This window comes from Pedobacter sp. HDW13, from assembly GCF_011303555.1.
Lineage (GTDB): Bacteria > Bacteroidota > Bacteroidia > Sphingobacteriales > Sphingobacteriaceae > Pedobacter.
Map to the genome: position 1 here is coordinate 3,517,961 of NZ_CP049868.1, position 115,343 is coordinate 3,633,303.

Annotated in this window: 90 protein-coding genes and 2 pseudogenes (2 of these 92 running past the window's edge); 52 read left to right on the forward strand and 40 right to left on the reverse strand. The window is 40.0% G+C overall.

All coding sequences use genetic code 11. The annotated features are described in order from the left end of the window. The 3 genes from G7074_RS14855 to G7074_RS14865 all read right to left on the reverse strand — a co-directional run. Positions 1 to 317, reverse strand: partial view of a DoxX family protein gene (locus G7074_RS14855; RefSeq protein WP_233603958.1) — the 5' portion only. 124 nt of this gene lie to the left of the window's left edge; the window shows 317 of its 441 coding nt (coding positions 1–317); it begins with the start codon at positions 315 to 317; the stop codon falls past the left edge of the window. Between the two features lie 73 nt (positions 318 to 390). Beyond that, the gene (locus G7074_RS14860; protein WP_166209241.1) at positions 391 to 1,206 is read right to left on the reverse strand and encodes a response regulator; all 816 of its coding nucleotides are present in this window, start codon (positions 1,204 to 1,206) and stop codon (positions 391 to 393) included. Continuing rightward, entirely contained in the window at positions 1,191 to 4,361 is a 3,171-nt protein-coding gene (locus G7074_RS14865; protein ID WP_166209244.1) for a two-component regulator propeller domain-containing protein, read from the reverse strand. The genes G7074_RS14860 and G7074_RS14865 overlap by 16 nt, the downstream gene beginning before the upstream one ends. Positions 4,362 to 4,544: 183 nt before the next feature. Here G7074_RS14865 and G7074_RS26630 point away from each other — a divergent pair, with 183 nt between their 5' ends. The 11 genes and pseudogenes from G7074_RS26630 to G7074_RS14910 all read left to right on the forward strand — a co-directional run bounded on the left by G7074_RS26630 (position 4,545) and on the right by G7074_RS14910 (position 18,606). Further along, positions 4,545 to 5,057, forward strand: a complete 513-nt coding sequence (locus G7074_RS26630; protein WP_205944056.1) for a hypothetical protein — start codon at positions 4,545 to 4,547, stop codon at positions 5,055 to 5,057. After that, a complete protein-coding gene (locus tag G7074_RS26635; protein WP_205944057.1) occupies positions 5,036 to 5,656 on the forward strand; it encodes a hypothetical protein in 621 nt (206 codons plus the stop codon). Before G7074_RS26630 ends, G7074_RS26635 begins: the two co-directional genes overlap by 22 nt. A gap of 133 nt (positions 5,657 to 5,789) precedes the next feature. Further along, on the forward strand, positions 5,790 to 6,398 hold the full coding sequence (locus G7074_RS26640; protein ID WP_205944058.1) for a carboxypeptidase-like regulatory domain-containing protein: 609 nt from the start codon (positions 5,790 to 5,792) through the stop codon (positions 6,396 to 6,398). Beyond that, positions 6,377 to 8,992 (forward strand): SusC/RagA family TonB-linked outer membrane protein, encoded by a 2,616-nt coding sequence (locus tag G7074_RS14875; protein WP_205944059.1) that lies wholly within the window; start codon positions 6,377 to 6,379, stop codon positions 8,990 to 8,992. The genes G7074_RS26640 and G7074_RS14875 overlap by 22 nt, the downstream gene beginning before the upstream one ends. 1 nt (position 8,993) lies before the next feature. Beyond that, complete coding sequence (locus tag G7074_RS14880) at positions 8,994 to 10,916, forward strand: RagB/SusD family nutrient uptake outer membrane protein (RefSeq protein ID WP_240916312.1); 1,923 nt, start codon at positions 8,994 to 8,996, stop codon at positions 10,914 to 10,916. A gap of 12 nt (positions 10,917 to 10,928) precedes the next feature. Beyond that, on the forward strand, positions 10,929 to 11,630 hold the full coding sequence (locus G7074_RS14885) for a DUF3823 domain-containing protein (RefSeq protein WP_166209246.1): 702 nt from the start codon (positions 10,929 to 10,931) through the stop codon (positions 11,628 to 11,630). 78 nt (positions 11,631 to 11,708) lie between these two features. Next, entirely contained in the window at positions 11,709 to 12,686 is a 978-nt protein-coding gene (locus G7074_RS14890) for a glycoside hydrolase family 43 protein (protein ID WP_233603955.1), read from the forward strand. Positions 12,687 to 12,796: 110 nt separating this feature from the next. After that, a pseudogene (locus G7074_RS14895) lies at positions 12,797 to 13,821 on the forward strand (family 43 glycosylhydrolase). Between the two features lie 20 nt (positions 13,822 to 13,841). Next, entirely contained in the window at positions 13,842 to 14,921 is a 1,080-nt protein-coding gene (locus G7074_RS14900; RefSeq protein ID WP_166209249.1) for a cellulase family glycosylhydrolase, read from the forward strand. Positions 14,922 to 14,984: 63 nt separating this feature from the next. Next, positions 14,985 to 16,832: a glycoside hydrolase family 2 protein gene (locus G7074_RS14905; protein ID WP_166209252.1), complete on the forward strand. Its 1,848-nt coding sequence runs from the start codon at positions 14,985 to 14,987 to the stop codon at positions 16,830 to 16,832. A gap of 307 nt (positions 16,833 to 17,139) precedes the next feature. Continuing rightward, positions 17,140 to 18,606 carry a WG repeat-containing protein gene (locus G7074_RS14910; RefSeq protein ID WP_166209255.1) on the forward strand — a complete coding sequence of 489 codons (1,467 nt, stop codon included), beginning with the start codon at positions 17,140 to 17,142 and terminating at the stop codon, positions 18,604 to 18,606. Positions 18,607 to 18,749: 143 nt separating this feature from the next. Here G7074_RS14910 and G7074_RS14915 read toward each other — a convergent pair whose 3' ends face one another. Beyond that, a complete protein-coding gene (locus G7074_RS14915; protein ID WP_166209258.1) occupies positions 18,750 to 18,998 on the reverse strand; it encodes a hypothetical protein in 249 nt (82 codons plus the stop codon). A 165-nt stretch (positions 18,999 to 19,163) separates the two neighbouring features. After that, positions 19,164 to 19,508 carry a helix-turn-helix domain-containing protein gene (locus tag G7074_RS26645; protein ID WP_205944060.1) on the reverse strand — a complete coding sequence of 115 codons (345 nt, stop codon included), beginning with the start codon at positions 19,506 to 19,508 and terminating at the stop codon, positions 19,164 to 19,166. On the opposite strand from G7074_RS26645, the gene G7074_RS14925 reads away from it, so the two are divergent. Then, positions 19,477 to 19,911 (forward strand): hypothetical protein, encoded by a 435-nt coding sequence (locus G7074_RS14925; protein ID WP_166209261.1) that lies wholly within the window; start codon positions 19,477 to 19,479, stop codon positions 19,909 to 19,911. The genes G7074_RS26645 and G7074_RS14925 overlap by 32 nt on opposite strands. A 107-nt stretch (positions 19,912 to 20,018) precedes the next feature. Here the strand turns inward: G7074_RS14925 and G7074_RS14930 are convergent, their stop codons facing one another. The 3 genes from G7074_RS14930 to G7074_RS14940 all read right to left on the reverse strand — a co-directional run bounded on the left by G7074_RS14930 (position 20,019) and on the right by G7074_RS14940 (position 21,719). Further along, a complete protein-coding gene (locus G7074_RS14930) occupies positions 20,019 to 20,156 on the reverse strand; it encodes a hypothetical protein (protein WP_166209264.1) in 138 nt (45 codons plus the stop codon). After that, the gene (locus tag G7074_RS14935) at positions 20,156 to 21,085 is read right to left on the reverse strand and encodes an IS1595 family transposase (RefSeq protein ID WP_166209266.1); all 930 of its coding nucleotides are present in this window, start codon (positions 21,083 to 21,085) and stop codon (positions 20,156 to 20,158) included. The genes G7074_RS14930 and G7074_RS14935 overlap by 1 nt, the downstream gene beginning before the upstream one ends. Before the next feature lie 439 nt (positions 21,086 to 21,524). Then, positions 21,525 to 21,719: a hypothetical protein gene (locus tag G7074_RS14940; protein WP_166209267.1), complete on the reverse strand. Its 195-nt coding sequence runs from the start codon at positions 21,717 to 21,719 to the stop codon at positions 21,525 to 21,527. Positions 21,720 to 22,058: 339 nt separating this feature from the next. Between G7074_RS14940 and G7074_RS14945 the strand changes: the two genes are divergently transcribed. Both G7074_RS14945 and G7074_RS14950 read left to right on the forward strand, forming a co-directional pair. After that, positions 22,059 to 23,330 carry a hypothetical protein gene (locus G7074_RS14945; protein ID WP_166209269.1) on the forward strand — a complete coding sequence of 424 codons (1,272 nt, stop codon included), beginning with the start codon at positions 22,059 to 22,061 and terminating at the stop codon, positions 23,328 to 23,330. Positions 23,331 to 23,474: 144 nt separating this feature from the next. Beyond that, positions 23,475 to 24,023 (forward strand): GNAT family N-acetyltransferase, encoded by a 549-nt coding sequence (locus G7074_RS14950; RefSeq protein WP_166209271.1) that lies wholly within the window; start codon positions 23,475 to 23,477, stop codon positions 24,021 to 24,023. Between the two features lie 354 nt (positions 24,024 to 24,377). Here the strand turns inward: G7074_RS14950 and pepE are convergent, their stop codons facing one another. Next, a complete protein-coding gene (gene pepE / locus G7074_RS14955) occupies positions 24,378 to 25,073 on the reverse strand; it encodes a dipeptidase PepE (RefSeq protein ID WP_240916313.1) in 696 nt (231 codons plus the stop codon). Positions 25,074 to 25,374: 301 nt separating this feature from the next. On the opposite strand from pepE, the gene G7074_RS14960 reads away from it, so the two are divergent. The 11 genes and pseudogenes from G7074_RS14960 to G7074_RS15010 all read left to right on the forward strand — a co-directional run bounded on the left by G7074_RS14960 (position 25,375) and on the right by G7074_RS15010 (position 38,469). Next, positions 25,375 to 25,953 carry an RNA polymerase sigma-70 factor gene (locus G7074_RS14960; RefSeq protein ID WP_124561902.1) on the forward strand — a complete coding sequence of 193 codons (579 nt, stop codon included), beginning with the start codon at positions 25,375 to 25,377 and terminating at the stop codon, positions 25,951 to 25,953. Positions 25,954 to 26,054: 101 nt separating this feature from the next. Further along, on the forward strand, positions 26,055 to 26,636 hold the full coding sequence (locus tag G7074_RS14965) for a hypothetical protein (RefSeq protein WP_166209273.1): 582 nt from the start codon (positions 26,055 to 26,057) through the stop codon (positions 26,634 to 26,636). Continuing rightward, entirely contained in the window at positions 26,630 to 27,223 is a 594-nt protein-coding gene (locus G7074_RS14970) for a FecR family protein (RefSeq protein ID WP_240916558.1), read from the forward strand. The genes G7074_RS14965 and G7074_RS14970 overlap by 7 nt, the downstream gene beginning before the upstream one ends. A gap of 154 nt (positions 27,224 to 27,377) precedes the next feature. Continuing rightward, positions 27,378 to 29,702 (forward strand): SusC/RagA family TonB-linked outer membrane protein, encoded by a 2,325-nt coding sequence (locus tag G7074_RS14975; RefSeq protein ID WP_166209277.1) that lies wholly within the window; start codon positions 27,378 to 27,380, stop codon positions 29,700 to 29,702. Continuing rightward, the gene (locus G7074_RS14980) at positions 29,591 to 30,694 is read left to right on the forward strand and encodes a TonB-dependent receptor (RefSeq protein ID WP_166209279.1); all 1,104 of its coding nucleotides are present in this window, start codon (positions 29,591 to 29,593) and stop codon (positions 30,692 to 30,694) included. The genes G7074_RS14975 and G7074_RS14980 overlap by 112 nt, the downstream gene beginning before the upstream one ends. 23 nt (positions 30,695 to 30,717) lie before the next feature. Next, a pseudogene (locus G7074_RS14985) lies at positions 30,718 to 32,360 on the forward strand (RagB/SusD family nutrient uptake outer membrane protein). Between the two features lie 172 nt (positions 32,361 to 32,532). Then, positions 32,533 to 34,689, forward strand: a complete 2,157-nt coding sequence (locus tag G7074_RS14995) for an alpha-N-acetylglucosaminidase (protein WP_166209285.1) — start codon at positions 32,533 to 32,535, stop codon at positions 34,687 to 34,689. A 288-nt stretch (positions 34,690 to 34,977) separates the two neighbouring features. Beyond that, entirely contained in the window at positions 34,978 to 36,156 is a 1,179-nt protein-coding gene (locus G7074_RS15000) for a TlpA disulfide reductase family protein (RefSeq protein WP_166209287.1), read from the forward strand. A 129-nt stretch (positions 36,157 to 36,285) separates the two neighbouring features. Next, positions 36,286 to 36,543: a hypothetical protein gene (locus G7074_RS27235; RefSeq protein WP_240916314.1), complete on the forward strand. Its 258-nt coding sequence runs from the start codon at positions 36,286 to 36,288 to the stop codon at positions 36,541 to 36,543. Between the two features lie 8 nt (positions 36,544 to 36,551). Further along, the gene (locus tag G7074_RS15005) at positions 36,552 to 37,703 is read left to right on the forward strand and encodes a glycoside hydrolase family 28 protein (RefSeq protein ID WP_240916315.1); all 1,152 of its coding nucleotides are present in this window, start codon (positions 36,552 to 36,554) and stop codon (positions 37,701 to 37,703) included. Positions 37,704 to 38,058: 355 nt separating this feature from the next. Further along, positions 38,059 to 38,469, forward strand: a complete 411-nt coding sequence (locus G7074_RS15010; protein ID WP_166209290.1) for a cupin domain-containing protein — start codon at positions 38,059 to 38,061, stop codon at positions 38,467 to 38,469. Between the two features lie 59 nt (positions 38,470 to 38,528). Here the strand turns inward: G7074_RS15010 and G7074_RS15015 are convergent, their stop codons facing one another. The 4 genes from G7074_RS15015 to G7074_RS15030 form a co-directional block, all read right to left on the reverse strand. Continuing rightward, positions 38,529 to 39,734, reverse strand: coding sequence for a mechanosensitive ion channel family protein (locus G7074_RS15015; RefSeq protein WP_166209292.1), 1,206 nt, complete (start codon positions 39,732 to 39,734; stop codon positions 38,529 to 38,531). Next, entirely contained in the window at positions 39,641 to 40,891 is a 1,251-nt protein-coding gene (locus G7074_RS15020; protein ID WP_166209295.1) for a hypothetical protein, read from the reverse strand. The genes G7074_RS15015 and G7074_RS15020 overlap by 94 nt, the downstream gene beginning before the upstream one ends. Before the next feature lie 100 nt (positions 40,892 to 40,991). Next, positions 40,992 to 43,811: a carboxypeptidase regulatory-like domain-containing protein gene (locus G7074_RS15025; RefSeq protein ID WP_166209298.1), complete on the reverse strand. Its 2,820-nt coding sequence runs from the start codon at positions 43,809 to 43,811 to the stop codon at positions 40,992 to 40,994. A gap of 4 nt (positions 43,812 to 43,815) precedes the next feature. After that, complete coding sequence (locus tag G7074_RS15030) at positions 43,816 to 45,069, reverse strand: 6-bladed beta-propeller (RefSeq protein WP_124561893.1); 1,254 nt, start codon at positions 45,067 to 45,069, stop codon at positions 43,816 to 43,818. A 523-nt stretch (positions 45,070 to 45,592) separates the two neighbouring features. On the opposite strand from G7074_RS15030, the gene G7074_RS15035 reads away from it, so the two are divergent. Beyond that, complete coding sequence (locus G7074_RS15035) at positions 45,593 to 47,908, forward strand: carboxypeptidase-like regulatory domain-containing protein (protein ID WP_166209301.1); 2,316 nt, start codon at positions 45,593 to 45,595, stop codon at positions 47,906 to 47,908. Positions 47,909 to 47,992: 84 nt separating this feature from the next. Here the strand turns inward: G7074_RS15035 and G7074_RS15040 are convergent, their stop codons facing one another. The 4 genes from G7074_RS15040 to G7074_RS15055 form a co-directional block, all read right to left on the reverse strand. After that, positions 47,993 to 49,075, reverse strand: a complete 1,083-nt coding sequence (locus tag G7074_RS15040; RefSeq protein ID WP_166209304.1) for a PepSY domain-containing protein — start codon at positions 49,073 to 49,075, stop codon at positions 47,993 to 47,995. Continuing rightward, a complete protein-coding gene (locus G7074_RS15045) occupies positions 49,056 to 51,719 on the reverse strand; it encodes a TonB-dependent receptor (RefSeq protein ID WP_205944061.1) in 2,664 nt (887 codons plus the stop codon). The genes G7074_RS15040 and G7074_RS15045 overlap by 20 nt, the downstream gene beginning before the upstream one ends. A 90-nt stretch (positions 51,720 to 51,809) precedes the next feature. Beyond that, positions 51,810 to 52,730, reverse strand: coding sequence for a FecR family protein (locus G7074_RS15050; RefSeq protein ID WP_166209307.1), 921 nt, complete (start codon positions 52,728 to 52,730; stop codon positions 51,810 to 51,812). 67 nt (positions 52,731 to 52,797) lie between these two features. After that, positions 52,798 to 53,298: a sigma-70 family RNA polymerase sigma factor gene (locus G7074_RS15055; protein ID WP_158674109.1), complete on the reverse strand. Its 501-nt coding sequence runs from the start codon at positions 53,296 to 53,298 to the stop codon at positions 52,798 to 52,800. Between the two features lie 174 nt (positions 53,299 to 53,472). On the opposite strand from G7074_RS15055, the gene G7074_RS15060 reads away from it, so the two are divergent. The 8 genes from G7074_RS15060 to G7074_RS15090 all read left to right on the forward strand — a co-directional run bounded on the left by G7074_RS15060 (position 53,473) and on the right by G7074_RS15090 (position 63,247). After that, on the forward strand, positions 53,473 to 54,846 hold the full coding sequence (locus tag G7074_RS15060; protein ID WP_166209310.1) for a YeiH family protein: 1,374 nt from the start codon (positions 53,473 to 53,475) through the stop codon (positions 54,844 to 54,846). Between the two features lie 671 nt (positions 54,847 to 55,517). Then, positions 55,518 to 57,122 (forward strand): tetratricopeptide repeat protein, encoded by a 1,605-nt coding sequence (locus G7074_RS15065; RefSeq protein ID WP_166209313.1) that lies wholly within the window; start codon positions 55,518 to 55,520, stop codon positions 57,120 to 57,122. A gap of 261 nt (positions 57,123 to 57,383) precedes the next feature. Continuing rightward, the gene (locus G7074_RS15070; protein WP_166209317.1) at positions 57,384 to 60,158 is read left to right on the forward strand and encodes a TonB-dependent receptor; all 2,775 of its coding nucleotides are present in this window, start codon (positions 57,384 to 57,386) and stop codon (positions 60,156 to 60,158) included. 23 nt (positions 60,159 to 60,181) lie between these two features. Next, positions 60,182 to 60,631 carry a hypothetical protein gene (locus tag G7074_RS27240; RefSeq protein ID WP_240916316.1) on the forward strand — a complete coding sequence of 150 codons (450 nt, stop codon included), beginning with the start codon at positions 60,182 to 60,184 and terminating at the stop codon, positions 60,629 to 60,631. After that, complete coding sequence (locus G7074_RS15075) at positions 60,541 to 61,440, forward strand: right-handed parallel beta-helix repeat-containing protein (RefSeq protein WP_240916317.1); 900 nt, start codon at positions 60,541 to 60,543, stop codon at positions 61,438 to 61,440. Before G7074_RS27240 ends, G7074_RS15075 begins: the two co-directional genes overlap by 91 nt. Position 61,441: 1 nt before the next feature. Next, positions 61,442 to 62,518: a phytase gene (locus tag G7074_RS15080; RefSeq protein WP_166209320.1), complete on the forward strand. Its 1,077-nt coding sequence runs from the start codon at positions 61,442 to 61,444 to the stop codon at positions 62,516 to 62,518. 24 nt (positions 62,519 to 62,542) lie between these two features. Further along, entirely contained in the window at positions 62,543 to 62,863 is a 321-nt protein-coding gene (locus G7074_RS15085; RefSeq protein WP_166209323.1) for a helix-turn-helix domain-containing protein, read from the forward strand. Positions 62,864 to 62,890: 27 nt separating this feature from the next. Continuing rightward, on the forward strand, positions 62,891 to 63,247 hold the full coding sequence (locus tag G7074_RS15090; protein WP_166209326.1) for a HipA domain-containing protein: 357 nt from the start codon (positions 62,891 to 62,893) through the stop codon (positions 63,245 to 63,247). Between the two features lie 233 nt (positions 63,248 to 63,480). Here the strand turns inward: G7074_RS15090 and G7074_RS15095 are convergent, their stop codons facing one another. Further along, complete coding sequence (locus G7074_RS15095; RefSeq protein ID WP_166209329.1) at positions 63,481 to 64,077, reverse strand: GIN domain-containing protein; 597 nt, start codon at positions 64,075 to 64,077, stop codon at positions 63,481 to 63,483. A 303-nt stretch (positions 64,078 to 64,380) separates the two neighbouring features. On the opposite strand from G7074_RS15095, the gene G7074_RS15100 reads away from it, so the two are divergent. Then, positions 64,381 to 65,046 carry an FAD-binding oxidoreductase gene (locus G7074_RS15100; RefSeq protein WP_166209332.1) on the forward strand — a complete coding sequence of 222 codons (666 nt, stop codon included), beginning with the start codon at positions 64,381 to 64,383 and terminating at the stop codon, positions 65,044 to 65,046. 41 nt (positions 65,047 to 65,087) lie between these two features. On the opposite strand, the gene G7074_RS15105 is transcribed toward G7074_RS15100, so the two are convergent. Then, positions 65,088 to 65,456, reverse strand: a complete 369-nt coding sequence (locus G7074_RS15105) for a helix-turn-helix domain-containing protein (RefSeq protein ID WP_166209335.1) — start codon at positions 65,454 to 65,456, stop codon at positions 65,088 to 65,090. A 127-nt stretch (positions 65,457 to 65,583) separates the two neighbouring features. Here G7074_RS15105 and G7074_RS27620 point away from each other — a divergent pair, with 127 nt between their 5' ends. From G7074_RS27620 to G7074_RS15115, 3 genes are all read left to right on the forward strand, one after another. After that, entirely contained in the window at positions 65,584 to 65,898 is a 315-nt protein-coding gene (locus G7074_RS27620) for a DsbA family protein (protein ID WP_205944062.1), read from the forward strand. Between the two features lie 35 nt (positions 65,899 to 65,933). Continuing rightward, the gene (locus G7074_RS26655; RefSeq protein ID WP_205944063.1) at positions 65,934 to 66,527 is read left to right on the forward strand and encodes a DsbA family protein; all 594 of its coding nucleotides are present in this window, start codon (positions 65,934 to 65,936) and stop codon (positions 66,525 to 66,527) included. A gap of 354 nt (positions 66,528 to 66,881) precedes the next feature. Beyond that, positions 66,882 to 67,106 carry a hypothetical protein gene (locus tag G7074_RS15115; RefSeq protein WP_166209338.1) on the forward strand — a complete coding sequence of 75 codons (225 nt, stop codon included), beginning with the start codon at positions 66,882 to 66,884 and terminating at the stop codon, positions 67,104 to 67,106. A gap of 62 nt (positions 67,107 to 67,168) precedes the next feature. Here the strand turns inward: G7074_RS15115 and G7074_RS15120 are convergent, their stop codons facing one another. The 5 genes from G7074_RS15120 to G7074_RS15140 all read right to left on the reverse strand — a co-directional run bounded on the left by G7074_RS15120 (position 67,169) and on the right by G7074_RS15140 (position 71,371). Then, positions 67,169 to 67,765 carry a GIN domain-containing protein gene (locus tag G7074_RS15120; protein WP_166209341.1) on the reverse strand — a complete coding sequence of 199 codons (597 nt, stop codon included), beginning with the start codon at positions 67,763 to 67,765 and terminating at the stop codon, positions 67,169 to 67,171. Positions 67,766 to 68,283: 518 nt separating this feature from the next. Next, positions 68,284 to 68,727: a hypothetical protein gene (locus G7074_RS15125; RefSeq protein WP_166209344.1), complete on the reverse strand. Its 444-nt coding sequence runs from the start codon at positions 68,725 to 68,727 to the stop codon at positions 68,284 to 68,286. A gap of 202 nt (positions 68,728 to 68,929) precedes the next feature. Next, the gene (locus G7074_RS15130) at positions 68,930 to 70,057 is read right to left on the reverse strand and encodes a sensor histidine kinase (protein ID WP_166209347.1); all 1,128 of its coding nucleotides are present in this window, start codon (positions 70,055 to 70,057) and stop codon (positions 68,930 to 68,932) included. Between the two features lie 214 nt (positions 70,058 to 70,271). Then, positions 70,272 to 71,003: a LytTR family DNA-binding domain-containing protein gene (locus G7074_RS15135; protein ID WP_166209350.1), complete on the reverse strand. Its 732-nt coding sequence runs from the start codon at positions 71,001 to 71,003 to the stop codon at positions 70,272 to 70,274. A 215-nt stretch (positions 71,004 to 71,218) separates the two neighbouring features. Then, positions 71,219 to 71,371 carry a hypothetical protein gene (locus G7074_RS15140; protein ID WP_166209353.1) on the reverse strand — a complete coding sequence of 51 codons (153 nt, stop codon included), beginning with the start codon at positions 71,369 to 71,371 and terminating at the stop codon, positions 71,219 to 71,221. A 158-nt stretch (positions 71,372 to 71,529) separates the two neighbouring features. On the opposite strand from G7074_RS15140, the gene G7074_RS15145 reads away from it, so the two are divergent. The 8 genes from G7074_RS15145 to G7074_RS15180 all read left to right on the forward strand — a co-directional run bounded on the left by G7074_RS15145 (position 71,530) and on the right by G7074_RS15180 (position 82,266). Further along, on the forward strand, positions 71,530 to 72,117 hold the full coding sequence (locus tag G7074_RS15145; protein WP_124561871.1) for an RNA polymerase sigma factor: 588 nt from the start codon (positions 71,530 to 71,532) through the stop codon (positions 72,115 to 72,117). 68 nt (positions 72,118 to 72,185) lie between these two features. After that, positions 72,186 to 72,800, forward strand: coding sequence for a hypothetical protein (locus tag G7074_RS15150; RefSeq protein WP_166209356.1), 615 nt, complete (start codon positions 72,186 to 72,188; stop codon positions 72,798 to 72,800). A 100-nt stretch (positions 72,801 to 72,900) separates the two neighbouring features. Beyond that, positions 72,901 to 73,380: a FecR family protein gene (locus G7074_RS15155; RefSeq protein ID WP_240916318.1), complete on the forward strand. Its 480-nt coding sequence runs from the start codon at positions 72,901 to 72,903 to the stop codon at positions 73,378 to 73,380. A gap of 171 nt (positions 73,381 to 73,551) precedes the next feature. Continuing rightward, the gene (locus G7074_RS15160) at positions 73,552 to 76,974 is read left to right on the forward strand and encodes a TonB-dependent receptor (RefSeq protein ID WP_166209359.1); all 3,423 of its coding nucleotides are present in this window, start codon (positions 73,552 to 73,554) and stop codon (positions 76,972 to 76,974) included. A gap of 22 nt (positions 76,975 to 76,996) precedes the next feature. Beyond that, positions 76,997 to 78,865, forward strand: a complete 1,869-nt coding sequence (locus G7074_RS15165) for a RagB/SusD family nutrient uptake outer membrane protein (RefSeq protein WP_124561869.1) — start codon at positions 76,997 to 76,999, stop codon at positions 78,863 to 78,865. Positions 78,866 to 78,898: 33 nt separating this feature from the next. Further along, on the forward strand, positions 78,899 to 80,206 hold the full coding sequence (locus G7074_RS15170; protein ID WP_124561868.1) for an IPT/TIG domain-containing protein: 1,308 nt from the start codon (positions 78,899 to 78,901) through the stop codon (positions 80,204 to 80,206). Positions 80,207 to 80,281: 75 nt separating this feature from the next. Continuing rightward, complete coding sequence (locus G7074_RS15175; protein ID WP_166209362.1) at positions 80,282 to 81,754, forward strand: right-handed parallel beta-helix repeat-containing protein; 1,473 nt, start codon at positions 80,282 to 80,284, stop codon at positions 81,752 to 81,754. After that, positions 81,724 to 82,266, forward strand: a complete 543-nt coding sequence (locus G7074_RS15180; protein ID WP_166209364.1) for a LacI family DNA-binding transcriptional regulator — start codon at positions 81,724 to 81,726, stop codon at positions 82,264 to 82,266. Before G7074_RS15175 ends, G7074_RS15180 begins: the two co-directional genes overlap by 31 nt. Here G7074_RS15180 and G7074_RS15185 read toward each other — a convergent pair. The 11 genes from G7074_RS15185 to G7074_RS15235 all read right to left on the reverse strand — a co-directional run bounded on the left by G7074_RS15185 (position 82,208) and on the right by G7074_RS15235 (position 98,597). Further along, positions 82,208 to 84,355, reverse strand: coding sequence for an alpha-N-acetylglucosaminidase (locus tag G7074_RS15185; protein ID WP_166209366.1), 2,148 nt, complete (start codon positions 84,353 to 84,355; stop codon positions 82,208 to 82,210). The genes G7074_RS15180 and G7074_RS15185 overlap by 59 nt on opposite strands. A gap of 445 nt (positions 84,356 to 84,800) precedes the next feature. After that, complete coding sequence (locus G7074_RS15190; protein ID WP_166209369.1) at positions 84,801 to 85,397, reverse strand: GIN domain-containing protein; 597 nt, start codon at positions 85,395 to 85,397, stop codon at positions 84,801 to 84,803. Between the two features lie 333 nt (positions 85,398 to 85,730). Beyond that, complete coding sequence (locus G7074_RS15195; protein WP_124561863.1) at positions 85,731 to 86,300, reverse strand: dihydrofolate reductase family protein; 570 nt, start codon at positions 86,298 to 86,300, stop codon at positions 85,731 to 85,733. Positions 86,301 to 86,563: 263 nt separating this feature from the next. Continuing rightward, complete coding sequence (locus G7074_RS15200; RefSeq protein ID WP_124561862.1) at positions 86,564 to 87,022, reverse strand: MaoC family dehydratase; 459 nt, start codon at positions 87,020 to 87,022, stop codon at positions 86,564 to 86,566. A 157-nt stretch (positions 87,023 to 87,179) separates the two neighbouring features. After that, complete coding sequence (locus G7074_RS15205; protein ID WP_166209372.1) at positions 87,180 to 88,781, reverse strand: solute:sodium symporter family transporter; 1,602 nt, start codon at positions 88,779 to 88,781, stop codon at positions 87,180 to 87,182. A gap of 9 nt (positions 88,782 to 88,790) precedes the next feature. Next, a complete protein-coding gene (locus tag G7074_RS15210) occupies positions 88,791 to 89,807 on the reverse strand; it encodes a winged helix-turn-helix domain-containing protein (RefSeq protein WP_166209375.1) in 1,017 nt (338 codons plus the stop codon). A 243-nt stretch (positions 89,808 to 90,050) separates the two neighbouring features. After that, positions 90,051 to 91,712, reverse strand: a complete 1,662-nt coding sequence (locus G7074_RS15215) for a RagB/SusD family nutrient uptake outer membrane protein (RefSeq protein WP_166209378.1) — start codon at positions 91,710 to 91,712, stop codon at positions 90,051 to 90,053. An 11-nt stretch (positions 91,713 to 91,723) separates the two neighbouring features. Continuing rightward, positions 91,724 to 94,648: a TonB-dependent receptor gene (locus G7074_RS15220; RefSeq protein WP_166209381.1), complete on the reverse strand. Its 2,925-nt coding sequence runs from the start codon at positions 94,646 to 94,648 to the stop codon at positions 91,724 to 91,726. Then, entirely contained in the window at positions 94,645 to 94,887 is a 243-nt protein-coding gene (locus tag G7074_RS15225) for a hypothetical protein (RefSeq protein WP_166209384.1), read from the reverse strand. The genes G7074_RS15220 and G7074_RS15225 overlap by 4 nt, the downstream gene beginning before the upstream one ends. A 219-nt stretch (positions 94,888 to 95,106) precedes the next feature. After that, positions 95,107 to 97,167: a hypothetical protein gene (locus G7074_RS15230; protein ID WP_166209387.1), complete on the reverse strand. Its 2,061-nt coding sequence runs from the start codon at positions 97,165 to 97,167 to the stop codon at positions 95,107 to 95,109. Between the two features lie 368 nt (positions 97,168 to 97,535). Next, positions 97,536 to 98,597, reverse strand: coding sequence for a hypothetical protein (locus G7074_RS15235; protein WP_166209390.1), 1,062 nt, complete (start codon positions 98,595 to 98,597; stop codon positions 97,536 to 97,538). Positions 98,598 to 99,036: 439 nt separating this feature from the next. Here G7074_RS15235 and G7074_RS15240 point away from each other — a divergent pair, with 439 nt between their 5' ends. After that, positions 99,037 to 100,386: an ATP-binding protein gene (locus tag G7074_RS15240; protein WP_124561855.1), complete on the forward strand. Its 1,350-nt coding sequence runs from the start codon at positions 99,037 to 99,039 to the stop codon at positions 100,384 to 100,386. Positions 100,387 to 100,536: 150 nt separating this feature from the next. Here the strand turns inward: G7074_RS15240 and G7074_RS15245 are convergent, their stop codons facing one another. The 5 genes from G7074_RS15245 to G7074_RS15265 are packed head-to-tail and all read right to left on the reverse strand — an operon-like array spanning position 100,537 to position 108,348. Next, positions 100,537 to 102,690: a chitobiase/beta-hexosaminidase C-terminal domain-containing protein gene (locus G7074_RS15245; RefSeq protein WP_166209393.1), complete on the reverse strand. Its 2,154-nt coding sequence runs from the start codon at positions 102,688 to 102,690 to the stop codon at positions 100,537 to 100,539. Beyond that, positions 102,691 to 103,464, reverse strand: a complete 774-nt coding sequence (locus G7074_RS15250) for an FN3 associated domain-containing protein (RefSeq protein ID WP_166209396.1) — start codon at positions 103,462 to 103,464, stop codon at positions 102,691 to 102,693. Between the two features lie 14 nt (positions 103,465 to 103,478). Next, the gene (locus G7074_RS15255) at positions 103,479 to 104,504 is read right to left on the reverse strand and encodes a 6-bladed beta-propeller (protein ID WP_166209399.1); all 1,026 of its coding nucleotides are present in this window, start codon (positions 104,502 to 104,504) and stop codon (positions 103,479 to 103,481) included. A gap of 50 nt (positions 104,505 to 104,554) precedes the next feature. Continuing rightward, the gene (locus tag G7074_RS15260; RefSeq protein WP_166209402.1) at positions 104,555 to 106,003 is read right to left on the reverse strand and encodes a DUF1501 domain-containing protein; all 1,449 of its coding nucleotides are present in this window, start codon (positions 106,001 to 106,003) and stop codon (positions 104,555 to 104,557) included. Positions 106,004 to 106,038: 35 nt separating this feature from the next. Beyond that, positions 106,039 to 108,348 carry a PSD1 and planctomycete cytochrome C domain-containing protein gene (locus G7074_RS15265; RefSeq protein WP_166209405.1) on the reverse strand — a complete coding sequence of 770 codons (2,310 nt, stop codon included), beginning with the start codon at positions 108,346 to 108,348 and terminating at the stop codon, positions 106,039 to 106,041. A 608-nt stretch (positions 108,349 to 108,956) separates the two neighbouring features. On the opposite strand from G7074_RS15265, the gene G7074_RS27945 reads away from it, so the two are divergent. From G7074_RS27945 to G7074_RS15285, 5 genes are all read left to right on the forward strand, one after another. Next, positions 108,957 to 109,418 (forward strand): bestrophin family ion channel, encoded by a 462-nt coding sequence (locus tag G7074_RS27945; RefSeq protein WP_370526649.1) that lies wholly within the window; start codon positions 108,957 to 108,959, stop codon positions 109,416 to 109,418. 55 nt (positions 109,419 to 109,473) lie between these two features. Next, positions 109,474 to 109,839 carry a bestrophin family ion channel gene (locus tag G7074_RS27625; protein ID WP_255456737.1) on the forward strand — a complete coding sequence of 122 codons (366 nt, stop codon included), beginning with the start codon at positions 109,474 to 109,476 and terminating at the stop codon, positions 109,837 to 109,839. Between the two features lie 475 nt (positions 109,840 to 110,314). Beyond that, the gene (locus G7074_RS15275; protein WP_166209408.1) at positions 110,315 to 113,461 is read left to right on the forward strand and encodes a hypothetical protein; all 3,147 of its coding nucleotides are present in this window, start codon (positions 110,315 to 110,317) and stop codon (positions 113,459 to 113,461) included. After that, positions 113,448 to 114,836, forward strand: coding sequence for a RagB/SusD family nutrient uptake outer membrane protein (locus G7074_RS15280; RefSeq protein ID WP_166209412.1), 1,389 nt, complete (start codon positions 113,448 to 113,450; stop codon positions 114,834 to 114,836). The genes G7074_RS15275 and G7074_RS15280 overlap by 14 nt, the downstream gene beginning before the upstream one ends. Positions 114,837 to 114,880: 44 nt before the next feature. Beyond that, a protein-coding gene (locus tag G7074_RS15285; protein WP_166209415.1) for a SusC/RagA family TonB-linked outer membrane protein crosses the window boundary here: on the forward strand, positions 114,881 to 115,343 show its 5' portion. 2,726 nt of this gene lie beyond the right edge of the window; only the first 463 of its 3,189 coding nucleotides appear in the window; its start codon is at positions 114,881 to 114,883; its stop codon lies off the right edge, out of view.

Sequence of the window (115,343 nt, forward strand, 5' to 3'; positions counted from 1 at the left end):
AAAATACCTGCCGAAATGTTGATGAAGAATACCGCGCCGATAAGGATGGGTAAATTTAAGAGACAGAACAAGCGGGTGTAGGTACCTAAAGCAATGGCCATACCGCCGATGATGTGCATGAGAATAATTAAGTGCGCCAGTAAGCTGATGCTGATGGCTGTACCTAAAAAGGCACCGCGCATGAGGTTGCTAAAGGCCTGCATGTTGATGTAAAAATCAACACCTTTCCAAATTAAAACCAATCCGAGTAAAATTCTAAAGTAGTCTAACCATTTTGGGTGGTGGTGGTCACCCCAGTTTTGGATTTTCTTAAGCATGTTCATAACTTCTATATTTTGGTTAGAACAATTTACGTAAAAACTACCACAAAACAAATTGATAATGACTGGATTAAGATTTCTTTTTCTCGGCCAGTTTACTGTTCAGATAGTCGGTTGGCGACATGCCAAACTGTTTAGAAAAATTACGTCCAAAGTGCGATTGTGAACTGTAGCCCACCATTTCCGAAATCTCGTATATTTTTAAATTTCCTTCATTTAAAAACTCTGCTGCCCTTTTTAAACGTGCCAGGTTAATCAGTTCGTTGGGGCTCAGGTTCGAAATCGATTTAATTTTACGGTATAAGGTTGGCCGGCTCATGTTCATTTTCTCGGCCAGGTGCTCTACATCCAAATCCTGGTTGTGGATGTTTTTATTGATAGTATCCTGTAGCTTCTCTAAAAACAGTTCATCGGCTTTCGAATAGGCAATGCTTTTAATGTGCAATAAGGGTGAGCTCGAGAAATATTCTTTGATTTTGTTCCTGTTTTTAATCAGGCTCGAAATCTGTACCTGTAAAAATTCGGGCGAGAACGGTTTTTCTACATAAGCATCGGCCCCAAGTTCTAAACCTTCAATTTTAGATTGCAGCGTGTTTTTGGCGGTAAGCAAAATCACGGGGATATGGCTAAACTCGAGGGTAGATTTAATTTTGGCGCAAAGTTCGAAACCATCCATTTCGGGCATCATTACATCGCTGATAATGAGCTGCACAATTTCGTTTTGTAAAATTGCTAAAGCTTCAACACCGTTGCGGGCCTGTAGTACCTGATATTTTTCTTCCAGGTCATCAGAAATGAAATCGAGGATATCTTCATTGTCATCGACCAGCAAAACCACCGATTTTTCTATTTCCTTTATAGCTGGCGCCGTTACAGTTTCTTCCATTTTCCGTTCAGGTTAAATTCAATGAGTTGATGGATGGGGAGCGCCAATACAAATATATTAAATTCGTTATGATTAAAATCAAAATACAGTTCGCCACTATGCAGCTGGGCCAGCGATTTGGAGATTGAAAGCCCGATACCTGTACCCGCTTTTATTTCGGTTTCTTTGGCCCTGAAAAATGGCTCAAATATTTTATCCTTAAGCTCTACCGGAACACGATTGCCATCGTTTTTTACCAGCATCCTAAACTTATCTTCGCCATCTGGCTGTTCTAAAACCAGTTCTACAGTAGTTTTTCCATATTTAATGGCATTATCGAGCAGGTTGCTGATGATTTTATAAAAAGCCTCTACATCGATATAGGCATGAAGCGGCCTATCGGGCAGGTTGATGCTGTAGTTGATATTTTCTTGTTCTGCTGCGTGCTGAAATTGCAGGAACACATCTTTCAAAATCTCCTGGATATCGGCCTTTACAAAGTTGAGCGAGAAATCGCTGGTTTCGGTTTTTCTGAAATCGAGCAGCTGGTTGGTTAATTTAAGCAGCCTGTCGGTATTCCGCCCCATTATTTTAAGGTTCTTTTCGATTGTGGGCACCACATGCGCCTGTTTAATCAGTTTCTCCATCGGGCCAATAATCAGCGTAAGTGGCGTACGGATTTCGTGGGCTACATTAGTGAAAAATTCGATCTTGGCCTGGTACACTTCCTTTTGTTTTTCGTGTTCAAAAACTTCCATGCGGCGGCTGTTTTTGAGTGCAATTTTAAGGTGGTAACGGCGAACCAGATAAAAAATAATGGCCGCTGTACTAATCAGGTAAATAAAGTAAGCCAGCGGGCTCAGGTAAAAAGGTGGTTTTATCCTGATCAACAACTTGACATTTTTGTTGCTCCATTTGTTGCTACCCTCTACCATGGCTTTTACCTCGAAAGTATATTTGCCTGGGGCCAGTTTGGTAAAGTAAACCTTCCTGTTTGTTTTTAAATATTCCCAGTCTTTATAAAGCCCCGTCATTTTATAGGCATACTCGGTCATGGCTGGCGAGAGGTAGCTTAAAGCAGCAAAATCGATACTGAAAGATGACTGATCATAATTTAAATCGATGGTATCGGTATACACAATTGATTTGTTTAATACCGAATCGGCACCTTTTACGCCAATTTCGGTGCTGTTTACCTGAAAGCCTGTTAAAAAAACAGGCGTTTCGTAAGAATTAGGTTTAAAATTGGTTGGATTGAAGCTAACCAGTCCTTTTACGCTTCCAAAGTAAAGCCGGCCATCGGTATCCTGATAGGCCGAATTATAGTTAAACTGATCGGTAAGCAATCCGTTCGCCTTGGTATAGGTTTTACTCAAGCCTGTAGCCGGATCGAAGTGGATAAGCCCCCGTGTACTGCTGATCCAGAATTGATGGCTCGTATCTTCAGCAATGCGGAAAAGGTAATTACTCGGGAAACCGTTTTTGCTGCCATATCGTTTAAACAGTTGCGTTTTGGCATCAAACTTACAAACCCCTCCACCATCGGTAGTTATCCAGATGTTTTTATGGCTATCTTCGAAAACACTGTTTACGGTATTGTGGCTTAAACTGCCTGGATCGGTTGGTTTGTTGCGGTAATTTTTAAAACCCGGTTTTGATAAATTAAAGCAATATACGCCATCATTAAAACTGCCAGCCCAGATATTGCCTGCATAATCTTCGATAACCGAATCATAAAAAATAAAAGGTAAATCGGGTATGGGCTCAAAATCGTCTTTTTTGCGGTTGTAACGGTAAATGCCATTAATGGTGGCAACAATAATTTCGCCGGCACGGGTTCTGCAAAAAGTAACAATAAAATTGGTACGCAGCGCATTACCTACACCGGCCTGGTAATGTTTAATTACCTTTTCGCTTTTCAGGTCAAAGAGGTCCAGCCCATGCTCAAAAGTGCCAACCCAAAGTTTATCGCCATCTACCAGCAAGCCGTGGATATTGGAATAAGCAATGCTGCCTTTTTTTCCATCGGGAAGAAAATGCTTAAAGGTACCGGTTTGACTATCTAGTTTGTTTAAACCTGCATCTTCTGTTCCGATCCAGAAATTGCTTGCCCTATCTTTTGTAATTTCCCTTACATCACTTCCGCTGATAGCATTGCGGCCTTCCTGTGGAAAATACTTGGTAAAGAATGAGGTATGGCTCGAATAATAGTTGAGTCCACCAAAATAAGAGCCTGTCCATACGCCGCCCTCTCGATCGGCACAAATGGTGTAAATGGCATTATCACTTAGCGAATAATCATTGTTATACTGCTTGGTAATATGGGTAATCAGGCCGGTTTCATCGTTGTACACATAAATGCCCGATTCGGTACCGATCCAGAATTCGTGGCCGGCCACCTGCTTAATGTCGCGAACAAATATGGGCGTTTTATCGCTGTTCAATCTCAGCAGATCTTTAGATTGCAGCGTAACCGGGTTAAACAGTTTGATACCCTGGTTGGTGGTGCCGATCAACAGCTCGCCTTTGGTGGTTTCGGCAATTTTGGCCACCCAGCCATATTCGGGCTTTTTATCTTTACCGTTAATGTTAAAACTTTGAAAATTGTTGAGTTGCGGGTTGTACTTTTCAACCGTACCACGACCGGTGCTGATCCAAATGCTGCCGTTTTTAAGTACAGCTACAGATGAGGCATCGAAAGGGGCATTGGTGGTAAAAGCGGTGGTGGTTTTATTTTTTTTGTTGTAAAGATAGATTTTGAAGGATGAGAGCACCCATAAATTTCCTTTGTTATCGCTGCCAAGGTCGATAATACGCATGCCTTTAGTAGCCTTAATGGAGCTAAAACTTTCTTTTAACGGATTGTATTGATAAACGCCATCGTTTGTCCCTACCCACAGGGTTTTATCGTCATGGTGCAATGCATAAATGAGATCGTTACCCAAACTGCCGGGCTGGTCGGCATCGTGCCGGTAGGTTTTAAAGCTATAGCCATCAAAACGGTTGAGGCCATCTTTTGTGCCAAACCACATAAATCCGTTTGCATCCTGTACGCTGCAAAATGCCGTGTTATTCGATAATCCGTTTTCTACCTGGTACCGCCTGAAATAGTAGGGCTGGGCCAGCAGTATATTGGCTGTAAACAGAAACAGAAAAAGGATGAAAAGTTTTTTCAAGTGAATTTTGGTCAGCAAGATCAAATATATTAAAGATATGCCTTGGTTTTTCAATTTGAGCAGATAAGTAGAAAGATTGAGACATATCTGTTTTGTGCAGTGGGGCAAATGCTATTATTTGCAGTCTGCTAACCAAATCATTCCAGATTGAAAAATATTAAAGCTTTAAGCAGCTGGTTAAAAATGAATAAAAAATTCACAGGTCTATCAGGTGGCTGGGGACACCCACCTCTAGCGAGTGCTAATGGACGGTGTCTCCACCGCCTATTTGATATTTCGCAGAAATTTAAACAGTTTCTAAGTTTAGCTATCCTGCTCATTTTATCGCTTTCAGCCGCCGCACAACAGCTGCGCATTGCACCATCACCGCTATACCGCGATCCGGTTTATGATGGTGCTGCCGATCCGGTTATGGTGTATAACCACGCCGAAAAAAGTTGGTGGATGCTTTATACCCAGCGCAGGGCCAATGCCCAAACCAGCGATGTGGCCTATTGTTACGGCACGAATATCGGCGTAGCCACAAGTATCGATAACGGGAAAACCTTTGTATATAAAGGTGCACTCGACCTGGATTTCGAACCGGGCGTAAATACCTTTTGGGCACCAGATGTAATTTATGAAAAAGGTGTGTACCACATGTACCTGGCTTATATTGAGGGGGTACGTAACCATTGGGCGGTACCGCAAAAATAGCGCACTACACCAGTAAAAATCTGTGGAAATGGAAATACAAAGGCTTTATCTCCCTTAATTCTGACCATGTTATCGACCCTACTTTGTTAAAGATGCCTGATGGTAAGTGGCACATGTGGTATAAAGATAGTTCGAAAGGCAGCATTACCATGACTGCCGAAAGCAATGATTTACAACACTGGACTGCACAAACCGAGCCCGCTATTGGCGGGGCACCACACGAAGGCGCCAAAGCTTTCTTTTTTAAAAACTGGTACTGGATGATTACCGACGAGTGGCATGGACAGCGCGTTTACCGCTCAAAAGATGGCAAAAGCTGGGAAAAACAAGGATTGGTGCTTGATGTGCCTGGCCACAGGCTGGAGGATACCCCCACAGGTGCGCATGCCGATGTACAGGTAATCGGTAATAAGGCTTATATCTTTTATTTTACCCACCCCGGAAGAAAAGTACATTTCGAGGGCACGCTTGATGCTGATGGCGCATTTTCTTACTCGAACAAGCGTACATCGATACATGTAGCCGAACTCGAATTTAAAGATGGTACACTGGTTTGCGACCGCGATAAACCATTTGATTTCTATTTACCAGCTTACTAAATCGATAAAACGAGACAAATTGCAGAAAGATTGATACAAAGTGCTAGCCCACCCCGTGCATAAAAAGCCAACCTTTGAATAGGTAAACGGCGTACACGCCTTTATCACAAACTAACCAAATTACTAAACCTTTATGAAAAGAAGTCTACTCTCTTCTGGCAGCATAGTCTGCCGCGATTGGTACCTGCTTCAAAAGTTGTTTTTGAAACGCAAAGTCCATGCAGTTATTTTCGCCTCATTTGCCCTGATTTTACTTTCATTGCAGCTCCGGGCACAGGAGACAGCTACCGTTACCGGTACCGTGACCGACGAAAAGGGCGAAACCGTTGTTGGCGCAAGTATAAAAATTAAGGGTACCAATACAGGCGCTACTACCGATGGCGATGGTAAGTATAAAATTCAGGTGGCGGATAAAAATGCAACACTGATTTTTATTTATGTGGGCTATGTTAACCAGGAAGTTGCCCTTGCTGGACGTTCGCAGGTTAACGTTAAACTGAAGCCTTCCAACAACGATCTTTCGGAAGTGATTGTGGTAGGTTACAACACGCAGAAGAAAGAAGCCATTACCGGTGCCATTTCCTCCATCAGCAGTAAAGATTTGGAAAAAGTACATGGCGGTTCTACCGTAAGCACAGGGCTTGCAGGTAAATTACCAGGAGTATCGTTCCGTATGCCGGATGGAAGACCGGGGCATCGGCCAATATTCAGATCCGTAATATGGGTAACCCTTTGTATGTAATTGACGGGATTCAGCAGGATGCGGGCCAGTTCAATAACATTTCGCCAAACGATATCGAATCGATCAGTGTATTAAAAGATGCATCGGCCGCTATTTATGGTAGCCGCGCGGCTAACGGGGTAATTTTAGTAACCACCAAAAGAGGTAAAAACGATACCCGCAATACTTTTAGTGTTGATGCCTACACCGGCTGGCAAAACTGGGTACGCTTTCCTGAAACCACAGATGCTTACCAGTGGATGCTGGGTAAAGCAACTGCCGAAATGAACCAAAACGGTTCAACTACAATTACCCAGGCCGAGCTCGATAAATGGAAAGCAGGTACTGAATATGGTTACCAAAGCCAGAATTGGAAAGATATTATTATTGCACCCAATGCACCACAAACTTCGGTTAATTTAAGTGCATCGGGTGGTACCGATAGGGTAAATTATTATTTCTCGGCTACCCGCTTAGATCAGAAAGGGGTGTACGGAACTGCGCGTGAATTCGAATTTAACCGTACCAATATCCAAAGTAATATTGAAGCTAAAATTACCAACCGCTTTAAAGTAGGGATGTTAATTAATGGTCGTATCGAAAGCCGCGATCAGCCTGGTGTACCCGGTGGCGATGATTACTGGGCAGCACGTTTTGCCCTATTGCGTAACCGCCCAACCGAGCAGGCTTATGCCAATGGTAACCCGAATTATCCGAATGATATTGGCCACAACACGGAGCAGTTTGCTGTACAAAGTAAAGCTTTAACCGGCTACTGGAAATCAGACTGGCGCGTATTGCAAACCAATTTATCGGCCACCTATGATACCCCTATAAAAGGACTGGAAATAAAAGGTTTATATTCTTACTACATTGCCGATAATATCATCAACGGACATGAGTACACCTATAATGTGTACACTTACCACCCTGAAAGTGGTGTTTACGAAGAAAAAGTAGGTAGTTCGAATCCTTACCGCGAGCGTAGGAATGAAAAAGTTTATACCAATACCTACCAGATTCAGGCCAATTATAACCGCACTTTTGGCAAGCATACCGTAGGAGGCGTGTTGGTAGCTGAGCGTTTAGATCGTTTCAGAACCTACACCTTCCAGCATGCGGTACCACAAACTAATGTTTTACCGGTATTGCAGTTTGCCGATATGGACGGACAGGATTTTGTAGACCTACAGGAAGAGCAGGCCCGGGTTGGTTACGTAGCCAGATTAAACTACAATTACGATAATAAATATTACCTGGAGCTATCTGGACGTAGAGATGCTTCCTGGAGGTTTGCACCAGACAGGCGCGTGGGGTATTTCCCTTCTGCATCAATCGGATGGAGAATTACGCAGGAAAAATTTATTAAATCCTTTTTGGGCGAAAGCAAGATCCTGAACGATTTGAAACTACGCGCTTCTTATGGTCAGCTTGGGGATGATGATACAGGTATTGATCCTTTTGCCTGGATTCCTGGTTATAGATATAATCAGGGTACTGTTATCCTCGATGGTAAAAACATCACTACCTCAAGATATAAGGGGCCTGTAATTAATAACATTAGCTGGTTTAAAAGCAAAATCACTGATATTGGGATAGATTTTCTGATGTTTAACAGCAAGCTATCCGGAACTGCAGATTATTTCTACAGAAAACGTACTGGTTTGCCAGATATAAAAAATGACGTTATAGTTCCTATCGAACTGGGTTATCCTCAAAATGCAGAAAATCTGAACAGTGATGCACAGTTTGGAGGTGAGTTCTCTCTAAATTACAGAGATAAAATCGGTGAATTTAATTATAATGTTGGCGGAAATTTTTCTATCAGCAGAAAAAAAATGGTGGATATATATAAGCCACGTTTTGGTAATTCATGGGAAAATTACAGAAGTAACAATACCAACAGATATACTGATATATTTTGGGGCTACGAAGTAACAGGGCAATTCCAAAGTATTGATGAGATCAATAACTATAAAGTGAATATTGACGGAAAAGGAAACCGTTCTTTATTGCCGGGCGATTTAATTTACAAAGATCAGAATGGTGATGGCATTATCGATGGACTTGATGAAAGGCCAATCGGTTATACTACTGCCGGCCAACCCAATATTGGTTTTGGTTTCACCCTGGGTGGTTCTTACAAAAACTTCGATTTTACAGCAGATTTCTCGGGTGGCGCCATGTACTCTTGGAACCAGAACTGGGAGCAGCGCTGGGCTTTCCAGAACGGAGGAGCATTATTGCAGAACTTTGCTGATGACAGCTGGCACCGTACTGATCCTTTTAACCTGAACAGCCCTTGGGTAGCAGGTAAATATCCGGCACTTCGCTTCAACGATCGCGACCACAGCAACAATAACCGTAACTCAACTTTCTGGCTGCACAATGTACGCTACTTAAGGGCGCGTACACTGGAGCTGGGTTATACGCTTCCAAAAAGATGGGCCGAAAAAATCAAGATCCAGAATGCTCGGGTATATGTAAACGGATATAACCTTTTCTCTATCGATAACCTAAAAGATTATGGTGTAGACCCTGAAATTGCTGATGATAATGGATTGCAATACCCACAAAACAAGTTTTTTAACATCGGTATTAAATTAACGTTGTAACATGAAAAAGACCAGTCAGATGAAAAAATATATATACGCATTTGTGGCCATAGCCTGTTTAAGCTTTGGGCAGTCATGCAAAAAAGATTCAGAATTTTTAGATAAACAACCTACCAGTACCTTGTCGGTTGAAGCGATATGGAAAGACCCTAATCTGGTGCTTACAGTACTTGGCGATTTGTACGATCGTTATCCGGATTTTCAACGCATCGAATCGTGGTGGCTCTTTGCCGATTTCGACGAAGGCTTTGCCTCGGCTGGTGGCGATTATTTCCGTCACCAGAATTTAGAATATGGCTACGATGCCTGGAGATATTGGGATATAGAGGTTTATAAACTGATTAATAATCTGAACTTATTTATTAAGAGTGGTCAGGAAGCGGCAGCTTTGAAACCAGCAGACCGCGACCGTTTCCTTGCCGAAGCACGATTTATCAGGGCAGGGGTATACTTCGAAATGGTGAAACGTATGGGCGGGGTACCACTGATTACTGTTCCCCTGGAATACGATTATAGCGGCAACCCCGGCTATCTGCAATATCCAAGGGCAAAAGAAGCCGAAATTTATGATTTCGTAATTGCCGAACTGGAAGCCGTTAAAACGATACTACCTGATGATGCGACCGAAAAAAGCAGAGCTACCAAAGCTGCCGCCCTGGCTATGGAAACCAGAGCAGCACTTTATGCTGGCTCTATAGCCAAATACAGCAATTCGCAGTTAAGCTTGCCAGGTGGCGAAGTGGGTATTTCTTCAACCTTAGCCAATGGTTATTTTACCAAAGCATTAAATGCAGCCAAGCAAATTATCGATGGCGGTAAGTATTCGCTTTACCAAAAGAACCCGAACCTGTCTGATAATTTCGCGGCACTGTTTACCGATAAAGGCAGCAATCCTGAGGTAATATTTGCAAAAGATTTTAAATTGAAAACCAACAAAGTACACGGTTTTACGATCGATAACCAACCCCGCTCTTCAGCAGAAGAAGCTCAGGGCGGCAGATTAAATCCATCATTAAACCTGGTTCAGTCTTTCGAAAAGCTGGATAACAGCTATGCTTCACTGGCTTCGGTTGATGCAGGCGGAAATCCGGTTTACTATACCAATATCACCGATATTTTTGCAGGTCGCGATGCGCGTTTGGCAGGTACGGTAATCCTTCCCGGAACGCAGTTTAAAGGTAAAACAGTTGATATCTGGGCAGGTTACCAGTTAGCCAACGGAACCATCATTACCGGCGATAATTTCGGACAGATGAAGGATAAAGTTTTGCCTGATAACCCGGCATCGGTGCAGGTAGTGGGAAAAGACGGGCCTGTAGATGGTTTGGAATTCAGTGCACAATCAGGCTTTTATGTGCGTAAATATTTAGATCCGGCAACAGGTTCAGGGCAGATTGGTACCCGTAGCGATGTATGGTGGATCCGTTACCGTTATGCCGAAGTATTGTTAAATGCAGCAGAAGCCGCTTTTGAATTGGGGGATTTAGGTGCAGCAGCGGACTATATTAAACCAGTAAGAGACCGTGCCGGATTAACCACCGCTTTAACCCCGGCGCAGATTACTTTTGATAGAATTGTGCACGAGCGTAAAGTAGAATTTGCTTTTGAAGGACAACAGCTTTGGGATATGAAACGCTGGAGACTGGCCGATAAAGTGTGGAACGGCAATAACATGTCGGCCGCCGATTTTACCAACGCCACCAATATTGGTAGTGCAACGCGTACCAGCACCCAGGTTTTTGGTTTATGGCCTTATAAATATTACAACCCGGGCAATGCCAACCACTTAAAGTATGTTTTTAAAGTAATTAAACCCAGCCGCGTTACAGCAGCACATCGTTTCCGCATTGGTAACTATTATTCTTCAATAGCGCAGGATGTATTAAACGGTAATCCAAAAATTATCAGAAACCCTAATCAATAATCAGATACAGATATGAAAAATAGATTTTATTTCATAGCAGGGGCAATTATAGCCGTATTATTCTCCGCTTGTAAAAAAGATAATTACGATGTACCTCAGGCCGATTTTACAGGCAGGATTGTGTACAAAGGAGAGCCCATTAATGTACAATATGGTCAGGTAAATTTCGAACTCTGGCAGTCGGGCTTTGGTAACTATTCAGCACTTAATGTAAATGTAAACCAGGAGGGAGGCTATTCGGCCAAACTATTTGATGGTAATTATAAACTTGTTTTTTCGGCAAACCAGGGACCTTTTTTATGGAAAAAGAATACTGCGGGCAAGCAAGATACCATTGCGGTGAACATTAGTGGCAGCAAAACCATGGATATTGAAGTAACGCCTTATTACATGATCCGTGGCGCAACCTTAACCGCTGCTTCAGGCAAGGTAAATGGTTTCTGCAAGCTCGAAAAAATTATTACCGATGCCAATGCAAAAGATGTAGAAAGCGTATCGCTTTACATCAATAAAACACAGTTTGTAGATGGTGGTAATAATATTGCCGTGCAGGAGCTTAGAGGTGCAGCCATTGCTGATTTGAATAACCTGAATACAAGTGTAACCATACCTGCAATTGTACCTGCACAAAACTATGTTTTTGCAAGAATTGGGGTAAAAATTGCAGGGGTAGACGATTTGATTTTCACACCGGTAGCTAAAATTACCTATTAATAACCATCAGCAGGCATATGGAACTAAAACCCTATGCCTGCCTTTATTCATTATCTTAGTTAAACTAATTTAACCATTTTGAAATACCGCTCCATACTTTTTATGTTGTGCCTGTTTGTATGGGCTCAGCTGGCCCATGCCCAGCAAAAGCCGCTGGACGGGAAGCATATTTACCTGGCCGATCCCACTATCTTTTTCGATAATGGCACTTATTACCTGTACGGTACCAGTGGCGAAGAAGGTTTTTTGGTATACCAGTCAACCGATCTTAAAAACTGGACAGGCCCTGCGGGGAACAAAAATGGCTATGCCCTGAAAAAAGGCGATGCCTTTGGCACTAAAGGTTTTTGGGCGCCACAGGTTTTTAAGCGGAGCAATACCTATTACATGGCTTATACTGCCGATGAGCAGATCGCCATCGCACAAAGCAACAGCCCTCTGGGGCCTTTTAAGCAAGCAATGTTAAAGGAAATTTCGGGTAACGGAAAACAGATCGATCCATTTTTGTTTACCGATAGTGATGGCAAAAATTATCTCTATCATGTTCGGTTAGACCGGGGTAACCGCATCTTTGTAGCTGAAATGAAAGCCGATTTTTCGGATATTATTCCAGGTACACTTAAAGCATGTATATCGGGAACTGAAAACTGGGAGAATACCGCTAAAACAGACTGGCCGGTTACCGAAGGACCAACCGTGCTGAAAAAGAACAATCTCTATTACCTGTTTTACTCGGCAAATGATTTTAGGAATCCTGATTATGCAGTTGGTTATGCCACTTCAAAATCGCCGTTTGGTCCATGGACCAAATACAATGGAAACCCCATCATCAGCAAAGCGAATATTAAACAAAATGGTACCGGACATGGCGATTTTCTGGTCGATGCCAAAGGTAATTTACAGTATGTATTCCACATTCATTATGCTGATCAAAAAGTATCGCCACGGGCAACAGTTATTGTAGCCGCAAAATTTGTGAAAGGGAAAGATGGAAATGCGGCAATGCAGATCGATCCGAAAACTTTCAGGTGGTTAACGCTACAAGCCGGGCAGTAAAATGATCGGTTTTGTAGAAAAATTGAAACAATAAGGGCATCCGGAAAAAAGAAAATCGCTTTTTTAGCGTCTGGGAATTTAACCGGAAAATGCCTAACCAAATATAGGGTATGATTAAAAAATATTACTTAGTTTTTGCAGGTCTGTTACTGGCATCAGCCACTCAGGCACAAAATTTTTCCAATCCATTATTGCCTTCCGGGGCCGACCCATATAATTTTTATAAGGACGGCTATTATTACTATACCCATACCTCGGGCAACCGTATCGATTTATGGAAAAGCAAAAGCATTGAAGGTTTAAAAGATGCTGAACGGAAAAACATTTGGAAAGCACCTGCCGGAACCCCGTACAGCAAAGAAATATGGGCACCCGAAGTGATGTTTTTAAGAGGGAAATGGTACGCCTATTTTGCTGCCGATGATGGCAAAAACGATAATCACCGCATGTACGTGCTCGAAAATGCTTCGGCCGATCCCATGCAGGGCGAATGGGTTTTTAAAGGGAAAATAGCCGATGCTACTGATAAATGGGCAATAGATGGCGATGTAATCGACTTTAAGGGCCAGCTGTATATGATTTGGTCGGGTTGGGAAGGCGATACCAACGGCAAACAGGAAATCTTTATTGCCAAACTAAAAAATCCCTGGACAGTAGATGGACCAAGGGTTAAAATATCGTCACCAAAATTTAGCTGGGAAAAAAATGGTGATTTAGGCGGAGGCGAACATGTAGATGTGAACGAGGGACCACAATTTTTGCCACACGGCGATAAACTATTTATCATTTACTCGGCCAGTGGCTGCTGGACGGATTTTTACGCCTTAGGCATGCTTACCGCATCGGCCAAAAGCAATTTGCTCGATCCGGCTTCCTGGAAAAAAACAGAAAAGGCAGTATTTGAGCGATCGGTAGAAAATGGTGTATATGCCCCGGGCACAACTCTTTTTTCAAATCGCCCGATGGTAAACAAGATTGGATCCTGTACCATGCTAATGATAAACCGGGGCAAGGCTGTGGAGGTTTCCGTTCGCCAAGGGCACAACAGTTTAGCTGGAATGCAGATGGTACACCGAATTTCGGCACACCTTTAAAAACAGGTGTGCAGCTGGCGGCACCCTCAGTTAAAAAGTAAAATAATCAGATATAATACCAATGAACTTAAAAAACTATCTTCTTCCTTTTGCCTTTGCGCTTTGTTTAAGCACAGGCTATGCGCAGAAAAACAAAAAAGCGGCCGAACCCGCAAAAGTGTGGTCGGTTGAGAAAGCCAATGCCTGGTACAAAGAGCACAAATGGCTTACCGGCGCAAATTATATACCGGCCAATGCCATTAACCAGCTCGAAATGTGGCAGGCCGATACCTTTTCGCCAGCGGTAATTGATAAAGAGCTGGGCTGGGCCGAAAGCATAGGCTTTAACACCCTGCGCGTATTTTTATACAGCAAGGCCTGGAGCCAGGATTCTGAGGGTTTTAAAAAGCGGATGGATCAGTTTTTAACCATTACGCAAAAGCATGGCATTCAACCTATGTTTGTGTTTTTCGACGATTGCTGGAACAAAACTTCCGCTATTGGTAAACAACCCGAGCCAAAAACAGGTATTCACAATTCAGGCTGGCTGCAAGATCCAGGAGATCCGGCTTTTAAAGAAGAAGCCAATTTTCCTCTGCTCGAAAAGTATGTGAAAGATGTACTAACGCATTTCGCTCACGACAAACGCATTTTGCTATGGGATTTGTATAACGAACCCGGAAATAGTGGTAAACTCGAAGCAACCATTCCGTTGTTAACCAAAACGATTGGCTGGGCGCGCGAGGTAAATCCCGATCAGCCGATCAGCATCGGGCTATGGAGCTGGGGTTTCGAAAAACTAAACGAAATACAGCTGGCCAATTCAGATATCGTTACTTACCATAACTACGAAGCACCAGACTGGCACCAGAGAACCATCGATTTGTTAAAAGCAAGCGGCAGGCCCTTAATCTGTACCGAATACATGGCTCGCCCGCGTAACAGCCGTTTTTCGAACATTCTGCCTATGCTTAAAGCAGAAAACGTTGGCGCTATTAACTGGGGTTTTGCGGCCGGTAAAACCAATACCAAATATGCCTGGGATACCCCACTGGCCGATGGTTCAGATCCGGTTGAGTGGTTTCACGAAATTTTTCAGCCAGATGGCACACCTTACCGCCTGGATGAAGTAAACCTGATTAAAAAATTAAACAACAAATAAACAGATCATACAGGGCTGAGAATCCAAATTGTTATCTGTAATAAACACCAATTGAAACCAAAAATGAAAAAAACGTCTATTTTATTTACACTGTTGGGGCTTTCGCTCTCACTTTCTGCGCAGCAGGCCAGTAAACCATGGTCTGCTGTTAAGGGAAAAATATCGTCGCCCTGGGCCGATGAGGTTAATCCTGCTGCCGTGCTTCCGGAGTATCCGCGTCCGCAGTTTGAGCGTAGCGGAAACTGGAAAAACCTAAACGGCTTATGGGATTATGCCATTGCCGAAAAATCGCAACGCCCTGCCATTAACCAGGGTAAAATTCTGGTTCCCTTTGCTGTAGAAGCTTCGCTTTCGGGCGTTGGTAAAACTGTTGGTAAAGATAGCTTGCTTTGGTATAAAACTTCTTTTACCATTCCATCGAAGATGAAAGGGAAAGATATTTTACTGCATTTCGGTGCGGTAGACTGGCGCGCAACTGTAAGTGTTAATGGTAAAGAAGTAGGTAAACACGAAGGTGGTTTTGATCCTTTTAGCTTTAATATTACCCCTTTCTTAAATAAAAGTGGCAACCAAACGCTAACTGTTGAGGTATGGGACCCCACTGACGAAGGCCCACAGCCAAGAGGTAAACAGGTTAAACGGCCAGAAGGTATCTGGTACACCCCGGTTACCGGAATCTGGCAAACGGTATGGGTAGAGGCGGTAAACAAGGCGCATATCGATCACATTAAAATTACACCTAATATCGATCAAAAGGCTGTTGAAGTAAGTTTATTTGTAGAAAATGCAAATGCCGGCGATCAGGTTAAAATTTCGGCCTGGGATGGCAACAATAAAGTAGCCGAACAAATTACCGATGCCAAAGGAACAGTAAGCTTAAAGATCGAAAACCCCAAATTATGGAGCCCCGATAGTCCGTTTTTATATGATTTGAAAATCGAACTGCTTTCAAAAAACAAAAAGGTAGATGAGGTGAAAAGTTACTTCGCCATGCGTAAAATTTCGATGGGTAAAGATGCGAGTGGGATTGAACGTATGTTGTTAAACAATGCTTTCTTGTTTCAGTACGGTCCATTAGATCAGGGCTGGTGGCCGGATGGATTGTACACTGCTCCAACCGATAAAGCTTTGAAATTTGATGTAGATAAGACTAAGGAAATGGGCTTTAACATGATTAGAAAGCACATTAAGGTAGAGCCTGCACGTTGGTATTATTACTGCGATAAAGCCGGTATGCTGGTTTGGCAGGATATGCCAAGTGGCGATTTAGGCAACAGGTGGGAAAACCGCCCGGGGGTGTTAGATCATCAAACCGACCAGAAAAGAAGTCCCGAATCAGAAGGTTACTACAAAAAAGAATGGAATGCAATTATGGAAAAACTGCATAATGTACCTTCAATTGTAGTGTGGACACCATTTAACGAAGCCTGGGGACAATTTAAAACGGTAGAAATTGCCAAATGGACAAAAGAGAAAGATCCTTCGCGCCTGGTAAATACGGCCAGCGGTGGTAACTTTTTCCCGGTTGGCGATATCATTGATCTGCACAATTATCCACATCCAGCTATGCCTAGTCCCGATTATTTTGGAAAAGACTATGTACTGGTATTGGGCGAATTTGGTGGTTTGGGCTTACCAATTGATGGCCATGTTTGGCAACAAAAAAATAATTGGGGTTACCAGAGCTTTAAAAACAAAACCGATCTGTTTAAAAAGTATTCAGAATTTGTAAACCGCCTTGGCGAACTTATCAAAGTGGGTTTATCGGCAGGGGTTTATACCCAAACAACTGATGTGGAGGTAGAAACCAATGGTCTTATGACCTACGACCGTAAAGTGGTGAAGTTTCCGGAAGCAGAAATAAAAGCGCTGCACGATAAGTTGTATCAGATTAAGGTGCCGGTAAAATAACCTGCCTGTTTTAGCATAGTTAACCAGTTTAATGAGCCCGGTATTTTTATATCGGGCTTATTTTGTTTTAAGGTTTTTTAATATAGCAGCAAGCTTTACAAATACCCTTAAATGGGGATATGAGATTTAAAAAGACAGCAGTATTTTTGGTTGATTTAAAAAAATGTAAGCTGGCTTGTTAAAGGGCAATCGTACTTATACTCGCATCGGTAAGCTTTACCGCCGTGGTTAAGAAATGTTCGTTAACCAGGCCAACTTGTTTGTAAAAAATAACTGAATGAATTCCGCGATAAATCCCGCTCTTTTTATGAAAAACCTAATTACTGCTTTCCTTTTTTTGATTGCTACTTCTTTTTTTGCCCAGGCGCAGCAGCTTACACCTTTTAACGAGAAAGGATTAATCGGCTTTAAAGATATCACCGGCCGCGTGGTGGTTGCACCTAAATACGATTACTCCTCCGACTTTAGCGAAGGCCTGGCTTTGGTTGAGCTGAATAATACTAACGGATATATTAACAATAAAGGCCAGGAAGTGATTAAGCTTAAATACTATGGAGGGTATAGTTTTCAAAATGGCCTGGCAGTAGTATATAATTACCGCCTTAAATATGGAATTATCGACACAAAGGGAAACGAAATTGTTCCATTAAAATACGATCGGATAGGGGGAATTTCTGATGGGGTAAGGGTTTTTGAGCTGAATAAGAAGTTTGGGCTAATGGATAAAAACGGAAAAGAACTGTTTATAACCCCATACGATCGGATTTCTGGATTTGCAAATGGACTTGCGCTGATAACCCAGGATAAAAAAATGGGTTATATGGATAAATTTGGCAAGATCGTTATTCCGGCTGTTTACGATGATGCTACATTTTTCCTTGGCGCTAATGCCTTTGTAGAGAAGGAAAGTAAAATTTATATGATTGATACTAAGGGTAATATCATTAAAGCCTTACCATACGATAAACTGGGGTTCATCGGAGAGAAAGCTGTAAATGTTAAATTAAACGGGAAAACAGGAAGATTGAACGCATCGGGGAAAGAAATTATTCCACCGGTGTACGATGGGATTGGAAGGTTTAATGCTAATGGACAAGCCACCTTTACTGCCAATAAAAAAAAGGGGCTTATTGATCTCAACGGAAGAATATTAATTCCTGCAGCGTATGACGAACTTTCTTCTTTCGGCCGGGCAAGATATCAGGCTGCCCAGGATGGGAAAGAGATGATCCTGGATACACTTGGCAACCAGGTTTCTCCAAACAAATACGAAAAAATAGGTTATGATAGCGAGGGGCTCTCCTTAATGGTAACCAATGGTAAATATGGTTTTTTGGATAGAGAAGGAAAGGAAGCAATAGCGCCCAAATATCAATTCGTAGGCGATTTTTATTACGGAATGGCCAGGGTTAAATTAAATAATTTATGGGGTTTTATCGATAAAAACGAAAGAGTAGTCATTCCTATCCAATATACCTTTGTTACAGGAATGATTTTGTATCATGCGAAAATAAGGGTTGGTGAAAAGTGGGGGATGATAAACGATAAAGGTAAAGTGGTTATTGAACCAGTTTATAGTGATCTCGGTATTTTTACAGAAGGAAGGGTAAAGGTTAAAATAGACGGAAAGTGGGGCTTTTTGGATGAAGAAGGAAAGTTAGTGGTTCAAAACCTATACGCTGAAGTAGAAGATTTTGACGAGGGAAGAGCCATTGTAACACTCGGTGATAAAAAAATTAAAATTGATAAAAACGGGAAACAAGTAGAAAACTAAGCCAATTACATTTAAGCCAAAAACCATGAATAGATGCCTTAAATATTCGATTAATTTAGGCGACAATATAGCAAATTACCCTTAGCTATATAATCTGTGTTTATTCGGTTTATTTAATGATTTTTTAGTAATCCGCCTTTTGCTTATATTTGAACTTCAGCCTTTAGCAGAGGCTTAATCGAAGCAGTACGCAAAAACCCAATGATCAACTTCATTGCAAATATCTTAACAAAATTCATTAAGCGGATTACTAGAAAAATCAAATTCAAGCTTTCTTTTAAACTTGAATTGCAAATCGGAAGCAAATAAGCTCCCTTTTGTTTAAATAAGAGGGCCTCTGGAAAGGCACTCTTAAAATCGACTAATTTTAAATCAACGTGAATTATTTTCATGAAGTACTTTTTGTCCTAGAGAAACTTTCAATCATCGCTACTCCAATTGTTTTAGCTTGGATAGCAAAACATTCAACGAAGTGTAAAACTTCAAATTAATCGATAAAGGGCTCTCGCAGCCCTTTTTTTTATAAAGATCTATGCTTTATCTCTAACTACAATAAACTAAAACAAATCCTTAGGACTAATATTCAAAGCTTTTGCAATCAATAAGATGGTTGTGAGTTTTGGATTTATCTTACCTGTTTCAATCCTATAAATCTGAGATAATTCTATTTCAGCCAAATTGGCAAGTGCTTCCATTGTAAGCTTTTTCTCTTTCCTTAGTTTCCTTAGGTTTTCTCCAAAAGCTTTTAATTGTACCGATTCATCTGACTGCAAAAACATTGTCAAATGTGCTACTGAAGTGTAATTATTTTTTAGGCATGAATGCCTAATTTTGGAATTATTATTTAGTTTTATCGAAAAACTTAATAATATGAAAAAACTCTTTATTACAACTTTTCTCATCCTATGTTCTTTATTGTTATTTTCTCAAACACGTCTTCTCGAAGTAAATGAAGCCCTTGCAAAAATCGGTTTGACTAAAACCAAGATGACCTCGTATTTAAAAGAACGAGGATATACTTTTTCTAATGCCTACGACGGGTGTTATTCGTACACTAAATATACTAATGTTGGTGAGCATACTTTATCGGTATGCTATAAGGCGTCTAAAGTTAATTCAATTGGGTGGAACGAATTATTTTCCTATATCAATGTTGCTACGAACGAGATAGGTGATTTAGGTTTTAAACGTAAAGATAGAGGCACTAGAATGTGGGCTTATTATTCAGATAAATATTCTATCACAATTATTCCCAGACCTCAAACTGAGGATATTTTCATCGCTATCGGTTACAAGAATAAGTAAACAGAAAGAGAGGGCACATTACAACCCTCTCTTCTTTTTGCTCACTACAGCAACTTATTTGAATTAAGTAATCTAAAGATCGCGTTATCAATTTAGTTGCTCAACTTTTATTTTTCTTTTTTAGGCTTACCAGTTTCAACAATCTTATCTATAGCTTGTTCCATTGAAATACCATAGAATGGGTTTGTGATTTCTTCATCCTTTGCTGCCTTAGGCTTTACTTGTTTTGCTTTCGCTTTTTTCATTATCGTTTTATTAGTTCGTGATATTTCAATCTGCAGTTAGCAAGATTTACTACCATCGCTACTCTATCACCCTCACCGCTTGTCCGAGTGTTAAACCGGAAAGAACATTCATCTAAATACTTTTGCAAGTGAAGCTTTGATGTTGAGTGATATATTCCAAAGATAGAACGTTTTAATTGACTCCAGAAACCTTCAATTGAATTTGTATGAACATTTCCAGATACATATTGCCCATTTCCGTGCTTAACATAGTTGTGAAAATAGTTAAGCTTAAGCTTTCTATATACTCGCCATTCATCAGTCATTACATTTGAGTTAGGAATAACAGTATCAGCAATAATCGGATCAATCGTTGCACCGTTTGCATTGTTAACCATTACAACTTTAACCTTACCTCCGCGTTCCATGATGCCTAACACTGCCGCTTTATCCTTTGTACTTCTGCCTTGTGAGTTAGGAATTCTTTTCTTTACATGACGATTCGAATTCTTTCCTCCTACATAGCTTTCATCTATTTCAACTACTTTATCTCCACCACCAAGCATTTCAAAACTTCCATTACCCAAAGCTGTACGTAATCTTTGTAGCATGAACCATGCTGTTTTCTGCGTCACTTTTAAATCTCTTGCTAACTGGTGTGAAGATACCCCTTTCTTGTGCGAGGTTAGCAGATAAATAGCTATGAACCATTTTTTAAGTGGAACTTTTGAACCTTCGAAGATTGTTCCAACTTTAGCAGTGAATTGTTCGTCGCAATCTTTATCAGCACATTTATATTTACCGCTTTTTAATGCATAGGTTTTGATGTTGCCACAGTGAGGACATGCTCTGTTACCTTTCCATCTTAATTCTTCAAGGTGCTTTATAGCTGTTTCTTCGTCTTTTAAAAACTCTACTAATTCAAATAAATTGGTGTAGTGTTGAGTCATTTTCTTTTGGTATTTTCTCGATCTATTACAAAGACAAAGGTCCAACTAATAGATATGGGGTCCACCATTTTTGTTAAAAAACTTGCAAGAAAGTGCTGTGCCTAACTGGAATCACGGTTTCTTAGTGTCCTTGCGATTTGTTATTTTTGTATTCGGACTTCCCCAAGTCTAGATCGAATAATTTTTGAAGTCTAAATGATAGACCTTATTTCACAAACCGTAGAAGTTATCACTAATCTGTTAACTTCTATATCAGTAATCTATTTTATTTACACTACCGAACAAGGACGTAAGAAATGATTGCTTAACAAAGTGTTAAGGAGAGAGTTGCGAGCTCTCTCAATCAATCGAGTAATTTAAACCAACTTGAAAAGTTTAAACAATTGATGAAAAAAGAGCTGTTATAGCAGCTCTTTTTTCATATAATGAAGGTCAGCTTTTAAGTATTCAAAAACAACTGAATTCTACCACCTTTTTGTTGATTATAAGGAAGGTTATTTGCAATCCCAGAAATAGGTATGAGCTTTGTATCTGGCCATTTTTGTTCAAAATCACTTATCAATTGATTTATTTGCATCTCTAGCCGCTCTTTTTCTTTTAGTGCTTTTGCTTTTGCATCATTTGTTTCGTACATTATATTCTTTTTTAATGTAAAGTTCCCACTTAATTACAAAACAAAAAAGACAGGTCTAAACCTGTCTTTTTGTGCTTTCCAAAACCTTTACTTACATTAGCGATTAATATGTATATCTCGCTCGAAGATGCAGCTGCTATAGCGAAAATTATAGCTTCTGCGGTAACGGTGTTCTGCGCCGTTTACCAAACGTTGAGGAAGCCTGCTAAATCTTAGCCTTCCGTTAATTAACAAATCGAAAAGCTAAAGATCGTATTAAAGAGGGAGCTACTGGCTCCCTTTGTTATTTAAGTAAAGGGTAATTTGCTATATTGTTGCCTTAATTTATTACCTCTGGTAATGTTACTATGCAGCAGTATAGCCTCATATTCCCAATCGCGCACGCAAATTGCCGCACAGTTAAGCAAGCTAATTAACAATTCCAGTTATTCAGACGAACTTCAGTATTACAATAATACTATCGATGCAAACTGCAATACCCTAACCCATAGTTTTGATACGTTTCAATCGGTAACTTTTACGCGTACCGAAAAGTTTGCCCGGGTGAGCAGTACTTACCGAAATATTCCCTGGAAAAATCTGCAGAGCATTACACATGAGAAAATCAGTACTTCGGCGGTATATCTGTTTTTTGCTGAGCCCATTGTGCAAAGCCGCAAGCTTACCTACGGAAACTATTTTAAAAACAAGTACACTGATGGTACTACCGAGCGTAGCGTAAGGAGTATTCAGCTGCATATCAAAAATACTGATCTGTTGGTATTTGAAACCCTTTGCTATAAATTAAAATTAGCAGATTCTGCACAAAATTTGCAGGCAGTAGCCCCGATAAAAACATTGCCACAGACACTGTTTAGCCAGAAAGTATTGCCCCCATCTAAAAATGAGGCACAGGGAATCATATTCGATTCTACAACTGGTTATAAATGTGGCCCACAGGAATGGCCTTCTTATTGGTGCAAATTTTTTAAACTTGGTGCAATAGACATTTCAAACATGGGATCGGATGAAATGAAGGCGAAATCGCTGGAAATGCAAGCCTATTGGAATAAATACTGCTATAGTTTTACCACAGGAGACTGGCGGGGAATTACTGGTGGAAGCATTACTACATTATTGGATATTAATAACGATACCGGCAGCAGTGATGCTTTCGGGCTCATCGCTTACAGGGTAAAAGGCAATGTAAATTTTTTAAATCCTTTTAATGGCAAAAACTATTTTGATAATTTATATGCCAGTTACGGTAAAAAAGAACATTATGTAGAGTATGAGAAAGAGGAAGTTCAGCGGGAGTGGGAATATTTGCAGAGCCGTGCAAAAAGGTGGGGTACCAAATCATCAGCTTACATGCTACAGCAATATAAATACAACGCCCAGGCGCATCAGGAACTGATTGAAGCCATTCTATGTAACACTCAAGGTGAAGGTGTTTTTGCGGGTTTAAAGAGCAATCCGGCACAGTACCTTTTACAAGTTTACAATGTAGGGATAAGAAATTTTGAAGAGGCTGTATTTTTATTCGAGTCTAGTTTTAAAACCCAAATATCATCGGCAGATAAAACTGCATTCCGTCAAAACCTTAAATACCAGCAGGTACTTTGGGATTAAGTTTTTCGGATTATTGTGATAATGTCCAGTGTTTTTAAAACCGCTCTGTTAGGTGCTTTGGTGTGAACGCGAATAGTGAAAAAATCCCTATCTTCATGCTCAATCATAATCTGGAATGTCGCAAGACTTCCATAAATTAATTAGATGAAACCATTCGATTTTTCCACCTTCCCGATAGTAGAAACGGATAGATTTACACTTCGCAGGCTCTTACTAACAGATGCGGCCGAAATTTACGAACTCCGTTCGGATGTGGAAGTAGCTGTCTTAACCGGAAAAGCACCCTATCAGAGTTTAAATGATGCCACTGCCTATATCAACAAGATCGACAACCTCGTTAATAACAACGAATCGATATACTGGGTTATTGCCGAGCAGGAAACCGGTCCAATGATTGGGGCGGTTTGCCTTTGGGATTTCAATCCTGAAACCAGGACTATTGAAATGGGTTACGAACTGCTTCGGGCGTTTCAGGGAAAAGGTATTATGTTGGAGGTAATCCCGCGTATACTTAACTATGCATTTGAAGTAATGGGGGTGCAAACCATTGTAGCCTTTCCATCCAGCGACAATCCCCCATCTGTAAAACTGCTGGAAAGGCTTGGCTTTGATCTGGTTCAGGAAGATCATAAAAATACACATCAAGGCGTACCTGGAATGCTTACCTATACATTTTCTGCTCCTGAATCCTGATTTGATTGTTGTTACCACTTCGGTTGGTGAGGACATAAACCGATAGAATTACTCACCTAGGTTGATAAATCAATTGTTTGTCAGTCTGAGCGTTAATTTATTGGATAAAAATCAATATTAGTAACAGCCTCTCCGGGTTGTCATTTCGAACGTAGTGCAACGTAGTCGAGAACCACGCAGTGCTAAGCGAAGCTAAATCTGCCTCTTAGATTTCTCCCCGCCTGTAAGGGCAGGCATTCCGCTGCCAGTGAAAAATCGGCTTGCTCCAGTCGAAATGACGATTCTTTCTATAGGGTCTGTCAATGGTAGCGGAGTCGAAGACCTATTCGCTATTACTGCTGTGACACGACCAAATTATAACAAGCTACCTTCCGGCAGTTCGTACGGCAATTTACCTGGTTCAAAAATGCGGGTAAGCTGAGTGCCTTCAACCGTAATTTTATCGCCTTTTCTTCTAATCCAGTTCCCTTCTCTGAGGCCAACTACCTTAATGTTGTTTTGGGTTAAAAACTCTTTTATACGCGTTTCCCTGGTTTCGCCATTGTGTTTCAGTGTAGGGTCTGGGTCGAGGTAATGCGGATTAAGATTAAAAGGAACCAATCCCATACATTCGAATGAGGCTGGATAAACAATCGGCATATCGTTGGTAGTTTTCATATTTACGCCACCAATATTACTTCCTGCACTGCAGCCTAGGTAAGGTTTACCACTTTCTACATTCGATTTTAATGCTTGCATCAGACCTGCCTCGTGCAGGGTTTTTACCAACAGAAAAGTGTTGCCACCTCCGGTGAAAAATCCCTTCGCTGCATTAATAGCCTCTGCCTGATCTTCAAATTCGTGTAATCCTTTAGCTTTAATGCCAATGGTTTCGAAAAAATCGATAGCTTTCTGGGTGTAATCATCGTGAGAAATACCACCCGGCCGGGCAAAGGGGATAAAAATGATTTCGTCGATACCTTGATATAAATCGATAATCTCTGCTTTTAAATAAGCCAGGTATTCACCACCAAATAGGGTAGAGGTTGAGGCAAGGATAATATTCATCATATACTTAAATGTAGAAAAGCACGATAAACTTCTCGTGTTTTTTGTCAAAATTAATTAATCATTCCTGTTTTGGTTAAAATAGGATGAAAATTAAATTATTCAAAGCATTCAATCACCCTTTAGCGTGTATATGCTTTAACGCGCTACAGAGGTTAATTAATAATTGTGGTTGTTAATTAGAGAAATTATTTACCTTACCTGGCCTAAAGCTGTGGGTTTGCAAACCAGGCTAATAAAAATGGTGTAACATTTGGGTTATGTTTATTTGTAATTTTTATTAATTTAGTTTTAAGAATACCAAATGCCAGTCTATCCAACACCACATCAAGATGAGTTGATTTCCAGATTAAAATGTGGTGATGAGCTCGCATTCAATCAAATTTACAATAGCTACTGGAAACAGCTCTACTACACCGCCTTTACTATTTTACAAGATGAAGAAGGTGCGCTGGATGCCATACAGGAAGTGTTTGTGAGCTTATGGCAGCGTAAACATGACCTCAACATTGTAACCCTTAAAGCTTATCTCCACCAGGCGGTACGTTTTACGGTACTTAAGGCTATAAGGGCACAAAAAACTGATCAGGAATTTTATAAAAGACTGGCTAAAATCACTACTGAAATTATTATAGAACAGCCCATGCTTTTTAAGGAGCAAAAAAGCCTGATAGAAGGGTTGATTGATAGCCTCCCTGCCGATTGTAAAGCCATTTTTTTAATGAGCCGCGAAGAAGAAATGACCTATAAGCAAATTGCCGCTAAACTCGAAATTTCTGAAAAAACTGTCGAGAAAAAAATGTCCAAATCGCTTAAAATCATTCGCGAAGGCTTAAACCTCGAAATGTGTCTTTTTATAATTGCCGCTTATCATTTGTTTTGATTTTATAGTGCTGTTTTACAGTGTTTTATCTTTTTTAGTCTCTCAATTATCCATTTTGCTGTAGGGTCTTCTTCACTTTTGGGTACTTATTAATTCGAGACATGGAAAAAGAACAATTTTTAATCCTGATAGATAAATATGTTAATGGGCAGGCTACCGAAAATGAAATACTTTTGGTTGAAGCATATTATTCGAAGTTGAAAGGAATATCAGAAGTTGGTGAACAGGAAATAGAAAATGAAAAATACCTTAAAGAAACGCTGTTTAAACAGATTATCGAGCAGATTGGAACCGGATCTATCGATACAGCAACAGGCATTAAAAGGGGTAGACGGATAAGCCTCTGGTGGCTCAGTGCTGCGGCTTTAATCCTGGTTATATTCAGCATTGGTATTATGCTTTACAAGGCTAATAAAACTACTCAGGCAGTAGCTGTTGATTATGCAGCGTTGATTGAACCTGGTGGAAATAAAGCCGTTTTAACTTTGGCCAACGGTAAAAAAGTTATTCTGGATAATGTTTCAAGCGGAGCAATAGCCGAACAAAACGGCATTCAAATCAAAAAGAAAGAGAACGGAACCCTGGAGTATGTTCAGCTTGCAGTTACTTCTTCCAATAACCCATTGCAAAATGTATTCAATACCATCGAAACGCCGAGGGGGGGCAGTATAAAATTATATTAGACGATGGTACCACTGTTTGGCTCAATGCAGCATCTTCTTTAAGGTATCCCTTACATTTTAACGGCAACGAGAGAAGGGTTGAGTTAACAGGAGAAGGTTACTTTGAAGTGGCGCACTTAAAAACTAAACCATTTATTGTAGTAACCGGCAAGCAGGAAGTAGAAGTTTTGGGTACCCATTTCAATATTAATGCCTATCCGGATGAAGAAGATGTTAAAACCACCTTGTTGGAGGGCAGCGTAAAGGTAAAAAGCCTGCAGGATAAAAGCCAGTCGAAATACCTTAAACCAGGCGAACAGTCGGTGTTGAACAACAACAATTGGCTGGTAAAACAGGTTGATGCCGCTACACAGGTAGACTGGAAAAACGGCCGTTTCATTTTTAAGGATGAAGAGCTTAAAAGTGTAATGCGCAAATTGGCCCGATGGTATGATATTGAAGTGGACTATACACAGCCGGTAGAAAATTTGAATTTTAGCGGTAAAATTTCGAGATCGAAAACCTTAAAAGATGTACTCAGGATATTAACACGCACAAATGATGTAACCTTTAAAGTAAAAGAAAGGAGGGTTACAGTTATGCCATAATTTACGATATGGACAAGCTGTAAAAAGCCGGAAGTGCTGAAGACACTCCCGGTTAGCATTCAGTTTGTCTGCTCCAAAATATTTTTCAGAATACTATCAACCAAACACAATGGTCCGGAAACGGAGCATTTAACAACTTAAACTAATCAAATGTATGAAATTTTACGATCTTAATTCGTACTGGAATTCCTGTGCGAAAAATAAAGTTCTGCTAACCATGAAACTTACTGTTTTACTTCTCTTTGGCCTGGTTTTTCAGGTGTGTGCAAATGGCTACGCGCAAAACAAGATTACCCTTGCAGAAAAGAATATTTCTTTAGAAGAGGTATTAGACAAGATCAGTCAGCAAAGCGGATTGGATATCTTTTACAACGCCAACAGGATAAAAAGGATAAACAATATCTCCATTAATGTTAAAGAGGCTTCCTTAGCCGCCGTTTTAGATAAATGTTTTATCGGTTTGCCCTTAACCTATACCATTGAAGCCTCAACCATTGTAATCCGCGATCGCAGCGAGTTAAAGTATACAACCTTTAACCGTCAGTTTGCCGATGTGCGGGGCCGGGTAGTAGATGAAGCTGGCCAGGGTTTGCCCGGCGCAACCATAAAAGTAAAAGAGAGCTCTACTGCGGTAGTGAGTGGCAACAATGGCGAGTTCGTGCTGAAAAATGTTCAGGATGGAGCCATTTTGCAGGTGTCGTTTGTAAGTTACCAGACACAGGAAATAAAGGCCAATCTGAAAGCCGAAATGTTGATTCAGCTCATTGCCGAGTCGGGAAGCCTGAACGAGGTAGTAGTTACCGGTTTTGGGCAAACCCAAAAAAAAGTAAGCGTAACCGCAGCCATATCTACCGTTCAAACCAGGGAATTAAAGCAAAGCCCGGTTTCAAATTTAAGTAATGCCTTAGCTGGCCGTTTACCCGGATTAACAACTATTCAGTCATCAGGTACTCCGGGTTCAGACGGATCGGCTATTTACATCCGTGGTATTGGTACCTACGGCGCTAGCAGAAGCCCCTTAATTGTAATTGATGGTTTACCCCGCGGAGATGCCAACTTTGGCGATATTGATGTGAATGAAGTTGCTTCAATTAGTATATTAAAAGATGCTGCGGCAACCTCATTATACGGTATACAAGGTGCCAACGGTGTAATTCTGGTAACCACTAAACGCGGAAAAATTGGCAAAACCAATATTCAGTTTAATGGACAGTATGGTTTGCAGACACCGCAACGCCTGCCCGAACGTTTCAGCAGTTTACAAAAAGCAACTTTAGATAATCAGGGCTCTGTTAACGATGGTAGTAACCCTATCTGGACAGATAAAGAGATTGAACTTTTTAGAAGCAAAGCTGACCCTTACACCTATCCTGATGTAAACTGGTACGATGTAATTTTCGAACCCAATACCCCTCAGCAACAATACAACGCCAACATGAGTGGCGGTAACAGTAGCGTAAAATATTTTGTTTCATTAGGCTACCTTAATCAGGGTACGCTTTTTAAAGGGGCGAATGATAATAAATATAGTGTGTCTCAAAAATACGACCGCTATAATTTTCGCTCTAATATTGATATTACGGCAACGGATATGATGAATGTACGGCTTGACCTGGCTTCGAGAATTGAGCAACGAACCGGACCCGGGCCAGGTTATGGTACTGTATTTAGCTGGGTAAACCTGATGCAAAACTATACCACACCTGTTTTTAACCCCAATGGTACTTATGGTGCAGGGCGGATTACCGCACCTGATGTATGGAACCCACTGGGTGCTATAAAAGAAAGCGGTTATTATGATAATTTCTGGAACAGCACCAACGGTACCATTGAAATAAACCATAGACTCGATTTTATTACCAAAGGGTTAAATGCCAAAGGTTTGTATACTTTCGAAAATTATGGCGCCATCAATTACGGTCAAAACCAGCAATTTACGGCTTTCCGCTATCGTAAAGATCCCGTAAGCGGAGCAGAAACCTATACACCATTTACCCAACAAACCTCACTTTCAAAATCATCGGGCACTTCGGCTACCCGTTATTACTACTATAACCTGCAGCTCAACTACGATCGCTCGTTTGGTAAACACACATTTTCTGGCCTGGCTTTATTTAATCGCAACTATACTTCTGTTACAGGCGATTTACCCCGGGCTTATGAAGGTTTTGTAGGCAGGGCAGCATATAATTACGATGCAAAATATTTTGCAGAATTTAATATGGGCTATAATGGTTCTGAAAATTTCCCCAAAGGTAAACGTTACGGCTTTTTTCCAGCGGTTTCTGCAGGCTGGGTAATTTCTGCCGAATCCTGGTACAATATCAAAGCCATGAATTACCTTAAGCTTCGGGGTCATTCGGTTACGTGGGTAACGATAATATTGGTGGATCAAGATGGCTCTTCATTTCCGATTACAGCAGGGGCGGAGGCTTCGATTTTGGAACTTCTCCAACCACATCAGGAGGTTACAATGTAAACCGTACAGGTAACCCCAATATTACCTGGGAAAAAGCGCAAAAATCGAACATCGGTTTAGAAACAGGTTTCTTTAATAATGCGCTTAAGCTGGATGTAGATGTATTTAGGGAAAATAGAACCAACATCCTCACTACGCCACAAACTATCCCAACTTATTTGGGTATTGCAGGCCTTTCGGCCATTAATGTGGGTAAAGTATTAAACCAGGGTTTCGAGGCTTCTTTAAACTTTAACACCAATGTAGATAAGGTTAATATTTTCGGATACATCAACTGGACTTACAATAAAAACAAAATACTTGCCCGAGATGAGCCCAATTTAGCTTATCCATACCAAGCTTTAACCGGGCTTCCTGTAGGCTATCAGTTAGGTTATATTGCCGAAGGTTTGTTTAAAGATCAGGGCGAAATAGATGCATCGCCGAAACAGAGCTTTGCAGGTAGGGTTATTCCGGGTGATATCCGTTACCGCGATATGAATGGCGACCGTGTAATCAATGAAAACGATCGTGTAGCCATTCAGGTAAGTAATTTTCCAAACAATACTTTCGGGGCTTCGCTAGGGGCATCGTGGAAAGGAATCGATTTAAGTGTTTTGATGCAGGGCGCTTTAAGCGGTAAAACCAATGTACCTTATCTTGGGCCGGCAAGGCTTGATGATGTTTGGACACCAGCAACAGCCAGTACAGCAACTTACCCTACGGTGCATTACAGCTTAGCGGGTGGACAAAATAATTCGCAGCTAAGTACTTTCTTTATTTACAGTTCCGATTACCTAAAACTTAAAAATTTAGAACTAGGCTACACATTTCCTACCCGAACACTCGCAAAAATTAAAATAAGCTCGCTACGGATATTTGCCAACGGATTAAACCTGGCCACCTGGGATAAACTGCCTTACAAGGATTACGATCCGGAACAAACTGCAAACGGAACCGCATTGTACCCAACCATGAAAGTATACAATGTGGGTGTATCGATGAATTTCTAATCACTGACTTAAAATCTTTAACAATGAAAAAATATAATTATGCTTTACTGGTAGTTTTGTTCCTTTTAGGGATAAGCTCTTGTAAGAAAAGTTTTTTAGACCGGGTTCCAAGTGATTATATCAATGAGGCAGAGGTTTTTGGCGATATCAATAATGCCGAAGGCTTTCTGAATAATATATATACTGCTATTCCATCATGGAATTATGGAGCAGGAAACTCTTATGTAACTGCAGCCATGACCGATGAAGCTAAACAACGTTGGGCAAATGGAGCTATTTTGTTTAATACCGGGGCATGGAATCCAAGTAACTTTTCTCCGCTTGGCGATGACTGGACAAATGCATATGCTAAGGTGAGGGCCTGTAATCTTTTCTTAACCAATTTTGATCAGATTCCGGAAGACCCTAATGTTCCGGGCCGGAAAACCCGTTTAAAGGGCGAAGCTTTAATGCTGCGTGCATTTTATCATTTTGTACTTTTTAGGGGATGGGGTAAAATTCCGATTATGAATAAACCACTTTCGCCGGCAACAGATGGAGATGCGGTATTCTTAAAACGGAGCGAATACGCAGAAGTAGTGGGGTTTATTGAGAGTGATTTAAACGCGGCAATGCAAAACCTGCCAGCCAAGCAAGATGCGGGTTTGTGGGGCAGGGCTACCAAAACAATATGCCAGGCCATAAAATCCAGGCTGTTTCTCTACTATGCCAGCACCTTATTCAATCCGGCTAACGATGCCGCAAGATGGCAGAAAGCTGCTGCACTTTCTAAAGAAGCGATGGATGCAGCACTGGCACAAGGTTATACTTTAGAACCAAAATTTGTCGATGCCTTTTTGAAATATGCCAATACCGAATGCATTTGGGGACGTAACATTGGAACCGGAGGAGGTTCAGGTATTGATCAGGTAATGCAGCCCTTAGGTTATAGCGGCTGGACCAATTGCGGCCCGATACAGGATTTTGTGGATGCCTTTGAAATGAAAAATGGTTTGCCTATTCAGGATGCAGCTTCGGGCTGGGATCCTAAGCATCCTTATAAAGACCGCGATCCACGGTTTTATGCAACAGTTTTATACCCCGGGGCGAAATGGAAAAACAGAACGATCAATATTTACACTAACGATAAAGACAATGCCAACGAGCCCGGAACCAATTATTGGTGGCGAAAATACATTACAGAAAGTTTAAACTTAGCCAACAATTCAGGTGGGGTAAACAAATCGTTCTCTATTTTTAGAACGGCAGAGCTGATGTTAAACTATGCTGAGGCACAAAATGAAGTTGCAGGAGCAGATGTAAACGTTTACAATGCCATTAATCCTATCCGCAAAAGAGCAGGTATGCCGATATTCCTGCCGGCTTAACCAAAGAACAAATGCGCGAGGTAATCAGGCATGAGCGCCGGGTTGAACTGGCTTTCGAAGGGCTCCGTTTCTGGGATGTTAGGAGATGGAAAATTGCAGAGGTGGTAGATAACAAGCCTGTTTTTGGGGTAAATTATACCATTTCATCAAGCAATGCTACCGATACCACTTTTACTTATTTTGAAGCTCAAAAACGGGTGTTCGATAAAACCAAGCATTACTTTCTGCCTATTCCACAAAGTGAGATAGATAAACTGAATGGTAAAAACCCCGATTTTAAACAAACCGAAGGCTGGTAGCCGAATTTAATTAAATAACAACGCTCTTGTAAGGTAGGCCATATTTGGGCCTGCCTTATTAATTTTATATTAGCAAAAAGAAGAAAGTATACCTTTACAATTAATAACCCTATCATAAAAATAAGAGTAGGAGGTAAAAGCCCCTCTCGCTAAATTTAGTCTACTATAGAAAATGAACTGTTTAAAAGGCAAAAAGTATATCCTGTTGTGCATTATCGTCGCTTGGTTAAACCCCGCCAAGGCACAGGTTTATCAGGCGGTAAAAGAAATAGCGGCCAGAAGAACCCCTTGGTTGGCTTCATCACTTACATTTAGTAGTATACCAGCCCAGGATGGAAAAGACGTTTTCGAGCTTTCGACGGAAAACAATAAGGTTAAAATTGCCGCATCTAATGCCAATGCCGCAGCCGAAGGCTTAGGCTGGTACCTGAAATATTATTGCAAAAGAAGTCTCTCGCATTTGGGCGATAACCTTGAGCCTGTAAAAACCTTACCGCAAATTGCTGGCAAAGTGAAGGTGGTTTCACCATATCCATACCGCTATGCTTTAAACTATTGTACCATCAGTTATTCGATGAGTTTTTACAAGTGGAAAGACTGGGAGCGCGAACTAGACTGGATGGCCTTAAATGGGGTAAATCTCATTCTGGCGCCGGTTGGCATGGAAGCGGTATGGCAAAATACACTTAAGAAAATTGGTTATAGCGATGAAGAAACGAAGGCCTTTATACCCGGGCCTGCATTTGATGCCTGGTGGTTAATGGGGAATTTAGAAGGCTGGGGCGGACCAGTTAGCCAAACATTGATTAACCAGCAGGTAAAGTTAGAACAGCAGATCATTAAACGGATGAAAGATTTAAAGATCGAGCCGGTTATGCAGGGCTTTTATGGCATGGTACCTACAAGTTTAAAAAACAAAATGAAGGTTACTGTTGCCGATCAGGGCAAATGGGCAGGTGGTTTTACCCGTCCTGATTTTTTGGTGCCTACCGATCCTGCTTTTGAGAAGATTGCAGACATATACTATGCCGAAATGAAAAAATTGTACGGTGCGGGCTTACAATTTTTTGGTGGAGACCCTTTTCACGAAGGTGGAAATTCGAAAGGAGTGGATGTAGGTGCAGCAGCCACCGCAATACAAAAGCGTATGCAACAACATTTTCCTGGCAGTACCTGGGTATTGCAGGGCTGGCAATCTAATCCTTCGGCTGCTTTATTGAGTGGTTTAGATAAAAAGAAAACACTGGTAATCGAATTATTTGGCGAAAACACCAACAACTGGGAGAAACGAAAGGCTTATGATGGTACCCCTTTTGTTTGGAGCAATGTGAGTAATTTTGGTGAGAAAAACGGACTTTACGGCAAGCTTCAACGGTTTTCTGATGAAGTAAACAGGGCAAAAAGCAGTGCTTACGGTCAGTTTTTGGCTGGGGTGGGTATTATACCCGAAGGAATAAATAATAATCCGGTAGCTTACGATTTAATGCTGGAACTTGGTTGGCACCGGGATCTTGTAAAAGTAAATGATTGGATAAAAGGTTATCAGGATTACCGTTATGGAAAAAGTAATACTAAACTTAATGAGGCCTGGCAACTTTTATTGGAAACGGCTTACAGCAGTCCGGAAATATACCAGGAGGGGCCTTCAGAATCGATTTTTTGCGCAAGACCGGGAATGGCTATTAAAACAGTTTCATCATGGGGAACCCGCAAAAGAAATTATGATCCCGAACGCTTTGCCGAAGCCGTTAAGCTATTTGTAGCTGCGGGAGCTGACTTTAAGTCGGTAGAAACTTACCAAACCGATAAAATTGATTTTGTTAGGCAAGTGCTGGCCAATAAGGGTGATATTACCTACCAGAAAATGATATCGGCTATTGCTGCTAAAGATGCTGTTGTTTTTAAAAAAGAAAGTGCCCGGTTTGAAGAACTGATTTTACAGCAAGATTCGCTTTTAAGTGCCAGCAAATACTTTTCTTTAAACAGGTGGCTACAGCAGTCCATTGATTTTGGTAAAACCCCTGAAGATAAAGCCAATGCTTTAAAAAATGCAAAAACACAGATTACTTACTGGGGGCCAGATAATAATCCGAAAACCGACCTCCGCGATTATGCACACAAAGAATGGGCAGGCTTGCTTAAATCTTTATACCTTTCGCGTTGGCAGGCATTTACTGCAGATCAGCTGGCTAAAATAAATGGTGAACAACATGAGTCGCCCGATTATTTTGCAATGGAGTTAGCCTGGACTCAAAAACCTGATTTGTATGAGCTAAAACCACTCACGGCCGGGCAACTTGATCAGCTGATTGAGCAGATCTTGAAATAATGAATACTCAGGCCAGTTTTTCAACTGGCCTGAGTATTTTACTCAATTGTGTGGTATGATAATCAGTACAATCTTTGCACAAACGTTTGTGTTTGTTAAAGCGTGTGTTATGCTATGTTTTTTAGAAGGTGTGTTGCTTAGTAAAGAAAAAGGCCACCAATAGAACCAGGTCTTTCCCTGCAATTTAACTTTCTGATAGTAAAAACAAATCAAACGTTTGTGCTTAATTTATAAATAGAAATAGACCGTTTCGGGCTAACTTAGGGGCAACGCTAACCAAAGTCAACTATGCTGCCATCCGAAAAAGTAAAACAACTCTTATTCATTCTTTTGCTGTTTGTAATCAGTTTTCATTCATCAGCACAAAATAAATCAGTTAAATCAAATCATATCCGCATCAGCTTTAACGGGAAAAAGTTTGATCGGTTAAACCTGATTACAACTGTTGAAGGAAATATAAAACGTTCATTTTCTGGTTATTCAAAAGATGGAATGGCCTGGGATTTTGCCTATCCCGATAGTCTTTATGAGCAAATCAGGTACTTTGATATCAATAATAAAAATGATGCAGATACTTCAGCCAATACGATAACATTATCAACTATTACGGGTGCTGATACTGTGTTATGTGGAAGTTGCCATTTCAGCAGAGGAGATGTAGCGCTTAATGCTTCATTTTTGAAAATCAATACCTATACCGGGATGAGGTTTTTGAAAAAAAATGGAACTGAGGGATCGCGAACAGAATTAGAAAATCAGTTTTTTATTGGCCAGGTAAAGGATAGGCAATTGCTTAGTTCGATGGAGGGCATAAAAATACGTTATAGTTATTTTTACAAGGTAAGCGGTACTTATGAAGAATCGTTAAAAAAGTATATCACGCTTACTCAAAAATACCCCGATTCTTATGGCTTAGTGGCCGGTTTGGCTGGCAGGTTAAATTATTATAAATCAACCGACGATGTAGCAGCTGTTTTCAATCTCTTTTCGCCCAAAATTAAAGCCAGTTACTACGGCAAAGAAATTGCCCGGAATTTAGCATTTAACCATTTTGATAACGCAATGCTTAAACCCTGGAATAGCGATACACCCGAGGCAATTGTAACCGACCCGAATAAACCATCGCTTGTTGTTTTTTCGGCTTCCTGGTGCGTGCCTTGCCATAAGCAGTTGCCGATAGTTAAAGAACTTAAACAAAATCTGGGCGATCAGTTGGATGTTGTTTACATCTCTATTGATGATAAAAATACGCTGGCCAATTGGAAAAAGATGACTGAAGCAGCAGAAATTCCCGGCAGAAGCTTACTTGCAATTGATCAGATGGAGCAGATACGGAAAAAATACTTTGTTCAAACCATTCCTTATTCATTTCTGGTATATCCCGGTGGCAAGCTGGAAGTGATAAATGTGAGCATTGAAGCAGATAAACAAAAGATTTATAAATTTATTAATAAGGGGAGTAAATAACGCGCTATTTTTAATCTACAGGATGCGACAGGATGGTTACGCCATTCATATTCTATATATTAACCACAAAATAGACAGCACGATTTGAATGTGCAGTTTAAGGTTAACCAAATATATTTGAAGTAATTTATGAAAAGCATCTCCATATTAGCATTCACGGTCTTTGTATTAATTAGCAGTGCGGTTTCTGCGCAATTTAAAACACCCGATTGGGTAAGCAAGGCAGGCGCCAGAAAATTTAGTTTCAAGCAAAAAAAATACCTGGTTAACCAGTATGGAGCTTTAAATGACGGAAAAACCTTATCTACCAAAGCGATTCAGAAAGCCATAGATGATTGTGCAGCAAAAGGGGAGGTACGGTTTCTTTTCAACCGGGCAAGTATTTAACCGGTTCTTTGTTCATTAAAACAGGTGTTAATTTCGAAGTGGCTAAAGGTGTGGAGTTGTTGGGTAGTCAGGATATTAAAGATTACCCTGAGATTGATACCCGTGTGGCAGGCATTGAAATGAAATGGCCGGCAGCACTGATCAATATCCTCAAACAGCACAAAGCAGCTATTTCGGGATCGGGATTGATTAATGCTCAGGGTAAACCTTTTTGGGATTACTACTGGAACCTGAGAAAAGATTATGATGCTAAAGGCTTACGCTGGATTGTAGATTATGATGCGAAACGCCCCCGAACCGTACTAATCGAATCGGCCAGCGATGTGATTGTGAGAGATGTAAATTTACAACAAGCAGGTTTCTGGACGGTACAAATCCTTTATTCGAGCTATGTAACTATTGATAAAATTACCATCAGAAACAATGTAGACGGGCATGGCCCCAGCACCGATGGTATTGACGTAGATTCATCGCTGTGGACTTTGATCCAGAATTGTGATATTGATTGTAACGACGATAATTTCTGCCTGAAAGCTGGTCGCGATTGGGATGGCCTGCGGGTAAACCGGCCAACTGAGTATGTGGTTATCCGCAATTGTATTGCCCGCAAAGGTGCTGGTTTACTTACTCTGGGCAGCGAAACTTCGGGCAGCATCCGTCACGTGTGGGCTACTGATTTAATCGGTTATGGTACAGGCAATGCATTAAATATCAAATCGGCTAAAACCAGGGGTGGTACTGTAGAAGATGTTTACTTCGGTAATATCACCATGGAAGGTGGCGGCAATGTAATTCAGGTTAATCCTAACTGGAATCCGGCTTACAGTTACTCAACCTTGCCTGCCGGGTATAATCCTGATTCAATCCCTTTGCATTGGACCAAGCTTTTAACCCATGTTGAACCGGCGAGTAAAGGCATACCAAAAATACAGAACATCAATGTTTTCAACGTGAATGCAAAAGATGTTAAAAAAGCCATCGATGCTGTTGGCTTCAGCGAAACCGTATTAAAAAATTTCAACTTTAAAAATTTGAACATTGCTACAGCAACTGCTGGCAACATCGAATTTGCCCAAAACTGGACTTTCGATCAGGTGAAGATTAATGCAGCAGATGCATCTACTTTAAAAGTATTGAATGCAATAGGTGTAAAGCCTTAAGCGAGAGCTGTTTCAGTTAAAACGATATGCGTTATAAATAAAAAAAGGTACAACAATCGCTGTTGTACCTTTTTATCTAAATTAACGCTCTCAATCTATGATTGATGCAGGGCTCTCACCCCCTGCAAGGGCAAAGGTATTAATTATTTGTTTTTTTGCAAATTCTAAATTGATTTTCTGATTATTTCTTGAAAAAAAATGATGCTTTATAAAAAAGCTAAGGCTAAAAATGCCTTGTTCAGCAGGCTATTTGCCAAATTGAACCTCAATCAAATTCCTCCATATTCATCGCATAGCTATCTTTAAACCATCACAAGGATAGCGAATTGAATTGCTCCTTTATAAAATTAGCATCATGGAAAAATACAGGAAAATTATTTTTAGTGCCACTTTGGCTTTTGTATTAACAGCTTTTATAGCTCCCTTTAGCATTTTTGCCCAAAAAACAGGCATTACACGCACCAATCATCAAAGGCACAATATTAGCGTTCCAGGCTACGAAACCATACAGGCAAGTATTGCTTTTGAGCCTGGGGTTCAGTTTGGTATGCATTCGCATCCTGGTGAAGAAGTAATTTACGTGCTTAAAGGGACATTTGAATATCAGATCGAGGGGGAAAAACCAGTCCGGCTTAAAGCTGGTGAGGTGCTTTTTATTCCGGCAGGTAAAAATCACCAGGCTAAGAATGTGGGTAAAAATAAGGCTGTAGAATTGGCAACCTATATTGTAGAAAAGGGGAAAACCCTGGTGGTAATGAAACCTTAAATAATAAATTTACCGAAAGGGATGATAAAAATATCCCTTTCGGTAATGGTTTAATGAATTTATAAAATCTCGATTCCTTTTTCCTCGAGCGCTTCAAAAATATGTGCGTTTACCATGCTTTTGGTTAGTTCGGCTTGCGAAATATCCTTACACCAGAAAAATATCCGTACATCACTGCTTGCCCTGCTCACCGGACTGATCATAATTACAGGTTCTTTATTCACAAATACATTGGTGTTTTCGATAATTACATTGCGGATCAGGCTGGTTACTTCTGATGAGTTGAAAGGCTTAGCGATAGAAAGTACAATATCAACACGCATCTGGTTGTTGCTCAATGTCCAGTTGATGATGTTGTTGGATAGGATAGAACCATTTGGGATAATGATTTCGGCACCTTCATCACTTAACAAGGTACTAGACCTTACACCGATTTCTTTTACCCTTCCTTTTTTATTGCTCAGCTCTACCACGTCGCCAATGCGGATGGTTTTATCAAAAATAAGGATGATACCCGAAACAAAATTGCTTACAATGTTTTGTAAGCCCAATCCAATACCTACACCCAAAGCGCCCAATATCACTGTTATTTTATCAATAGGCAAGCCAGAGGCTGCAACAGCAATTAAAAAGCCACTAATGAGTAAAACCAGGCGGGTGACCAATAGCTTGGAGCGTTCGCCTTTATTGTCATCCAGTGCATCATCGCCCACATCGCCAAAGAAATAGGCAATGTATTTTTGTAAGAAATTGGCGAGCCAGATAATGGCCAGAAACAGCACCACACCTCCCAGTGTGAAAGAGAAGCTGCCAACAATCCTTCTTTGGGTAAGTTCGTCGGTAATGGCCGAATAAATACTGTTGAAAATATTTAAGTTGGTTGTAAAAATAACAGCCCAGATGATAATGGCACCTGTTGAGGCAATGCGTTTTAAGCCGGCGGTAACAGGTATCCAGTCAAAAAACTCTGGGTAGCCTTTTCTAATCCTGCTGCTTTTCATTTGAAGTAAAAAGGCCTCGACAAACATTTTAGCAAGTACAATTAGTGAAGTGGCATTCAGAAAAGCGCTTACACCTGTGTTGTAAAAAATCTGCGTTAGCGTAAAACGGCCAAAAAGGTTACAAAATGTAGCAATAAAGGCAAATACGATGTAAATAAAGCCTGTTGATATCAGTAGTTTATATTTCTTGTATTGTTCTTCGAGTGTACGCCAAACGATAATGCCATAGGTGGTAGCCCCGTGCTTAGTGCTAAAAGTAGCCATCGCTGATAGCGTGGCGGCATACCCAAGATGCGGAGGATTACTGGTGCAAAAAGAAACAGTACAAATACACACCATTGGAAGAATAATTTTTTAGGTAGTTTTTTCCGGAATAAAAAGGTAAGACAAATAGCCAGCAGTATGTGTACCGATTCGATATACAAGGCGGGTGCGCGCAAATCGAATACCGGTGCGAGCGCAAAAAGCATAATTAAGGTAACCAGGTATGGTTTTGGCGAAAGCATGGTAAAGTTAAAATCTTCCACTGCTTCGAGCCTGTCGCGTTGTTTTAGGCTCCTGAAATTAAAAAATACCCAGCAGAAGAAAACTAGGCAGGTAAACAAAAGCAAAGCACGACTGCTTCTGGTGTAAACGAAATAATAAGCAGATATCTGCTGCTCGCTATTCATAAACTTTCTGAAACCCATGCCTTTGTTGGCACGTTTATTAACCGATTCCCACAGGTAGCGCCTTTCTTTGCCAAATGCTTTTATGCTAACGGCACTAAGCTGGCTATCGGTAAGGTACATCAGCTCTTTAATGTTAATCAGGTTGGCCGAAGTACGTGCCTGCTGGTTGTTAATGGTTAAGGAGGCGTTTTTAATCAGGCTATCCATTACCACCCGCTTTTTCTTCAGTTCGGCAAACTGTATCTTAAACATTTCGCGCAAGGCGGGCGTGGTAAATATTTTAACCAGTACTGAATCTTTACGCAGGTTAAGTATTTCTGTTTTTAACTTGCGGAGTTCTTTTTCGTACGCGTCAAGATCGGCCAAACAATCGCGGTTATTGCTTTGAAGTTCTTCCAGCAGGGTTTCGTCCATTTGCAGGTTCTGCAGGTTAAGGTTCCGGTCTGCGTTGGTTAGGCGGCTTTTTAAAAGTGCAAGAGCTGCTTCATCCTGCGTGAGGTGCGCATCAATTGGTTTGAGCTTGGTAAACGAATTAACAGTAACGGGCACCTTGTTTACCACCTCGAAAACTTTTTCTAAACGAAAGAGATAATCACCTTTGGTTAGTATAGCAGAATCGGCTAGAAATGCAGTTTCGGGGTTCTTGTCAGCTGGTTTGCCGGTTTGAGCAAAAGCAGAAAAGAAAGAAAGGGCAATGCAGGCCATTACCAGGAAAACAGTGCGCAAATGGGAAGAACTTTTTATAATCATTTTCTTTTAACGAAAGATTTTGTAGCCAAAAGTAAATAATAGAAAATAAAAAAGCGTTCTCCTTTTCGGGGAGAACGCCTGAATACTAAATTTTAACACCTTACTTTTTAGGCGCGTTGGTACCAAACTTTCTAGGATAATAAGAAAGCGTTACCATAAAATATTGTTGCAATACATTTTTTGTACTTGTAGTGAAGCTGTTTACGCTTGCATAGTTAAATACGCTTTTGTTTTGGCGCAATAAATCGAGAGCCGAAAATTTCACTTCCGCATTATTGCCTTTGGTAAAACGGTACGTGGCATTTGCATTCCAGATCGCAAAATTAATGGTTTCGCCAACCGACGGATTGTTGTTGTTGAAATTGATGTTACTGCTGAGTGAAAACTTTTTAGTGAAATTATAATTTCCGCTGAAAGAAGTAGTTAGCGTAATGTTTTTATAGATCGTACCCAAGGCACTTTGTTTAGCTACACTGGTAACAATGCCTTGTGTGGCTTCGAAGGCTAATTTATCCTTATAGGTGTAAGTGGTTTGCAGGCTGTTGTTAGTAGAGAAGTTGTTAGAAAAATTAAACAAAGTATTGGTATAAGTTGGGTTTTTACTAAAATTAAAGGAAGTATTAAAACCCAGTTGCAATTCACTGGTTTTTAGTTTAAACGACTTACGGATATTTCCACTCAAGTTGGCATACCTATTACCATTCGCATTGGTTAAGTAAACTGTTCTGCGATTCTGTTGATCGATAAAAGTGCTATCTACAATATCATTATCAACTATGCCCGCCGAGCCATTGATATTAAAGTTCAATGTATTTTTACTTTTCATATCATAATGATAAAAATTGATATTGATCGAACGGTTTAATTCCTCTTTCAGGTTCAGGTTACCCCTTTGTAAATTATATAAGTTGGTACTGTCGGTTAAGGGTGCGAGTTGGTGAAGGGTAGGGATATTTACCTGGGTACGATAGCTGAGGTTTAAGCTCTCCTGATAGGTGCCGATTTGATAGTTTGAGGCGCTTACAGAAACAACAGGTACAAAATTTCGATAGGTTCGCCTTAGGTTTTGAAAAGAGCGGTCAGAAGTATTGTTTTGATTAATGACTTGTTGTGCAGCGGTAATTTTAATGCTTAATGATTTATAATAACGATTACTTAGGTTTTTAGAAAACGATTTGCTTAATGAAATTCCGGGAGTAAAATCGGTAACATTGGTTTTTAGGTTATTGGAAAGGTAATTATTCTGCTTGTAATTCCCGTTTACAAAATCTTCAATAAAATTATGTTCTTCGCTATTGGTCAAAGCCAGTTTGCCGGTAATTTCAGCATCAAATCCACTTAGGTTAGCATTGCCAAAAAAGATCGATTTTAAATTGGGCAAACCTAATATCATGGTTTGTGATAAATTCTTGCTATCCGTTTGGTATTTTCGGTTAAAGTCGCGGTTGTTGGCGCTATTCAATAAATCTCTAAATTCCGTTATTTCTGTTCTGTCGTTATTACGGTTGTTTATGCTAACATCATAGCTGGCATTAAGTGATTTAAACCGCTGTTTCCAATTGTTGTAGTTTTGGTAGTTGTAACTTGCCCTGAAAGTGAAATCGGTATTGGTATAGTTACTTTGCCCCATGCTGTTGTTGGTACTGGTAAGCTGCCGGGCATTATTCTGTGCACTTCTGATATTTGAATTACTATTATCCCCTTTTTCTGTATTGAATGATTCACTCAAATCTAAGCGATGACTTTTTTGGTAATAATTGTAGATTGAATTAAAGCGGTGCCTGTCGCTGGTATTGGATGAAGTGGTATTGCTGTTCGCGTAAAGCTGGTTATTATCGGCAATGGTAGTGATGGTTTGCGCATCGCCTATGTTTGATGATTCGAGGTTTTTAAAATAATAATCGGCCGTTATCGAACTTTTATTGTTCCAATCTTTACTATCGGGCTTAAAATTGTAGGTCATCTGCGCTCCGGCTACATTACCTTTATTCAATCCGCTTTGCCTGAAATCCGATTGGTATTCAACCGAGGTGCCAACACCTTTGTAAGTACTGTTTCTGATCAGCGTATTAATATCATTGGGAATCTTATTGATATCGTTTGATGCCCCGATGACGGATAGCTGGAGCTTGGGGGTACTAAAGTTTAAATTGCCATCAAACTGGTAATGCTTGTCCGTCCCATAGCCGGCACTTATTTTGCCGAAGTAGGATCGGTCTTTCCCTTTCTTTAATTTTAAGTTGGCCACCAGGTTGCTGTCTAGTGGTTTATCTCTATCAGCGGTATTGAAAATCTGTATCTTCTCTAAAGCATTTTTTGGGATGTTTTGCAAAGCGATTTTATTGTCGCCACCAAAAAATTGTTTTCCGTTAACGGTAAGTTGCTTCACCTCCCGGCCATTAACCGTAATAATACCATCACCCCAAACGGTGATGTTCGGTACTTTTTTCAAAAGGTCTTCTACCGTAGCATTGGTATCGAGCTTAAATGCAATGGCATTAATTTCTAAAGTATCGTTATTGTACGAGATAGGAGGCACAGTAACGGTTACCTCTTGCAAGTTCACATCCTGCGGGTTAATGATAACGTTTTTAAGGTCGAGCACAGTTTGTCCCTTGGGAATAGTAATGTTTTTTTGGATAGTTTGGTAACCAACGTTGCTAATATCCAGTCGTAATGGCTTATCGATTGGCAGGTTACTAAATTTGAACTCGCCATAATTGTTACTTAGCTGATAATTGATTACGGTATTATCGGCCTTGTAAATAGAAACTGTAGCAGCTTTAAGCACATAATTGTGCACCGTATCTCTTACTATACCTTTAATAGTGCCCGTGGGCGCTGGGGTTGCGGTTTGGGCAAAAGAATAACCTGTTCCTAAGCAAAAAATGCTTAAAAGGAATAAAAAATGAGCGCGCATGATTTTAGATTTGCTTCGGTTTTAAGATGATAATTACAGGATTGCTTTTTCGGTCGCCGGTTTTAAAATATTTTTCGAGCAGGGGCGGATACTGGGTTGTTTTACCGGCACTACGCTCTTTAAAAGTAAACATGGCCAATGCAGAGTAACTGGTATAAAACCTTTTATCTTCATAGGCTAAGAATCCACGGTTTTCGAAATCGTAGGTAAAACCTGAATCAGTTACTGGTAGGAAACTCGAAAGACTATCTGGCTCTAAATCCTGGAAAGATAACAACTCAGTTGTTTTGGTGTTATAAATCAGGCTTTTCTTCTGGTCTTTATCCCAAAAAATGTTTGATAGTTTCAGGTAAAGCTGATCGCCAATTAAATAACTGCTGCCAATACCATGAATCATTTTCTTGTTTTTTTCGAAGTATTCGAACCTTTTTTTAACATAAGCGGGATTGGTGATAAAATCTTTAGGCAGGGTGTTTATGGCCGGAAAAATAAATTTATAAGCCAGTTCCATTTTTTTTGCATTGAGCTTGTACAACCGGTAATCGTAATATCTGGTGTAAAAGGCCTCGTTGTCATTGTATTTGGTTATTGGATTGTCGCCATACCAATCGTCTCTTTCGAAAAACTTATCGTCGATTTTAAAGTAGCCCACGGTATCTTTCTTTTTTTTGTCGATGGTAACAAGCGAATATCGGGTACTGTCTTTACCTTTTTTGATATAGGTATAAGGCCTGAGCACAACATCGCTATTGGCGAAAGATAATTTTGGTGAGTAATAATTGAAGTTTTTAACTTTTTTTACAAAGTTGCCTTCCAGGGTAAAATACTGTACATTGTTTGGGGTGTAAACGGCAATGTATTCGGTATTTCCTTCTGTTACCATTGTAAAACCATGTGTTACCGCTTTTTCCTTATCGGCCTTTTCTGTTTGCAGCTTGGAGGCATCGATTTTTGTGAGGTATTTTCCTTCATTGGTAAAAACCAGGACTGCGCGGGTGTCATAATCGTAAATTAAAAATTTATTGCCGGCAATTTTAAGTTCAGCAATATTGCCGAACAAACTTTCTTTGGTGGTTTCCAGCGGAACAAATTTAACTTCGTCGAAAATCTGTGAAACTGCGGCTCCGCGTGCACTTTGCGGGTCGATTCGTAAGGTTACAACATGCGAGCTGTCAATTACTCCTTCTTGCGAAAAAGCTGTGAGGGAAGAAAGGCAGGTTAATGCCAGTAAGCATAAGTTATGCTTGAAGCGTTTCATAAGTGTGTTTAGATTTGGTGTGCCGCAATTGCGGTTAACAATAATAACTATAAAATAAGTTTGCTACAACTCAGGAGTTTAGATTTAACATTTTTTAAGGGTTAAAAAATGCAGATTAATAATATGGTTTGTTTTTTAGTTCGCTAATTGTTAGTGTATTATAGACTTGGTGTAAATAATCACGCAAACGTTTGCCTGAATTTAAGTGCCAGAGGCATTGGTTTTATTGGCTGATTATTTGATTTTGTATTTTACCAAACGATTTTTGTTAAAAAAGCATTATACTGGATTATATTGCAGGGAGTTTACTAAGCGATTAATAAAAATGTTTTTGTTTGAGTAGCGCTGACATTAAAATTTATTCGTCTCGTTGCCAAATCAATCGTTTGTGCATTGTTTTGAAGAAATGAGCGTACTTTATTTAATAGATTCAAAAAAGTATTCCGTAAAAATTAACCCTCTCCGCATGCCAGCAAAATTTACTAGTATTCTTTGCCTGTTGTTTTTTTGTTTAACGGGTTGCTTGGCTCAAAACGCTAATGCACAAAGCGTTGCTGCACAGTCAGGCACGACCAATTTTCAGGAGCGGGTACATCTACATATGGATAAATCATTTTACTTACCTGGTGATACCATATGGTTTAAGGCTTATGTGGTTGATGAAGCCAATCTCCCTTCGAAAGCCAGCGGAACGCTTTATGTTGACCTGATTAATGAAAAGGATTCACTCCTTAACGGATTTACACTTCCTTTACTCAATGGGGTATCCTTTGGTAATGCTCCAATCGATATTAAAAGTAGCAAAGGCCTATATCGCCTTCGTGCCTATACCAGAATTATGGATAATATTACACCTGTTTCGTTTTTCGATCAGGTAATTAAAATAGGTGATGTTGAGCAAATTAAAAACCAAATAACTGCTATACAAGATATTGATGTTCGTTTCCTGCCTGAAGGAGGAAACCTTTTAATGGGGCTGCCTTCAAGGATTGCCTATAAGGCAGTAAGCAGAAATGGCCGTGGAGTAAACATAACAGGGAGAGTGCTAAACAGTAAAGAAACTGAAATGTGCCTGATTCAGGATACTTATCAGGGGATGGGGTCTTTTTTCTTTACTCCTGAAGAAGGAATTACCTATAAAGCGATTGTTAAAGTTAACGGAGCTGAAAGAGCAATTGATTTACCACTCGCTCAATCCAGCGGCTATACACTTGCTGTTTCACAGCGCGATACGAGCGAGCTGGTTATTAAATCGATGTGTACCAAAGATTTGATAGGTAAGGGAGAATTAAAGTTAAGTGTACATAAGAACGGAGTTGAATTACTGAGTATTCCTTTTGTTATGGATAGCCAGATGGCAAGAATAACCGTCCCGGCGGCGAAATTACCCCAAGGAATTGTGCAAATTTCGTTGTTGGCAGCTAAGGGGCAGCCGCTGTGTGAGCGGCTAGCCTTTATTGGCCAGGGGAGAAATAATGATGTGATAAAGCAGAACGGGCTTGCTACCGAATATCCAAAAAGAGGCGAAACCAAACTCGAATTGCAAACTATGGTTGATGGTGGGCCTGTAACAAATGGTTCATTTTCGGTTGCCGTTACCAATAGTGAGGTAAGTATACCAAACCTCGATAATGAGAGCCATATCTTAGCAGATTTATTACTTTCTCCGGATCTTAAAGGGCATATCGAAAACCCAAACCGCTATTTTATGGATAGCTCCGATTCGACAAGGATGCATTTAGATAACCTGATGTTAACCCAGGGCTGGCGAAAAATAAGCTGGCAGAAAAAATATAACCCTGAAAAAACGATTCAGATTACAGGTAAGGTAACTGATAAGAAAGGGGCTGTATCAGCCGCCAATGTTACCCTAATGCGTACCGGTAAAGCGTTAGGGCTAGAGCAGACGGTTACCGACAGTTTGGGGAGGTTCTCATTCGATTTGGTGTACATGGGGTTGGGGAATTTCGTAGTTCAGGCTAAAAGTGATAAATCCAAATGGTTAGCAGTTAAACTCGATTCGCTGCCAGCAATACCCATTTCGCCAAATAGCTTTACCAAAAACTATTTTAAGGATACTTTATCTTTTTTTTCAAAAGAAGTAATGCAGAAAAATACCCAGAAATACCTGAAACAAGAAGGCATAAAACTGAAAGAAGTAGAAATAAAAGGAAGTAGAAAGCTAGACTACAACCCCTCAAGAGAACCAATTAATTCTGGGCATGTTTTTCAGGTAATTTTACAAAAGGACCTGATTCATGTTGAAGATATTATGGATTACCTGGCGCGGCACCTGGGAGGTAATGGTGTTATTGCTATGAATGATTATGGGGTAATGAAACCCATGTACCCACTCTACATTAAAGGAATGAATACAATTAAAATGATGCCAATATCAGTCAGCATAAATGACTTTCCTGTAGATGAATATTTTGACCTTTCAGCATTACCTGTTAAGGAGATAGAAAAAATACAGGTGTATTTGCTTGGTTCTCCGCCACATCCATCCATAATGACCATTTCGATGAAGGATAAAAACATCCTATATCAGAATTTTAGAAAAGGAACACCACCTGGTACGGCTTATTTGAAACAGGAGGGCTATACCATAAGCAAGGCATTTTATGAGGTAAAGTATCCATTGAAAAAGCAAAGTAATGAGGAGGATTTGAGAACAACACTATACTGGGCACCTAACCTAATTCCCGATAAAAATGGTAAAATAAGTGTAAGTTATTTTAATGGAGATTTAACTGGCAAGCACCGGGTTGTACTTGAAGGCTTTGATGGGCAGGGAAACCTTTTCAGGAAAGAATGGAGTTATAATGTTGTAGAATAATTTAAACCGTTATTTGAATATTTCATGTCACATTTTTTGATGTTCTTTAGGTTAAGGTGATTTTGCTTCTTTATAAACCGATTTTTAGTGTTGTTTTTTACCTCTCCACAACCACATTAAAAAGCCGGTTACGGGCAGTGAGGCGGCAATTAGTCCCGCAATAAAAGCAATTATTTTCCCCAAAATTCCCATTACGCTTCCGGTGTGCAAATCATAGTTTAAGCTTTTAATCTGATCGCTTAGCGACAGGGTTTCAAAGGTTTTTCCTTGTAAGAGCAGCTTGCCGCTATAACGGTCGAAACGATACTGTATGCGCTGGTGTATTTTGTCGGGATCGAGGTAAGCCGATACATTTACAGTACCACTTTTGGCTGCGGGAATATTGATGAGGTAATACGCGGCCCTGGTGTTAAAAGAAACAACTTTCGATAAGATCTGGTTATTTGATGCCGCTACCGTGGTTCGCTTGGTATCAGAGGTCAATTTTGTTTTCTTTTCTGCAACCAGATCAAACGACCACATCAGGCCGGTAAGGGCAATAATCAACAGGGCAATAAAGGCATAAAAGCCGAAAACCTGATGCAAATCGTAGTTCAAACGTTTCTTTTTGGTATTCCATTTAACTTTAAACTTTGCCTTTAGCACGTTTGCTTTCCATTTGGTTGGCCACCAAAGTACTATGCCCGATAATAACAGGAAAACAAAACAGACAACCGACCAACGGATAATAAAATGGCCAACCTTATCGCCCAGTAAAAGCGTGCGGTGCAGCGATAAAACAACGTTGAAAAACTCGCAGTTGGCATCCTCATGAAAAACCACACGCGCAGTGTAAGGATCTACATAAACTTTCTCGAAATATACGCCAGATTTTAACGACCTGAACATATAGCTGCGGTTCGGAGCAGTCTGGATTTCTACCCTCGAGATTTTTTTCTTGCTCCCCAGTTTAGCCTGAGCTACATTAAGTAACTCATCAAAAGATTTTGGTTTTGCACCAGCAGGCACTTCAACGTACAAACGGTCGCGGTAAAGCACTGCTTTAAGCTCATCAGCGAAAGCGTATATAGAACCGGTAATGCCCAATATAAACACCACCAGCCCGGAGCAGAGTCCGAGCCAGAGATGTAATTGATAGAGCGCTTTTTTAAAATTTATACGAAACATTGGCTACAAAAGCTCGTGGCATTTGGGCAGTTAAGGTACCCTGGCCTGTAAAATATAATTGATTGCTCAGGTTATCAACCTTGATTCCTAAACGATATTTCCCCGTATCATAGAAAGCCGTAGCATTAATCATTACATAAGACGGAAGCGTGAATATGCCGGTTGCCAACGCATTTGAAGTAAGGTGATCGCCTACATAATTGGTGCCCAGGCCAAGCCCAAGGCCTTTAAGGTTACCAACTGGTAGTTTATAGCTAATCCAGCTATTGATCAGTGTTGCTGGCCCTGCCGAGGCTGGTCTTCTTCCTTCAAGGGCAGCCGTAGCTTTGGTAAGCTTACTGTCGTTGTAGCTATAACCGGCAATAATGTTTAAACCTGGCAGCGGGTTGGTAATCAGTTCGAGTTCTACACCTTTACTGCGCTGGGTTCCGTTTTGTACGGTAATGTTATAATTAACCCCGTTAACCATTAAATCTTCTGGTCGGGTCAGGTTTTCAACCTTGATGTGGTATACACTAGCGGTAAAGCTCAGTTTTCCGTTAAAAAGATCGGCTTTTACACCACCTTCAAACTGGTTGGCATGTTGTGGTTTAAAAGTACCCGAAACACCAGCACCTTCAGGCTGGGTTACCGGGGCAACATTGGCAAAGCCATTCATGTAATTTCCAAATACCGACACCTGATCTTTAATGATGTGATATACCAACCCCAGCTTTGGCGAAACAGCTGTTTGCATATACTGGCTGTTTACTACAATCGTGTTGGTCGCCTGGTTTAGGGTTCCTTTATTTTGAAAACGATCCACACGTAAACTTAACATGGCCAGTAAACGGTCGGTAATGTTCAGTACATCAGAAGCATAAACGCTATAAATGTAGCTTTTGGTGGTGTTTTTAGTCGGCGCTGCGGTACTTGCTGCAAGTCTGGCTTCAACGGCCGATTTAGAAATTTTAACATAATTGGCATCTGATGGATTCAGTCCGCTTACATTATCGAACACAATATAGGGCGAATTGTCGTTGTTAATGGTTTGACTCAGGTAATCGAGACCAACTACCAACCTGTTTCTTAATCCTAACACTTTAAAGTCGCCAATAAAGTTCTGCTGGATATCGCTTGCAGTATTCGTTGAATTTTGAAGACTAATATTACGTTCGAGCATCTCATCGCTGGTTGCGCCTCTAATAAACTGGTATTGATAGAACCCGTCTGATTTTCGGGAGTTGTTGGAGTAAATAGTTTGCGAACGCCAGTTTTCAGAAATTTTATAATTGGCCTGAGCTTTAATATTTACTGTTGGGTTTTTCATAGTCAGATCGTTAGATGAATAAGATCTTTTCCAGTCAAAATTTAGTTCTTGTGGGGTTGTAGCTATAAATTTTCTTACCCGGTTTAAAAAGATTACAGATGGGCTGGTAGCCTCGGTTTGTAAAAAGCCGGCATTCAGGCTAAGGGTTAACCTGTCATTTGCACGGTATTCAACCGATGGAGCGAAAAATGTTGATCTTCTGAAACCTGCATCCTGAAAACTGCCTTGATATTGGTATGCGGCATTCATTCTAAACAAAAGTTTAGAACTTTTTTTGGCTGGGCCGTAAACATCGGCGGTTAATCTGTTTAATCCGAAACTACCGGTTAAGTAATTAATTTCGCCACCTGCCGTATCAATAGGTTTTTTGGTTACAATGTTAATCAACCCGCCGAAAGAAATAACAGCTCCGCCAAAAAGAGTTCCTGATGGGCCTTTAATCAGCTCTACCCGCTCAATGTTAGAAGGATCGATTTCGCCATTGGTTTGCGCTGGGAGTCCATCTACCAAAGCTGCTTCGGTTCTAAAACCGCGCATGCTGTAATAAGAAGCACCATCAGTATTGATACCACGCGATCCCTGGATTTTATACACGCCCGGCGAGTTTTTAAGTGCGTAACTAAAATCGGTAATCATTTGTTCGTTTAACAAGGTTTTTGGAATGGTAGTATAAACCTGTGGATTATCGAGATTAGCTAAAGGCATTTTAGCTGCTGTGGTGGTCTTTTTTACCGAAAAACGGTTGGTTTCACCACCATTAATTACCACTTCATCCAGTTGCGAATTACTTTCTCTTAGGGTAAAATTTTCTCTTAGGTTGGCATCGCCCTCTACAGTAATTTCTTTCGATTGACTTTCCAGGCCAATATAACTTACTGATAGGGTATGCCTGCCGGCAGGAACATCCTTAATGCGGTAATTTCCATCTGCATCTACAACGGTGTTGCGCGTACGATCGATACTAACGGTTACGAACTGTGCTGGCTTGCCTTCGGCTGTAGTTACTTTTCCCCTCACTTCTCCTCTAAGCTGGATTTTAATGGTAACATCTTTCCCGCTGGCAGTAAAAGCCAAACCGCTTTTTTTAGAAAGTTCGGTTAACACTTCACTAACGGTATTGGCCGATGGACTTAAAGTAATGGTTTTATCAAGCTCGGCGCTTAATCCGCTATAAATAAAGTTGAGTCCAGCTTTTTTTTCCAGTTGCTCCATAACCGCCTTAACTTTTAAGGTTCGTGGACTAATGGTAACCGGTGTATTTTGAGCGTAACCTGTATTAAAGAGTAAACAACACAGTAAAAGGACACAGCCTACTAGAATAGGCTTAAAATTCATAAATTTGTAATTGATCATTGATTGTGAGAATTGATGGTAATATTAACTATCGGGGTGTTGGCGCACTTCCGGTAGTTTGTTGTTTTAATTTTATTTATAGATTTCAATATATTTTCCTGCATTTCTGAAGCGGTAATCTGAGGCCCGTTGTATCAGTTGTAAAACCTGGCTAACGCTTTGTTTTTCGAATTTTCCGCTAATCGGATCATTGAGTGTGCAGCTCACTTTAAAACGTAAACCATATCTGTTTTCGAGAGTTTCCAATACCTGTGGCATAGGCGTGTCACTGAATTTAATTAGTCCTGATTTCCAGGCTGTAACGGCATTTGTATCTACTTTGGTAACCTCGCCAGTGCGTTGCTGCGTTTTGTTAAAAAAAAGACGTTCTCCTGGCAAAAGGATAGTTTCTGGGCTGTTTTTAGCCTTGAAACTAATTTTTCCCTGAGTAAGGGTAACCTCCATTAATGTTGCAGATTTTAGATTGCGTACATTGAAACGTGTACCCAGCACTTTAATTTCGCTATTGGCACTTTTTACCAAAAAGGGTTTTGAGGCATCGTGCTTAACCACAAAAAATACTTCGCCAGAAAGCAGGGTTACAGGACGGGTTTTTCCGGTAAACTTGCTGGGATAGGCAATGCGGCTTCCGGGTTGAAGCTCGATCTTGCTACTATCGGGTAAGGTAATTAAGGTGGGCTGCCCGTATGGCGCATTAAAAACAATGTTTTGCGGAAGGGATTGTGTTCTGTTCAATAGCAGGAAACCCAGTGCAAGTACTGTAGCTGCAGCAATAGAACTGTATACCCTCCAGGTTAGCCGGAACTTTTTTGGGCGAGGTTGCATTTTTTCTTGTAGAGCAGAAAGGATTTCTGGTTTTACTTGCTCCTGTTCAACGGCCAGGAATGCAGGGAAATCTTCCAGTTCAAGCCAGGCCTCTACCTGCATGCGCTCTAAGGGAGTACATTTTGCTTGTGCATATTTTTCCAGTAGCTCGCCATTAATATCTTCCATATTAATAACTACCATGAAAGGCACAGTACCCTACGCAAAAAGCAAAAAATATTTTATTAGTAAAAAATCAGGCTGGATGAAGTGAGCTTTTTAGCTCTTTTAAGGCTCTTGAAATGTGTTTTTCGACTGTTTTTACGGCAATGCCCATTTCGTCGGCAATTTGTTTATAAGTGAGGTTCTGCTCACGGCTGAGCATAAAAATGCTTTTCGAAGGTTCTTCAAGTCTGGCAATCACCATTTCGAATTGTAAAGAAAGTTCCTTATCCAGTAAGATCGATTCAGGATTATACCTGCTAATTTCTATAAAATCGTTATAGTTGATGTCGGTAACATCTTCCTGATTCTTTTTGTTCCGGAAGTGATTTAATATCTGGTATTTGGTAGATCGGGCCAGGTATTTTGATGCTTCCAGCTCATTGTCAAAAATTAAACCCCTGGTCCAGATAGAAAGAAATATATCCTGACATATATCTTTTGCTGCTGCTTGGTTACCACACATGGAAAGCGCGAGGCCATACACTTTGGCCCAGTGGAGATTAAAGAAACCTACAAATTCGCGATTTTTCATGTCAAAATAAGGATATGTTGCAAATATAATCTTATTTAGACTTGTTACAAATAACGAATTAAATTTGTTGTGGGAAAAATCATGTATTAAGAAATTTGCAAAGCAGATCACTATAAAAAAACTATAAATCATATATTTAAAATTTTAATCAGATATTTCAGCGTAAACCTATTTATGTCGACAGAAAACAGCGCTTCAGTCATTACCGGAGCTTTAACGGATGCGGAGATCACACCAAACAAAAAAACATTTTTAAAGGCTTTAACCGAAGATTGGTGGGCCGTAATTTTAGGGTCGGCTATTATTGCTGCGGTACTTTATTTAACTACTGCAGGTACAGCCATTACTTTACCCGTATTTAAATGGGCAAGTACCGACGATCTGTTGAACAAAATTTTATCAGCAGGCAATTTATTGTTGATTATCGAAACCGGCCTGGTATTTCTGGCTCTTGCAGGTATTGCCATTGCGCTTTCAGGAGGTAATGTGGTTAGGTTTGCTGCTGGATTTTCACTGATTTACTTTTTAGCCATTATTTCTTTTATTATTGGCGGTAACAAGAGCGTATCCTATTATGGCTTAGAATATGTGGTTTTTGCCCTGCTGATTGGCATATTAATGGGTAACCTGATCAAGCTGCCAAGCTGGTTGAAAGAAGCCGTACGCTCTGAATTTTATATCAAAACAGGATTGGTAATATTGGGTACAACTATTTTATCGGCCGATTTAGTTAAGGCGGGCCTGCCCGGTATTGTACAAGCCATTATAGTAGTGAGCGCGGTATGGTTTTTTTCTTTGTGGCTAAGTCGCAGGTTAAAAGTAGACGATGAATTCGGGATTATACTGGCCTCGGCAGTGTCTATTTGCGGCGTTTCGGCAGCTATTGTTGCTGCTGGTGCAATCAATGGTGATAAACGTAAATTATCTTATGTAACTACCCTGGTGCTTATTATGGCCATCCCTATGATGGTAATCCAGCCCTGGGCAGTAAAATATTTTCATATTCCTGAAATAATAGGAGGGGCCTGGTTGGGCGGAACGCTCGATACAACGGCTACAGTAACAGCAGCCGGAGATTTGGTGGGGCCAATAGCAGTCAAAGCAGGAGTAATTGCTAAATTCTCGCAAAATGTATTTATTGGAGTAGCCGCATTTTTTATCGCGATATGGTGGGCTTATAAAAAGCCGAAAGATGAGGCGGGCGGTGTACAAATTAAGGTCGAAAGCCCTGGGCTTAAAATTGTGTGGGAACGTTTCCCGAAATTTGTATTGGGTTTTATTGCGGCCTCGCTCATATTTTCTTTTCTACTTTCGCCTGCTACAGCAAAAAGTGTAGCACCTACGTTAAATGGTTTACGCACAATTTGGTTTGCAGTAGCGTTTATCTCTATCGGCATGGAAGCTAAATTTTCTTCACTGGTGAAACTACAGGGTGGAAGACCAGCTATGACTTTTGTTGTGGCACAGCTGTTTAATATATTCTGGACTTTGCTGTGGGCTTATATTTTGTTTGGAGGCTATATATTTCCAGTGCCGGATTTTAAGTAGAAAGAGTTTAGAATTTATTTCAAAATAGATACAGAAAAAGCGACCTTGGTCGCTTTTTCTGTATCTAAATTTTTCGATCTATTTTGATATGGGCTGAAACGAAGTTTATTTATTGCCTGAAATTGATCTTCTATTGCCATTATATAAACTTTACATCATAATCAAAACCTCTGGTTCTAATTTTGTGAAGCCATCTTTTATAAAGGTTTTTTCCAATCACAACTTTTCCATCGCTAACAGTTAATGTCTCTCCTACAATAAAATTACTCAAATCCTGACGGTACTCCTTCTTAATATCTGTCATAAAGATTACATCTTTTTTTTCTGGTAATTGAATTAATGTATTTATTCTTCTGGAAATACGATCTATCGGGTTCGTAAGACACTATACAATAAAATTTAGTTCAACAATACCGAAATTATGTCTTTATTACAAGGATAGAACCTTATGCGGTTCTTTGAATTAAAAAATACAGTTTCGCGTATAAATCTCCGCCTCGTTTCACTGTAAAAAATCGCAAACGAGAATTGTCAGATATCTAGTTTTGCTAAAGCCTTAAGCGAAAATTACTTTCATATTAATAATTAATAAAGAAATCATAAGTTTTGCTTCTCTGCTTAACATTAACTTAATCTTTACGCTCTTTCTTTGCTGAAAATTATTTTTAGGCATGATGAGATATGTTTGTGCAATCCTGATATTCTTCCAGTTATGTTTTACTGCCACTGCGCAGGAAAAGGAACTGGAGCTATTTTTTGACCATCAATCGAAAAAGCCAATCGAATCGCTTATTGAACTCAAGAAGATTTATGCCCAGTCTATAGAAAACAACGATGCGATTTTAGAAGGGAAATGTTTACAGCAAATGGGTAAGGTCTGTTACCGGCAGGGACATTTCAGGCAGGCACTCGATTTTTTTTTAAAGGCCGAAAAAATATTCAACAGTAATGATAAACCTTTATTGCTGGCTGCAAACCTGAGCGACATTGGCGTATTATACTACTACATTAAGCAGCCCGACAAAGCCATGAAGAATTATTTGCTGGCTTTAAGCATTTATAAAAAAGAGCACAATGTAAAAGGACAGGCAGCTATTTTTGGTCAGATTGGTCAGCTTTACGAAAAACGTACCCGGTATGACAGTGCTTTTTATTACCAGAACCTGGCTTTAAAAGCTAATGAGCGAACGAGCGATATTAGTGGCGCTGCTAAAATTTACGAAAACTTAGGTAGTATTTACGAAGACCTTGAAAAATACGATCTGGCTTATCAGCATTTCAAAAAATCGCTGGATTTATATCAAAAAGATCATAACGAACTGGGCAGCATAGAGGTAATTAATAACCTGGGCGATATTTTGCGTAAAACAGGCAAATACCAGGCAAGTGTTGCAGAAACACAAAAAGCCATGAAACTTGCCGATAAACTGGGCAATATCTATCAGCTGGCATCTTGTTGCAGGGATTTGGGCAAAGCATACGAGTTAATGAACCAGATGGATAGTGCCTACCATTATGTTAAGCTGGGCTATAAATATACCATCGATTTATACTCGGAAGATGGTGCTCGTCAGGTTGCTTTTCTGCAGGTGCTGTACGATATCAATAAAAAATCGGATGAGATTACCAGGCTGCAGAACGATAAAAAAATAAACCGGATTATTGCATTTTCAGCCACCATTGTGGTGCTGTTAACCGTCGTTTTAGCTTTTGTTATTTTTAGCAGGCAACGTTTAAAGTTAAAAGACCAGCAAATGCTGGCCAGACAGAAAGATATTCAGCATGATTTAACGAGTTTAGAACTTAAAAACCTGCAGCTCGAAGAGCAGCATCTTAAACAACAGCTAGAAGTGAAGAGTCGAGAGCTCTCTACGCATACTTTAAATCTGATTAAGCACAATCAATTCCTCGAAAACCTGCGCAATACCTTGCAGGCTATGGTAAAAGACGATAAACGCGATCAGAAAAGGCAAATGAATCAGATCCTTACCGAAATTAACCAAAGTTTTAACCACGAACGCAACTGGAAAGAATTTACGCAGGCTTTTGAGCAGGTGCACCATCAGTTTCTCGAGCAGCTTAAAAAGTTCAGCATTGAACTTACCTCGGCTGATATGCGCCTAATTGCTTTACTTAAAATGAATCTCGACTCAGCCGATATTGCCACTTTACTGGGAATTTCTACCGATAGCCTGAGGGTTTCCAGGTATAGGTTAAGAAAGAAGTTGAACTTAGCCCAGGGCGATAATTTATCGGCTTTTATACAGGCCCTTTAGCCGTTACATCAGAAGGCTAAAAAACAAATTTTAGTGCGCAGTTACCTGCTTAACAATTTGTTAATGTAACGGTAATAAAAGCATAATGGCGTTTCTGTTAGTGTTTAATACGTTCATTATTAGTTTGTTGTGTATTTGTGTTGCTTTTTGGTTTATGCCTTTTGTAACGGTGTTGCCTTTATGTAACCCACATAATTTTGGGGTATAATTTGGCGTATACATCTTTGCCCCGTCGATAAAAAAAAGACAATACCAAACAAAATGAACAAACTTTTACAAATTCTGTTTTTTCTTGTTTTTTGTGCAGGCACAGCCAATGCTACAAAAATAAAAGGGCACGTTTACGATAAGCAAACCGGTGAGGCTATAGTTGGCGCAACGGTGGTGCTCGAAAACCCTAAACGGGTAACCAACACCGGACTCGATGGTACTTTTGAGTTCAAAGGTGTATCAACCGGTTCTGCTAAAATCAGTGTAAGTTACATTACTTACAAAACCATCACCAAAACCATCGCGGTAGAAAAAGAAGACAATGAACACTTAAAGTTTTATATGGAAAGTGATTCAAAAAGTCTTGATGAGATCACAATCAAAACCAATGCTGTAGCTTCTACAGACCAGGGCGCGCGCCGTTTGGAGAAAAATTCTACCCAAATCATGAACATCGTATCAGGAAGAGCCATAGAAATTTCTCCTGATTTAACGGTGGCGAACATCACCCAGCGCGTTTCTGGAGTCTCTATCGAACGCAATAGCAATGGCGACGGTCAGTACGCCATATTACGTGGGATGGATAAAAGGTACAACTATACCCTGGTTAACGGGGTAAAAATTCCAAGTCCGGATAATAAATACCGTTACGTACCGCTCGATTTATTCCCGGCCGATTTATTAGACCGTTTAGAAGTTTACAAAACCCTAACGCCAAACCTGGAAGGTGATGCCATTGGTGGTGCCATTAACATGGTAATGAAAAACGCACCCGGTAAGTTTCAGGTAAATACCAATATTTCATCGGGTTACAGCCAATTGTTTATAGACCGGAAATTTGCCAGTTTCAATTCATCAGATATTCAGTATAAATCACCTTATGAGTTAAACGGGAAAAACTATAATGCTACACAAAACGATTTTACCAAAGGAACTCTTGATTATAAATACAAAAGCCCTGCGCCTAATTTAATTGGAAGTTTATCAATAAGCCAAAGGTTTTTAGATAATAAACTTGGCGTCGTTCTGGCCGGAAGTTATCAAAATACTTATCGCGGTAGTAACAGTACATTTTACAATAATGCAGTAGCGGGAACAGATGCTTATGCGGTAATTACAAGCAAAAGCTACCGTGAGTTTTCGGAACAACAGCAGCGTACAGGTTTACATGGAAAGGTTGATTATTCGTTTAACAAAAACCATCAGTTAAGCCTTTACAATGTGTATGTTAATTTAAAAAATCAGCAACTTAGAGATGCAGTGAGCACAACATACAATGGCGTTTACAACCCTACAGCGGGTAATGCAGAGCTAGTTTATGATACTCGTAGCCGTTTAACAGAGCAGCAAATTTACAACAGTACCCTGCACGGAGATCATAAGTTTTTTGATGATAAATTCAAGGTACAATGGTCGGCAGTTTATTCATCCGCTAAAAACGACGTGCCCGAAAACACCAGTATTAGCTTAAATGGAGTAGAACAAAATTTTCAGCGCAAGCGTACAAGTTTGGTGAATACCAATCCGGTTACGCGCCGTTGGGAACGCAATACCGATGAGGATTTAGCTGGTTATCTTGATCTTACTTACCGCTTTACATTGGGTGAAAATAAACTCGATATCATGGCTGGCGGTTTATACCGCGATAAACAGAGAAGCAGTTTCTTTAATAATTATAATCTGGCACCAAATGCCAATGATGCTAAGAAATTGTACGGTGTAGATTTTCAGAGTTATACAGATTTAAGTTTGATAGTAAGCAATCCAGCAGGTGCTGTGGCCAACTCCCTTACTTATGATGCATCTGAAAAAATTGCTGCAGGTTACGGTATGTTTAAATATAGCTCGGCTAAACTTGAACTCATTGGAGGTGCCCGTGTAGAGCATACTAATCAAGGCTATAATCTGCTTTTCCCAGCGGGAGAAACTTATCCGAAAGGAAACCAGGTTTACACCGATGTTTTACCAAGTTTAACTGCTAAGTATTTTTTAAGTGATAAGGCACAGTTGCACGCCTCATACTACAAAGCTTTGAACCGCCCGGGTTTTTACGAAATTGTTCCTGGTAAAGTGATCAACGAGGAGTTTCAGGAACGTGGCAATCCAAACTTACAACGCGCTCTGGCCGATAACTTTGATTTACGTTACGAACTTTTTCCAGGTGCATCTGAACAGTTGTTAATCGGTGCTTTCTATAAGCGGATCAAAAATCCAATCGAATACACTTTCCAGGCAGATGCCGTTCGTGGACAGGATATATACTACACACCAGGCAATTTTGGTACAGCCAATAACTATGGTGCAGAAGTAGATTATATCAAGTATTTCAGTAAAATCGGTATTAAGGCAAATTACACCTATACCCACTCTCGTATTGTAACACCAAAAACAACAAGAACAATCAATTCAACTGGCGACATTCAGGCACTTTCTGTTGATCAGGAACGTCCGCTTTACGGTCAGTCAGAGCATATAGCCAACTTATCAGTATTATTTAAAGACACCAAAAAAGGCTGGGATGCACAGCTTGCAGCTGCTTACACCGGTTCACGTATTAACACCGTTTCGCAATTCTTAAATAACGATTTGTGGCAGAAAGGTTTCATTCAAATGGATGCTTCGGTTGAGAAAAGATTTAAAGGTGGTATCAGCATTTTTGTGAAAGCCAATAATATCTTAAATACGCCAACAAAATTATTCATCAAAGGTACCAATCCGAAGAACGACAATATCAACGAAGATTTGGTGAAAGATGGTAACACCTTAATTCGAAGTGATTATTATGGCCAGAACTATTTAGTTGGCTTCAGATATAAGTTTAATTAATTGAATTTTAAAAAGATAAAGACATGAAATCAAATCAGATTTTTAAACTACTTGTGCTTGCCTTGCTGGCTCTGGCAGGATGTGAAAAAGCCAATATTGATGTTGATGCTACTGCCGTAGACGGTTCGGCCATTGGAGAAGTTTCGGGCATTTGGGCAAAGGGGAGTACCCAGGTAATTAAAGGCGATATCATTATTCCCGAAGGGAAATCGCTTACCATTGAAGAAGGCGTTACGGTTTTAATGGATACCATTGCTAAACCCGAAATTATTGTAAAAGGTAATTTATACGCATTAGGAACGGCAGAGAATCCAATCAAGTTTACCGTAAATGAGTTTTATAAAACGGCTCAAAAGAAATTCGGCAAACTTTGGGGGGAATTTTGGCTGGGCCAACCTGCGAGGAGCTGGTGCTCGATCACGCCATTATTGAATATGGTGGCTCTACCACTTCCGATGCTTCAACTTCAGTAAAAATGGGACTTTACAAAGCTGTAGCAGGCGAAAACCTTCCGGCACTCTGGTTCGCCAATGCAAAAGGAAGACTGGTAGTGCAGAACAGTATATTCAGGAACCTGCAGGAAGATTGTACTTATATTGAGGGTGGAAGAATAATTTTTGCCAATAATGTGTTTTACACTACAGGGGTAACTGGTGGTGAGGCCATGAACTTTAAATCGGGATGTTTAGCAGATATTGCCTACAACCTGGTTTACAGCACCAATACCAATGCACTAAAACTATCAAATACCGGCGATAAAACACCACAAACTTACATTATAGCCTATAACAATACGATGGTTAACACCGGTTGGAGAAGACCAACAGCAAAGGGTGGTTCAATTTGGTTGGAAAGTACAGTGCGTGCAGATTTATACAATAACCTTTTTGCCAATACCCGTTTTGGTGTAAAAAGGGATCCGAAAAAACCAGAAGACGCCCGTTCTGCTTACAGCAATAACTGGTATTATGGATACGACCAGGCTACGGTTAACCAGTTTCAACCAACAGGAGATATTATTGCTGGGAAAAATGATGTGATTGGCACAGCTGCTGGCGCTAACGATCCAAAATTTGTTAACTACCCATTAAATACCGCAGTTAACAATGCAGATTTCAACACCGCCTGGGATTTTCATTTACAGGGCAATTCGCCAGCTTTGGGTAAAGGGATTACTAATTTTACCCGCCACCACGCGGCTGGCATCGTAATGAAAAATGGTATTACTTATATTTCACCGGCACCATCTACTTTTGTAGGTGCTTACGGTACTAAAATTTAAAATGAAGAATAGAATTATTATACCCGTTGCAGCAATTGCAATTTTAACACTTTGCTTTTCTTGCAACGGAATTGCACAAAAAGCTGATAGCACTGCGGTAAAGCCGCTTTATGTTTCCGAACCGGTTGATTTTGATACCGATGATCCTGCCATTTGGGTTAACCCGGCAGATGCCTCACAATCTTTGGTAATTGGTACCGATAAAGATGCAAACGGAGGTTTGTATGTTTTTGATCTGAAAGGAAAAATCATCAAATCGAAAACTGTTAAAGGTTTGCAAAGGCCCGATAATGTGGATATTGCTTACGGATTAAATCTTGGAGGGAAAAAAACTGATATTGCCGTAACTACTGAAAGATTGAGTCATAAGCTCAGAATTTACTCTCTTCCGGATATGAAACCGGTAGACAATGGGGGTATTCCGGTTTTTGTTGGGGAAACAGGTGCAGAGTTCCGCGATTTGATGGGCATATCGATGTACACAGACCCTGACGGAAAAATATATGCAATTGTTGGCCGTAAAACTGGTCCGAAAGCTGGAGGTTACCTTTGGCAATACTTATTAACCGACGATGGCAATGGGCATGTTAAAGCCGATTTGGTAAGGAAATTTGGGAACTACAGTGGCAAAAAAGAAATCGAAGCCATTGCCGTTGATAATGAACTGGGCTATGTATACTATTGCGATGAGCAGTTTGGCGTACGTAAATATTACGCAGATCCGGCTAAAGGGAACAAGGAACTTGCACTATTTGGTCAGGACGACTTTGCGGTGGACAATGAAGGCATAGCCATTTATAAAACTGCCGAAAACAAAGGTTATGTATTGGTTTCTGATCAGGGAGCCAGGCAGTTAAAAGTTTACAACAGGGAAGGTAAAGCGGGTGCACCTAATCAGCACCCATTATTGGCCACTATCAAATACGCGGCTAACCAAACCGACGGAATTGATGTGGTATCGGTACCTTTAAATAGTGACTTTAAACATGGGTTGCTAGTAGCGATGAGCGATGATAAAACTTTTCATTTTTACCGCTGGGAAGATATCGCGGGTAATAATTTAACTGTAAACCCGTAACATGCAACAGTATACTGTTGTTTTATGCGTGAATTAATAACCTGTAATCGTGAATTACACAAAAAACAACATTTTTATGTTGTTTTTTGTGTTTTTTATGTTGTAAAGAACAGAATGATGTCGATTTCACTGGGTTCGGTTATTAAAAAAAGAAGAAAAGAGTTAGGGCTCACACAGTCTCGATTATCCGCAATTGCAGAGGTCAGTCCCACTACATTGCGTGAGATAGAATTGGGAAAAGTGAATCCTGGTGTAGACGTTGTTAGTCGGATATTGGATATACTAGGTATGGAACTTCGTGCTGTAGTTAAAAATATATCGGAAATAGATCATGAGGCGAGCTAAAATCTTTTTTCAAATAGGGATGCTCATTTGAAAAATTTTGGGTTGTTGGAAACTACTCACGGTGATTTCACACTTAGCCCAGCCTATGATCTTTTGAATACCAGGATACATGTTGACTATCCAGATTTTGCACTCGAGGGTGGGCTTTTTGCCGATGATTTCAGATCAGGAAAGTGGAAAATAAATAATTCGCCGAATGCACTCGATTTTCTTGAGTTTGGTAGAAGATTGGGAATTTCAGAGAAACGGAGAGAAGTGTTAATAGCCCCGTTTTTACTAAGACAGGATAAGGTTTCAGTGTTAATTGAGAGTTCATATCTTGCCCCGCAGCAGCAAAAAACATATCTGCTGCATTATAATAAACGTAGGAACCTGCTGAAATAATTTAGATACTTTTCTAACAGCTGTTTTATGCTAATGTTATGATCTTTAAAAATGGCCTTATCGTATTGATTGTCAGTTGTTGAGTTGTGTAAAGACAAGCGAGGAGAGTGAGGTAGATGTGTGGTAGTTAGTTGTTTATGAAGGCCGGGCCACTTAAAGTGAAAAGTCGGAAGAAAAATCTTCCGACCATGAATGGGCCAAGGCCGCTTTTTTGTTATTAAATCTTCGGGTAATTATTTTGCTAAAGCTGCAGTTCTTTGGGCAGCTTCCGGAGTGTTCATTTCTGTGTTTAGAGCTGCAAAACGATCTAAGTTTAATTTTGGTGTGCTTCCCATTACCAGGCTATGGTTTTGAGTTGTTCCACTTAATTTTAAATCTGCATGGTCTGCAATAACGGTGTACAAGCTTTCAGTTTTCGAGTCGATTTTCGCTACTGCATTTCCGCTTAAAAATACCTGAAGGTTAGTTACATTTAATTTACCTGTTGTTTTTACAACTGCATCATCAGATGCCATTACGCGGTAAATGTTTTTTACATAAACAGTAACTTTAGCTACCTGGTTATCTGCCGAGGTAATTTTTAAAGCTGTTCCGTCCTGGATCACTTTTACTTTTCCGCTATTGTCATCAGCATAGCTAATGCCTTCAATTCCGTTTTGGATCAGGGTTACTTCTACATTTCCGCTCACTACAACTTTATCGAAGTTTTTTGGAGCAGAGATTTTAACAGGTTGTTTTTCGGTAGCCATAACAGTTGTAGAGAAGATTGAAGTGCTTAAAACAACAGCTGCCATTAATGATTTTGCTAGGGTTGAGAATGAAGTTTTCATAATATTTTCGTTTTATAGTTTTAGAATATTTTGTGAATGTTTTAATAATAAGACGGCAAGAGGGGAGAAACGTTTCAGCGGTTTTGGCCGTATTATACCAACGGCTGTAACTTCTCGACGAACGCCGTTTTAAATCGGGCAAAAAATGACTGGTCTGATTGAAAATGTAAACCGTTTATTCACTTATCGCCCTTTAAATGCATAAAGCCATTAAATTTATTCGCATTTTTATATAGAAAAACAACCAATATATGTCTGCCTGTTAAAGCAGCCAGATATGTTAAATAGCTAAAAACAAAGGTTATGGAATTTACAGTTAGTATTAATGCAATATCGCAGGTAACACATAATGTAAAGTGTCTTCGTTTTGATAAACCGGAGAATTACCATTTTGTTCCTGGTCATGCTGCCGATGTATCCATCAATAAGCCTGAATGGGTTGAGCAAAAGCGGCCATTTACCTTTACGGCTTTAGCAGATAAACCTTATCTTGAATTCACGATAAAATGCTATACTGATCATGACGGGGTAACCAATCAGATAGGGCAGTTAAAAGTTGGCGATCAATTAGTGATTTCCGATTCATGGGGAGCCATTGAGTACAAGGGCGAAGGTTGTTTTATTGCAGGTGGCGCGGGTATTACACCTTTTATAGCTATTCTCAGGCAGTTACATCAGGAAGGAAAAGCAAAAGGCAATAAACTGTTTTTTTCGAATAAAACTGAAGCCGATATCATTTACAAAGAAGAGTTAACAGAAATTCTTGGCGAAGATGCTGTGTTTTTGCTGAGTAGCCAGGCATCCACCCGCTATGAAAACGCACGCATTAACGAAGCTTTCATTAATGCCAATATCGAAGATTTTAATCAACCGTTTTACATCTGCGGTCCGGATTTGATGATAGAAGAGATTGCTGCCATTTTAGTAAATAAAGGGGCAAACCCCGAAATGGTTGTATTTGAAAAGTAAGGGTTAAATGCCCTGGTGCTGGCTTGAAATCTATACTTCAGTTAAGCATCTGTTTTTTCATACATGGCGTTTCTATAAGCCGTTCCCCATTTTGCAATTTCATCTATAATGGGTTTCAGTGTGCTACCATATTGGGTAACTTCATATTCTACCGTAATCGGTTTGGTATCCAAAACAGTACGGCTAACAAGTTGGTTCATTTCCATGTCCTGTAATTCTTTTGAAAGCATTTTTGCGGCTATGCCATCTACTTCGCGCAACAAATCCATAAAACGCATTTTACCACCTTCGAGCAAGGTGCCCAGGATGTGAAACTTCCACTTGCCCGATAAAACCTCCATGGTATCCTTAATGGCTGTTATCCTTCCTTTACAAATGTTAGTGTTATTTACCGTCTGGTTTTTCTTCATCTCAATTAATTTTCCAATTATTCTATAAAACTAGAGAAACTCCAGATAGTTTCCAATGGGTAAGTAGTTTCTAATTGGAAACTGATAACGTTTGTAAACTGACAGGATTTTAAATTTGCACAAGCGAATGAATAAGCTTAAAAACATGTCAGACAACACTATAAAAAATAACCCATTGCTGTGCAATCCTGAATCTGGTATTTGTGAAATGCCAGATTTTAGCGCTGAAGAATTTGATGCGACTGAGGTTGTGGCGAAAGTAAATCCCGTTAAAGTAATTTATTTTACCGACCCGATTTGTTCTACCTGTTGGGGAATAGAACCTCAGCTTAGAAAACTAAAACTGGAATATGGCAGTAGTGTAGAAATTGAATATCGTATGGGTGGTTTATTGCCCGATTGGAGCTATAATAGCGGGGGATTAGTAAGCCATCAGATGTAGCGCATCATTGGGATGAAGTAAGTACGTATTACGATATGCCAATTGATGGTGATGTTTGGCTGGAAGACCCGCTCGATTCTTCTTATCCACCATCAATTGCTTTTAAAGCAGCACAACTACAGGATCAGGAAAAGGCGATTTTGTTTTTAAGGGGCATAAGAGAAATGGTTTTCATGCAGAAAAAGAATATTACCAGATGGGAACATCTGGCAACAGCAGCCAAAAATTCAGGATTGGATATTGAACAATTAAAATCAGATTTCGAAGGCCCGGCAAAAACAGCTTTCGAAGCAGATTTGAAAGCGGCCAGAGCATATGGTGTGAAGGGTTTTCCTTCCTTGTTTTTTGAAGGAAATAACGGAGAAAGAGAATTTATTTATGGAGCTAAGCCTTACACCCATTATGAAATGGCGGTTTTAAAGCTGTATCCTAATGCCATCAAAACAGGATATAGTAAAGACTGGGAAGCACTTTTTTGTAAATATACTTCGCTTACTGCTAAAGAATTTACTGAACTTTGTGGTGTGAAACGAAACGTGGCTGAACAGTTATTAAATGACTTGGTGCTTAAAGGAAACCTTGAAAAGCTAATAACAAAAAATGGTTGCATCTGGCGACTAAAAGCTTAATCTTCTTTCACTATTTCTAAACTGCGATGTAGTTCACGATTTAAAATATTGATTGCCCAAAACTCATTGTTTAGATGATTTAAAGCAAAAATAACATCAGTTATAGTCAAAATTTGAGGAGTGTATGGAAATGGGGATTTCTATCTTAATCATATAAATCATTCAATGCCGCTATAATTGATCAACTAAGCCTTATCTATACAAGTTTTACTGGTTAGGTTTTAGGAAGCAGCTTGATTAATCTGTAATGGATGATTTTTTAATTGATTATTTGGCACATTGTAAAAATGTAAGCGATAGCCTGCAAACAATTGCGAAAGATCTTTTAACACTTTAAGGTTGTGAACGATGAGAATGTCCAGGAAGATAATTGAAACAAAAGAAAAACAGTCCGTTGTGCGGATTAACAGGTATATCACCATTGATGAACTTGAAGACTTGATAGAGGGACAGTTGGTATATGATGAAAAAGGGATGTCGGCTATTTTACTTGACATAGAAATAAAAGCTTATAAAACGGAAAAGCATGTTTACATTAAACTTTCTTCCAATCCAAAAACCATACTGATTATTAAGTAAGTCTCATTTAAAACAAGAAAAGCGACCGAAGTCGCTTTTCTTGTTTTAAAAACTTGTAATGTTTATTTTGATAATGCTGCAGTTTGTACTGTAACTTCCGGAGTGTTCATTACTGTGTTTACCGCTGCGAAACGATCTAAGTTTAATTTTGGTGTACTTCCCATTACCAGGCTATAGTTTTGAGTAGTTCCGCTTAATTTTAAATCTGAACGGTCTGCAATAACAGTATATAAGCTTTCAGTTTTCGAGTCGATTTTGGCCACTGCATTTCCGCTTAAGAATACCTGAAGATTAGTTGCGTTTAATTTGCCTTCGGTTTTTACAACCGCATCATCAGATGCCATTACGCGGTAAATACTTTTTACGTAAACAGTAACTTTAGCCACTTCGTTATCCGCAGAAGTGATTTTTAAAGCTGTTCCATCCTGGATCACTTTTACTTTTCCGCTATTGTCCTCAGCATAGCTAATGCCTTCAGTTCCGTTTTGGATCAGGGTTACTTCTACATTTCCGCTTACTACTACTTTATCGAAGTTTTTCGGAGCAGAGATTTTAACAGGTTGTTTTTCGGTAGCCATCACAGTTGTAGAGAAGATTGAAGTGCTTAAAACAACAGCTGCCATTAATGATTTTGCTAGGGTTGAAATTGAAGTTTTCATAATATTTTTGTTTTATAGTTTTAGAATAATTTGTGAATGTTTTAATAATAAGACGCTAGGAGGTGCTAAACGTTGCAGCGGTTTTGGCCGTATTATACCAACGGCTGTAAGTTCTCGACGAACGGCGTTTTAAATCGGGTAAAAAATGACTGGTCTTTTTTTATTACCAGTTACACCCGCTAAAACAATTGGCAGATTGGATGGCAAGTTTCTCATGCAGGGTTGCCGGGTGATGGACCAAATGAGTATTGGCTGATTTCAGTGATAGCGGCTTTAGCTATTGGCTATGGCCTAATTTATACGATGATAGTTTAAGATAGAGTAAAAAAACAGGGAGAAGAGAAGGCAATGGGGTCGTATAGCTTTACTTAAAAGACAGATAAGTAGTGTTACTAACCATGAATCAGCTTTACGTGGTTTAAAAAAAAACGATGATCGGAGAGGAAAAAAGACTGGTTTTCCTGCTTATGGCAAATTTTACTTTTGTATTTAAATTTATGGTTTTGTCCTTTATAGCGCTACATTTCCATTGCAGTCCTTATCTTGTTTTGATCATTTCCGTCAAACTCACTCCAATACTCGAAGCCTATTGTTTTTGAATATTTTTTATCCTGAATACTCTCTTCATATATCGCTGAAAGCTGTTCTTGAATCTTTAGAATGGAATCAAAGCCTTCAAGAAAAGGAGTATTAATGTATAGTGACCCGTATTTTGGCAGTGAACTCAAGAATGGGTATTCACGCTTTGGGAGCCCAATAACATATTCCTCTATATCGTCAAATCTGGATATAATATAAGGCTGTGAAGAAGCTTGTAGTTCCTCAAATAGGGTGTCTAAGCTAAAGTTTTGTCTATCGCCAAATTCTCTTTCTGCCCCAATCAAAAAGGGTAGGGTGAGTCCGTTCTTATCCTCTACTGTACACCAAAGGTATACCAGTTTACGCCATAATGATTTTTCCATATATACTGATGATTATTTGGCTACCATATGCCATCTCCAAAATAAATATACGCACATTTTGGTCAGGAGGGGACTATATCAGCAAAAGGTTTTCACTAAGATTCACTTTTGTGCCTGTAAAATATCAGAGATCTAATGGATGTTCCTTTTGTTATTCAGAAGCTTAACGAATCAGTATATTGTTTAATTTATAATCAGCGGATTAAAGTTTAACCTTTTTCAGTATAACTAGTTCTACTTCAATCTGTACGCTGAAATATCCTTCCAGCGTATTTTTGTAAGAAAAGGAACATTTAGAGCCATAAGCACTATTAAGCCGCTCCTTCAAATTATCTAGTCCTATGCTTTCCCCAGAACTATTGATATCGGTATTGATAAGATTAATTGTTTCGACTACGAGTTTATCTTTGCGTATGAGTAAGTTAAAGATTCCTGGAGCTGATGGGTCACTTAGATTTCCATGTTTGAAAATGTTTTCCAGTAGAGTAAGTAGAACAAGGTGGATAAAATGGTAATTATAAACCTCCCTATCAACATTGAAATTTAAATAGGCTGTTCCTGATTTTGGTATTAGCCAAAGATCAATGAGGCTTTTTGAATGAGCTATTTCAATTGATAGTGGTGGATTTTCTTCAGCATGCTCAGCATCTAACGCAAATCGCATTATTTTAGAAAGCCTCACTACAGCTTCAGCAGCTTTAGGTTCACTTTTTTGAATTAGGCTAAAGATGTAATTGAGCGTGTTGAAAAGGAAATGAGGATTAATCTGTGCTTTTAGGTAAGCCTGTCTAGCCTGGCTTAACTCAAGTTGCAATCTATGCTCTTTAACCTGGTTTTCCAGGCTTAGGCGTTCAAGATTTTCTCGGGTATCTCTCTCCTGGACGTAAGTTCTGAAATAATAGAAAAGAAAAGCTAGCGCCAAGAAATAGAGACTTCTCCAAGCTACTCCTCCGATGTATCTTGTATTAAAATTTAATGCTCTTCCCTGCTCTTCATCTAAGGAGTTTAGGGCATAATCTATCAAGCCCTTACTTAAAACCAATAAGGCAAATGCAATGACTAAAAAAAGTGGAAGTCTCCAAACCCATTGCTTACCATGCCTCAGTGAGTGGGGAATAACCCATAAAGAGCTAAAGTAGAAGAAAAAGATGTTGATCAAATAATGGTTGATAATGAGGCCAGGTTTTGCTACTATCCCAATGGCAAACGAAATAGTAGATAACTCGTAGGTGATCAAAAGCATCCAAATCAGCAAATGCCAATGATATGTTTTTTTTAGATTTTCAAGTCCAATTTTTCTGCTGAAAGAGGCTTTCGTATAAGTCAACATAGGTATTGAATAAGTTATTGAATATTGATTTTTTGATGGGTTAGTTTGGATTCATGAAAAAACAAATCTCACCCAAGCTGACCAAAAAAACGGTCTTTACTTTTCGATCAAAGGAATCGAAAATGAAAACAAGTACTGATCCTACAGAGACAACTATGACCATTGTTACTACAACATTGACTGATGTTGCCCCAAATTTTCTGCAATAAAGGATCTACTTTCTAAAAAGAAGGGTGTTGTCTTCCAGGTACCGGACAAAATCCTCTTTATATGGAACAGTCATGAGCACATCATACTTCTGCAGGTGTATGGTGTTCCCTTGAATTGAATGTACATAATCAGCATTTATGATATAAGATTTGTGTACTCTGAAAAATTTGGTGTTGCTGGTTAGTTTTTGAACCATCTCCCTCAATGAATAATAGATGGTATAATGTGTTTCAGAAGTAAAAATGTGTAGATAGTTTCCAGCAGCCTGGATATAAATAATATCTTCTTTCAAAACCTTCACCCGATATCCCCTTTCTCCAACCCTAAGATAAAATGCATCACTGTCTTCATCCAAAGGATTATCAAAACATTCAAGTAACACCGTGTATACCTTTTGGGAAAAGATATCAAGGTCAATGGGCTTTAATAAATAGTGTTTAGCCCGCAGGTCGAAAGCTTTCATTGCATATTCGGCAAAGGCTGTCGTAAAGATAATATTCGGGAAAGAATGCCTCACCGATTCGGCGAAATTGATCCCCGTTAGCCCAGGCATATCGATATCAAGAAAAATGAGGTCTAGTTTATTTTTTAAACTGTTTATCTCAGATAGTGCTTTAATTGGATTTGTATAGGTTTGTAAAACCTGTAACCTAGGGATTTCTGCAATGTGATTGGCAATTACTTTAATTGCAAACGGATCATCATCAATAATAACGCAATTAATAATGTTTTTCATATAGGAATTTAAGGCTCACTAAATTAAATATTCTTATTTTGTTTAAATCATGCTGAAAGTACTATCTGTAACGGAAAGTGTGCTATTCGTGTAGCTGTGATGAAAAGCTAAGCAAGTTCTAGTGATGATCTTGCTGATTTTAGTGTATTATAATTTTCGTTGGAAAGACATTTTAATGAAAACGAAAAGGATCAACCCTCCCTGATCTCTTTGGCCTATATATTTACAGCTTTTAAGTTTCTTGGAGTGACATATGTCTTTGCCTGGTGTCCAGTAATTGATTTAGCTAAATCTCCGGCAATTCCGTTGGATAGAGCGAATACAAAACCTTCTTTATCTTTTGAATTTTTCGTTTTGCTTATTTTCAACTTTTGAGGATTCAACTCAACAAAACGGTGAGGTTTCCGTAAAATATTTTAATATGAATGGAGCGGCTAGTTCTAAAAATAACACGGCGGAGGTATTTACCTCTTAGCAGGTACAATTTCTGTTAATTTTTGTAGTTTAGAATTTTTAACCAAACCAAATGAGCATTTATAAAGAGTACAGTGAAAAAAAACTGCTTAGTCTTCTCGCGCAAGGAGATACCGATGCCCTAAGTAGTCTGTATTATTTACATGTTAAACAATTAAATTATTTTGTCTTAAGGACGGCTAAGTCATCACCACTAGCCGAGGATGTTGTGCATGATACTTTTATTAAGGTTTGGGAAAATCGTGAGAAAATTGATTGTGAGCAACCATTTAAGCCATATTTGTATACGATTGCCCGCAGGCACCTGCTTAATCTGTTAAGACGTGCACAACATGAAGTGAGCATTATGGAGGAGTTGAAAAAAAACACAATCAGCAAAGAGAATGTTACCGAGCACCTGATCGACTATACTGAAAGCAGTTCGATATTCATGGAAGCAATAAATAGTTTGCCTGCACAAAGGAAAGAAGTCTTTATTCGTTGCCGGATTCAAGGGCTCACTTATAAACAAGCTGCAATAGAATTGGGTATTTCTGAAAGTACCGTTAATAGTCAAATGGTTAAAGCTCTTAAAACTATTAGAGGTTTTATCTCCTTACGAACTGCGGTTCTGCTTTTAATGGCAGCTGTTACAAAATAATTATTTTTTTTTCATCACAGTAGATGTATTGTTGTCACCATTTGTATTAGTTACAAATGAAGGAAAAATTGAACAACGAGATCATACAGCTATTTATAAAGTATTTAAACAATCAATGTAGTAAAATAGAACTTGAAAAGGTACTTAAGCTGATTGAGGAGGGAAGTTATAAAAGTGAATGGGAATTTGTAATTACTGAAGATGCAGCGGCATTGGTAAATAGCAACCATCAAACGGAAATGCCAGTTGAAGTAATTTCCGGGCTTCACGATAAAATACAAAACACCATTACCGAAGAAAACAATAAAACTTCAGCCCTCTCACTGCAGGTTTCATATTGGCGGAAAATTGCGGCTGCTGCAGCCATCCTAATTACATTGAGTATAGGAACTTTCTATTATTTCTCCAAGCAAAAGAATACAAGTGATTTAGTTCGGGATATAGCCCCCGGTGGTAGTAAGGCAATACTTACATTGGCGAATGGCAGAAAAATAATCCTTACCGATGCAAAAAATGGGGAACTGGCTGCGCTGGGTAACGTGGTGGTAACCAAACTTGCTAATGGAAAGATAATCTATAGCGTAAAACCGGGTAAAACCGGCGAGGCATCACCTAATACAATAGAAACACCAAAGGGGGACAGTACCAGGTTATATTGCCTGATGGAAGTAGAGTTTTACTAAATGCGGCTTCAGTCTTGACTTATCCTGCTTCATTTGCAGGCCTTAAAGAGCGACGTGTGTTGTTAAAGGGGAAGCATATTTTGAGGTGGCAAAAGTGCTGATGAAGGATAAAGAAGTGAAGCAAAGGATACCATTTATCGTAGTAACCGGTAACCAGGAAATAAAAGTGTTGGGTACACACTTTAATGTAAATAGCTATTCAGATGAACCGCAAACAAAAACTACATTGATTGAAGGATCTGTACAGGTTATATCAGCAGGAACAAAAAAAGTCCTTCTTCCTGGTGAGCAGGCTATAGTAGGCCCCAATGGACTGTCCATTTCTGAAGCTAATATTGATGAGGTCTTAGCTTGGAAAAATGGGTATTTTATGTTTGAAAGCGAAGACATAGAATCAGTAATGAGGAAGATTGCCCGATGGTATGACGTCGATGTTGTATTTGAAGGCGATAAACCTAAAGATAGATTTGGTGGTACTGTTAGCCGTTTCAGTAATGTTTCCCAAGTACTCCGAAAATTAGAATTAACCAATAAGATTCACTTTAGAATAGAAGAAAGGAGGATTATAGTTACCAAATAACAACTTAACTTATGAAGTAATCTTAAAAAGAAAAAAGCCAGAAGTGCTTGCAACACAACTGGCCAATGCCTGGATTACTTAGTCAATAAATGCGATTTAACCAACTTTAACCCGCAGAAAACTTCAGATTCTTTAGGATCACAGTTAACCTGCGAATAACCAGACTAACAAATGTATAAAAATTATACTAATGAACTTGGTGTACCCAAAAGGCATGTCAATAAACTACTGCTGATTATGCGATTTACTACCGTAATACTAATAGCAACCATAATGCAGGTGAGTGCAGCAGGTTTTGCCCAAAGGATTACTCTTTCTAAAAAGAAAGTATCCCTTAAAAGTGTTTTTAAGGAAATACGAAAGCAAAGTAATTATGATTTTATCTATACGGATGAATTATTGCAAAATGCGAAGCCCGTCGATATAAATGTTAAAGAAGCGTTGCTGGACGATGTTCTGGATAAACTATTTCAAGGCCAGCCATTATCCTATACCATAGAAGACCATACAGTTGTCCTCAAAGAAAAAACAGAAATTTCTTTAAAAGGAAAATTAGCCCTGCGGACAATTGACATACGTGGCCGCGTTGTGGATAGCAAAGGACTAGGAATTCCGGGTGTAACAGTTCGGATAAAAGGTGAACCTGGTGGGGGCAGTACAAATAATAATGGAGATTTTAGTATCGCAGTTACCTCGGCAAATTCCGTACTTATCTTTTCGTCCACCGGTTTTACGACTAAGGAAGTTTCTGTAAATGGTCAGACAGTCTTAAATGTAATACTCACAGAAGCAGTGGACGAATTGTCTGAGGTTTTGGTCGTCGGTTACGGCACTCAGAAAAAGATTACTGTAACTGGTTCTATCAGTTCTGTGAATATGGCTGATATGAGAACGCCTGTAGCGAGTCTTTCCAATGCCTTGGCGGGTAAAGTAGCGGGTGTCATTTCCATGCAGTCCAGCGGCGAACCAGGTTATGATAATTCTCAATTCACCATTCGTGGACTGGGGACTTTTACTGGAAGTACATCACCTCTTATTATTATAGACGGTGTGCAGCGTGATGATGTTAATAGTGCCTTCGGAGGCTCTTTTAATAATATAGATCCTGAAGATGTGGCCAGTATTTCCCTGCTTAAAGATGCTTCTTCGACAGCCATGTACGGTGCAAAAGGCGCCAATGGAGTTTTAATTATTACGACAAAAAGAGGGGTTGCCGGTAAACCAAAAATATCCTTAAAAGCAGAAACTGGAATAGCTGGTTTTACGGAAAGACCTGAAATGTTGGATGGAATTCAATACATGCAGTTGTTTAATGAGGCCAGGACCAACATGGGATTATTACCTAATTTTTCAAATGAACAGATTCAGAAAACAGCTAGTGGCCTTGACCCATATTTATACCCAAATGTAAACTGGATAGATGAGGTTTATAAAGATCATTCTACTTTAACCAACGCAAACTTAAATATAAATGGTGGTACCGAAACGGTACGGTATTATATTTCCAGTTCATTTTACAACCAAACAGGGCCTTATAAAGTTGAGAAGTTAAATGGTTACAATCCTAATCTAAATTTTAAACGTTATGACTTTAGAAGTAACATCGATGTCAATGTTACTAGTAGCACACTTTTGCAACTAAATATTGGTGCAATGTTGGTTAATGCGCGATATCCGGGCATTAGTGCAGGCAGTCTATGGTACCAGTCTTATGCCACGACACCTGTTGCATTTCCAACAAGGTATCCAGATGGAAAATGGGCTGGTCCAACACCAAATGGAGGCATTAATCCACTAAATGCAGTACAAAACAATGGGTATTCCGATGAATTCAGGCCTGCTGTACAATCTGTATTTACGGTAACCCAAAAGTTAGATGTACTCACCCCTGGTCTGTCATCCTATGCAAGGTTCTCTTTTGATAGTTATGGAGATTTCAATAACAGGAGATCAGGTGTTAATGATAACTGGCTGGCCATAGGTCGTGATGGTAATGGTGAACTGATGTTTGTACAAAACAGGATAGGACAACAGTTTTTAGGCTATAGCCAAGGTTCCGATGGTGAAAGAATCATGTACCTGGAGGGAAATTTGAACTATGACCGAACTTTCAGCAATCACCGTATAGGTGCCATGTTTCTATATAATATGAGAAACAGGCTTAAAAGTACTGCAGGGGATGTAATCAATGCTATTCCTTTTCGTAATCAGAGTCTGGCCGGTAGAATCACCTATGGCTATATGGATAAATACCTTTTGGAAGTGAATGCCGGTTATACGGGGTCTGAAAATTTTCAAAAGGGAAGTAAATTTGGTCTTTTCCCCTCTTTATCAGGAGGGTGGGTGATTTCTAACGAGCGTTTTTTTAAACCATTGGCCAATACATTTACCTTATTAAAGCTTCGTGGTTCTTATGGCGTTGTGGGGAATGATAATATTGGCAGGGGAGATAGATTTCCGTATCTAACGCAAATCGGGGGAGGTTCAAGTACCGGGTTTGGTTTAAACGGTACATGGAACGGTGGTTTAACAGAAAATTTGATAGGGGTAGAAAATCTAACCTGGGAAAAATCATATAAAGGAGACATCGGCCTTGAAATAGGTTTGTTTAATAAGTTGAATCTTATTGTTGATGGATTTGATGAGCGGCGTAAGAATATTTTAATCATGCGCGAGTCCATCTCTTCGATAGTTGGATTAGAGGGAACCCCGGTATATGCTAATATCGGAGAGATGAGTAATCGTGGTATGGATGCGAGCATTGAGTATAATGATCAGATTGGTAAGGTAGCGTTAAGGGTATTTGGAAACGTTACTTACAGCAAAAATAAAATCATTTTCGCTGATGAGCCCGCGAGGAAATACGCTTATCAAAATAAGGCAGGCTTCGCCCAGAATGAATTCCTAGGTTATATAGCTGATGGCTACTATACCAATCAAGCAGATATTGATTCACGACCAGTACAAAAATTTGGTGTGGTAAAACCTGGTGATATCCGCTATCTTGATCAGAATGGTGACAATGTTATTGATGCTTATGATGCAAGAAGATTAGGAAAATCTCCATTTCCTTCCTGGCTATTTGGTGCAGGTTTCTCTGTAGCCTACAAAAAAATCGATTTGTCTTTGTTCTTTCAAGGAGTTGCAGATGTAGGAATCATGGCAAACGGATCAGGCATTTACGGAAATGGTGCAGGGGTAGATGGAGTAGGAGTCGTGCCCTTTTCGGGGCTTGGGCAATATCCCAACAATACCATGGCAAAGGTGCTGGACAGGTGGACAATAGATAATCCACGTCAGGATGCATATTATCCCCGTTTATCCGTAGGCTCGCTTTCCGATAACAACTATCTCAGCAGTACGCATTGGCTAAAAGACGGTTCTTATGTCCGTTTAAAACAAGCTTCAGTTGGTTATACACTTAGTTCAGAAAGATTAAAAAAAGCAGGGTTTCCTCTTTTGTACTTCTACGCTTCTGGACAGAATCTTTTGACTTTCAGCAAATTTAAGATATGGGATCCAGAGTTGGGATCTAATGGGGCGAAATATCCCATTACCAGGATGGCGACTTTTGGTGTGAGAGCTCAGTTTTAATAACCATTTAACAATGATTAAGATGAATAATATATTTAAAAATATTCTTTCAGGCAGCATAGGATTGTTCTTGTTGTTGTCTGGCCTGGGCTGTAAATATTTGGATGTAGCACCAGATAACCTACTAACCTCGGACATGCTGTGGGAAACCAGAGCAAATGCCGAAGGGTACCTAAACCAGATTTATGGTCGTATTGGTATTCCTGATGATGATTATACGATGCTGGGGGCAAGTGATGAAACTTCTTGCAGTATTGCAGGAGTGAACGTTAGGCAATTGACTTCCGGAAACTGGAATGCACAAAGTAATTATTGGTATTATTGGGGACAGGATTATGCAGGAATCAGGCAAAGTATTGTCTTTGAACAAAACATAGACAAGATGTCTGAGTCCATAATTGGTGCTGATTTAAAGAAACAATATAAGGCTGAAGCCCTATTTTTAAGAGCCTGGTTTTATTGGAAGTTGTTAAGGCAATACGGCCCATTTGTTAAAATTACCGAGCAGTTAAGTCTTAATGAAGACTATAATAAGTATCCTCGTGTACCCTTTAATGACTGTGTAGCATACATTAGTGATTTGTTAGACAGGGCGGCCACTAATTTGCCAGCTACGTGGTCTTCCTCATCAAATTATGGAAGGGCTAATAAAGCCTCATGTCTTGCCGTTAAATCTCAGTTAACCTTATTAGCTGCCAGTCCATTATGGAATGGAAACCCCATGTTTGCAGGTCTGAAAAATCATGATGGAACAGCTTTAGCACCATCTCAGTATGATTTGAATAAATGGTGGGCAGCTGCCAATGCGGCTAAGGCAGTAATAGATCTGCCAGGCTACAGGCTTTTCACAAATCTGGATGAGGGCGATAGCCAGTTTGATCCGTATCTCTCTTTCCGTAATTTGTTTCTTACAAATTGGAACGCAGAAATTTTATTTTCAACCAATATGGCAAACTCATGGCAGTGGGGGCATGAGGTGCGTTGTGCGCCGAATCCGGGAGGGTATAACATGCAAAATGCCACCCAGAATATTGTTGATGCTTTTTATATGCGTAACGGAAGGACAATCGATGATCCATTGTCACAATATGTTGAAACTGGATTTGTTCAATTTGATGACCCTGCTAACTGGGGTAAATCCAAGGACGGGTTAAACAGGGGATATATTAAAGGAAATTCCAACATGTACGCCAATCGTGAAGCCAGGTTTTATGTAAGCATCCAATATAACGGTAAGCCTGTTTTACCAGCACCTACACAGGATGACCGGAATTTCTTTTCATCTGATGCGAACAAAGATGGAACCGGAAGAGCGGAGTTTTATTATTCAGGAAAATCAGGAGTAGGTGTGAATAACAATGGTGACATTACCGGTTACGATGTTTTAAAAAATGTAAGCCCTGCATCGAATATTAGAACAAACTCAGCTGTTTATCGCCCATTTATTCATTTACGCCTTGCAGAAATGTACCTGAATTACGCTGAGGCCTTAAATGAGGTTGAGCCCAGTAACCCGGATGTTTTAAAATATGTGAATTTGGTAAGGCAGCGTGGCGGCCTTCCTGATTTACAAACAGTTTATCCCTCTTCGGTAGGAAATCAAGCTGAAATGAGAAAACGCATCCTGCAGGAAAGACAGGTGGAATTGGCATTTGAGGGCGACCGATATTTTACACTTATCAGAAGACTGATGATGGGAGATACTAAGGTGCAAACCATTTACAGGATGAATACCATCACAAATGATGGCAACCAAGGATTTGCTTTTGCAGATTTTAACAAACGTACATTATTGCAAACCCGGGTGTGGAATGATAAGATGTACCTTTTTCCAATTGCGCAGAGCGACATCGATAAAAATGCTTCATTGGTTCAAAATCCAGGTTGGTGATGAAATTCATTATTTATTAATACATATAAGATTATGAAAAAATATATAAATGCATGCCTATTCATTATTGCTGTTTTGGTGGTGGTGACTACAGGCTGCAAAAAAGAAAAAGGTTTTACACACGATGCATCCTCACCGATAACAATTACTCAAATCCTTCCTGAAAAAGGTAGTGGTGGCACAGAAATTCTGATCAACGGAAGTAATTTTACAACAGATACCTCACAGGTTAAGGTTAGCCTGAATGGAAAATCATTAAAGGTGATAGGTGTTAATGGGGAACAGTTGATGGTTGTCGTGCCAAAAAAAGCAGGTTCGGGTGTGATTACTGTTACAATTGGAGGTAAAAGTACCACAAGTAAAACGCCCTTTATTTATGAATACATGAGAACCGTGACCACCCTTGCAGGATCTGGGGTTGCCGGATTTGCAAATGGGCAGGGCACTGACGCCAAGTTTAATTTTAGTGGTCAATCCTGGTACCGTTGCAGTGGTATTGTCGTTGATAATAACCTGAATGTATATGTTACCGATGTAGGTAACCAATGCATTCGGAAAATTGATAAAGATGGAAATGTCACCACTTTTGCAGGTAACCCAGGTAATGCCGGTTATCAGGATGGGAAAGGAACCGCTGCTAAGTTTAGTCTTCCTTACGGTTTAACAATTGATGACAAAGGGAATTTATACAGTGTTGATCCCGGTAACTGGGATATCAGAAAAATAACTCCAGATGGAACGGCAACTTTGCTTGCATGGGCCAATCAGGAGCCCTGGAGTGTGGCCTTTGATAAGAAAAGTGGAAACGTATTTTATACCAGCTGTAATTCGCCTGGAAATGTTTATCAGCTTACGCCCTCAGGGGTAACCACCCAGGTCATTAGCGGCCTTAATTACCCCTCAGCAATGGCTTTTGACGATGCAGGCAATCTGTTTGTCACTGTACATGGTGATCATATGATTAAAAAATTTCTAACTGGTAGCTGGACAGGGAGTATTGTTGCTGGTTCAGGAACGGCAGGCTATTTTGATGGACCGGCGAAAAGCGCAAAATTTTCTTTACCCTGGGGTATGTCTATCGATGGGACAAATAATTTATACATAGCTGGAAATGGAGCAGGTGGTGGAGGTCTTTCCAATCCAGATCAGAGTATCCGGTATATAGACGCACTGAGCTATGAGGTAAGCACTTTTGCCGGTTCCGGCACTGCAGGGAATGTAAATGGTATTGGGAAAGCCGCCGCTTTCAGTTCCCCTGCCGGAGTTACCGTGGATAAGAATGGAACTGTTTACGTACTGGATAGAAACAATAATTGTGTCCGGAAAATCGTATCCGAATAAAACTTTAAAATACACAAATACTACAGCAGATTGAAGATATATTGTCTTTAATCTGCTGCTTAATGGAGTTTTAGCATGAAAATATCAAAAATATTTTATTTAAAGAATTTCTTTCTTTTGGTGATGATGTTGCTATGCTTTAATGTTTCGACTGCACAGGGCAATAGGAGTTTGCGGGGGGCTGACCATCCTGAAAAATCATCATCCGCCAGAGATATTTATGTTGCGCTTAATGGAAAGAATTCAAATAATGGAACCTTGAATGAACCTGTAAATACCATTCAGAGAGGATTAGAGCTGGTAAAACCTGGTTTTACTGTTTTTGTGAGGTCCGGGACATATAAAGAGAAACTGAACTTCCCCAGAGGAGGGCAAAAAGATAAAGTAATTACTTTAAAGCCATATCGGATGGAGCGTGTGATTGTAAGCGGTGAAGGGCTTTCAGTATCGGGTAGTGAGGCATTGGTTAGTGTAAGCGGAGTAAACTATATCGTTATTGAAAGACTTGATATCTGCAATTTTAAAAGTGCAGCAGCATTTGTAAATGTGGATGGTATAGCAGTAAAGGCTGGTTCAAGCAACATTACCTTAAGAAAGAACAGAATATACAATATTGAAAATAATGCTTCGGCTGAAATGGGCAGAAGCGGGCATGGTATACACGTGATTGGAAATACGGCTGTTGTCATGACAAAAATTTTAGTAGAAGAAAACGAAATTTTTGACTGTAATACAGGCTATAGTGAGAACTTAACGATAAATGGTTATGTAGATGGTTTTGAAGTCAGAAAAAATAAGGTTTATAATGGCGAAAACATAGGGATTGTGGCTGCTGGTGGTTACGCAGCTAATATCAACCCAGCATATAATTATGCACGTAATGGTATTATCGCGGATAATGAAGTGTTCAATCTTGATGGTAAAACTGGTCCAATACCAGCTTTCAAAGACCACAATGGGGCTATCGGGATTTACGTTGATGGTGCCAGGAATATCATTGTAGAAAGAAACCTGATAAAAGATTGTGGTCGTGGAATCGGTATCGTTAGCGAGACCAACAACTTTCCAACCCAGGAATGTACCGTTAGGAATAACCTTGTTTCTAGCTGTTCGCTTGCCGGGATTTACCTGGGCGGATATGTTGGTTACACAGGTGGTGGCACCTATAATTGTTTTGTGGTCAACAATACCATTTATTGTAATAATAAAGACTTAGGCTATTCAAATGAAGTTGAAGGGGAACTCAGGCTAACCGAACACTGCTACAACAATGTAATAAAAAATAATCTGATCTACGCCCGGCCTAAAGACCTGCTGATTCATAAATATAGCTCAACAGGAAGCGGAAACACTATCGATCATAACACCTATTATACTACTGGTCAACCACAATGGATTTGGGATAGTACAAGTGGCAACCCAGTTGGTTTCCGGGACTGGAAAAAAAATAGTGGACAGGATGCCAATTCCATCTTAAAAATAGTTAGTCCTAAGTTTTACTCTAATTTAAGCAGAAAATGGAAAAGATTCCAACAATCAAAGATATAGCCAGACGACTAAATATCGATCCATCAACTGTATCCAGAGCACTTCGCGGACATCCAAGCATTGGTCTGGTTACCACAATGAGGGTTAATAAAATAGCCAAAGAACTAAACTATCATCCCAATCAAAATGCAGTATTTCTTAAGCAAGGAAAAACTTTTACCATAGGAATTGTACTACCCGATATTTCAGAAGCTTTTTATTGTACTGCCTTGAGTGAAATAGAATGTTACTCACACCGTAAAAATTATAATGTAATTTTCGCTCAGTCATTTGAAGACCCTGAGCGAGAAAAACAAATCCTTAATAATATGAAAAACCATCGGGTAGATGGTATATTGATTGCTGTTACCAAATCTACCGAGGATGCCGGGCAGTTCGAAGAGTTCAAAAGATACAATATTCCTGTAGTCGTTCTAGACAATAGGAATATTGTAGCAGATAAGCCATATCCGGCTATTGAGCATCTATTTTCAATTTTAGAATTTCAGCAACTACCTGGTTTAAAGGTTTAGACTGGCTTTGGGCCTTTATCTCCAGATTTTGATTTACCCATGCGCGCTCCCAGATAAAAAAGTCAGGAGCCTGCATGGTTTTACCCTCTAGGTTGCCCTTCAAGTAGTTTATATACATCTCCCATCTTACCAGATAAAAGTCCTTCATTAATCCTCCCCATTCCTTATAAGCATATTCATGGAGATTATCCTCGTTGCGCACATTTTCGCCCCAATAGGTAATCAACATCATCGCATTCTTGATATTCAATTCCTTCTCCTGTTTGGTTTTTCCAAGATTCAAAGCCTGGGTTTTGTATGTATTCAACTGATAGTAAGGATGAGTGGATAACAGTTCGTCTGTTAAACGAATCATATTGAGGAACTGATCAGAGAATAACTTAAATTGTTTAGTATTCTTTTCCTTGTAGGCCTTTGTCATTGCCTTGAAAACAAGTTCTCCATCATTGGCCAATATTTGCCTCATGAGGTTAATCAGATCAATCTGATAAGTGTCTGAATGCTGAAATTCAGGACCTGCTTCTGCAAACTCCAAGGCAGCTTTTTTAAATTTCACGGCATCATAGTTCCTTAGCCGCGTTCCCCAGTGGGATACGGGCAGGGAATCCAAGGCCGGACGGATACAAAATACCGATTCACTAGCCCCTTCCTGATAACCCGGAATACTTTGATAGATTGTTTCAAGAAAACCCTGCCAGGCGTCATCAATATGGTTGTTTGAACCCCCATAGCGATATCTTGTGAAATTGGTCAACCATTTTTTAACATCTACGTGGTCTTTTCTCCAACCGAGTTCCAACATCAGATCGTAAACCGGAGGGTTATTGTTCAGTCCTTCAGGCATAATCCCCACGCCTTTTAAAAGGTTTTGGTACGGGCTTTTTTCAATGCGGTTAACCTCGTCTGCAAAACGCTGTAACTTACCATATAGCCCTGGCCTTTCGCCGAAATTATTGACAACACACCAGATAAATGGTGTAGCATCGTAGCCATTTCTTTTCTCCCAATTATTGGTGAATTCTCCAAATAATTCCTGCACAAGTATATGCGATTTATCGAGCCCTTCTAACATATGTTGCTTGGGATTGTCCTGCCAACCCTGCAAAATCCAGGTTGATCCAGGAAAACTCTTTTGCATTTCAACCTGAATAGAGTGGCCTGCCATGCTTAAATCTATACCATCGGTAATCCCACCTTCATGAAATGGATCACCAGCAAAAAAACGGATATTTTTGCCGTATGCCTGCTGCAGTTCTTTATAATATATTGCTGCAATCCTGGAAAAGTCAGGGTTGCCTGGAGTTAAGATGTCCGGACGCTTGAATGCTCCCCAGGTCTTTTGATCGATGATTGCAGCTTTAGATTTGCTTTTCAAAGAGCTTGGAACCATGCCATAAAAACCTTGAAGTACAGGTTCTATTCCGAATGCTCTCATTCGTTCTATTATCCTTTTCTGCAGTATTTTACGCCCATCAATCTGGCTTTGGGGCATCGGGCCTCCCCAGCCTTGTATGTTTCCCATAAGCCACCATGCGGTATAGGCTGGGCCAACTAAAAAATCATCAATCTCCTGATTAGAATATCCGATTTGTTTTAATGTATTTTGCCACACGGTTTCCATCCCGGTTACCGTAAGCATTAGATTTACACCATTCAAAGCCATCCAGTCGAGCTCATGTTCCCAGTCTTTCCAATCATAAAAACTCATGGTATAATTATAGGTGCAGTAGTTTAAAGCATATCGGTATTGGGCTGGTGCCTCAAGAGTGATTACATTTTTTACTGCTGGAATTGGTGATACAGGAGCAAGGTTATCTCCCATATGCGACATAGAACGATGGCAAAAGTATTTTAAATACCAATTTAACCCAACTGCAGCAGCATTGGGGCCAGAAGCACTAATAACCACTTTGTTTCCTATGCTTTGTAATTCGATAAGGTCTCTCTGATTGCTTTTAAGAGACTTAAAAACAATTTGATTTTCTAGCCATGGCACTCTTCGTTTAATCAAATCCTGTACAGGCTTGAACTGCTGGGCTAGAAGGTTTAAAGGAAGTAAGAGTAAAATTAAATAATGGAATTTTCGCATAAATCAGTTCGGTTTTTTGTTTCAAATAGACCGAAACTAACTTAAAATATGATGTAAAACAATCAGTGAACCACCCTGTTATCCGCTATAAGAACCACACAATCGATTGTATTGATCGGTACAATCGATTGTGTGATTTTTCATTATTTTATTCTTTTTTGCATCCCTCGAATAGGAGCAGAGAAAGCATTATGGCTTATTTTATTTTTGTATCTCTTTTAAGAAAGATCTTGGTCAAAAGAAGTATTAATCCTAGGCTTTTGCCAGCAGATAATATTTCCAAAAATTCATCGGATTAATAGCTGTTCAACACTGAAGTATAATGTAATAGGAAAAAAGACAATCTGATCCCTTTAAGTCGCTATGTTGTTGGCTCCTTTGTAGAATGGCCAAAAACGTAAAAAGCGACCATGGCCGCTTTTCTTGTATTAAAAATTTGTGATGCTTATTTTGATAAGGCTGCAGTTTGGATTGTAGCTTCCGGAGTATTCATTTCTGTATTTACAGCAGCGAAACGATCTAAGTTTAATTTTGGTGTGCTTCCCATTACCAGGCTATGGTTTTGAGTAGTTCCGCTTAATTTTAAATCTGCACGGTCTGCAATAACAGTATATAAGCTTTCAGTTTTCGAGTCGATTTTGGCTACTGCATTTCCGCTTAAAAGTACCTGAAGATTAGTTACATTTAATTTACCTGTTGTTTTTACAACCGCATCATCAGATGCCATTACGCGGTAAATGCTTTTTACATAAACAGTAACTTTAGCTACCTGGTTATCTGCTGAGGTAATTTTTAAAGCTGTTCCATCCTGGATCACTTTTACTTTTCCGCTATTGTCATCCGCATAGCTAATGCCTTCAGTTCCGTTTTGGATCAGGGTTACTTCTACATTTCCGCTCACTACTACTTTATCGAAGTTTTTTGGAGCAGAGATTTTAACAGGTTGTTTTTCGGTAGCCATAACAGTTGTAGAGAAGATTGAAGTGCTTAAAACAATAGCTGCCATTAATGATTTTGCTAGGGTTGAGAATGAAGTTTTCATAATATTTTCGTTTTATAGTTTTAGAATATTTTGTGAATGTTTTAATAATAAGACGGCAAGAGATGAGAAACGTTTCAGCGGTTTTGGCCGTATTATACCAACGGCTGTAACTTCTCGACGAACGCCGTTTTAAATCGGGCGAAAAATGACTCGTCTTTTTAGAAAAACATCCTTATTGCGGTAAAACTATAAGCAGAATGATTGCTTCACTTCAACCGGTGTAACTTAAATCATTCGATTTTTTAGCTATGGAAAGGTGACAGAGGAGTGAGGCAGGAGTACATTTAGGCATACGATGCAGTTAATATGGATGATATGCCTTTAAGCTGGGTTTTATTTTTTTAACGCGCCAGCGTGTTTATAGGTGTTGATGAGCAAACCAGTAGGTGTAGCTTTCGAGTCAACAAAAATAAGTTCACGGGCATCGATAGTATCGGCCAACAAGCGTTTGCCATGGCCAAGCAATACCGGATAGGTAATGAGTACTACCTCATCGGCTAGTCCATGGTCAAGCAGTAATGAAGTTAGTGTCGAGCTTCCTACTACAATCAGGTCTGGTCCTCCGGTTGATTTAAGTGTGCGAATCGCCTCTACAACATCCTCATTAAGACCTTGCACCGGTCCCCACTCCAGACTAGCCGGTCTGTGGGTTACAATAAATTTAGTTGCAGCATTTATTGCATTTGCCATTGGGAAATCTCCGGCATTTGGCCAAAAACCGCTAAATATATCGTAAGTATGGCGGGCAAGTAGTAGATCAAAGTTTGGTCCGTATGCTTCAAAAAGCATTGCCGCTCCAGCAGGGCTGCGGTAAGGTGTAGTCCATGCGCCATAGGTGTAGTCTCCGTCGTGTTCTATTATACCATCAAGGGAAATATGTTCAAAAATTCTGATCTTTCTCATGTTGTTTACATTAGGTTAAATTATAAACCAAATTTAATGAGGATTAAAGCGCCCCGTGAGGTGGAATTGCGACAATAATAGGGTGCTTAACGGATTAAAGTTTAACCTTGCAGTAGTTGATGCAGGTATTTAATCCAGAACCATATTTAGAAGATTAGCATTTGAGAAGGGTAAAGCTTATTTATTTTCGGCTTTTACTAAAGTTGTAATAGATTTTCAAAAAATTGATATTGGTAAACAGGGAAATGGAAAGGTTTTATCTTTTAATTGAAATGGTATAAGAATATCACATTTCCGGTATATGCAGTTTTTGTCTGCCCCATAATATCGAGATCTGCCTGGATTACAACTTTTGTAATGCCTCTCAGGTCTGAAATTGAAATTAACTTTGCGCGGAGTTGCACTTGATCGTCGACCAAAACCGGACGGTTAAACTTAAACTTCTCTATTCCGTAATTTACTTCCATTTTTACACCTCTTATATCTGCAATCTGCTTCCATAAATAGGGAATGAGTGATAGGGTTAAATAACCATGGGCAATTGTTGACCCAAATGCACTATCTAAACGTGCCTTCTCCGTATCTACATGTATCCACTGAAAATCAAGAGTTGCCTCCGCAAATTTGTTGATCTGCTTTTGCTCTATCTTATGCCAGTTTGATTCGCCAATCTGCTTGCCCAAGTACGCACTATATTCTTCAAAACTGTCAATGATTACCATAAGGATCTGCAATGTTATTTACCTGAGTAATATACAATATTTTAATCAACTTGTTTGGTTTGGGATAATCGCTGTAGCTAAAACACTGCCGAAGCGCTGTCGTTATCGGGTTATTTGCATGGCTTTTTAAAATATCTTCCTGTGCCTTATGGTGTTATTAGTTTTTTGCAATGCCTAATTTAGAAAACACCAAAAACAGCATTACCATGATGATGAGTAGAAGGGCATTAACCCAGTGGCGGTTTTTCCATGGTTTTAAATCTACAACGCCTTTGTCCTGGGGTAAATAAGCAGTTTGCATGGGGTAAAACCAGCCAATTAAGAGCATAATTACGGTTGTCGAAATGAAAAGTAAAGCCAGTACATGTAAGAAGTGAATACCCGTATCAAAAAATATTTGAGTAAGGATGTAGCCGAACAGGCAAAATATGAGCCCTATCTTCGCAGCAATTGGAGGCACTCTTTTGGTTACGAAACCAACAAACATAATGGTAAAGATAGGAATGCTGAAAGCTGCATTCATTTTCTGCATAAAGGTGTAAAAATTATCATTAGAGAAAATAATCAGCGGTGCAATAAACATGGCGAGTAAAGAAGCAAACATTTCAAATCTTTTTGAATTTCTGAGCAGGCTTTTTTCTGTAACCGTTGTGCCTTTTTTTTCTTTATAAGGTTTATAAAGGTTTAGGATAAATAAAGTACTGGCACTGTTAAGGCCTGGAGAAAAAGAAGTAATTGCGGCTCCGAAAATAACTGCGGCAATAAATCCGCTAAGGATGGGCGGAGATACATCACTTACTACCATTGAAAACACTTCAGTGGTATTTTGTACCTTACTGTACATATGAACGGCAATAATTCCGGGTAATATAAAAAGGAGTGGGCCAAGTAGTTTTCCTGCGCAGGCAAGGGCAATACCTTTCTGGCTGGTTTTTAGATCAGAGGAGGCAAGAGCTTGTTGAACAATAACCTGTTCAGTACCCCAATAAAAGAGATTCATCAGAATCATTCCGGTAAAGATTGTTGAAAAAGGTATTGCATCGGTTGATGTACCTATTGAATTAAAATGTTCTGTTTTTGAATTAAGGATAGTGTGTATTCCTTGTTGAAGATTACCATGGCCAACATGGCTTAATCCGAAGTAAGCCAATAACAATGCACCGGTAAACATACATATCCCCAAAACAAGATCGGAGATTACAATTGCCTTTAAACCTCCTAAAATAGAGTACAAACTGCCAACAAGACCAATACACCAAACCAGTATCCAGATACTACCTGTGTAACTAATGTGCCATACGTCTGAAAAGTGAAATAAGCCATTTAACGCAACAGCGCCACTATAGAGCACAATTGGTAACAGGTTCACCATATAGCTGATCAGAAATATGAAGGAAACCAGTTTCTTTGTCGCTGGGTCATACCTGTTTTCCAAAAAATCTGGAGTGGTAGACATGGCTCCCTTCAGATAGACCGGAATTACGAATTCAGATACAATCAGCATCGCAAAAACAGAGCTAACTCCCCAGGCCATTACTGTCATGTTGTTTATATAAACCGATTCACTGCTGCCAACGAACTCAGCGGCGCTGATATTGGTGAAAAACAATGCACTGCCAACGGCAGTAAAACTTAATGTACGGTTAGCCAGAAAAAGGCCTGTTGAGGTTGTTATCTTATGCCTTCTGGTTTTGAACCAGGAAATCAGACCAACCAGGAAAGTGACTACAAGAAAAGTAATGAAGGCAATGGAGTTCATTGGAGCTGATTATAAGGATTTTCTTCTGATCAATACTGTAGGGATAATTTCTTGCACTTTCTCTTTTTTCAAAATGGCCTGTGCTACTTTTTTGCCCATCAACGAGAAATCTGCTGAATAAGTGGTAAGACCACCACCAACAATCTCTTTAACAATTTCATCGTTATGAGATAAGATACCTATGTCTTCTCCAATTTCTAAGTGCTTTATTTCACAGTCCTTCATGATTTTCCATATCTCAGAATTGTCCAACGTGAAATAAACTTTGCCTTTCTCCACACTGCCGGGTTTGTATTCATTTAGTATCCTGGTATTTACTTTGAAATCTTTGGCGAATTTTTTAAAGGATTTAATAATTTCAATAGGATCCAGTGAGCCTGGCGTATGAAAAAGAATCATTTCATCGAATTTCATTATTGTTTCTGCAAGTTCAGAAAGTACCTTATAAGTGGATTGCTCAAATTCTTGGGTAATGAAATTAAATTCACCTTCTAAGGGTTCATATCGATCAAACATGATAAGTTTGTTGCCAGGCAGGGTTTCCAGCAGCTGCTTTGTTTTTGGGTGGGGAATCGGCGAGATAACATACACACCATACTTCCCTTTAATCATGTCAAGCATCGTTTCAAACACGGTAATGTTACCATGGTGAAAAAACACATCAATATGTACGTTCGGCCCAAGTTCATTTCTGAAATTTCTATAGAACTGCTCCTGAAAAGAGTCAATGAGGTACATAAGCAGGGCTACCTTAAGCGTTTGTTCTGTGTCGTCATTTGCTACAAAATACCCGAGTCTGCTTTTAGATTCTACTATTCCCCGGCTAATCAGCTCTCTGTAACCTTTCATAATCGTTTCCCTTGCAAAGCCCAAATTTTTGATCAATACACTTATCGAAGGGAGTGGGGCGCCTTTTGAGATAATTTTTTCATCGATCGCATTAATGATGCCCTGAACAAACTGTTCATGTTTGGAATAGGATGGTATTTCTTCGAGTTCTTGAATCTTTTCAAAAATAGTGAGCATATCGGAACGGTTGGTATGGATTAATTATTTACAGATGAAACTTGTTTCTAGTTATTTTTTACAGGTATATAAGTTTTATCTAAATCATTGCTAGGTAGTGAAAATCATTAAAACTAAGGTATTTTTTTATAAATGTTCTTTGTTTTTACATGTTTATTTCAAATTGGACTTAAGTGGAAATTATTGAAGCGAGAATAACGGAAGGAATGATCTGCCATAGCAAACCATTCCTTCAATTTAATTTTAATAGCCCGGGTTCTGGTTTAGCTTGGTCCGGTTAATTTCACTTTTGGGGATAGGCAGCAAATAATGTTGGGGCTTAAATACCCTTGTTTGTACCTGGGTATAGTTGTAATTCTTGCTGGCATTACCATTTTTAGTGATTATTACACCCATTAATGGTTTGTTTTCGGTTATACTGGCAATTTTCCATCTACGCACATCATAATAACGGTGCCCTTCCAAACAGAGTTCAATCTGTCTTTCATTTCTGATTTTATTTTCAAGGTTTGTACCTGCTAAGGTGCTCGGAAGCTTGTTTTTTATGCCTGCTCTTTCCCTAATCAAATCCAAATATTGAATTGCTGTGCCATTATTGCCAAGATAAAACTGGGCTTCGGCATAGTTCAGGTAAATTTCGCTTAACCGGCTAATAACCCAGAATTTATTGGTTTGGGTTTCGTTATTGAAGTTATAGGTGGTATCGCAATATTTTCTAAAGGTATAGCGGGTAACACTATTGTTCCATTTGTCCCAGCCCTGGGGCGAGTCTAATCCGCCCTCATAAAATTCAGCTGCATTGGTGCTCCCCACATTGTATCTGTCTTTAAAAAATTCAGGCTTCCCGTATGGCCTTCCATCATAAACGATATCATGATAAAAGCGAGGATCGCGATTGAGGTAAGGCTGCTGCGGATTGTAACCTGAGCTCGGATCGGTGATGTCTTTACCGTCCAGTGTTCCAAATGCATCTACCAGGTTTTGGCTCGGGGCAAACGAAGCCCATCCATGGTATCCACTGGCAGATAAAAACATTTCTACCCCCTGGAAAGCGCTCCACATATACTTTTTATTGGTTAACCGCACCATAATCAGTTCTGAATTTTTAGTTGTAAAAAGATCAGCATAATTCCCCTTAAATAGTTGAAAAGGCAGATCGATTACTGCTTTGGCTGCATCCGAGGCTCTTTTCCATTTCGCCAGATCGTTAGTTGTATTCCACTGTGGACTGGCTGCATATAAAAGAACTGTAGACTTTAATGCAAGCGCTGCGGCAGTAGTAACCCTGCCGTAAGTAGTTGAACTTTGTTTTTTTAACAGTTCTGAAGCTTTGTCCAACTCATCAGAGATGAAATTTGAACATTCATCATAGCTGCTGCGGCTGATTTCAAAGCTACTGTTCAGATCAAAGGGTTGTTTGATTAGGGGAACACCTCCATAATCCCTGATCAATTTGAAATAGGCATATGCCCTTAAATAGGTTACTTCACCTTTTAATCTGTCGCGTAGTGCTGCATCACCTGGAACATTATCAATCTTCGATAAAAAAATATTACAGTTCTGAATAATGCCATAGGTTGGGGCCCAGATGTCAAAATTCCCCAGATTGTCTGGTGTCAAAGTACCTGAATTCATCACCGATGCATTGTAATCGTCAAATTTGTTGTACGCTTCATCACTGGCTGAAGATAAAGCCCATGTCCTGTTGGTGGTATTATCCCAGTTGTGTTCAGCATTGGGCAGGATGTTATAGAGATTATTTGTGAAAGCTTCTGCAAGACTTAAATCATTCCATACCGATTGATCTGTATAAGAATCAAGTGGTGTTTTATTTAAGACATCCTTTTTGCAGGAAGTCATTATAGCGCATAGGATATAACAACAGATGAGTATTTTATTTTTCATATTTGTCGTTTTTATAAATTAACATTTAAACCAAATCTAAAAATGCGGGTTTGTGGATAGTTGATCCCCGTGATATTATTAGTTTCGGGGTCGACACCATATTTCTTCATGCTGTCAAATGAAAATAGGTTGGTGGCCCCGGCAAATACCTTTACCGCACCGATGCCATATTTTTCGAAGGTAACCTCAGGCAAGGCATAAGAAAGCTCAATGGTTTTTAATCGCAAAAATGCAGCATTTCGCAACCAGAAATCAGCAGATGTTGAGTTTCGGGGATCATTGGCGTTAAATGCTTTTGGAAATTCTGCATTAGGATTATCGGGGGTCCAGCGTCCATTGTAGAGGTAGGATGGAGGTGCTACGAGCGAGCCTTGTGATTGTGGTAGTATCATTTGCTTGGCCATAGCCTGTCCCGACCAAACCAAATTAAGGGCAATACCTTTGTATTCAGCTCCCATCAATAGCCCATACATGATCTTTGGTGTAGCTGATTCAGGTACCCTGACTCTATCATCACTGGTAATATTTCCGTCTCCACTTTTGTCAATCAACCAGAGATCGCCTGGTTTTGCGCCCGGCATGTGAGGAGAGTTGTCTACCTGGCCCTGGGTATGGTAGATACCATTGGTCTGGTATACTAACCAGGAATCAATTGCATAACCAGTTGATTTTTGCCATTCAGGGATGTTAGGTGATTCGTCACGGAAAATGATCTTACTCTTGGCATAAGTAAAATTGGCTCCGAAATTATACTTGAAAGTACTCCTGTTTTCGTTATAGTTGATGGAAAAGTCAATACCCTTGTTTAATGATTTGCCAATGTTTTCAGCAGGGAGTGATAGTCCTGTATATTGTGGTACGGAAGCATTGCGCTGTGCCAGAATATCTTTCCTTAAGAAGCGGAAAGCATCAAAGGTAATGTTCAACCTGTTAGACAAAAATGCAGCATCGAATCCGATGTTTCTGGTATCCTGCTTTTCCCATGTAATATTAGGATTAGGCGTTGCAGAAAGATAAAGGTTTTTCACCTCGGTATAGTCATCACCAAAGTAAGTGTAATAAATAGGATTGTTTACTAACTGGTATCGGGTTACATATAGGTACTGAGCCACGGCATCGCTACCCATTAAGCCCCAAGAGGCGCGTAATTTTAACTGGTCTATACCTTTAATATTGTCCTTAAAGAAACCTTCTTCAGAAATTTTCCAGCCTAAAGATATTGCAGGGAATAGCCCCCATCTTTTGTCTGTTGGGAAATTAAAGGAGCCATTGTAGCGAAAAGAGGCCTCAGCAAGATATTTATTCTTATACGTATAAGCCAGCCTTCCCAAATAGCTTTCGCGTGCATCCTGAGAAGCCGAACCTGTTGCATTCTGATCAACGGCACTTCCGGTGAATAGCTGGTCAAGTTGGTTACTCAACAAATCTCTACGGTAAGCGTATGTTCTGTTCCATTTGCTTACTGTTTGCTCAAATCCTGCAAATGCATTGATGCTATGGTTGCCGAATTGATGGTCATAAGCCATTTTAATGAAATAGGTATTTTGATTCGATAACTGGGCGTCCTGCGCCAGGCTCAGAATACTGGTGCTGGCTCTCTGGTTACTATAGGTTTTGCTCGCAGCATCGTAAGTATAGGCATCCCAGGGCTGGCGGAATGTTTTTTGTTCAACATATTTATAGTCAAAGGCAGCATAGCCGTTTAAAGACAAGCCTTTAAGGATATAGGGCAGTTTCAGGTCAAATCCAAGGGTAGGGTTTACCGTGTAATAATTGGTGTGGTCATAACCAGGCAATGAAGAGGTCATTATTGCCGGATTTCTACCATTTGATATACCGGCATTGATATACCCGTTAGGCCAGTATACCGGTAAGAAAGGGTACATACTTACCGCTTCATGTAAGGTTTGACTTAAAGAAACCACTGGATTGTTCTTGTCTTCCTTGCGGGCGGCTATGTCCAGGTTAACTTTCAGGTTTGGTGAAATAGTGGCATCAATGTTCGAACGGATATTGAACTGTTTAAACCGTTGTTCGCTATTCCTTAGGTTACTCTGTTGATCGAGGGTTTGTCCGGAAAAAAAATATTTGACCTGTTCACCTCCACCCTGTACAGAAATCGAATGGTTGTTCTGTGGTGCATTTTTTCTGAATACCGCATCCATCCAATCTGTGCTGGTATAGTTTGGATCATTACCTGCTTTATATTTGTCGATTTCACTTTGTGCATAAGGTGCGGTATTCCCCTGGTTAAGGTTTAGCTCATTAAAGTAAGTCATGTATTCCCATGCGTTAACGCGGTGGGTAAACCTGGTTAACTGTTGGATACTGTATGAGCCGTTATAGTGGATTGCAGCTTTACCAGTTTTACCTCTTTTAGTGGTGATTAAGATAACACCATTGGCTGACCTCACCCCATAAATAGCTGCCGAAGCATCTTTTAAGACTGTAATATTCTCAATGTCATCTGGATTAATGCGATTTAAATCCCTATCCGGGATTCCATCAACAACAATCAACGGGCTGGTACCCCCACCAAAAGAGTTCAATCCCCTGATCAATAAACTGGCCCCATCTGCTCCAGGCTCTCCGGAGCGGTTATTGGTAATTAATCCAGGTACCCTTCCGGCTAAGGAATTAGAAACAGAAGGCGAAGCATTTTGAAGTACCTGTTCTCCTTTTACAGTACTCACAGCGCCTACAACGTCTGCTTTTTTACGCGTACCGTAGCCAACTACTACCACTTCATTTAAATCAGCGTCTTTACTTTTGAGGACAACATCAATTGTAGCGGAACCAGTTACTTTGCGTTCCTGGGTGATGAAACCTATGTAACTAAAGACTAAGATAGCCTGGTCATTGGGTGAGGTAATGCTGTAATTACCATCATTGTCGGTTGTGGTACCATTGTTTGCATCTTTTATTTTTATGCTCACCCTGGCAATGGCAGGCCTTTTTCATCGGTTACCTTACCTTTAATTTTAAGGATGTTGATGGCGGGTTCAGGGCCTGGGCTAAGTATTTTATATGCTGTTGGAAGATGACCACGGGCAGAGAGCCTTGCGTTCGCCTGGCTAAAAACAACCAAAGCAATTAGTGCTGTGAAAGGTAAGGCGGGTGATAATTTGGGAAAGCGAAGCCATAGCAAAAGCCTGGCTTTTGAATTTAAATTCATATTTTTGAAAACTTAGGGTTAAAAAATTATGTCGATTACTCAATCTGGCTAATGGTAACCTTTAGATTTGCCGGATGGTGCTACGAACACTTTCCGGCTTTTTATTAACTGGTTACCCGACTGTTCTTTTTTATACTTGTATCTTTCTGTTCATCTTTTTTTAGTTGTAAGGTTTATAATTTGGTTATTTATTTATCTTCTTCATTGATAGCTTTTTCCTTATAATTTTATTTGAATGGTGCTGCCTTCTGTAATGGAGTAGGAGGTATGGCTACCGTTTGTTTTAGTTACAGTTATCTTAATTTTCTTGCCGGCTAACCTTTCTATTTTCAAGTCGAAAACGGTATTAAAAGCATTGATATTCCGCAGAGAGATTTGTTTCCAGGCTTCAGGTAGCCTTGGTGAGCAGTTAAAGCTGTCGAATCCAGTTGGCCGCATGCCGAATACCCCTTCAGTAAATATCCTGCAGTATAAGCCGCTTTCTGCCGAAAGGTGTCTTTGATTACCTTCAGGATAGGCTTCTACCGGATAGGGAACATGTTCGCCCAAAAGTCTTCGGCGCGAGTAATATTGAAGGAATTTCATTGCCTGATCGGTTGCACCTGCCTGAAGTACACCCCGAAGTCCATAAAGGGTAGAACGGTCCCAAAAAGTTTCCTTTCCAGCCTCGGTTGCCAAACCATCAACGGTCCAGAGCTGGGGGGAAAATAGGGCAGAAATGGTTCCTTTACTGCGATTGTAAATCCCCATGGCAAGGGGCATACTGATCCAGGCGCGTAATGTGCTATTGGTCTCGTAGTATTTGTAGGTATCGAAACCCGCTAGGTTAGCTCCAAAATACTTCTCGATATTACCTTTGAGTTCATTTGCACGCTTGGAATATTCATTAATCTGTTTTTGTGGCAAATGCAATTGCCCGGCTAACATCGCTGCCGATACCAGCGCATCATAATACAAACAGTTGGTAGAAAGATTTGCTTTACCTGAAGGGAATCTGCCTTCCAGTTCATCACTTTGCGATTCGACCACGCCTTGCTTATTGATATGTCTGCTATTATATTCCAGACACCAGCTGATTAGCGGCCACAACACTTTCGCCGAGTCGGCTTTACCATAAGCAAGCGCAAATCTTGAAGCGCCATAAGCGATCATGGCCTGGTCACCACGATCTCCGGCACCTTTCCATACTGCATCTCCTTCTGCTACAATAGAGCTGGGTAAGGGATGGTATTCAGGGTTCATATAAGCGGCAAACATCCGGTAGCAGTTCATTGCAGAGAGAATGCCAACACTATCGCCCGAAAAGGCAAAATAAGGGCTGATGTATTCAGCCTGATCGTTTGCCCATATTGCCGCATAATATTCAAGACCTCCCGGACCGTGTAAATATCCGCGTTTGGTCTTGAAGATACTTTCTGTAGCCCTTATTTTTGCAAAAGCAAAGGCAGTATTTAAAATCGTATCTGGAGTTTCCAATTGTAGGGGAGAGAGGATGTTGCTGATGCGTTTAATCCGCTCATTCTCTTCTGCTACAGGGTCTATGGTAAGTGGCTTTTCGGGGTGATCTGTAGCAAAATAACAAACTGAAAAAACAGTAGACTGGCCTGGCGCAAGAATACGGCTGCCTTCATTAACCGTTTTCATTACTATGGTATGTGGCGATGATTTGCTTTGTAAGGTATCGGTTGTAACGCTGCGGACGAGCTTTTCCATAGAAACCCTTACCGCTTTATCGCTGGTATTGCGCAAAACAAATTTTTCAACCGCCATAGGTTTTTCTACCGATGGAAAAAGGCTGCGTTCAATCTCAACCCCATTAGCTGTTCCCGCATCAGCTGTGATACGCATAAGGCTATGGTGGTTAATTTTTTTTGGGACAAATGCCAAATTGCCCCTTTGGTCACGCCTGGAAATATCCATTTTCAAAAGCCTGTTGTTGATATAAATCTGTGGCAGTTCATTATCCTGGAAAGTATAAGTGATATGGCTTCTGGTTTCATCTGGCAGCATCCTGAATGTGGGGAAAACTACTTTACGGATTATTCTTAAAACACCGGCGGTGTCAATCCGGTAATCTATCCACAACGAAACCTTTTCTGCTGACATTTCGATGTGATCAGCATGAGGCAGGCTTTTGTTTGTTTGCCAGGTTATACTCCCATTAGGTTGTATAGCCCACCTGTCTTTTTGCTCAGGCAGGGATATCTGCTGGCTATAGAGCTTTAAACTGGCAACAAAGAGCATTGAGGTTAGTAAGGCTTTATTTTTTAGGGCTTTCATTCGGGTTTTATCGTTTAAAAATGGGATTTACATCAACTTTTATTTGCATTCCAGGTTTTACATCTACCTCAATCCAACTGGTCATTTTCCCTTGTGGGTTTGCTTGTTTTTTGGTCGCTTTTGGAATGCCATTAACAGTAGCGCGGGATAATTTCCGGAGAAAATCGCTCTCCATTTAAATGACCTTTTCCCTAAATTAAAGACTGTTGATTGATAGCAGCTGCTATGGACAAGTTTGATCCTGGTTTGCAATACAGGTAAATTGGTTACAGTAGCTGCCCCTTTGCTATTAGACCTGAATAATGTGCTGATTGTGGTTGTTTGAGCATCCGCGGCAATGCCCATTAAACCTTGAACAATGCCATCGATCACGCCAAAAGAAACCTCTGGATATTCCCTTCTGGGGTAGCTGGATCTGAAAGATAAAGTATATATTTTCTTGCCTGATCCCATTCGCCGTGTTTGTAGAACAAGTAAGGGAAATAAGAAGTGGTTTCGACATTGCTTGTTGTTGAAGCAATTTGCGCTAGATGTGGCTTGACTCTTGTCGTATCTTTCAAGGCATCGAACCAAAGCAGATATGGTATAGGCTCATCTTTTACGAATTTGCCATTACTACTGTAATAGAGATAATAGTGCCCCTGGGCAGCATTCCACCAATCAGCTTCAAGTCGCTCACGGTAACGCTCAGCTTTTTGGGCATATAATTTAGCTTGTCCCGGTAGCCCTTTTGCTGCGAGTATATCAGAATAAGTTTGTAGCCCGCGATAAAGTGCAGCAACGAGATCTACACCAGTTCGCATGTTGGGGATTCCCTCAGAGTAGGAAGGTAGTCCTCGGCAACTATGAAAATAATCCTTTTCATTGTAAGGGATAGGAGTATGTAGGTGGGCCGGTCTTTTTAACAAAGAATCGCTGGAGAGTGCCCAGGTGTCAATATATTCTTTAACTGTTTTTTCCTGGAAGTACACAAAAGATAGGTTATTGATATAGGATGGATTTCCTGTCCAATTATACAGGCGCCAGGTTGCAAAAAGTACGTCGAAATTAGCGGGTAGATTGTACCAGAATTCTTTGTCATTCCTGTAATCCTCAGGAGCAGGTTTGCCAAGTTTATTAATTTCCCAGTAAGAGCACCAGTTTTTACTGGCAGAAATGTTTTTGGCAAACAAGGTAAACATGTTTAGGTTTTCTCTACTTAGGCCTAATATTTCCGCGCCGATACTTTGATGTGCCGCATCGCGCATGCAAAATGCATAGCGGGAGGGGAGGGCTGCTTCATACCATGGCCCTACCGGGTCGGTGTTGGCTCCTTTATAACTCAGCGCCGTTTTTTTTGCCCAGTTAAAAGCATGCTCTAAATCTTTATCCGAGGAAGTAAAACTAACCTGGGCTGAAACAGCTGAAAATCCATAAAATAGAAATGTCAAAAGGATAAGTCTACATGGATTAAAAATCCTGTTGTAATTAGGGTATATCATTTGTATTTACTTTAATGCTCATATATTAAAGTCCAGGAAATAGGCCTTACACAGTAAGGTTATTGTAGCGCTCATCCTTTGGGAATGAAATCAGGAATAAATATTTGGTCTGGTCTAATCTGGTCTATAACAATGTTAGAGAATTATTTTTGTATTTGCAAATTTATTTTGGAGAATATGCTTGCTTTTTAGTTTTGAAATTTGTTCGATAAACTATTAAGAAAATTAAAAAATAATTTTCTGCAAACACTTTAGTCATAACAATACATACATTTACCCTAATTCTATTACAATTGTTAAGATTATTTACCCTAATTTTGTGACGAAATATTCATTAATTAACCCTAATTTTGTAACAACAAGTAGTTTTGAAATTAAAGTTTGTCAAATGTTCGATAGGATAATATTTACTGAATTAGAAAAATGGCTTACCAAATCAAATCGTAAGCCATTAGTAATACGAGGTGCTAGGCAGGTTGGTAAGACAACCGTAGTTGAGCAATTTTCGAAGAAATTTAAACAGTATATCTATCTCAATCTTGAGCTTGCTGTAGACAGAAAACCTTTTGAGGAGTTTACTACAGTTGAATTACTTGTTCAGACGCTGTTTTTTGTTAAAAATCAGTCACTTACCCAAAGAAATCATACACTTTTATTTATTGATGAAATACAGGAAGTACCTGAGGCCTTGAACATTCTACGTTATTTTTATGAAGACCAGCCCGGAATTGCTGTAATAGCTGCGGGTAGTATGCTCGAAACTTTATTTGATAAAAACATTAGCTTTCCGGTCGGAAGAGTAGAATATATGGTTTTAAGACCTGTTTCATTTCCAGAGTTTTTGAGCGCTATGGATGAGCGGGAAGCTGTAAATTATTTACAACAGGTACCCGCACCAGCGTTTACACATGATAAACTCATGCAGCTATTTCATACCTATGCACTTATAGGGGGAATGCCAGAGGTTATTAAAGAGTATAGTAAAAACAAAGATCTACTGGAATTGTCATCAATCTTCGATTCGTTGATTACGGCATATATGGACGATGTTGAGAAATATGCTGGCACAAATGCACAGGCGTTACATATAGGTCATGCGATAAGGGCATCATTTGGACAGGCCGGTCAGCGTATTAAGTTTGAAGGTTTCGGAAATTCGCCCTACAGATCCAGGGATATGGGAGAAGCATTAAGAACGCTGGAAAAGGCTCTGTTAATTGAGCTCATTTACCCCTCAAGTGATGTAAAACTGCCTTTGCTGCCAGACTATCGGAAATCTCCAAGGCTTCAGGTGCTGGATACTGGAATGCTTAATTATTTTGCTGGTATACAGACCGAAATTTTAGGCACTGATGATTTAAATAAAGTTTATCAAGGCACCTTAATTGAGCACCTGGTTGGTCAGGAGTTATTGGCTACACAGTTTAAATCTTTAAGTGCACTCCATTTTTGGGTAAGGGAGAAAACTACTTCAAGTGCGGAAGTGGACTACGTTGTATCTTTTGAGGGGCAACTAATTCCTGTAGAGGTGAAATCAGGAGCTGAAGGAAAATTAAAATCTTTGCATATGTTTATGGACCTGTCCCCACATAATATGGCCATCCGATTTTATGCAGGCTCGCTGCATATTACTGATGCCCTTACCCCGGGCGGCAAGAAATACAAACTATTGAATCTCCCTTATTATCTGGTATCTCAAATAGAGAATTACCTAACCTGGTTCAAAACACAAATCTAGATTAGCAAGTTTACACAGGCTTTAAACTAATTCATTCATGACCAGCCAAATAGAATAATCAGAACTTAATCAGGCAAGCATGAAAAAGCAAATCTCGTCAAAACGAATAGGATTATACTTTTAACTGGTTTGAATTGCGGGAAGTGCACATTAGTTCAGGAATACTTCATCTATAAACACCCAACCTTTATCGCCTTTGCCTGGATGCCAGGTGGGCAGGCTTCGAAGCGGCTTTACTATTAGTTTGATTACAGCAACTTTTTTCTGCTGAAAACTGCAGCTGTAGTTTTCGATGTAGGGCATGCTTTCTTTAGTTGGTTGCACTGGTTTAAGCTTTTTTAACAAGCTGAGTGAAGCCGTATTGCTGCCTCCCCAAATCTCAATTTCTGAAGGTGGCATAATAAAAGACCCAATATCAATTAACGACCTGAATGCTACGGAGCCTACCATTACTGGTTGCTTAAAAAACAGAAAGGCCTCGAGTGGGGTTTCTCTGTAAGCTGTCCAACTTGTGCCGGCAGAAAAACTTAGGGGCCCGAGTTCACCATCAAAAAGAGCATTGTTAGTTTTAACAGCAAACTTTTTGTCTGGCAGTGTAACCAGCCTTATGCTATCTGGGCTAAGATTACTCCTATAAAAATTTTCTAGTGTGGTATTGCTGCTTATCCAACCTTTGAGATAAGATTTTGCTTTAATAACTGTAGACTTTCCTATATTAATGGGGGCTTTGTAAACTGGCGACTTAATACTATCTGGCTCGCTGCCATCAAGAGTATAACGGATAACCGCACTTCTAATTGAGCTTTTAATTTTTACTGAAATCTCGCTCTTGAATGTTTTTTTTCCTCCATCTATTACCGGTGCATTCAATTTTGCCTTAACCGTATCACCGTTAAAGCCCATATCAAACCTAATACCTGGGAAACCACCCTTAAGCGAACCCATTTCCTTTTCATTAATTGGCGTATTCCACAGCTGAACAGTTTTGAGTTTTTTTAGCTTTTTTAACGGATTAAGCATACCCGCGTTTACCCCCGTTCCGGAAAGAGAAAGCTCGTTTAAATTATTCAGACCGCTTAGGTATTTGAGTCCGCTTCCTTTAACATTGGTAAAGGCCAGATTTAAACGCCTTAGGTTAACGAAATTTCCAATTACTTTAAGTTCCTCATCGCTAAGTGGCATTTTGCTGAGCTGCAGGGATACAATGTTATTTTTAATCACGTCCAATTCAGCGAGCTGCTTTGGATTGTACTGCGCCGTGCCGTAAAAACTAACTGCTACAGCAGCCGAACCTACATCAACCGGCACCACTGATCGGTAATCAGTATTTAATTGAGCTACTTTGCCTTTATCTAAAGCAGGAAGATTTTGATCCTCATTGTTGTCATTACTCAGAAAATTTGCTGCAATTGTTCGTAACGAATCGCTGGGCGCTAGCGCTATTACTTTTTGGGTGAAACTTGCCCCGCCTTTTATCCACAGATACAGTACTTTTACTTCCTGGTCTGTTAGTTGTAGTTTTCCCTTGGGAGGCATATGGTCTTTATGCTCCTCGGGTAGATGTATGCGTTGCATCATTCTTCCGAAATCAGCTTCAGCAAGGTTCCATAATTTGCCATTTTTGCCGCCCTTTAACAGCGACTGTTCATTTTCCATAATCAATCCGCCTTTAGCCTTGCTGCTGTTATGGCAACTAATGCATTTTTGCTGGATAATGGGTTTAACCAGATGCTGGTATACAACGGCATCGGCCAATGAAACTTTCGGGGTAGCTTCTCCTGCCTTAATGGGCAATAGCAAGAAATCGTCGCCATGCGTAAGGTTTGCGCCATAATGCCCAGCAGCGAATAAGAAAAGGCTTGCGCAAACACCTGCTAATGTTACAGCCAGCTTGCTTTTGCGGATGGTATTTCTTGCCGCATACCATAAAAAACTCAACAGTGCGCAAATCGCGCCCAACCATTTATGTATAGCTACCTCATTACCATCGTAACCACTTTCTTTGGATAGAAAAAGCCCCATTAATGCAGCCATTACCGTAGTGAAACAGGCGGATAGCAATACCCAGTTAGCCAGCTCTTTTAGCAAGGTCTGTTTTGACGAAGTGGCCATTACTTCAAAAACAAAGGCCAGTAGCAATAGTACAATAGGAAAATGGAGCACAAGAGGATGCGCCCTGCCAAGTACCTGCAAAAAAACAGGAACTTTAAGTTGGTCGCCAAAGCACAATAAAAAAACCAAGAGGCAATTGAGCATGATGCACAAATTGAAAATGATTCCCTGCCACTTAAAATATTTTGTCATTTAGTATAATTTAACTTCGTCTATAAACATCCACGCTAATTTGCCCACCCCCTGATGCCAAGATGGTAATTTGGTATTGTACAATACCAGTTTAAGTTTGTCAGTGTTGCTGGGAATAAGCTTCATTGTAATTGCCCTGCATTGTACCTTTGTATTTTGAACCATAGGTAGGCTTACTGTACCCAAAACTTCTGAAAAACTATTGTTCTGTTTATTATAGGCATAAACCACAGCCCTCGAAGGTGTAAAAATCCACGCCTGTTGGTTTTCAAGGACATTAAAAAGTACTTTATGTAAGTTTTGAACTTTACCTGTTTCGATAATGAGGCTTACCGAATCCTTGTCATAACCCAACCAGGTAGGGCTATTGTGATTGGTTATGCCTCCCTGATTGTCAGAGAGGATACTAGGCTTACTGCTTTTGTAAGGCCCGCTGGCCTCTGGGAAATGAACCATTGCTGGAATTCCGCTTTTAATAAAGGTGGCCTCAACGATTTCGGAAGCCGTAAAATCTTTTGAATTTGCCCTGGCTTTAATCGTTGTTAATTCTTTGTTGATTAGAATGGGCTTATTATACTTTTTGGCTTTACTTGTCTCGCCATCAATACTGTAAGTGATGTAGGCACCCGGCTGTTCAAAAACAATGGGAACGCTTAACCTTTCATCAAAAAAAATAGAGCTGTACTTAATCAAAGGTGGAGCCAGTTGAAAACGGTTTTGAGCACGTGCAGTACAGTACAAAAAAAGCAAAAAAAACAGGTATATGTATTTCATAAGCAGGACGCGATTTAGGCTATAGGCTCTAGCTTGTAGGGATAAACCTTGCCGGAGTTCCATTGGGCCACATAAAGATTTTCTTCATCATCAATACATACATCGTGGGGGTAGTCAAATGCCTTAATGGTTTGGTACATTTCCTGTAGTTGCCCGTCTTTATATTCTGGCGTGCTGCCAGCGAGATTGGATATCACTTTGTTATGCTGATCGAGTATGGTTACGAAACCAGATTTTTGAGATTGCCTGCTATTGGTTTGTAATACTGCTGCATATAAATGCTGGCCATGTATAACTGGGCGGCACACCCAGGCGCCAGGCAATTCTACAGTGCTTAAGTAAGTTCCATCCATCGTATATCTTTTAAAAGCATTCTGCTGCCGCGAGGTTACCATAAGTACCGGCTGGTCATTCCTGTTATCGATGCAAATGCCATGCGCATTCAGCAAGTGTTTGTTTTGATCACCCCTTCCTCCAAAATGCCGGATATAATTGCCTTTATAATCATACTGAATAATAAAGTCTTTGCCGTAACCATCTGCTACAAAAATATCGCCATTGGGTGCAATTGCCGTTTCAGTAGGCACATACTCGTCTGCTTTCAAATATTGGCCCGTTTCTTTGGGGTAGTTAAGCTCCATAAGCACTTTGCCATCAATTGTGGTTTTTATAACCTGATGCCTGTTGTTATCGCATATAAAGAGTACATCTGTTCCATTTTCATTAAACAAGGTTAATCCATGTGCACCAGGATAGCTTGTTCCCCAGGATTGGAGAAAATTACCGTTCTTGTCATAGATCATTACATTGTTTTTGGTTTCATTGGTGAGCAGCAAGATACGTCCTTTACTATCTTGAACCATTTCGTGGCAGTCGTTAACAGGGTTTTTGGCCACATCGGCACGGCTCCACTTCGTATTTATCCTATAGCGCTTTTTGCCATGTCCAAGTTCTACCTCATTATGGGCCAACCATTCTGGAACATATCTTGCTCCAATAGCACCCAAAGCCATATTCCTAACAAATTCTTTTCTGTTCATTTGCTCATTGTTCAAAATTTAAAATACTTGCAATACCGCACCATTCTCGCTTAAGCAATCAGGTCATTGATAACTTTGCCGGCTACATCAGTAAGACGGTAGCGCCGCCCCAAATGTTTATACACTAAACGCTCATGGTCAAGCCCCATCAGGTTTAAAGCCGTTGCATGAAAATCGTGAACATGAACAGGGTTTGACACGATGTTATAACCAAACTCGTCTGTTTCTCCATAAACACCAGGTTTTACGCCACCTCCTGCCATCCACATGGTAAAGCAACGGGGATGGTGATCGCGGCCGTAATTGTCTTTGGCGAGTTTTCCCTGGCAATAATTGGTGCGGCCGAATTCGCCACCCCATATTACCAATGTCTCATCGAGCATTCCCCTTTGCTTAAGGTCTGTAATTAGGGCCGCAGATGCCTGATCTGTATCCAAGCACTGTCCGGCAAGTTCTTTTGGCAGATTACCATGGGAATCCCAGCCCTGGTGATAAACCTGAACAAAGCGTACACCACTTTCAGAAAGCTTTCTTGCCAATAGACAGTTGGCGGCATAAGTGCCAGGTACTAAGCAGTCGCCACCGTAAAGTTTGATGATCGATTCAGGCTCTTTGCTTAAATCGGTTACTTCAGGAACTGCAGTCTGCATCCTGTAAGCCATTTCATACTGCTGTACTTTAGCTTTTATTTCTGGATCGCCAACCTGCTCATAAGCTTCGTTATTTAGCGTTGAGAGGTGATCGAGCATTTTTCTTCTTTCGGTTTTATCCATGCCATCGGGATCATTAAGGTATAGCACCGGGTCTTCTCCACTGCTAAACTGCACCCCTTGATGAATTGAATCTAAGAAACCATTGGTCCATAGTTTGGAATAAACACCCTGTCCATTGCCTTTGCCTTTAGAGAGCAATACACAAAAGGCGGGTAGGTTCTTATTTTCGCTACCCAAACCATAGCTAAGCCAGGCCCCCATGCTGGGACGATTGCCCACCTGGGCTCCGGTTTGGAAAAAAGTTAAAGCAGGATCGTGGTTAATGGCTTCGGTGTACAGGCTTTTTACAATACATAAATCATCTACAATGCGCGAGGTATGGGGCAAAAGCTCACTCATCCACGCCCTGTGTTCGCCGTATTGGTTAAATTTGAACGCTGTACCTGCAAGCGGAAATTTGGCCTGTCCTGAGGTCATTCCTGTAAGTCGTTGCCCTTTTCTAATTGATTCGGGTAGATCCAAGCCGTGCATTTGTTGCAGTTTAGGCTTATAATCGAACAAATCTAGTTGTGAAGGGGCACCATTTTGAAAAAGATAGATGATACGTTTGGCTTTTGGCGCAAAATGCGGTAAGCCTGCAACAATTGCATCTTCAACGGATTGAGGATTAAGTAAGTCAGGAACCAGCAAGCTACCTAATGCAGCTCCGCCAATACCCATTCCCAGGCCAGTTAAAAACCGGCGGCGGTTCATATTAAGGCCATGTTCCAATAATTCTTTTTCCATTTTTATTTGGTTATCGAAAAAATCAACAAGAAGGCTTAACCCTTTACTATTGCTTCTTCCATGTTATAGATTATATTGATTGCCCTCATTAAGGCCGCTACTTCGCTTATGCTGGCTGTATTTTTTTGGTGTGGGTATTCTCCGATATTCAATGTTTTTTCGGCTACATTCTTTTTTTGTCTGAACATTGCCAGTTGGTCTTTATAATAAGCATTAAGTACGCCCATTTCTTTTTCGAATGGCTTACGGCAAATGATGCTTTCAAATGCAGTACGAATGGCCTGCTCTGGGTTTCCTTTATTTGTTAGCAAAGTTTCGGCAAATACCCTTGAGGCTTCGAGTGCCGTTGGGTCATTCATCATAACCAATGCCTGCAAGGGAGTGTTGGTTTTTAAACGGTTTACCTGGCACTGATCCCTGTTACTGGCATCAAAAATCATCATCGATGGGGGAGGAACAGTTAGCTTAATAAAGGTATACAAGCCGCGCCTGTAGATATCTTTTCCTTTATCCTGCCGGTATACAGCCAGTTGCCCCCTGCCTGAAGTGGCCATTTCCCAAAGGCCTTTAGGCTGATAAGGTTTTACGCTTGGTCCTCCAATTTCTTTATTTAACAACCCGCTACTGCTTAACAGCATGTCCCTGATAGCCTCAGCAGGCAGGCGCATGCGCGAAGCCCTTGCGTAATAAAGGTTTTCTGGATCTTTCTCTAAGAGTTCTTTGGTGATTTTTGAGGATTGGCGATAAGTGGCCGACATCACTATCTTTTTAACCAGTAGCTTGATATTCCATCCATGCTCCATAAAATCGGCGGCTAACCAATCGAGTAATTCAGGATGGCTAGGCAGGTTGCCCTGCATCCCAAAATCGCCCACAGATTTTACAATTCCTTTCCCGAAAATCTGCTCCCATAACTGGTTCACAAATACGCGGGCAGTTAAAGGGTTTTGCTTACTAACCGTCCATTGGGCGAGACCCAGTCTGTTTTTTGGGAAATTTTTGTTGTCAAAATTCAGCACTGCAGGCAATGCTGATGCGCTTACAGCTTCGCCATATTGATCGTAAACACCACGTTTAAGTAAATAGGTTGTTCGTGGCGTATCAACCTCACCCATGACAGACACTTTTACCGCCCCAGTATCTTTTTTGTTTACAAACCTGAGAATTTTTTTAACGTCGTTATCACTTAATGCCAGTATGGGTGTTTTGGCCGGACCAGATCCCACAAGCCCTTCCAGGCCTTTTTCCTTGCTTGTATTAAAAAATGCGAATAACTGATAATAATCTTTTTGTGCAATAGGATCGTATTTATGATCGTGACACTGCGCACATTCTACTGTGAGCGCCAGTAGGCCACGGGTATAGGTTTTTACTTTGTCAATACCGTACTCTACCCGGTATTCCTCAGGTATTACCCCTCCCTCTTCGGTTATTTTATGGTTCCGTAAAAATGCTGTAGCCAGTAATTGCTCCTTACCGGAGTTGGGTAAAAGATCGCCAGCCAACTGCCAGGTAATAAAACGGTCATATGGGATATTTGAATTAAAGGCATGGATCACCCAATCGCGATAAGGCCATTGTGACCTGTAATCATCATCCTGATAGCCGTAACTATCGGCATATCGCGAAACATCAAGCCAATGCAGTGCCATTTTTTCTCCAAACTGAGGCATTGCCAACAATTGGTCAACTACCTTTTCATAGGCTTGATTGCTATTATCGGCGCTAAATGTTTTTTGGAGTGCCAGGCTTGGCGGAAGGCCTGTTAAATCTAAAGATAATCTCTTTAATAACTGTTCTTTGCTGGCCTCTTCGCTGGCTTTGAGTTGGTGCTGCTTTAATTTTGCCGCTACAAAATAATCTATCTCATTTTTGGCCCACCCCTCCTTTATTTCTGGCAATGCTACTTTTTTAGGAGTTACAAAAGCCCAATGCTTCTCATATTTTGCACCTTGTTTTACCCATTTGGTTAAAATTTCTATTTCATCTTTGTTCAGAATACCAAGGTGTGATGCAGGTGTTGGCATTTGATAGGAAGGATCGGTTGAGGTGATCCTTTTAATCATTTCAGATTTTTCTGGCTTACCTGCAACAATGGCATATGCACCCTTTGTTTCTCTTAAAAGTGCTTTAGCATTAGCTTCTATATCTAGTCGTAGTCCTGCTTCCTGTTTGTTTTTATCAGGGCCGTGACAAGCAAAGCATTTATCAGAGAGTATAGGCCTAACATCGTAATTATAGCTTATTTCATTGCTTTTACTTGCCGAAAGTTGGTTTGTTCCCGTTAACCAGGCTATAATCACAGCAATGCCTATTACAACACATGCAATAATCTTTAATTTCATAAGCAGGGTTTATAAATGGTTATAAGAAACCTTAATTCAATGCTTACCTCAAATGTTTTAAATCATTTCATATCAGTAATGCTTTGGATTGGTTTCGTAACAGGAAATTAAAAAAGTAGCCCTTTAAAACATGTTCTTCACTTATGTTGAAAAACCAGAAGGCATTGATCTAATTTCGCGAAAAAAAACAAAAAATCAATAACCAATTAATTTACAGTTAATTCCTTTAAATCTTGAATTGGCGGAACCAGGGCAATCAATTTGGTTTAAACAGTTTGGAATAGCTCTTTAAAACCAATTCAAAATCTTTAGTGTGTTGTTTCTCTTCTATCTGTCTATTAACAATATCGATAAAATTAGAAGAGAACCCTTCATAAAACTAATTTAATATTGACTATTTATAATGTTATTTTTGCTTATTTAAATTGATTGATGATCCATTTCAGAAATTAGTCAATATGATTAATACGGGGATTTGCTAAAATGATTACAATTTCGATTAATTCTTCGAACTTAGGTTTATGGCTTTGATTGTGAAAATTACCTTTGTAAAATGATAAATAGCCCAAAGTAACATGATAATCAGGAAAAAAGAAAATTGGTTCAAAATGCTTTTTGTATGGCATGGCTCAGTTCTCCCTAGGCTATTACCTCGGCTTACCTTACTTTTTGTACTGTCGATAGCGGTAGTATTCTTTCATGGTAAAATCCTCTCCTTCAAGGTGCCTTTGAACCCAACGCCATTAACCTTATTTGGTTTTGTGCTTGCCTTGTTCCTTGGTTTTCGAAACAATGTGAGTTATGATAGGTTCTGGGAAGCCCGAAAGCTTTGGGGCTCCCTTTTAAATTGTACCCGCTCACTCGCCAGGCAAGTCTTGACTCTTCCGCGTACTTCATCAGAAAAATCAGAATCCACCAGCTTTATTTACCTTTTGATATCGTGTACATATTCGCTGAAACACCAGCTAAGGGGACAAATGCAGAAAACGACCTTAAAGAAAGACTCAGCGGTACTCAGTTCAGCTTCATCCATGCTACACACTATAAACCAATCATGGTCATTAAACTGATGGGGATTGGATTGCTAATGCACGGAACAAAGAGAATATAGATTCAATTCAGCAGATGCGCCTTGATGAAAATCTAGATAAGTTGACCGAAATTGTCGGAGGCTGTGAACGCATTATCTCAACACCAATACCTTATAGTTACCGTGTGTTACTGCATCGGACAGTTTACCTGTACTGCTTTCTTCTGCCCTTTGGACTTGTGGATAGCCTTCAATGGTTAACGCCGTTTATTGTCGTTTTTATTGCATATACTTTTGTCGCCTTTGAAGCGATTGCAGATGAGATTGAGCAGCCTTTTGGTATGGAGTCAAATGACCTTGCACTGAATGAAATGTGCCGGATGATAGAAGCCACATTGATGGAGCTTGACGGTAACGAAATTCCTGAAATTATAGTTAAGAAAAGTGGAACCATTGATTAACGGCTACCTGTAATACTAAAATAACATCACTGGAAAGAAGTTCATAGCAGATCACGAGGGAGAAAGTGACAAACGGGTGAATTTTAGTTTATCACCATGATGTGGATTCGACTATAGGGGAAAAATATTTGAAATTCCTTCATTTAGGCATGCGGTACCATCGGTATATTTCTTGTCAGAACCAGCTGGTGGACTACTACCGGGCCGACCACTTTTATAGTTTGCCTAAATGTAAACTATAAAGCAGGCAAGACCTACAATGTAACTGATTTATTAAATAATAGATTCTTTTTCGTGAGCTTGAAGGTGTTAAAGGAATCGGTATACAGCTTACTATTGATATCGCAATTTTCTTATTCTTAAAAGTATAGTCCTGTTAATCGCGTTATTATCCATTTTTTTTGATTTTGAGCAAACGTAATTTTGTTATTGTGATGGTTCTGCCAGATGAAAATTTAGCTATTTATTAAGTTCAATGAAAAAAATATACTGTTTTATCGGTTTAGTATGCATTATTTGTTTGGGTTTTCAAACCAGCCATGCGTTGCAGCCAGCGTTACAGGAACCTTTTTCTAAAGTTGATACTTCCCGCCGTATACAAAACCTAAAGATAACGGTATTAGACCTGGCCAGTTCTAAACCATTGGATAGTGTTCAGGTAACTTTAGGAAAAGAATCGAAGTACACTGTTAAAGGCATCGTTGTTTTTGAAAACAATTCAGACTCTGTAATTGTACTTTCAAAACCCGGTTATCGCAAAATAGGAAAAAAAGTGTTAAGCTCCTCACTCGTGGTGAGGATGGTAAATACTGAAAGGGTAGAAGGATATGCGGTAAGTCCAGCGCTTTTGAAATCATCGAATGACGCCCTTTCGCGTTCGGCCGTAGTGGTAACAGGCGAAGAACTGCGCAATATCAGTATGCTTAGCTTAATTGATGGTTTAAAATTCTATCTGCCATCATTATTGGTAAGTAAAAGCAACAATCAGGGCGATAACCCGAATTCAGTTCCGGTTCTTTCATTGCCTGGTGCTGGTAATTTCCCCTTTTGGGCAAATATTGCGGGTAGTAATAAGGGCAATACTTCTTCTGGATTATTAACAACGCCATCCGTTTCGGATTATATCGCCTCAAACACGATTGCGAATAGTACACCAGTTATTTTGCTTGATGGTCTTCAGGTATCGCTTCAAACCATTTTGGATATCGATATTAACCGGGTAAAAAGCGTTACCATATTAAAAGATGCATTGGCCATGGCTAGCTACGGAATGCGTGGTGCCAATGGCGTTATTGCTATTAAAACCAATAAGCCATCTGGTAAACTGGAAATATCCTTTAAAGAACAAGCTCAAATTGCTTCGGCTGATATTTCTTCTTTTACGCCGCTAACTGCAAAACAGAAATTAGAAGTAGAGAAAAATTCAGGCCTATTCAATGGAGCTTTGGCTCCGGTTTATCAAAATCGCTACAATCAGGCCTATACTAATGATGTAAATACAGATTGGCTGTCAATACCCTTAGGCAACGCGCTTAGCACGAAGCACACATTGGCTTTAAGTGCGGGTAATGATGATATGGCATATGGATTAACTGGCTCATACAATAATGTTAATGGCACCATGAAAGGCGCTTTCAGGAAAAGCCTTGATTTGGGTGCATACTTTGGTGGCCATTTTGGTTCATTCTCATTCAGCAACCAGTTTTCGTATCTCGGTACTGATGCGGCAAATTCTCCATACGGTACCTTTGATTTGTATGCTAAAATGAACCCGTACTGGCAGGTTAACGATCCGTACACAGGTAGGTTTCAGGAAATTGTAGAATCTAATGTAGCGGGAAGCGGTAGCCTTACTTATGTAAATCCAGCATACAACTCAACGCTTTCTACAACCGATGCGATGACTTATTCGCGTTATAGCAATTTAACCAATCTGAACTGGTTATTAGGGGACGGATTTCAGCTGGATGGAATGATTGGAATTTCAAAACAAGCTGATGAGTTAAATTATTTTTTACCTCCAAACCATACCGCATTTGCCAGCATCACAGCAGAGAATTTGTTTACCAGAGGCTTATATAACTATACTTCAAACTCATTCTTTGATGTTCAGGGTGGACTGCGTTTACAGTATGAGCAAAATTTTGGCAAGCATTATCTGTTTGCAAGCTTAGGGCAGAATTTATCGCAAACCTCTAGCGAATCAGAGGGTGTTTCTGTGAGTGGTTTTGCCACAGATCGTTTGGCCGATATCGCACTGGGGAATTCGTACAATATTGCAAAACCTGTTAGCGGAAAAATTGTAACCCGCTATGTTTCTACTTTTGGAAATGTTGGCTACAGTTACGATGGCCGTTATCAGATCGATATTTCGGGGGCCATGGATTACTATTCGGGTTTAAATCAGGCGGCTAATTTTGGTGCAGTTGGAGTTTCGTGGTATATCAACAAGGAAAAGTTCCTTAAATCGGTAAGCTGGATTGATCTTTTAAAAATTAAGGGGAGTTTAGGGATTTCGGGGAACCAGAACTTCTTGTCTTATTTAAACAGAACAACCTACAATTACTATACGAATCAGCAATATATACCTACCGGCAGTAGTATGGGTACCATTGGTATTGGTTTAGGGGCTTATTTAACCGGAATGGCAAACAATCAGCTGCAATCGCCCGAGACTTTTAAACAAGACCTTGGTTTAGAAGCTTCCCTGTTGCATAACCAGCTTACATTTTCCCTTAATGTTTACAAGCAGATCAGCTACAGGATGATTCTTCCGGTAAGTTCGGTTGCTTCTACAGGGTATCAGAACTTTTCGTTTTACGATAACTACGGAGAGATAGAAAATAATGGATTCGAGTTATTGGCAAAAGCAACGGTATATAAATCTTTACACCATAATTTAAAGATAAACGTTATCGCCAATGCGCTGCGGACAACAAATAAAATTAATGCTGCAGGACCTTACTTAAATGATGTAAATAACTACAATGATTTTGCTGTTCCGCAAACTACTATCCAGCCCAAATATGTAGTTGGGCAGCCGGTATATGGCATTTGGGCTGTACCTTCTCTAGGTATTGATGCACAAAGCGGCCAAGAAATTTTCTTAAAGAAAGATGGTACATCAACCACTATCTGGGATGCTAAAGATAAAGTGTATGCCGGTAGTTTAGTGCCCACATGGGTAGGTGCCCTGGGTACCGAAATCAACTTTAAGCAGTTTTCATTTGGCGCATATTTCAACTATCAGTACGGGGCTAAGGCGTACAATCAAACCATGGCCGATATTGAAAATGCAACGGTTGATTATAATCTGGATGCCCGTTTATTTAATTCGGGACGCTGGAGCCCGGGTATGCCAAATGCAGCTTACAAAGGTTTGTTTGTTTCGCCAACCTACGCTACAACCCGATTGGTAGAAAATGAGAATAAACTGCAATGCTCTTCGCTTACCCTTGGATATATGTTGCCGAAAACATTTTCGCAGAGGATTAATGCCAAAAATATAGGGGTAAAGGTTATGGTTAACAATGCTTTTGAAATTGGCGGTGCCGATATGCAACGTGGCATTAATTATCCTTTTCAACGTAATTATACATTCATTTTAAATGCAAACTTTTAAAACAAGCGTAATGCAGATTTTGAAGATGAAAATATCAGCTATTATGGGCCTGTTAGTGCTGCTGAGCATTATGGGCTGCAAAAAATGGGTTGATGGTGCACCGCAACCTTTGCAAGTAGATGAAGGTAAAGTCTTTTCTACCGAGCAGGGATTCAGGGAAGCTTTAAATGCCGTTTATCTCCAAATGGGGTCGGCTACACTGTATGGCAAAGACCTGACTATGGGCGTGCTTTCTCTTGCCGGGAGAAGTTTCGATAGCGTTAATGTAAATAAAGCCGGACAATTATATTATCAGGCCGCTACTTTTAATTTTACTGACCCTGTAGTAAAGAATTATAGCACTGAAGTTTGGAACAAAATGTATCTGGCTATCGCTAACCTGGATAACCTATTGATTAATACCGAGGCTAAAAAGGATATTTTTACCGGAAATAACTATAATAAAGTAAAAGGAGAGGCCTTAGCGTTAAGGGCTTATTTACACTTTGACTTGCTGCGTTTATTTGCTTCGGCAGATCTTCAAGACCAGGGCATTCCTTATGTAACAACCATAAATCCTAACCCAACACCAGCTGGTACGGTTGAGCAGACCCTGAATGCTTGTGTTACTGATTTAAATGCAGCCGATGCCCTGTTAAGTTCTGATGATTTAACCACCTCGCAAATTACCAGGTGGGCTGTAAAAGGATTACTGGCACGTTTGTATTTATATAAAGGAGATAAAGTTGAAGCCGGTAAAAATGCTTTGGCGGTAATTAACAGTAATAAATTTGCTTTATCTTTTAATACAAATTCTGATTTATTTTTTACAAAGGAAAGCCTGTTTAAGCTAAATATTTATGCTAATAATTATTATGCTAACTATAAGGCTGTTTTTGCCGCACCCTGTTTTATCGGTTTGTCTGCATCAAGTCAGACTGCACTATATGGCAGCACAAATATCGATTATCGCAAAAGTTTTATAGATGCAGCTACTGGTAGCGCTAGCGGGACTCCGCTTTTGCCTAAAAAATTTACTGTTACTTCATCTAATATATTCCCAATGATTCGCTTAACAGAAATGTACTATGTTTTGGCTGAGTGCGCGAGTGATGTTACAACAGGCTTAGGTTATCTTAATCAAGTAAGGGCAGCCAGAAATTTAACTATCCCTTTAACTGCGGTTAATGTGCCCGATGCAGCTGCACTAGAAGCTGAAATTATGAATGAGTACCGAAAAGAATTTATAGGAGAAGGACAAATGTTTTTCTATTACAAACGTAAAAGGACGCCATTTACAGCATTGCCATTTTACCCTAAAACGCCGCCGGTAACCGGAGTAGCTTACCTGCCATTGGTGCCTGTTGCAAGTTACGTATTTGTAAAACCTGAATAGGAAGTGAATTAATAATAAAGGAAAATTAGTTGCGATTAATCCTGATGGACAACAATAAAAATAGATTAAATAAAGGCATTTACAACAAATCAATATTGTTATTGATGTTGAATTTTTTTTCGCTTGCACTTTTTGCGCAAAGTGTAAACGTAAGAGGGGTTGTTCAGGATGAAACCGGAGTACCCCTGGCTGGTGCGGTTGTGATGCAGGTAAGCAGTGCAAATAGTACAAGAACTGATAAGGACGGCCGCTTTGAACTAAAAAAAGTAACGCCTGGTGCAACAATCAGGGCAACATTTGTTGGCCGTTTATTACGTGAAATAACCTTAAAGGCCGGAGAAACAGATTTAAAATTTGTATTAAAGGTTGATGCGTTTAGCCTTAAAGAAGTAACGGTTAATACCGGTTTATATAAACGGCCGGTAGGTAATTTTACCGGTTCAGCAAAAACATATACCGGCGAGGAACTGAAAATGGTTAATCCCAAAAATGTGATACAGGCATTAG

What these genes read in the sequence shown, in the direction of transcription:
- G7074_RS15130 (WP_166209347.1), bottom strand. Translation starts at nt 70,057, where the DNA reads ATGTTGACTTATACGAAAGCCTCTTTCAGCAGAAAAATTGGACTTGAA.
- G7074_RS15105 (WP_166209335.1), bottom strand. Translation starts at nt 65,456, where the DNA reads ATGAAGAAAAACCAGACGGTAAATAACACTAACATTTGTAAAGGAAGG.
- G7074_RS15185 (WP_166209366.1), bottom strand. Translation starts at nt 84,355, where the DNA reads ATGCGAAAATTCCATTATTTAATTTTACTCTTACTTCCTTTAAACCTT.
- G7074_RS15015 (WP_166209292.1), bottom strand. Translation starts at nt 39,734, where the DNA reads ATGGCTACTTTTAGCACTAAGCACGGGGCTACCACCTATGGCATTATC.
- G7074_RS15045 (WP_205944061.1), bottom strand. Translation starts at nt 51,719, where the DNA reads ATGAATTTTAAGCCTATTCTAGTAGGCTGTGTCCTTTTACTGTGTTGT.
- G7074_RS14915 (WP_166209258.1), bottom strand. Translation starts at nt 18,998, where the DNA reads ATGAAAATAATTCACGTTGATTTAAAATTAGTCGATTTTAAGAGTGCC.
- G7074_RS15025 (WP_166209298.1), bottom strand. Translation starts at nt 43,811, where the DNA reads ATGCGCGCTCATTTTTTATTCCTTTTAAGCATTTTTTGCTTAGGAACA.
- G7074_RS15010 (WP_166209290.1), top strand. Translation starts at nt 38,059, where the DNA reads ATGGAAAAATACAGGAAAATTATTTTTAGTGCCACTTTGGCTTTTGTA.
- G7074_RS15060 (WP_166209310.1), top strand. Translation starts at nt 53,473, where the DNA reads ATGTCGACAGAAAACAGCGCTTCAGTCATTACCGGAGCTTTAACGGAT.
- G7074_RS14945 (WP_166209269.1), top strand. Translation starts at nt 22,059, where the DNA reads ATGTTACTATGCAGCAGTATAGCCTCATATTCCCAATCGCGCACGCAA.
- G7074_RS14880 (WP_240916312.1), top strand. Translation starts at nt 8,994, where the DNA reads ATGAAAAAGACCAGTCAGATGAAAAAATATATATACGCATTTGTGGCC.
- G7074_RS15165 (WP_124561869.1), top strand. Translation starts at nt 76,997, where the DNA reads ATGAATAATATATTTAAAAATATTCTTTCAGGCAGCATAGGATTGTTC.
- G7074_RS15190 (WP_166209369.1), bottom strand. Translation starts at nt 85,397, where the DNA reads ATGAAAACTTCATTCTCAACCCTAGCAAAATCATTAATGGCAGCTATT.
- G7074_RS14975 (WP_166209277.1), top strand. Translation starts at nt 27,378, where the DNA reads ATGAAATTTTACGATCTTAATTCGTACTGGAATTCCTGTGCGAAAAAT.
- G7074_RS26630 (WP_205944056.1), top strand. Translation starts at nt 4,545, where the DNA reads ATGAATAAAAAATTCACAGGTCTATCAGGTGGCTGGGGACACCCACCT.
- G7074_RS27620 (WP_205944062.1), top strand. Translation starts at nt 65,584, where the DNA reads ATGAATAAGCTTAAAAACATGTCAGACAACACTATAAAAAATAACCCA.
- G7074_RS15175 (WP_166209362.1), top strand. Translation starts at nt 80,282, where the DNA reads ATGAAAATATCAAAAATATTTTATTTAAAGAATTTCTTTCTTTTGGTG.
- G7074_RS15275 (WP_166209408.1), top strand. Translation starts at nt 110,315, where the DNA reads ATGAAAAAAATATACTGTTTTATCGGTTTAGTATGCATTATTTGTTTG.
- G7074_RS26645 (WP_205944060.1), bottom strand. Translation starts at nt 19,508, where the DNA reads ATGAGAAAAGTTGTAATAAAGAGTTTTTTCATATTATTAAGTTTTTCG.
- G7074_RS14995 (WP_166209285.1), top strand. Translation starts at nt 32,533, where the DNA reads ATGAACTGTTTAAAAGGCAAAAAGTATATCCTGTTGTGCATTATCGTC.
- G7074_RS15135 (WP_166209350.1), bottom strand. Translation starts at nt 71,003, where the DNA reads ATGAAAAACATTATTAATTGCGTTATTATTGATGATGATCCGTTTGCA.
- G7074_RS15225 (WP_166209384.1), bottom strand. Translation starts at nt 94,887, where the DNA reads ATGAATTTAAATTCAAAAGCCAGGCTTTTGCTATGGCTTCGCTTTCCC.
- G7074_RS27625 (WP_255456737.1), top strand. Translation starts at nt 109,474, where the DNA reads ATGCGCCTTGATGAAAATCTAGATAAGTTGACCGAAATTGTCGGAGGC.
- G7074_RS15065 (WP_166209313.1), top strand. Translation starts at nt 55,518, where the DNA reads ATGATGAGATATGTTTGTGCAATCCTGATATTCTTCCAGTTATGTTTT.
- G7074_RS15160 (WP_166209359.1), top strand. Translation starts at nt 73,552, where the DNA reads ATGTATAAAAATTATACTAATGAACTTGGTGTACCCAAAAGGCATGTC.
- G7074_RS14910 (WP_166209255.1), top strand. Translation starts at nt 17,140, where the DNA reads ATGAAAAACCTAATTACTGCTTTCCTTTTTTTGATTGCTACTTCTTTT.
- G7074_RS15215 (WP_166209378.1), bottom strand. Translation starts at nt 91,712, where the DNA reads ATGAAAAATAAAATACTCATCTGTTGTTATATCCTATGCGCTATAATG.
- G7074_RS15120 (WP_166209341.1), bottom strand. Translation starts at nt 67,765, where the DNA reads ATGAAAACTTCAATTTCAACCCTAGCAAAATCATTAATGGCAGCTGTT.
- G7074_RS15085 (WP_166209323.1), top strand. Translation starts at nt 62,543, where the DNA reads ATGCGTGAATTAATAACCTGTAATCGTGAATTACACAAAAAACAACAT.
- G7074_RS15100 (WP_166209332.1), top strand. Translation starts at nt 64,381, where the DNA reads ATGGAATTTACAGTTAGTATTAATGCAATATCGCAGGTAACACATAAT.
- G7074_RS14960 (WP_124561902.1), top strand. Translation starts at nt 25,375, where the DNA reads ATGCCAGTCTATCCAACACCACATCAAGATGAGTTGATTTCCAGATTA.
- G7074_RS15115 (WP_166209338.1), top strand. Translation starts at nt 66,882, where the DNA reads ATGTCCAGGAAGATAATTGAAACAAAAGAAAAACAGTCCGTTGTGCGG.
- G7074_RS15095 (WP_166209329.1), bottom strand. Translation starts at nt 64,077, where the DNA reads ATGAAAACTTCATTCTCAACCCTAGCAAAATCATTAATGGCAGCTGTT.
- G7074_RS15020 (WP_166209295.1), bottom strand. Translation starts at nt 40,891, where the DNA reads ATGATTATAAAAAGTTCTTCCCATTTGCGCACTGTTTTCCTGGTAATG.
- G7074_RS15245 (WP_166209393.1), bottom strand. Translation starts at nt 102,690, where the DNA reads ATGACAAAATATTTTAAGTGGCAGGGAATCATTTTCAATTTGTGCATC.
- G7074_RS15155 (WP_240916318.1), top strand. Translation starts at nt 72,901, where the DNA reads ATGAAGGATAAAGAAGTGAAGCAAAGGATACCATTTATCGTAGTAACC.
- G7074_RS15070 (WP_166209317.1), top strand. Translation starts at nt 57,384, where the DNA reads ATGAACAAACTTTTACAAATTCTGTTTTTTCTTGTTTTTTGTGCAGGC.
- G7074_RS15055 (WP_158674109.1), bottom strand. Translation starts at nt 53,298, where the DNA reads ATGAAAAATCGCGAATTTGTAGGTTTCTTTAATCTCCACTGGGCCAAA.
- G7074_RS14965 (WP_166209273.1), top strand. Translation starts at nt 26,055, where the DNA reads ATGGAAAAAGAACAATTTTTAATCCTGATAGATAAATATGTTAATGGG.
- G7074_RS15000 (WP_166209287.1), top strand. Translation starts at nt 34,978, where the DNA reads ATGCTGCCATCCGAAAAAGTAAAACAACTCTTATTCATTCTTTTGCTG.
- G7074_RS15080 (WP_166209320.1), top strand. Translation starts at nt 61,442, where the DNA reads ATGAAGAATAGAATTATTATACCCGTTGCAGCAATTGCAATTTTAACA.
- G7074_RS15125 (WP_166209344.1), bottom strand. Translation starts at nt 68,727, where the DNA reads ATGGAAAAATCATTATGGCGTAAACTGGTATACCTTTGGTGTACAGTA.
- G7074_RS15260 (WP_166209402.1), bottom strand. Translation starts at nt 106,003, where the DNA reads ATGGAAAAAGAATTATTGGAACATGGCCTTAATATGAACCGCCGCCGG.
- G7074_RS15195 (WP_124561863.1), bottom strand. Translation starts at nt 86,300, where the DNA reads ATGAGAAAGATCAGAATTTTTGAACATATTTCCCTTGATGGTATAATA.
- G7074_RS27235 (WP_240916314.1), top strand. Translation starts at nt 36,286, where the DNA reads ATGAAAAGCATCTCCATATTAGCATTCACGGTCTTTGTATTAATTAGC.
- G7074_RS26640 (WP_205944058.1), top strand. Translation starts at nt 5,790, where the DNA reads ATGAAAAGAAGTCTACTCTCTTCTGGCAGCATAGTCTGCCGCGATTGG.
- G7074_RS14930 (WP_166209264.1), bottom strand. Translation starts at nt 20,156, where the DNA reads ATGAAAAAAGCGAAAGCAAAACAAGTAAAGCCTAAGGCAGCAAAGGAT.
- G7074_RS15200 (WP_124561862.1), bottom strand. Translation starts at nt 87,022, where the DNA reads ATGGTAATCATTGACAGTTTTGAAGAATATAGTGCGTACTTGGGCAAG.
- G7074_RS15210 (WP_166209375.1), bottom strand. Translation starts at nt 89,807, where the DNA reads ATGCTCACTATTTTTGAAAAGATTCAAGAACTCGAAGAAATACCATCC.
- G7074_RS15180 (WP_166209364.1), top strand. Translation starts at nt 81,724, where the DNA reads ATGGAAAAGATTCCAACAATCAAAGATATAGCCAGACGACTAAATATC.
- G7074_RS15255 (WP_166209399.1), bottom strand. Translation starts at nt 104,504, where the DNA reads ATGAACAGAAAAGAATTTGTTAGGAATATGGCTTTGGGTGCTATTGGA.
- G7074_RS14905 (WP_166209252.1), top strand. Translation starts at nt 14,985, where the DNA reads ATGAAAAAAACGTCTATTTTATTTACACTGTTGGGGCTTTCGCTCTCA.
- G7074_RS15240 (WP_124561855.1), top strand. Translation starts at nt 99,037, where the DNA reads ATGTTCGATAGGATAATATTTACTGAATTAGAAAAATGGCTTACCAAA.
- G7074_RS14885 (WP_166209246.1), top strand. Translation starts at nt 10,929, where the DNA reads ATGAAAAATAGATTTTATTTCATAGCAGGGGCAATTATAGCCGTATTA.
- G7074_RS14900 (WP_166209249.1), top strand. Translation starts at nt 13,842, where the DNA reads ATGAACTTAAAAAACTATCTTCTTCCTTTTGCCTTTGCGCTTTGTTTA.
- G7074_RS14950 (WP_166209271.1), top strand. Translation starts at nt 23,475, where the DNA reads ATGAAACCATTCGATTTTTCCACCTTCCCGATAGTAGAAACGGATAGA.
- G7074_RS15250 (WP_166209396.1), bottom strand. Translation starts at nt 103,464, where the DNA reads ATGAAATACATATACCTGTTTTTTTTGCTTTTTTTGTACTGTACTGCA.
- G7074_RS15280 (WP_166209412.1), top strand. Translation starts at nt 113,448, where the DNA reads ATGCAAACTTTTAAAACAAGCGTAATGCAGATTTTGAAGATGAAAATA.
- G7074_RS14860 (WP_166209241.1), bottom strand. Translation starts at nt 1,206, where the DNA reads ATGGAAGAAACTGTAACGGCGCCAGCTATAAAGGAAATAGAAAAATCG.
- G7074_RS15040 (WP_166209304.1), bottom strand. Translation starts at nt 49,075, where the DNA reads ATGTTTCGTATAAATTTTAAAAAAGCGCTCTATCAATTACATCTCTGG.
- G7074_RS27945 (WP_370526649.1), top strand. Translation starts at nt 108,957, where the DNA reads ATGCTTTTTGTATGGCATGGCTCAGTTCTCCCTAGGCTATTACCTCGG.
- G7074_RS26655 (WP_205944063.1), top strand. Translation starts at nt 65,934, where the DNA reads ATGCCAATTGATGGTGATGTTTGGCTGGAAGACCCGCTCGATTCTTCT.
- G7074_RS15170 (WP_124561868.1), top strand. Translation starts at nt 78,899, where the DNA reads ATGAAAAAATATATAAATGCATGCCTATTCATTATTGCTGTTTTGGTG.
- G7074_RS27240 (WP_240916316.1), top strand. Translation starts at nt 60,182, where the DNA reads ATGAAATCAAATCAGATTTTTAAACTACTTGTGCTTGCCTTGCTGGCT.
- G7074_RS14935 (WP_166209266.1), bottom strand. Translation starts at nt 21,085, where the DNA reads ATGACTCAACACTACACCAATTTATTTGAATTAGTAGAGTTTTTAAAA.
- G7074_RS14940 (WP_166209267.1), bottom strand. Translation starts at nt 21,719, where the DNA reads ATGTACGAAACAAATGATGCAAAAGCAAAAGCACTAAAAGAAAAAGAG.
- pepE (WP_240916313.1), bottom strand. Translation starts at nt 25,073, where the DNA reads ATGATGAATATTATCCTTGCCTCAACCTCTACCCTATTTGGTGGTGAA.
- G7074_RS15205 (WP_166209372.1), bottom strand. Translation starts at nt 88,781, where the DNA reads ATGAACTCCATTGCCTTCATTACTTTTCTTGTAGTCACTTTCCTGGTT.
- G7074_RS15030 (WP_124561893.1), bottom strand. Translation starts at nt 45,069, where the DNA reads ATGAAACGCTTCAAGCATAACTTATGCTTACTGGCATTAACCTGCCTT.
- G7074_RS15230 (WP_166209387.1), bottom strand. Translation starts at nt 97,167, where the DNA reads ATGAAAGCCCTAAAAAATAAAGCCTTACTAACCTCAATGCTCTTTGTT.
- G7074_RS15050 (WP_166209307.1), bottom strand. Translation starts at nt 52,730, where the DNA reads ATGGAAGATATTAATGGCGAGCTACTGGAAAAATATGCACAAGCAAAA.
- G7074_RS15265 (WP_166209405.1), bottom strand. Translation starts at nt 108,348, where the DNA reads ATGAAATTAAAGATTATTGCATGTGTTGTAATAGGCATTGCTGTGATT.
- G7074_RS14875 (WP_205944059.1), top strand. Translation starts at nt 6,377, where the DNA reads ATGGGTAACCCTTTGTATGTAATTGACGGGATTCAGCAGGATGCGGGC.
- G7074_RS14925 (WP_166209261.1), top strand. Translation starts at nt 19,477, where the DNA reads ATGAAAAAACTCTTTATTACAACTTTTCTCATCCTATGTTCTTTATTG.
- G7074_RS15145 (WP_124561871.1), top strand. Translation starts at nt 71,530, where the DNA reads ATGAGCATTTATAAAGAGTACAGTGAAAAAAAACTGCTTAGTCTTCTC.